The sequence below is a fragment of the Niveibacterium sp. genome (assembly GCF_041909475.1).
Lineage (GTDB): Bacteria > Pseudomonadota > Gammaproteobacteria > Burkholderiales > Rhodocyclaceae > Niveibacterium.
In genome coordinates, this window is the sequence record NZ_JAYRDJ010000004.1 from 56,647 (window position 1) to 166,343 (window position 109,697).

At 64.0% G+C, this 109,697-nt stretch carries 97 protein-coding genes; 53 read left to right on the plus strand and 44 right to left on the minus strand.

The features are described from left to right. Window positions 1-9,574, plus strand: a 9,574-nt coding sequence (locus tag ACE3P0_RS05070) for a VCBS domain-containing protein (RefSeq protein ID WP_374400512.1), incomplete at its 5' end; no start/stop codon positions are given. An 85-nt stretch (window positions 9,575-9,659) separates the two neighbouring features. Here ACE3P0_RS05070 and ACE3P0_RS05075 read toward each other — a convergent pair. Together ACE3P0_RS05075 and ACE3P0_RS05080 are read right to left on the minus strand one after the other, a co-directional pair. Beyond that, entirely contained in the window at window positions 9,660-11,606 is a 1,947-nt protein-coding gene (locus ACE3P0_RS05075) for an EAL domain-containing protein (RefSeq protein ID WP_374400514.1), read from the minus strand. 9 nt (window positions 11,607-11,615) lie between these two features. Further along, a complete protein-coding gene (locus tag ACE3P0_RS05080) occupies window positions 11,616-12,305 on the minus strand; it encodes a transglutaminase-like cysteine peptidase (protein WP_374400516.1) in 690 nt (229 codons plus the stop codon). A 268-nt stretch (window positions 12,306-12,573) separates the two neighbouring features. Between ACE3P0_RS05080 and ACE3P0_RS05085 the strand changes: the two genes are divergently transcribed. Beyond that, window positions 12,574-14,406 (plus strand): TolC family outer membrane protein, encoded by a 1,833-nt coding sequence (locus ACE3P0_RS05085; RefSeq protein ID WP_374400517.1) that lies wholly within the window; start codon window positions 12,574-12,576, stop codon window positions 14,404-14,406. Between the two features lie 67 nt (window positions 14,407-14,473). On the opposite strand, the gene ACE3P0_RS05090 is transcribed toward ACE3P0_RS05085, so the two are convergent. Continuing rightward, window positions 14,474-15,571: an aromatic ring-hydroxylating dioxygenase subunit alpha gene (locus ACE3P0_RS05090; RefSeq protein ID WP_374400519.1), complete on the minus strand. Its 1,098-nt coding sequence runs from the start codon at window positions 15,569-15,571 to the stop codon at window positions 14,474-14,476. Window positions 15,572-15,722: 151 nt separating this feature from the next. Here ACE3P0_RS05090 and ACE3P0_RS05095 point away from each other — a divergent pair, with 151 nt between their 5' ends. The 4 genes from ACE3P0_RS05095 to folE2 all read left to right on the plus strand — a co-directional run bounded on the left by ACE3P0_RS05095 (window position 15,723) and on the right by folE2 (window position 19,736). Then, entirely contained in the window at window positions 15,723-15,959 is a 237-nt protein-coding gene (locus tag ACE3P0_RS05095; RefSeq protein WP_374400521.1) for an exodeoxyribonuclease VII small subunit, read from the plus strand. Continuing rightward, window positions 15,956-16,849, plus strand: a complete 894-nt coding sequence (locus ACE3P0_RS05100; protein WP_374400523.1) for a polyprenyl synthetase family protein — start codon at window positions 15,956-15,958, stop codon at window positions 16,847-16,849. Before ACE3P0_RS05095 ends, ACE3P0_RS05100 begins: the two co-directional genes overlap by 4 nt. Before the next feature lie 38 nt (window positions 16,850-16,887). After that, window positions 16,888-18,765 carry a 1-deoxy-D-xylulose-5-phosphate synthase gene (dxs, locus tag ACE3P0_RS05105; RefSeq protein WP_374400525.1) on the plus strand — a complete coding sequence of 626 codons (1,878 nt, stop codon included), beginning with the start codon at window positions 16,888-16,890 and terminating at the stop codon, window positions 18,763-18,765. Between the two features lie 143 nt (window positions 18,766-18,908). After that, window positions 18,909-19,736, plus strand: a complete 828-nt coding sequence (folE2, locus tag ACE3P0_RS05110; RefSeq protein ID WP_374400527.1) for a GTP cyclohydrolase FolE2 — start codon at window positions 18,909-18,911, stop codon at window positions 19,734-19,736. A 225-nt stretch (window positions 19,737-19,961) separates the two neighbouring features. On the opposite strand, the gene erpA is transcribed toward folE2, so the two are convergent. The 6 genes from erpA to rpsP all read right to left on the minus strand — a co-directional run bounded on the left by erpA (window position 19,962) and on the right by rpsP (window position 23,613). Then, window positions 19,962-20,312 (minus strand): iron-sulfur cluster insertion protein ErpA, encoded by a 351-nt coding sequence (gene erpA, locus ACE3P0_RS05115; protein WP_172203797.1) that lies wholly within the window; start codon window positions 20,310-20,312, stop codon window positions 19,962-19,964. Window positions 20,313-20,438: 126 nt separating this feature from the next. Beyond that, window positions 20,439-21,467, minus strand: a complete 1,029-nt coding sequence (gene argC, locus ACE3P0_RS05120) for an N-acetyl-gamma-glutamyl-phosphate reductase (protein WP_172203799.1) — start codon at window positions 21,465-21,467, stop codon at window positions 20,439-20,441. A gap of 104 nt (window positions 21,468-21,571) precedes the next feature. Beyond that, window positions 21,572-21,952, minus strand: a complete 381-nt coding sequence (gene rplS / locus ACE3P0_RS05125; RefSeq protein ID WP_374400530.1) for a 50S ribosomal protein L19 — start codon at window positions 21,950-21,952, stop codon at window positions 21,572-21,574. A gap of 76 nt (window positions 21,953-22,028) precedes the next feature. Next, entirely contained in the window at window positions 22,029-22,802 is a 774-nt protein-coding gene (gene trmD / locus ACE3P0_RS05130; RefSeq protein ID WP_374400532.1) for a tRNA (guanosine(37)-N1)-methyltransferase TrmD, read from the minus strand. Between the two features lie 32 nt (window positions 22,803-22,834). Further along, the gene (gene rimM / locus ACE3P0_RS05135; RefSeq protein ID WP_374400534.1) at window positions 22,835-23,341 is read right to left on the minus strand and encodes a ribosome maturation factor RimM; all 507 of its coding nucleotides are present in this window, start codon (window positions 23,339-23,341) and stop codon (window positions 22,835-22,837) included. A 23-nt stretch (window positions 23,342-23,364) separates the two neighbouring features. Beyond that, window positions 23,365-23,613: a 30S ribosomal protein S16 gene (gene rpsP, locus ACE3P0_RS05140; RefSeq protein ID WP_374400536.1), complete on the minus strand. Its 249-nt coding sequence runs from the start codon at window positions 23,611-23,613 to the stop codon at window positions 23,365-23,367. Between the two features lie 182 nt (window positions 23,614-23,795). On the opposite strand from rpsP, the gene ACE3P0_RS05145 reads away from it, so the two are divergent. Then, the gene (locus tag ACE3P0_RS05145; protein WP_374400538.1) at window positions 23,796-25,280 is read left to right on the plus strand and encodes a hypothetical protein; all 1,485 of its coding nucleotides are present in this window, start codon (window positions 23,796-23,798) and stop codon (window positions 25,278-25,280) included. Here the strand turns inward: ACE3P0_RS05145 and ACE3P0_RS05150 are convergent. Next, on the minus strand, window positions 25,268-26,506 hold the full coding sequence (locus tag ACE3P0_RS05150; protein WP_374400540.1) for a YihY family inner membrane protein: 1,239 nt from the start codon (window positions 26,504-26,506) through the stop codon (window positions 25,268-25,270). The genes ACE3P0_RS05145 and ACE3P0_RS05150 overlap by 13 nt on opposite strands. Before the next feature lie 18 nt (window positions 26,507-26,524). Between ACE3P0_RS05150 and wrbA the strand changes: the two genes are divergently transcribed. Both wrbA and ACE3P0_RS05160 read left to right on the plus strand, forming a co-directional pair. Beyond that, window positions 26,525-27,127, plus strand: coding sequence for an NAD(P)H:quinone oxidoreductase (wrbA, locus tag ACE3P0_RS05155; protein WP_374400542.1), 603 nt, complete (start codon window positions 26,525-26,527; stop codon window positions 27,125-27,127). After that, entirely contained in the window at window positions 27,124-27,489 is a 366-nt protein-coding gene (locus tag ACE3P0_RS05160) for a DUF2069 domain-containing protein (protein WP_374400544.1), read from the plus strand. Before wrbA ends, ACE3P0_RS05160 begins: the two co-directional genes overlap by 4 nt. A 32-nt stretch (window positions 27,490-27,521) precedes the next feature. Here the strand turns inward: ACE3P0_RS05160 and ACE3P0_RS05165 are convergent, their stop codons facing one another. The 5 genes from ACE3P0_RS05165 to ACE3P0_RS05185 all read right to left on the minus strand — a co-directional run bounded on the left by ACE3P0_RS05165 (window position 27,522) and on the right by ACE3P0_RS05185 (window position 33,456). Then, window positions 27,522-29,066 (minus strand): 2-isopropylmalate synthase, encoded by a 1,545-nt coding sequence (locus tag ACE3P0_RS05165; RefSeq protein WP_374400546.1) that lies wholly within the window; start codon window positions 29,064-29,066, stop codon window positions 27,522-27,524. Window positions 29,067-29,128: 62 nt separating this feature from the next. Next, on the minus strand, window positions 29,129-29,881 hold the full coding sequence (gene pssA, locus ACE3P0_RS05170) for a CDP-diacylglycerol--serine O-phosphatidyltransferase (protein ID WP_374400548.1): 753 nt from the start codon (window positions 29,879-29,881) through the stop codon (window positions 29,129-29,131). 181 nt (window positions 29,882-30,062) lie between these two features. Next, window positions 30,063-31,079, minus strand: coding sequence for a ketol-acid reductoisomerase (gene ilvC / locus ACE3P0_RS05175; RefSeq protein ID WP_374400550.1), 1,017 nt, complete (start codon window positions 31,077-31,079; stop codon window positions 30,063-30,065). Between the two features lie 34 nt (window positions 31,080-31,113). After that, complete coding sequence (ilvN, locus tag ACE3P0_RS05180) at window positions 31,114-31,605, minus strand: acetolactate synthase small subunit (protein ID WP_374400551.1); 492 nt, start codon at window positions 31,603-31,605, stop codon at window positions 31,114-31,116. A 141-nt stretch (window positions 31,606-31,746) separates the two neighbouring features. Further along, window positions 31,747-33,456, minus strand: coding sequence for an acetolactate synthase 3 catalytic subunit (locus ACE3P0_RS05185; RefSeq protein WP_374400553.1), 1,710 nt, complete (start codon window positions 33,454-33,456; stop codon window positions 31,747-31,749). Between the two features lie 144 nt (window positions 33,457-33,600). Here ACE3P0_RS05185 and ACE3P0_RS05190 point away from each other — a divergent pair, with 144 nt between their 5' ends. From ACE3P0_RS05190 to ACE3P0_RS05205, 4 genes are all read left to right on the plus strand, one after another. After that, window positions 33,601-34,155: an RNA polymerase sigma factor gene (locus ACE3P0_RS05190; RefSeq protein WP_374400698.1), complete on the plus strand. Its 555-nt coding sequence runs from the start codon at window positions 33,601-33,603 to the stop codon at window positions 34,153-34,155. After that, window positions 34,152-34,532, plus strand: coding sequence for a DUF3619 family protein (locus tag ACE3P0_RS05195; RefSeq protein ID WP_374400555.1), 381 nt, complete (start codon window positions 34,152-34,154; stop codon window positions 34,530-34,532). The genes ACE3P0_RS05190 and ACE3P0_RS05195 overlap by 4 nt, the downstream gene beginning before the upstream one ends. Then, window positions 34,502-35,083, plus strand: coding sequence for a DUF3106 domain-containing protein (locus ACE3P0_RS05200; RefSeq protein ID WP_374400557.1), 582 nt, complete (start codon window positions 34,502-34,504; stop codon window positions 35,081-35,083). The genes ACE3P0_RS05195 and ACE3P0_RS05200 overlap by 31 nt, the downstream gene beginning before the upstream one ends. 103 nt (window positions 35,084-35,186) lie before the next feature. Next, window positions 35,187-35,579, plus strand: a complete 393-nt coding sequence (locus ACE3P0_RS05205) for an RDD family protein (protein WP_374400559.1) — start codon at window positions 35,187-35,189, stop codon at window positions 35,577-35,579. A 20-nt stretch (window positions 35,580-35,599) separates the two neighbouring features. Here the strand turns inward: ACE3P0_RS05205 and lptG are convergent, their stop codons facing one another. Then, window positions 35,600-36,673 carry an LPS export ABC transporter permease LptG gene (lptG, locus tag ACE3P0_RS05210; protein ID WP_374400561.1) on the minus strand — a complete coding sequence of 358 codons (1,074 nt, stop codon included), beginning with the start codon at window positions 36,671-36,673 and terminating at the stop codon, window positions 35,600-35,602. Then, the gene (lptF, locus tag ACE3P0_RS05215) at window positions 36,670-37,746 is read right to left on the minus strand and encodes an LPS export ABC transporter permease LptF (RefSeq protein WP_374400563.1); all 1,077 of its coding nucleotides are present in this window, start codon (window positions 37,744-37,746) and stop codon (window positions 36,670-36,672) included. Before lptF ends, lptG begins: the two co-directional genes overlap by 4 nt. A 92-nt stretch (window positions 37,747-37,838) precedes the next feature. On the opposite strand from lptF, the gene ACE3P0_RS05220 reads away from it, so the two are divergent. From ACE3P0_RS05220 to ACE3P0_RS05235, 4 genes are all read left to right on the plus strand, one after another. Continuing rightward, a complete protein-coding gene (locus ACE3P0_RS05220; RefSeq protein ID WP_374400565.1) occupies window positions 37,839-39,332 on the plus strand; it encodes a leucyl aminopeptidase in 1,494 nt (497 codons plus the stop codon). 16 nt (window positions 39,333-39,348) lie between these two features. Further along, on the plus strand, window positions 39,349-39,780 hold the full coding sequence (locus tag ACE3P0_RS05225) for a DNA polymerase III subunit chi (RefSeq protein ID WP_374400567.1): 432 nt from the start codon (window positions 39,349-39,351) through the stop codon (window positions 39,778-39,780). Continuing rightward, window positions 39,777-40,364: a hypothetical protein gene (locus ACE3P0_RS05230; RefSeq protein ID WP_374400569.1), complete on the plus strand. Its 588-nt coding sequence runs from the start codon at window positions 39,777-39,779 to the stop codon at window positions 40,362-40,364. The genes ACE3P0_RS05225 and ACE3P0_RS05230 overlap by 4 nt, the downstream gene beginning before the upstream one ends. Before the next feature lie 94 nt (window positions 40,365-40,458). Further along, window positions 40,459-43,317 carry a valine--tRNA ligase gene (locus tag ACE3P0_RS05235; RefSeq protein ID WP_374400571.1) on the plus strand — a complete coding sequence of 953 codons (2,859 nt, stop codon included), beginning with the start codon at window positions 40,459-40,461 and terminating at the stop codon, window positions 43,315-43,317. Between the two features lie 123 nt (window positions 43,318-43,440). On the opposite strand, the gene ACE3P0_RS05240 is transcribed toward ACE3P0_RS05235, so the two are convergent. The 3 genes from ACE3P0_RS05240 to rplM form a co-directional block, all read right to left on the minus strand. Next, window positions 43,441-44,505, minus strand: coding sequence for a porin (locus ACE3P0_RS05240; protein WP_374400573.1), 1,065 nt, complete (start codon window positions 44,503-44,505; stop codon window positions 43,441-43,443). 177 nt (window positions 44,506-44,682) lie between these two features. Further along, complete coding sequence (rpsI, locus tag ACE3P0_RS05245; RefSeq protein WP_374400575.1) at window positions 44,683-45,081, minus strand: 30S ribosomal protein S9; 399 nt, start codon at window positions 45,079-45,081, stop codon at window positions 44,683-44,685. 12 nt (window positions 45,082-45,093) lie between these two features. Continuing rightward, window positions 45,094-45,522 carry a 50S ribosomal protein L13 gene (rplM, locus tag ACE3P0_RS05250; RefSeq protein WP_374400577.1) on the minus strand — a complete coding sequence of 143 codons (429 nt, stop codon included), beginning with the start codon at window positions 45,520-45,522 and terminating at the stop codon, window positions 45,094-45,096. Between the two features lie 487 nt (window positions 45,523-46,009). On the opposite strand from rplM, the gene ACE3P0_RS05255 reads away from it, so the two are divergent. Further along, the gene (locus tag ACE3P0_RS05255) at window positions 46,010-46,426 is read left to right on the plus strand and encodes an OsmC family protein (RefSeq protein ID WP_374400579.1); all 417 of its coding nucleotides are present in this window, start codon (window positions 46,010-46,012) and stop codon (window positions 46,424-46,426) included. 80 nt (window positions 46,427-46,506) lie between these two features. Here ACE3P0_RS05255 and coq7 read toward each other — a convergent pair whose 3' ends face one another. Both coq7 and ACE3P0_RS05265 read right to left on the minus strand, forming a co-directional pair. Next, a complete protein-coding gene (gene coq7, locus ACE3P0_RS05260; protein ID WP_374400581.1) occupies window positions 46,507-47,127 on the minus strand; it encodes a 2-polyprenyl-3-methyl-6-methoxy-1,4-benzoquinone monooxygenase in 621 nt (206 codons plus the stop codon). Next, the gene (locus ACE3P0_RS05265) at window positions 47,120-47,659 is read right to left on the minus strand and encodes an RNA pyrophosphohydrolase (RefSeq protein ID WP_374400582.1); all 540 of its coding nucleotides are present in this window, start codon (window positions 47,657-47,659) and stop codon (window positions 47,120-47,122) included. Before ACE3P0_RS05265 ends, coq7 begins: the two co-directional genes overlap by 8 nt. Before the next feature lie 114 nt (window positions 47,660-47,773). Here ACE3P0_RS05265 and ACE3P0_RS05270 point away from each other — a divergent pair, with 114 nt between their 5' ends. The 13 genes from ACE3P0_RS05270 (at window position 47,774) to ACE3P0_RS05330 (ending at window position 66,382) form a co-directional block, all read left to right on the plus strand. Continuing rightward, complete coding sequence (locus ACE3P0_RS05270; protein WP_374400584.1) at window positions 47,774-49,519, plus strand: proline--tRNA ligase; 1,746 nt, start codon at window positions 47,774-47,776, stop codon at window positions 49,517-49,519. A 14-nt stretch (window positions 49,520-49,533) separates the two neighbouring features. Then, window positions 49,534-50,163, plus strand: coding sequence for a lytic transglycosylase domain-containing protein (locus tag ACE3P0_RS05275; RefSeq protein WP_374400586.1), 630 nt, complete (start codon window positions 49,534-49,536; stop codon window positions 50,161-50,163). A gap of 106 nt (window positions 50,164-50,269) precedes the next feature. Then, entirely contained in the window at window positions 50,270-50,650 is a 381-nt protein-coding gene (locus ACE3P0_RS05280) for a hypothetical protein (RefSeq protein ID WP_374400588.1), read from the plus strand. 15 nt (window positions 50,651-50,665) lie between these two features. After that, complete coding sequence (locus tag ACE3P0_RS05285) at window positions 50,666-51,169, plus strand: RNA polymerase sigma factor (RefSeq protein WP_374400590.1); 504 nt, start codon at window positions 50,666-50,668, stop codon at window positions 51,167-51,169. Window position 51,170: 1 nt separating this feature from the next. Next, the gene (locus ACE3P0_RS05290; RefSeq protein ID WP_374400592.1) at window positions 51,171-51,956 is read left to right on the plus strand and encodes an anti-sigma factor; all 786 of its coding nucleotides are present in this window, start codon (window positions 51,171-51,173) and stop codon (window positions 51,954-51,956) included. A gap of 121 nt (window positions 51,957-52,077) precedes the next feature. After that, the gene (gene msrP / locus ACE3P0_RS05295; RefSeq protein ID WP_374400594.1) at window positions 52,078-53,016 is read left to right on the plus strand and encodes a protein-methionine-sulfoxide reductase catalytic subunit MsrP; all 939 of its coding nucleotides are present in this window, start codon (window positions 52,078-52,080) and stop codon (window positions 53,014-53,016) included. Then, a complete protein-coding gene (locus ACE3P0_RS05300; RefSeq protein ID WP_374400596.1) occupies window positions 53,016-53,723 on the plus strand; it encodes a sulfite oxidase heme-binding subunit YedZ in 708 nt (235 codons plus the stop codon). The genes msrP and ACE3P0_RS05300 overlap by 1 nt, the downstream gene beginning before the upstream one ends. A gap of 90 nt (window positions 53,724-53,813) precedes the next feature. Then, complete coding sequence (locus ACE3P0_RS05305) at window positions 53,814-56,474, plus strand: polysaccharide deacetylase family protein (protein WP_374400598.1); 2,661 nt, start codon at window positions 53,814-53,816, stop codon at window positions 56,472-56,474. Window positions 56,475-56,626: 152 nt separating this feature from the next. After that, window positions 56,627-58,762 (plus strand): glycogen debranching protein GlgX, encoded by a 2,136-nt coding sequence (gene glgX, locus ACE3P0_RS05310; RefSeq protein WP_374400600.1) that lies wholly within the window; start codon window positions 56,627-56,629, stop codon window positions 58,760-58,762. A gap of 101 nt (window positions 58,763-58,863) precedes the next feature. Further along, on the plus strand, window positions 58,864-61,566 hold the full coding sequence (locus ACE3P0_RS05315) for a sensor histidine kinase (RefSeq protein WP_374400602.1): 2,703 nt from the start codon (window positions 58,864-58,866) through the stop codon (window positions 61,564-61,566). 138 nt (window positions 61,567-61,704) lie between these two features. Beyond that, window positions 61,705-63,897, plus strand: a complete 2,193-nt coding sequence (locus ACE3P0_RS05320) for a TonB-dependent receptor plug domain-containing protein (protein ID WP_374400604.1) — start codon at window positions 61,705-61,707, stop codon at window positions 63,895-63,897. Window positions 63,898-63,971: 74 nt separating this feature from the next. Beyond that, on the plus strand, window positions 63,972-64,487 hold the full coding sequence (locus tag ACE3P0_RS05325) for a YfiR family protein (RefSeq protein ID WP_374400606.1): 516 nt from the start codon (window positions 63,972-63,974) through the stop codon (window positions 64,485-64,487). Beyond that, window positions 64,484-66,382 carry an ATP-binding protein gene (locus ACE3P0_RS05330; RefSeq protein ID WP_374400608.1) on the plus strand — a complete coding sequence of 633 codons (1,899 nt, stop codon included), beginning with the start codon at window positions 64,484-64,486 and terminating at the stop codon, window positions 66,380-66,382. The genes ACE3P0_RS05325 and ACE3P0_RS05330 overlap by 4 nt, the downstream gene beginning before the upstream one ends. A gap of 74 nt (window positions 66,383-66,456) precedes the next feature. Here ACE3P0_RS05330 and ACE3P0_RS05335 read toward each other — a convergent pair whose 3' ends face one another. The 3 genes from ACE3P0_RS05335 to yjgA all read right to left on the minus strand — a co-directional run bounded on the left by ACE3P0_RS05335 (window position 66,457) and on the right by yjgA (window position 68,363). Further along, window positions 66,457-67,068 carry a PEP-CTERM sorting domain-containing protein gene (locus ACE3P0_RS05335; RefSeq protein WP_374400610.1) on the minus strand — a complete coding sequence of 204 codons (612 nt, stop codon included), beginning with the start codon at window positions 67,066-67,068 and terminating at the stop codon, window positions 66,457-66,459. A 135-nt stretch (window positions 67,069-67,203) separates the two neighbouring features. Beyond that, window positions 67,204-67,791: a molybdopterin adenylyltransferase gene (mog, locus tag ACE3P0_RS05340; protein ID WP_374400612.1), complete on the minus strand. Its 588-nt coding sequence runs from the start codon at window positions 67,789-67,791 to the stop codon at window positions 67,204-67,206. Then, window positions 67,788-68,363: a ribosome biogenesis factor YjgA gene (gene yjgA, locus ACE3P0_RS05345; protein ID WP_374400614.1), complete on the minus strand. Its 576-nt coding sequence runs from the start codon at window positions 68,361-68,363 to the stop codon at window positions 67,788-67,790. Before yjgA ends, mog begins: the two co-directional genes overlap by 4 nt. A 69-nt stretch (window positions 68,364-68,432) precedes the next feature. On the opposite strand from yjgA, the gene pmbA reads away from it, so the two are divergent. From pmbA to ACE3P0_RS05365, 4 genes are all read left to right on the plus strand, one after another. Continuing rightward, the gene (gene pmbA, locus ACE3P0_RS05350; RefSeq protein WP_374400616.1) at window positions 68,433-69,776 is read left to right on the plus strand and encodes a metalloprotease PmbA; all 1,344 of its coding nucleotides are present in this window, start codon (window positions 68,433-68,435) and stop codon (window positions 69,774-69,776) included. A gap of 181 nt (window positions 69,777-69,957) precedes the next feature. After that, a complete protein-coding gene (locus ACE3P0_RS05355) occupies window positions 69,958-71,058 on the plus strand; it encodes a TRAP transporter substrate-binding protein (protein WP_374400618.1) in 1,101 nt (366 codons plus the stop codon). A 290-nt stretch (window positions 71,059-71,348) separates the two neighbouring features. Further along, window positions 71,349-72,146, plus strand: a complete 798-nt coding sequence (gene map / locus ACE3P0_RS05360; protein ID WP_374400620.1) for a type I methionyl aminopeptidase — start codon at window positions 71,349-71,351, stop codon at window positions 72,144-72,146. Window positions 72,147-72,413: 267 nt separating this feature from the next. Further along, window positions 72,414-73,382: a TerC family protein gene (locus ACE3P0_RS05365; RefSeq protein WP_374400622.1), complete on the plus strand. Its 969-nt coding sequence runs from the start codon at window positions 72,414-72,416 to the stop codon at window positions 73,380-73,382. A gap of 37 nt (window positions 73,383-73,419) precedes the next feature. Here the strand turns inward: ACE3P0_RS05365 and ACE3P0_RS05370 are convergent, their stop codons facing one another. Further along, window positions 73,420-75,105 (minus strand): TRAP transporter large permease subunit, encoded by a 1,686-nt coding sequence (locus ACE3P0_RS05370; RefSeq protein WP_374400624.1) that lies wholly within the window; start codon window positions 75,103-75,105, stop codon window positions 73,420-73,422. Continuing rightward, entirely contained in the window at window positions 75,102-75,704 is a 603-nt protein-coding gene (locus tag ACE3P0_RS05375) for a TRAP transporter small permease subunit (RefSeq protein WP_374400626.1), read from the minus strand. The genes ACE3P0_RS05370 and ACE3P0_RS05375 overlap by 4 nt, the downstream gene beginning before the upstream one ends. Window positions 75,705-75,833: 129 nt before the next feature. Between ACE3P0_RS05375 and ACE3P0_RS05380 the strand changes: the two genes are divergently transcribed. From ACE3P0_RS05380 to ribD, 4 genes are all read left to right on the plus strand, one after another. After that, complete coding sequence (locus ACE3P0_RS05380; protein ID WP_374400628.1) at window positions 75,834-76,466, plus strand: histidine phosphatase family protein; 633 nt, start codon at window positions 75,834-75,836, stop codon at window positions 76,464-76,466. 98 nt (window positions 76,467-76,564) lie between these two features. Continuing rightward, window positions 76,565-77,815, plus strand: a complete 1,251-nt coding sequence (gene glyA, locus ACE3P0_RS05385; RefSeq protein ID WP_374400630.1) for a serine hydroxymethyltransferase — start codon at window positions 76,565-76,567, stop codon at window positions 77,813-77,815. Window positions 77,816-77,906: 91 nt separating this feature from the next. Beyond that, the gene (nrdR, locus tag ACE3P0_RS05390; protein ID WP_374400632.1) at window positions 77,907-78,383 is read left to right on the plus strand and encodes a transcriptional regulator NrdR; all 477 of its coding nucleotides are present in this window, start codon (window positions 77,907-77,909) and stop codon (window positions 78,381-78,383) included. Then, on the plus strand, window positions 78,380-79,477 hold the full coding sequence (ribD, locus tag ACE3P0_RS05395) for a bifunctional diaminohydroxyphosphoribosylaminopyrimidine deaminase/5-amino-6-(5-phosphoribosylamino)uracil reductase RibD (protein ID WP_374400634.1): 1,098 nt from the start codon (window positions 78,380-78,382) through the stop codon (window positions 79,475-79,477). The genes nrdR and ribD overlap by 4 nt, the downstream gene beginning before the upstream one ends. 1 nt (window position 79,478) lies before the next feature. Here ribD and ACE3P0_RS05400 read toward each other — a convergent pair whose 3' ends face one another. The 5 genes from ACE3P0_RS05400 to ACE3P0_RS05420 all read right to left on the minus strand — a co-directional run bounded on the left by ACE3P0_RS05400 (window position 79,479) and on the right by ACE3P0_RS05420 (window position 83,549). Further along, window positions 79,479-80,003: a GNAT family N-acetyltransferase gene (locus ACE3P0_RS05400; RefSeq protein WP_374400637.1), complete on the minus strand. Its 525-nt coding sequence runs from the start codon at window positions 80,001-80,003 to the stop codon at window positions 79,479-79,481. Continuing rightward, a complete protein-coding gene (locus ACE3P0_RS05405) occupies window positions 80,000-80,755 on the minus strand; it encodes a ThiF family adenylyltransferase (protein WP_374400639.1) in 756 nt (251 codons plus the stop codon). Before ACE3P0_RS05405 ends, ACE3P0_RS05400 begins: the two co-directional genes overlap by 4 nt. Window positions 80,756-80,827: 72 nt before the next feature. After that, window positions 80,828-81,289 carry a hypothetical protein gene (locus ACE3P0_RS05410; protein ID WP_374400641.1) on the minus strand — a complete coding sequence of 154 codons (462 nt, stop codon included), beginning with the start codon at window positions 81,287-81,289 and terminating at the stop codon, window positions 80,828-80,830. A gap of 63 nt (window positions 81,290-81,352) precedes the next feature. After that, complete coding sequence (locus ACE3P0_RS05415; RefSeq protein ID WP_374400700.1) at window positions 81,353-82,750, minus strand: S41 family peptidase; 1,398 nt, start codon at window positions 82,748-82,750, stop codon at window positions 81,353-81,355. Between the two features lie 55 nt (window positions 82,751-82,805). Next, window positions 82,806-83,549, minus strand: coding sequence for a murein hydrolase activator EnvC (locus ACE3P0_RS05420; protein WP_374400643.1), 744 nt, complete (start codon window positions 83,547-83,549; stop codon window positions 82,806-82,808). A 48-nt stretch (window positions 83,550-83,597) separates the two neighbouring features. Here ACE3P0_RS05420 and ACE3P0_RS05425 point away from each other — a divergent pair, with 48 nt between their 5' ends. Next, a complete protein-coding gene (locus ACE3P0_RS05425) occupies window positions 83,598-84,107 on the plus strand; it encodes a hypothetical protein (protein WP_374400645.1) in 510 nt (169 codons plus the stop codon). Window positions 84,108-84,132: 25 nt separating this feature from the next. Here the strand turns inward: ACE3P0_RS05425 and gpmA are convergent, their stop codons facing one another. Further along, complete coding sequence (gpmA, locus tag ACE3P0_RS05430) at window positions 84,133-84,879, minus strand: 2,3-diphosphoglycerate-dependent phosphoglycerate mutase (RefSeq protein WP_374400647.1); 747 nt, start codon at window positions 84,877-84,879, stop codon at window positions 84,133-84,135. Between the two features lie 156 nt (window positions 84,880-85,035). On the opposite strand from gpmA, the gene ACE3P0_RS05435 reads away from it, so the two are divergent. From ACE3P0_RS05435 to ACE3P0_RS05455, 5 genes are all read left to right on the plus strand, one after another. Then, window positions 85,036-85,446: a rhodanese-like domain-containing protein gene (locus tag ACE3P0_RS05435; RefSeq protein ID WP_374400649.1), complete on the plus strand. Its 411-nt coding sequence runs from the start codon at window positions 85,036-85,038 to the stop codon at window positions 85,444-85,446. An 8-nt stretch (window positions 85,447-85,454) separates the two neighbouring features. Next, window positions 85,455-85,721 carry a glutaredoxin 3 gene (grxC, locus tag ACE3P0_RS05440; protein ID WP_374400651.1) on the plus strand — a complete coding sequence of 89 codons (267 nt, stop codon included), beginning with the start codon at window positions 85,455-85,457 and terminating at the stop codon, window positions 85,719-85,721. A gap of 82 nt (window positions 85,722-85,803) precedes the next feature. Further along, complete coding sequence (gene secB / locus ACE3P0_RS05445) at window positions 85,804-86,262, plus strand: protein-export chaperone SecB (RefSeq protein ID WP_172203916.1); 459 nt, start codon at window positions 85,804-85,806, stop codon at window positions 86,260-86,262. A gap of 6 nt (window positions 86,263-86,268) precedes the next feature. Next, entirely contained in the window at window positions 86,269-86,709 is a 441-nt protein-coding gene (locus tag ACE3P0_RS05450; protein WP_374400653.1) for an SH3 domain-containing protein, read from the plus strand. 76 nt (window positions 86,710-86,785) lie between these two features. Then, window positions 86,786-87,772 carry an NAD(P)H-dependent glycerol-3-phosphate dehydrogenase gene (locus ACE3P0_RS05455; protein WP_374400655.1) on the plus strand — a complete coding sequence of 329 codons (987 nt, stop codon included), beginning with the start codon at window positions 86,786-86,788 and terminating at the stop codon, window positions 87,770-87,772. A gap of 9 nt (window positions 87,773-87,781) precedes the next feature. On the opposite strand, the gene ACE3P0_RS05460 is transcribed toward ACE3P0_RS05455, so the two are convergent. Then, window positions 87,782-88,780 (minus strand): LacI family DNA-binding transcriptional regulator, encoded by a 999-nt coding sequence (locus ACE3P0_RS05460; RefSeq protein ID WP_374400657.1) that lies wholly within the window; start codon window positions 88,778-88,780, stop codon window positions 87,782-87,784. Between the two features lie 237 nt (window positions 88,781-89,017). Here ACE3P0_RS05460 and ptsP point away from each other — a divergent pair, with 237 nt between their 5' ends. From ptsP to ACE3P0_RS05475, 3 genes are read left to right on the plus strand one after another with little or no spacing between them, the layout of a single operon-like run. After that, window positions 89,018-91,501 carry a phosphoenolpyruvate--protein phosphotransferase gene (ptsP, locus tag ACE3P0_RS05465; RefSeq protein ID WP_374400659.1) on the plus strand — a complete coding sequence of 828 codons (2,484 nt, stop codon included), beginning with the start codon at window positions 89,018-89,020 and terminating at the stop codon, window positions 91,499-91,501. An 8-nt stretch (window positions 91,502-91,509) separates the two neighbouring features. Beyond that, entirely contained in the window at window positions 91,510-92,478 is a 969-nt protein-coding gene (pfkB, locus tag ACE3P0_RS05470; RefSeq protein WP_374400661.1) for a 1-phosphofructokinase, read from the plus strand. A 45-nt stretch (window positions 92,479-92,523) separates the two neighbouring features. Beyond that, complete coding sequence (locus ACE3P0_RS05475; RefSeq protein ID WP_374400663.1) at window positions 92,524-94,260, plus strand: PTS fructose-like transporter subunit IIB; 1,737 nt, start codon at window positions 92,524-92,526, stop codon at window positions 94,258-94,260. A 428-nt stretch (window positions 94,261-94,688) separates the two neighbouring features. On the opposite strand, the gene ACE3P0_RS05480 is transcribed toward ACE3P0_RS05475, so the two are convergent. From ACE3P0_RS05480 to ACE3P0_RS05495, 4 genes are all read right to left on the minus strand, one after another. Beyond that, window positions 94,689-95,276, minus strand: coding sequence for a disulfide bond formation protein B (locus tag ACE3P0_RS05480; protein ID WP_374400665.1), 588 nt, complete (start codon window positions 95,274-95,276; stop codon window positions 94,689-94,691). A 169-nt stretch (window positions 95,277-95,445) separates the two neighbouring features. After that, window positions 95,446-96,450, minus strand: coding sequence for an aldo/keto reductase (locus ACE3P0_RS05485; protein ID WP_374400667.1), 1,005 nt, complete (start codon window positions 96,448-96,450; stop codon window positions 95,446-95,448). Window positions 96,451-96,506: 56 nt separating this feature from the next. Then, window positions 96,507-96,890 carry a tautomerase family protein gene (locus ACE3P0_RS05490; protein ID WP_374400669.1) on the minus strand — a complete coding sequence of 128 codons (384 nt, stop codon included), beginning with the start codon at window positions 96,888-96,890 and terminating at the stop codon, window positions 96,507-96,509. A gap of 11 nt (window positions 96,891-96,901) precedes the next feature. Beyond that, window positions 96,902-97,519: a TetR/AcrR family transcriptional regulator gene (locus tag ACE3P0_RS05495; protein WP_374400671.1), complete on the minus strand. Its 618-nt coding sequence runs from the start codon at window positions 97,517-97,519 to the stop codon at window positions 96,902-96,904. A 226-nt stretch (window positions 97,520-97,745) separates the two neighbouring features. Between ACE3P0_RS05495 and ACE3P0_RS05500 the strand changes: the two genes are divergently transcribed. From ACE3P0_RS05500 to chrA, 5 genes are all read left to right on the plus strand, one after another. Continuing rightward, window positions 97,746-98,531, plus strand: coding sequence for an SDR family NAD(P)-dependent oxidoreductase (locus ACE3P0_RS05500; RefSeq protein WP_374400673.1), 786 nt, complete (start codon window positions 97,746-97,748; stop codon window positions 98,529-98,531). A 103-nt stretch (window positions 98,532-98,634) separates the two neighbouring features. Next, complete coding sequence (locus ACE3P0_RS05505) at window positions 98,635-99,447, plus strand: oxidoreductase (RefSeq protein ID WP_374400675.1); 813 nt, start codon at window positions 98,635-98,637, stop codon at window positions 99,445-99,447. A 71-nt stretch (window positions 99,448-99,518) separates the two neighbouring features. Next, entirely contained in the window at window positions 99,519-100,505 is a 987-nt protein-coding gene (locus tag ACE3P0_RS05510; RefSeq protein WP_374400677.1) for an MDR family oxidoreductase, read from the plus strand. Window positions 100,506-100,617: 112 nt separating this feature from the next. Further along, window positions 100,618-101,670 (plus strand): NADP-dependent oxidoreductase, encoded by a 1,053-nt coding sequence (locus ACE3P0_RS05515; protein WP_374400679.1) that lies wholly within the window; start codon window positions 100,618-100,620, stop codon window positions 101,668-101,670. 381 nt (window positions 101,671-102,051) lie between these two features. Continuing rightward, on the plus strand, window positions 102,052-103,395 hold the full coding sequence (chrA, locus tag ACE3P0_RS05520; RefSeq protein ID WP_374400681.1) for a chromate efflux transporter: 1,344 nt from the start codon (window positions 102,052-102,054) through the stop codon (window positions 103,393-103,395). 13 nt (window positions 103,396-103,408) lie between these two features. Here the strand turns inward: chrA and ACE3P0_RS05525 are convergent, their stop codons facing one another. The 6 genes from ACE3P0_RS05525 to ACE3P0_RS05550 form a co-directional block, all read right to left on the minus strand. Next, on the minus strand, window positions 103,409-104,476 hold the full coding sequence (locus tag ACE3P0_RS05525; RefSeq protein ID WP_374400683.1) for a calcium:proton antiporter: 1,068 nt from the start codon (window positions 104,474-104,476) through the stop codon (window positions 103,409-103,411). Window positions 104,477-104,540: 64 nt separating this feature from the next. Continuing rightward, entirely contained in the window at window positions 104,541-105,005 is a 465-nt protein-coding gene (locus ACE3P0_RS05530; protein WP_374400684.1) for a tRNA (cytidine(34)-2'-O)-methyltransferase, read from the minus strand. 3 nt (window positions 105,006-105,008) lie between these two features. Beyond that, complete coding sequence (locus ACE3P0_RS05535; RefSeq protein WP_374400686.1) at window positions 105,009-105,485, minus strand: WbuC family cupin fold metalloprotein; 477 nt, start codon at window positions 105,483-105,485, stop codon at window positions 105,009-105,011. 64 nt (window positions 105,486-105,549) lie between these two features. Next, complete coding sequence (locus ACE3P0_RS05540; RefSeq protein WP_374400688.1) at window positions 105,550-106,212, minus strand: hypothetical protein; 663 nt, start codon at window positions 106,210-106,212, stop codon at window positions 105,550-105,552. 219 nt (window positions 106,213-106,431) lie between these two features. Then, entirely contained in the window at window positions 106,432-107,856 is a 1,425-nt protein-coding gene (locus ACE3P0_RS05545; RefSeq protein WP_374400690.1) for an efflux transporter outer membrane subunit, read from the minus strand. Then, window positions 107,849-109,697: efflux RND transporter permease subunit (locus ACE3P0_RS05550; protein ID WP_374400692.1), on the minus strand; the 1,849-nt coding region annotated here is incomplete at its 5' end. The genes ACE3P0_RS05550 and ACE3P0_RS05545, both read right to left, overlap by 8 nt.

Consider the following 109,697-nt stretch of genomic DNA (forward strand, 5'->3'; position numbering starts at 1 on the left):
CGCCAGCACGGCCGGCGCCTACGGTGACTTGGTGATCGCCGCCGACGGCACGTGGTCCTACACGCTGCGCAACAGCGACAGTGCCGTACAGGCGCTCGGGGCCAGCGACAGCAAGACAGAGACCTTCAGCGTCGCGCTGTCCGACGGAACGAGCTCGAGTATCACGATCAACGTGCTCGGCACGAACGACGCTGCGCTCATCACGCCTGCAGTCCCGGGCGGCGATGCGGGCAGCGTGACCGAGGACAGCGTGCTGCTCACTTCCGGCAAGTTGCTGGTCAGCGATGTCGACACTGGCGAAGCGGTGTTCCAGCCCGGCACGCAGACCGGTACGTACGGCGCACTCACAATCGATGCCGCCGGCAACTGGAGCTATTCGCTCAACAACGCGGCGGCCAACGTGCAGTCGCTCAAAGGCACCGACACGGTCACCGAGACGATCGTCGTCAAGAGCGCCGACGGCACGCCGCACAACATCGTCATCACGATCCACGGCCAAGATGAGACCACGGCCGCCGGCAATGGCACGGTGCAGGAAGACGTAACGCTCACGAGCAGCGGCACGCTCACGACGTCGGGCGTCGCCAGCTTCGTCCCCGCCAGCACGGCCGGCGCCTACGGTGACTTGGTGATCGCCGCCGACGGCACGTGGTCCTACACGCTGCGCAACAGCGACAGTGCCGTACAGGCGCTCGGGGCCAGCGACAGCAAGACAGAGACCTTCGTGGTCGCCCTCTCGGACGGCTCCAGCACCACGATCAGCATCAATGTACTCGGCACCAACGACGGTGCACAGATCACACCAGCTGCACCGGGCGCCGATGCCGGCGCGGTAAAGGAAGACGTCACGCTGACAACTGGCGGCCAGCTGGTCGTCACCGATGTCGACGCGGGCCAAGCCGTGTTCCAGCCGCAAACCGCGGTGGCCGGTGCACACGGCTCCTTCTCGATCGATGCATCGGGTAACTGGACTTACACGCTCAACAACGCCGATCCAGCGGTGCAAGCGCTGGGCGAAGGCCAAACGCTGCCGAGCGAAGTGTTCACGGTCAAGAGTGCCGATGGCACGACCAGCACCGTGACCGTTTCGATCATCGGTACCAACGACAGTGCGGCGATCACGCCGTCGGTTCCGGGCGCCGATGCCGGCGCGGTGAAGGAAGATGTCACACTCACGACCGGCGGCCAACTCGTGGTCGTTGACGTGGATGCCGGCCAGGCCGTGTTCCAACCGCAAACCGCGGTCGCAGGAGCCCACGGCTCTTTCTCGATCGACGCGGCCGGCAACTGGACTTACACGCTCAACAACGCCGATCCGGTGGTGCAAGCGCTGGGCGAAGGCCAAACGCTGCCGAGCGAAGTATTCACGGTCAAGAGTGCCGACGGCACGACCAGCACGGTCACGGTTTCTATCGCCGGCACGAACGATGGCGCGCTGATCACCCCCGCGATCTCCGGTTCGGATGCCGGCGCCGTGAAGGAAGACGTTACGTTAAGCACCGGCGGGCAGCTCGTTGTTGCCGATGTCGACGCGGGTCAAGCGACCTTCCAGCCCCAAACCGCTGTCGCCGGAGCACACGGCTCGTTCTCGATCGACGCCGCTGGCAACTGGACCTACACCCTCAACAACGCCGACCCTGCCGTTCAGGCGCTCGGCGCGGGTCAGTCCTTACCGAGCGAAGTGTTCACGGTGAAGAGCGCGGACGGGACGAGCAGCACGGTCACCGTTGCGATCACCGGCACCAACGACGGCCCCGTCGCGAATGGCGATTTCAACGGCCTCACCAAGACTGATAGCACCGCAGCCACCGGCAACCTGCTCGTCAACGACACCGACATCGATACGGCCCACGCAAGTCTCGTCGTGTCCGCCGTGGGCGGAACGGCAATCGGCAGTACCGCCACGGTGGTTGTCGGCACCTACGGAACGCTGACCATTCAGGCGGACGGCAGCTACAGCTACGTTCAGGACGCCAGCAATCCTGCCGTCATCGCGCTCAAGCCCAGCGACGCACCGCTGCACGACGTATTCAGCTACACCGTGTCGGACGGCAGCGCGACGAGCAGCAGCACGCTCGACATCGCAATTGCTGGCGCCAACACAGCCCCTGTCGCCACGCCCGCGAGCGAGACGGTGACCGAGGGCGGCGCGCTCTTCAACGGAAACATTCTTGCGAGCGACGCTGAGGGCGACACGCTGACTTACAGCTTGATCACGCCGGCGCCAGCCGGCCTCACCTTCAACGCCGATGGCAGCTACAGCTTCAACCCCGCCAACCCCGCGTACGACCACTTGGCCGCAGGCCAGACGCAAGATGTGGTGGTCACTTACCAGGTCGCCGACGGCCACGGCGGCTTCGACACCGATACACTGACGATTACGGTCGTCGGCACAAACGACGTGCCGGTAATCAGCGGCACCGCCACCGGTGCGGTGGCGGAAGCGGGCGGGACGAACAACGCCGTGCTCGGCACGCCGAACGCGTCGGGCACCGTGACCGTGTCGGATGCCGACGCGGGCCAGTCGAGCTTCCAGGCCGTCGCGCCCGCTTCGCTGTCCGGCACCTACGGAACCTTCACCTTCAACGCCGCGACCGGTGCCTGGACCTACGCACTCGACAACAGCAAGGCGGCGACCCAGGCACTCACCAACGGCCAGGTCGTGCATGACACGCTGAGCGTCACGAGCCTGGATGGCACGGCCACCAAGGCCATCGATGTGACCGTGACCGGCGCGAACGACAACGCTGCGATCACCGGCACCGCCACCGGCACGATGACGGAAGACGTGGCGGTCACCAGCGGCAACCTCACCGCATCGGGCAACCTGGCAGTGTCGGACGTGGATTCCGGTGAAGCGGTCTTCGCGACCCCGGCCACGCTGGCCGGCACCTACGGGACCTTCACCTTCAACACCACGACCGGTGCCTGGACTTACACCGCCGACAACAGCCAGTCCGCGATCCAGTCGCTCGGCGCCACGCAGTCGCTGACCGATTCGATCACCGTGAAGTCGGCCGACGGCACTGCTTCACAAGTCATCAGCGTCACGATCAACGGCGCCAACGACGGCGCCACCATCGGTGGCACCGCTACCGGTGCAGTGGTGGAAGCCGGGGGCGTTTCGAATGCAATCGCCGGCACACCGAATGCCTCGGGCACGGTCACCGTGTCGGATGCCGATGCAGGCCAATCGAGCTTCCAGACGGTAGCCCCGGCTTCGCTAGCCGGCACCTACGGCAGCTTCACCTTCAACGCGGCAAGCGGTGCCTGGACATACGCACTCGACAACAGCAAAGCCGCCACGCAAGCGCTCACCAACGGTCAGGTCGTGCATGACACGCTGAGCGTTACGAGTCTGGATGGCACCGCCACCAAGGCGATCGATGTCACCGTCACGGGTGCCAACGACACCGCCGCGATCACCGGTACCGCCACCGGCACGATGACCGAGGATGTCGCCGTGACCGGCGGCAACCTCACTGCCTCGGGCAACCTGGCGGTGTCGGATGTGGATAGCGGCGAAGGCGTGTTCCAAACGCCGGCAACCCTCGCCGGCACCTACGGCACCTTCACCTTCAACACCACGACCGGGGCCTGGACTTACGCTGCGAACAACGCGCAGGCCGCGATCCAGTCGCTCGGTGCCACGCAGTCGCTGACCGATTCGATCACCGTGAAGTCGGCCGATGGCTCTGCTTCGCAAGTGATTTCGGTGACCATCAACGGCGCCAACGACGGCGCAGTCATCACTCCCGCAACGCCGGGTGCCGATGTCGGCGCGGTGAAGGAAGACGTCACGCTGACGACCGGCGGCCAGCTCGTTGTCTCCGATATCGATGCGGGCCAGGCCGTGTTCCAGCCTCAAACCGCCGTTGCCGGCGCACACGGTTCGTTCTCGATCGACACGTCGGGCAACTGGACTTACACGCTTAACAACGCCGACCCGGCCGTACAAGCCTTGGGTGAAGGCCAGTCGCTGCCGAGCGAAGTGTTCACGGTCAAGAGTGCCGATGGCACCACCAGCACGGTGACCGTTTCGATTACCGGCACCAACGACGGTGCCCAGATCACGCCGTCCATCCCGGGGGGGGATGCAGGCAGCGTGACGGAGGACAGCGTGCTGCTCACTTCCGGCAAGCTGCTGGTCAGTGATGTGGATACCGGCGAAGCGAGCTTCCAGGCCGGCACACAGAGCGGCACCTATGGCGCGCTCACGATCGATGCCGCCGGCAACTGGAGCTACGCGCTCAACAATACCGCGGCCAACGTGCAGTCGCTCAAGGGCACCGACACGGTCACCGAGACGATTGTCGTGCAGAGCGTGGACGGCACGCCGCACAACATCGTGATCACCGTGCACGGCCAGGACGAGACCACGGCCTCTGGCAACGGTACGGTGCAGGAAGACGTGACGCTCGTGAGCAGCGGCACGCTCACCACCTCGGGCGTCGCCAGCTTCATCCCCGCCAGCACGACGGGTGCTTACGGCGACTTGGTGGTCGCCGCCGATGGCACGTGGCGCTACACGCTGCGCAACAGCGACAGTGCAGTGCAAGCACTGGGCGCCACCGACAGCAAGACGGAGACCTTCAGCGTCGCGCTCTCCGACGGAACAAGCACGAGCATCACCATCAACGTGCTCGGCACGAACGACATCGCCAGCATCCAGGGGCCGGGCACCGGATCAGTGGTGGAAGCCGGTGGCGTCGCAAACACCATCCCCGGCACACCCAACGCATCGGGCACGCTGTTGGCGTCCGATACCGACGCAGGGCAATCGAGCTTCCAGGCCGTCGCGCCCGCCTCGCTCAATGGCACTTACGGGACCTTCACCTTCAACGCGGCAACCGGTGCGTGGTCCTACGCGCTGGATAACAGCAAGGCCGCCACGCAAGCGCTCACCGCCGGGCAGGTGGTGCATGACACGCTGAGCGTGACTAGCCTGGATGGCACCGCCACCCGCGCGATCGATGTGACCGTAACCGGTGCGAACGACACCGCCGCGATCACCGGTACTTCGACCGGCACGATGACTGAGGATATCGCCGTGACCGGTGGCAACCTCACCGCCTCCGGTGCGCTCGCCGTCACCGATGTGGATGCGGGTGAAGCCGTGTTCGCGACGCCAGCGACGCTGGCCGGCACCTACGGCACCTTCACGTTCAACACCAGCACCGGTGCCTGGACTTACGCCGCCAACAACGCGCAGGCCGCGATCCAGTCGCTCGGTGCGACACAGTCGCTGACCGATTCGATCACCGTGAAGTCGGCCGATGGCACCGCTTCGCAAGTCATCAGCGTCACGATCAACGGCACCAACGACGGCGCCACCATCGGTGGCACCGCCACCGGTGCGGTGGTCGAGGCCGGCGGTGTGGCGAACGCCATCGCCGGCACGCCGAATGCTTCGGGCACCGTGAGCGTCAGTGACGTCGATGCCGGCCAGTCGGTCTTCCAGGCCGTAGCCCCCGCTTCGCTCAACGGCACCTACGGCACCTTCACCTTCAACGCCGCAACCGGCGCCTGGACCTATGCGCTGGATAACAGCAAGGCTGCGACCCAGGCACTGACCGCCGGCCAGATCGAGCATGACACGCTGACCGTCACGAGCCTGGATGGCACCGCCACCAAGGCGGTCGATGTAACTGTGACCGGGGCGAACGACACTGCCGCGATCACCGGTACGGCGACCGGCACGATGACCGAGGATGTCGCCGTGACCGGTGGCAACCTCACCGCTTCGGGCAACCTGGCGGTGTCGGATGTCGATTCGGGCGAAGCAGTCTTCGCGACCCCAGCGACGCTGGCCGGCACCTACGGCACCTTCACGTTCAACACCAGCACCGGTGCGTGGACTTACGCGGCGAACAACGCGCAGGCCGCGATCCAGTCGCTCGGCGCAGGTCAATCGCTGACCGATTCGATCACCGTGAAGTCGGCCGATGGCACCGCTTCGCAAGTCATCAGCGTCACGATCAACGGCGCCAACGACGGCGCCACCATCGGGGGCACCGCCACCGGTGCGGTGGTCGAGGCCGGCGGTGTGGCGAACGCGATCGCCGGCACGCCGAATGCCTCGGGCACCGTGAGCGTCAGTGACGTCGATGCCGGCCAGTCGGTCTTCCAGGCCGTAGCCCCCGCTTCGCTCAACGGCACCTACGGCACCTTCACCTTCAACGCCGCGACCGGCGCCTGGACCTATGCGCTGGATAACAGCAAGGCCGCCACGCAAGCGCTCACCAACGGCCAGGTCGTGCATGACACGCTGACTGTTACGAGTCTGGATGGCACCGCCAGCAAGGCAATCGACGTGACGGTCACCGGCGCGAACGACACCGCCGCGATCACCGGCACGGCCACTGGCACGATGACCGAGGATGTCGCCGTGACCGGTGGCAACCTCACCGCCTCCGGTGCGCTCGCCGTCACCGATGTGGATGCGGGTGAAGCCGTGTTCGCGACGCCAGCGACGCTGGCCGGCGCCTACGGCACCTTCACCTTCAACACCACGACCGGCGCCTGGACTTACGCCGCCAACAACGCGCAGGCCGCGATCCAGTCGCTCGGCGCGACACAGTCGCTGACCGATTCGATCACCGTGAAGTCGGCCGATGGCACTGCTTCGCAAGTGATTTCGGTGACCATCAACGGCGCCAACGACGTAGCAATGATTCAGGGGCCCGCGACGGGATCGGTTACAGAAGCAGGAGGCGTGAACAACGCAACAGCGGGTACGCCGACCACCTCGGGCACCTTGATCATCAGCGACACCGATGCGGGCCAGTCAAGCTTCCTGGCGCCCGCCTCGCTGGCTGGCACTTACGGCAACTTCACTTTCAATACGACCACCGGCGCTTGGACCTACACGCTCGACAACACGAAGGCGGCGACCCAAGCGCTTGTCGGCGCCCAGGTCGTGCATGACACCCTCACCGTGAGTAGCCTCGACGGGGCAGCATCGAAGACCATTGACGTCACGGTCACCGGCGCCAACGACAACGCGGCGATCACGGGTACGGCGAATGGCACGATGACGGAGGATGTCGCCGTCACCGGTGGCAACCTCACAGCGTCCGGCGCACTCACCGTCACCGACGTGGATGCGGGACAGGCGGTGTTCCAAACCCCGGCCACGCTGGCCGGCACCTACGGCACCTTCACCGTCAACACCACGACCGGTGCCTGGACCTACGCCGCGAACAACAGCCAATCGGCCATCCAGTCGCTCGGTACAGGTCAGTCACTGACCGATTCGATCACCGTGAAGTCGGCCGATGGCACCGCTTCGCAGATCATCAGCGTGACGATCAATGGTACGAATGATGTGCCGGTTGCCGTTGCGGACACCGCATCGGTTACTGAAGATACGACGCTGACCGCGAGCAGCAACGTGATCACCACCGGTATCGGCAAAGACTCGGACGCCGACACCACTGACACGCTGACGGTGATTGGCGTCGCGGCGGGAACCCCTGTAACTGCGCCGTCCGGTGGCGTTGGTAGCACGATCACCGGCACCTACGGCACGCTGACGCTGGCCGCAAACGGTACTTACACCTACACGCTGAATAACAGCAGCATCGAGGTGCAAAACCTGATCTTCGGTCAGACGGTTAACGATGTGTTCACCTACACGATCAGTGATGGCCACGGCGGTACCGCCTCGACCACGCTGACCGTTGCGGTCAACGGTGCGCAAGACCTTGTCGCAAAGACGCCGACGCTTCAGAACGTCACGGCCACGGGCCTCAACGGCGAGTTCTACGGCTACAACGAAACCACGTCGCCGGGCACCGGCTATCGCACACACAGCGACGACGGCACCGCAACCTTCGGCAATCACCTTGTTGCGGGCAACCTGAACTCGGTCGAAGACCTATACACGATCATCAACGGCCGCAACGCCCTCGGCGGCGGCAGCGCGAATCTGGTTGGCACCTCGGCCGCAGCGGCAGCCGGCGTGGTCGATGTGCGTTTCCTGTCGCAGACGCTCGACTATGGTTTCAACCCGACCGTGAGTTCCAACCTCGGATCGAACAGCAACGTTGCGGCTGGCAGCGCGTTACCGGTGGGCGATGGTCTGGCCAACTCGACCACCCGCGCACTCAGCAACTTCCTCGATCAGGACAGGCCAACCGCCGTTGCCGAGACGGGCGCAGGCAATACTGGCGGCACCTCGGGCTTGGGCAAGACGACGGACTCGGCGATCCGGCTGTCGGGCGAGTTCTATGTGCAGCCGGGCAGTTACGACTTCCGTGTCACCGCGGATGACGGCTTCCGCCTCAACGTCGCCGGACAAACCCTGCTGGAGTACGACGGCAACCAGGGGCCGACCGTGCGCATCTTCAAGAACCTGCAACTGGGCGACATCAACGGCGGCCTGCAGGCGCTTGAACTGCTCTACTGGGAACAAGGCGGCAATGCCAACCTGAGGATCGAATACAAGCTGTCGAGTGACCCTGCATCGTCCTACCAGTCGATGTCGCTCACCAACACCGCGATGTTCACCGAAGCAAGCGCGCCAACGCTGAGCGACCCGCGTATCCAGGACCTGGTCTACAACACCACGACGTCGACCTGGCAGATTCGCACCGGGAGCATCCTTGACGGCACGGCCGGCAACGACAACATCACAGGCAGCGCCGCACGTGACGTGATCTACGGCTTGGACGGCCGGGACACCATCAACGGTGGTGCCGGCGCAGACTACCTCGACGGCGGCAACGGCAACGACACCATCAACGGGGGGGCAGGCAGCGACAAGATGATCGGCGGCGCCGGCGCAGACACGCTCACAGGTGGCACCGGCGACGATATCTACGTCATCTCCGACACGCTCGACACGCTCGTGGAAAACGCCAATCAGGGCATCGACACGATCGTTCTCGACAGCACCTACACCGGCGCCAACGCAGGGACCACCTACTCGATCGCGGGCCTGGCGAACTTCGAGAACATCACGGCAGAGGGCTCGGCGAATATTAATCTCACCGGCAATGCGTCTGACAACCGGCTGGAAGGTAACAGCGGGAACAACACGATTGTTGGTGACGCCGGCAACGACTACATCATCGGTGCCGGCGGCAACGACACGCTGACCGGCGGCACGGGATCGGACGTCTTTGTCTGGCACCTCGCCGACGCAGGCGCGAAAGGCGCACCGGCCGTCGATACGATCACCGACTTCACCTACGGCGGCGGCTACAGCAACATCCAGTCAGGTACTGCAGGGGTACCGACCGGCGGTGGCGATGTGCTGGACTTGCGTGATCTGCTGCAAGGCGAGCACACGAGCTCCGGCAACTCGGGTTCAGGCGCATCGGCAGTCGAAATCTCGAACCTGCTGAACTACATCGACGTGGAGGTAACCGGCAGCGGTGCGACCCTCGCCACCGTTTTGCACATCAGCAAATCGGGTGGTTTCACCGGCGGAACGTTCAACGCAGGCGCCGAGGACCAGAAGATCGTGCTGCAGGGGGTAGATCTCTACACCGCGACGAGCGTTACGGCCGGCGACGAAAGTACCCTGCTCAAGACGCTAATCAAGAACGGCACCCTGATCGTCGATTGAAGCTGGAAACCTGACGGCCTCAACCCGAAGAGGCCGATCAAACTGCAACGGGCAACGCCAGCGCGTTGCCCGTTGTTTTTTGCGGCTACTGCGAACGCCCCGCCGCTGCGCTTGCGCGCCGGCTTGCTGCCGGCCCGGTGACCCCCGCAACGCCAAGTTCGGCCAAGGTGCGCCACTCGGCGTCGGTATGCACACGTTCGGCGATCACCTGGATATCCAGGCCACGCGCGACGTCAGCTATCGCTTTCACCAAACGCTGGTTGCCCGCGTTGTCCTCGATGCCAGCAACAAAAGTGCCGTCGATCTTCAGGTAGTCGACGCGTTGCGCGTAAAGCCGCGGGATCGCCGAGAAGTGGCGACCGAAATGCTCGATGCCGAGTTTCACGCCGAACTGCGCGAGGATTGGCGACACCGCCGCAAGGCCGGCGAGCCCCTGGTCCAGCCCGGCTTCGGCCACTTCCACCCACAGTCGGCGCGCGGCGGCCGGTGCGCTGGCGAGCAAGCGCTGCAGCCCCTCGCGGAAGCGCAGGTCCTGCAGCGAGATCGGCGACAGATTCACTGCAATCGCGCCGCTGTGCGTTTGCAAGCGCTGCAGCGCAAGTTCAACGGCGAGCAGATCAAGGTCGCAGGTCATGCCCAGCCGATCTGCCGCCGGCATGAACTGCCCCGCCGTCCAGGGCGTGCCGTCATCGGGCGCGCGCATGCGGATCATCGCCTCGTCGTGCCACACACGGCCATCCACATGCAGCACCGGGAACGTCGCCAGTGCAAAGCCGCGCGCGCGCAGCGCTTCGCTCAAAAGCTGGCGCCATTCGTCGTGCGTGCGCGCTGCAAGCGGCGCGTCGTCGAGGCTCACAACAGGCTCGCTGCGGCCGGCACTCTCCGCCGCCATCAGCGCCGCATCGGCGCGCGCCAGCACGGTGCCCAGCTCGTCACCGCGCTTGTAACGGGCAACGCCAATGTGCGCCACAGGTGTCTGGTCGGCATGCCCATGCCGATGCAGGGCTTCGAGCCCGCGTGCAACGGTCGCGGCCCACTCGCCAGCCTCGGTCGCCGCCGCACCCGGCATCAGCCATGCGAAATCGGCGCCGTTCAGGCGCGCTACAACATGGCTCTCTCGTCCGCCGGCCACTTCGCGCAACACATCAGCCGTCGCGCGGATCAGCGCATCGGTACGCTCGCGGCCAAGCCGGCGGTTCACTTCCGCGAGATCCGACAGGCGCACCAGCGCGAGCGCGCCGCTCGGTGCAGCGTCGTCACCATCAAGTTCGCTGCGCAGGCGCCCGCTGAAGAAGCTGCGGTTGGGCAGCGCGGTCATGCTGTCGCGGTTGGCATCCGCGCGTAGATCCTTGATGCGGTTGGCCTGCTCGGCAAACATCGCCTTGACTTGCTCGACCATCAGATTCAGCGCACGCACGGCGCTGCGCAGCTCAATCACGCGCGGCTCGGGCATCGTGACGAAGCGTCGCTCACCGATCGCCTTGGCTTGCTGCACCATCTCGTTGATCGGGCGGCGAATCCAGCGAATCATGCGCGTCACCGCCCAGCCCAGCAGCGCACCGATCACCAGCATCACGCCCAACAACTGCAGCGTGCCGCGCCACAGTGCGTCGTAAGCAAAACGCTTGTGCGCAACCACGGTGACCTTGCCAGCCTGGTTCCAGCCATCGCTGACCAGCGCTTCACCCGGCTTTGCCTCGATCGGCAACATCCGTACGAACCACGCCGGCGCATCGGTCTCCACCCCCTGCTGGCGCCGCTCCACGCTCACCGCACCGCTGACGTCGCTGAATCGCACCAACTCGAAGTGACCGGAATCGAACAGCGCCGTCACCATCAGCTCGCGCATCGCCGGGTCTTTGGCGTGCTGCGTCATCGATAGCGCGAGCGAGGTCGCCGCGTCGGCACCCTGCGCGAGCAGTTGCTGTTCAAGATAGTTGCGCGCGGTCACGGTGCTGACGGCGAAGCTGCCAAGCCAGGCCAGCACGCTGGCAACAATCACCGTAATCCACAGTTGGCGGAGCAAAGACATCGTTTCTCCTCAGGGCGCGTAGCCCTCGGCCTTCATTTTCAGTTGCAGATCTTTCCAGCGCGACAGTCGTTCGATCGAACTGACCGCACCGCCGGCGTACACACCTTCGGCGTTGAAGCTGAATACCGGCACCAGATCCGGCCGCTGCGCTGCAGGGCGGATCTCGCCGATCAGGTTATCGAGCACCAACGGCTGCGCCTCGGGTGTGTCGTAATAGCCCAGCACCATGTGCGCCTGGGTGATCGAGCTGGAGGGGCCGCCGATGCGCGCCTTCACATAGATCAGCCGCAGTTTGGCCGCCGGAATCCCCAGTTCGCGCAGCGAAAAGTATTTCGCGATGGTGTAGTCCTCACAGTCACCGGCGCCCTTGCCCATCATTTCGATCGGCGTTGCCCAGTAGTCCGGCTGGTGCCAGACCTCGGCGTCGTCGACAAAGCGGATCCGCCGGTTGAAGAGTTCATTCACCCGCTTCAAGGCCTCGGCATCGGGCGCGCCCCGCTGCGCGGCGATCAGCTCGCGCCATTCCTGTACCAAAACGCCAGCCGCCGCCCCGTAGCGCTGCTTCGCCAACGTGATCAGCGACGCATCGTCGGCGCACGCCAGCAGGCAGCCCAAGGCAAACACCACACGCGCAAGCGCGCCGCACCAGCTTGCAGGCGCCCGGCAGGCAAAAGCGGATTTGATACGGACGGAAGTCACCAGAAACCGGTTCGGCGCAATCTTTTTTCAGGCAGGCAAATCAACAGGAATGATCGACAGGTATTCGACAGTCTTGAACGCCGCCGCCGATGCGAAATCGCTAATTTCGCAAACACCCGTTAAATCCACTGCCCGATGTGTGAAATACGGCACGATAACGCCTTCAAGCCTTTGTTTTTCTTGATCTTACGTGAATAATCCGCGCGACATATCCCGTCCAGCCGCTCTGGCGCAGGGATTTTGCATTGCAGACAGGACACCATCACCCATGCGTTTGGCGAAATATTCGCTTGTTGCCGTGCTCGTCAGCACTGCCTTTAGCAGCACCGTTTTTGCTGGAAACAGCCTGCCGGAAGCCGTGGAACAGGCAATCGTGAAGAACCCCGAAGTGATGGCGCGTTACCACGCGCTTCGGGCCGCCGAAAACGAACAGGGAGCCGCGCGCGGCAATTGGTTCCCCCGCGTCGACGTCGAGGCCTTTGCCGGCCAGGAACGGCGCGACTATCCGAGCGTCGATACCGGCTGGTTCAACCGCCCCGGCGCCAGCGTCACGCTTCGGCAACTGGTGTTTGACGGCTTTGCTACGTCGAGTGATGTTAAACGCCTCGGCTACAGCAAGCTCGCACGCTACTACGAACTGCTGGCCACCTCGGACGACGTCGCGCTCGGCGCCGCACAGGCGTACGCCGACGTGCTGCGCTATCGCAAACTCGAAGAGCTGGCGCGCGACAACTGGGCGACCCACCGCGAGGTGTTCGGCCAGATCGAAGATCGCGTCAAGGCGGGCGTAGGCCGCCGCGTGGACCTCGAGCAGGCCGCCGGCCGCCTGGCGCTGGCGCAGTCGAACTGGCTGACCGAAACCTCCAACCTGCACGACGTCACCGAACGCTACCGCCGCATCATCGGCCAGATGCCGGGCGCCACGCTCGCCACACTGCCGGATGTCAGCACGGCCTTGCCACAAGGCGCGAACCCGGTCACCGACGCAGTGTCGGCGAACCCCTCCTTCCAGGCCGCGGTGGCGACGCTGCGGGCTGCACGCGCCGAAACCGAACTGCGCCGCGCCGGCTACATGCCCAACGTGGAACTTCGCGTCGGGCAGAACTGGGATCGCAACCTCGACGGCGCCCCTGGCAACTACAACTCGACGCAAGCCCAGGTCGTGCTCAACTACAACCTGTTCCGCGGCGGCTCCGACCAGGCGCGCGTGAAGCAGTCGTCCGAGCTCTACTACCAAGCGATCGATCTGCGCGACAAAACGTGCCGCGACGTCGCTCAGCAAACCGGCATCGCCTACAACGATGTGCGCGCACTGCGCGAACAGATCGCCTACATGGAGCAACACGCGCTCTCGACCGAGAAGGCACGCGACGCCTACCGCCAGCAGTTCGACATTGGCCAGCGCACGCTGCTCGATCTGCTCGACACCGAAAACGAACTGTTCGAGGCTCGCCGCTCGCTGACGCGCGCCCGCACCGACGCCATCGTCGCCGAGTACCGCTTGCTTGCTCAGGCACACCGTCTGTTGCCGGCACTCAAACTGGCACCGCTCGCCAAGGAAGCACCGGAAGAAGATCGCCGCGATGCCCCCGCGGAAGACGCTGTGGTCAACTGCGCGACGGACGTCGTGATCGCAAAACCGCTCGACACCGCCGCCGCGCTCGCCAACCGGCCCGCGCGCAGCGATGCGCTCGCCGAGCGCGCACGTGCCGCGCTGACCAGCAAGCAAGGCGCAGATGCGTTGTTCCATTACCGCAGCGATGCGCTGCGGCCCGAGGGCACCGGTGCGCTCGACAAGTTCGTCGTCGATGCCGGGCGCTTCACGATCGAGCGCATCACCGTAAGCGGCTACACCGATCGCCTGGGTGCGCCGGAATTCAACCGCAAGCTGTCAGAGCGCCGCGCATCGACCGTTCGAGACTATCTGGTCAAGAAAGGTCTACCCGCCGACAAGTTCGAGGTGATCGGCAAGGGCAGCTCGGAGCCGCTCGCGAAATGCGATCAGGTCAATCCGAAGAGCCGCGACAACGCCGAGTACGTGGCATGCCTCGCACCGGATCGCCGTGTCGTGATCGAACTGCAGGGCCAGCCCAAGCCCTGAGCATCATCTCGACGCAATGAAAAGGCCGCCCGATGGCGGCCTTTTTGTTTGGGCGCGGGCGCGTCGATCAGGCGCCCAGCGCTTCGCCCATCACGCGACGATAGAACTCATGGAAGTGCTGCATGCCGTCTTCCATCGGCGTCTGGTAAGGCCCCACTTCATTGCGCCCTTCCGCCAGCAAGGCGCGGCGGCCACGATCCATCCGCTCGCCGATCTCGTCATCCTCGATGCAGGTTTCCATGTAGGCGGCCTGCTCGGCCTTGATGAATTCCGGCTCGAAGGCAGCGATCTCTTCCGGGTAGTAGAACTCCACCACGTTGGTGGTCTTGTTCACGCCGCGCGGAATCACGGTACTCACCACCAGCACATGCGGATACCACTCGACCATGATGTTCGGGTAGTAGGTGAGCCAAATCGCGCCGTGCTTGGGCACCTCGCCGCCGTAATAGTCCAGCACCGCCTTGTGCCACTTCGCGTAGCTCGGCGACCCTGCCTTCGCCAACGAGGTAATACCCACGCGCTGCACCGAGTACCAGTCGCCGAACTGCCAGGTCAGGTCGTCGCAGGTAACGAAGTTGCCCAGCCCAGGGTGGAACGGCGCAACGTGGTAATCCTCAAGATAGACCTCGATGAAGGTCTTCCAGTTGTAGTTGCACTCGTGGATTTCGACGTGGTCGAGCACGAAGCCATCAAAATTGAGTTCGCTGGCGAGTTTCATACCGCCAAGATCCGCGTTCGGCGAACGCGGCCCCTTGAACAGCAAGCCGTTCCACGACTCCAACTTCTGCTTGTTCAGATGCAGGCAGGGGTTCTGCGGAAACTGCGGCGCGCCGATCAACTCGCCCGCATTGTCGTAGGTCCAGCGGTGGATCGGGCAAACGATGTTGTTCGCCTTGCCCGAGCCCTGCAGCATGATCGCCTGACGATGGCGGCAGATGTTCGACATCAGCCATACCGCATCGTTGTTGCGGATCAGCATTTTCGCGTGGTCCAGCCACTCGATCGAGCGATAATCCGATAGCTCGGGGACCATGCGTTCATGCCCCACGTAGCCAGGACCGGCATCGAAGATAAGGCGCTGCTCCAACTCGAAGACCTTTTCATCGAAATACCAGGACACGGGCAATTGCGACACCGCCGGTGCCAGCTGTTCTCGCAGAGACATAACGGGTATCCCCAACCTCCACTGCCGGCAGGGCCGGCAAGCAAAAAGCGTTAAAGTATAATTAAACCAATAACCTACGAAAAGGTCTTTGGCTCGGGCATGATACCGCTCCCGCCAAGGAACTCCACGCCTTCCGGCCAAGACATCCTCGATGGCAAAGACCAGCGATAAACCCAAGTCTTTCGAGGCCGCAATGACCGAGCTTGAATCGATCGTTGCCGCCATGGAAGCGCCCGACCTGCCCCTGGAACAAGCACTCGCCCACTTCGAGCGCGGCACCCGCCTGCTCCGGTTTTGCGAAGGCGCCCTCGGCGAAGCCGAAAACCGCATCCGCATCCTAGAAAACGGACGCCTGGAAGCGTTTGGCGACGGAGGCGCGGCATCATGACCGACCTCCAGCTCTCCGCCTGGATGCGGCAGCGACAGGCTGAAACCGAAGCCGCACTTGAACGCCTGCTGCCCGATCCGCGCATTGCGCCACAGCGTTTGCACGATGCCATGCGATACGCCGCACTGGGCGGCGGCAAGCGCGTGCGGCCGATGCTGGTCTACGCCGCCGGCGAACTCGCTGGCGCCGACGCCCGCGCGCTCGACCATGCCGCCTGTGCCGTCGAGATGATCCATGCGTACTCGCTGGTGCATGACGACATGCCTTGCATGGACGACGACGTACTGCGGCGCGGCAAGCCAACGGTGCATGTCGAATACGACGAAGCCACCGCGCTGCTGGTTGGCGACGCTTTGCAGACGCAGGCCTTCCTCGTTCTCGCCGAGCCCGGCCTGCTGGAGGACAGCCGCCGCCAGATCGAAGCCATTCAGCTACTGGCTCGCGCCTCCGGTTCGCGCGGCATGGCGGGCGGCCAGGCAATCGATCTGGCCTCCGTCGGGCAGACGCTCGACCGCGAATCGCTTGAAGTCATGCATCTTCACAAGACCGGTGCGCTGATCCGCGCGTCGGTCCAGCTCGGCGCGCTGTGCGGTGACGTTCCCCCAGACGCACTGCAGGCGCTCGACCGCTTCGGCAAATCAATCGGCCTGCTTTTCCAGGTGGTGGACGACATCCTCGATGCCGAAGCGGACACCACCACGCTGGGCAAGACCGCCGGCAAGGACGCCGCCAACAACAAGCCGACCTACGTGACACTGCTCGGCGCAAGCGAGGCCAAGCGGCTTGCTGCGGATCTGCGTGCGGACGCGCATGCGAGCCTCGCGATGTTCGGCGAACGCGCCCGCCGCCTCGCCCAGCTGACCGACTACATCGTGGACCGTCCTTTCTGACGACACCGCGCGACAAGAATTTGGGGACTCCGTAACACATGAACGCCTATCCCTTGCTCGATCGCATCGAGCGCCCGGCCGATCTGCGCCAGTTCGAACGCAAGGATCTCGCGCCGCTGGCCGACGAACTGCGCGGCTTCCTGCTCGATTCCGTATCGAAGACTGGAGGGCATCTGTCGTCGAACCTCGGCACCGTCGAGCTGACGATCGCGCTGCACTACGTCTTCAACACCCCGGAAGACCGCATCGTGTGGGATGTCGGCCATCAGACCTACGGCCACAAGATCCTCACCGGCCGCCGCAAGGCGATGTCCACGCTGCGGCTGCATCACGGTATCTCCGGTTTCCCGCGCCGCGGCGAAAGCGAGTACGACACCTTCGGCACCGCGCACTCCTCGACCTCGATCTCCGCCGCACTGGGCATGGCCATTGGCGCGCAGCGCGGTGGCGCGGCACGCAAGGCCATCGCGGTGATCGGCGACGGCGCGATGACGGCCGGCATGGCCTTCGAAGCGCTCAACAACGCAGGCGTTGCCGACAGCGACCTGCTGGTGATCCTGAACGACAACGAAATGTCGATCTCGCCGCCGGTCGGCGCGCTCAACAAGCACTTGTCACGCCTGCTCTCCGGCCGCATCTTCAACGGCGCGCGCGACATCGGCAAACGCTTCCTGGAGCAGTTGCCGCCGCCAGTCTTCGAGTTTGCGCGGCGCACCGAAGAGCACGTGAAGGGCATGATGATGCCCGGCACGCTGTTTGAAGAATTCGGCTTCCGCTACTTCGGCCCGATCGACGGACACGATCTCGACGCCCTGGTGCCGATGCTGCAGAACCTGCGTGACCTGAAGGGTCCGCTCTTCCTGCATGTCATCACGCGCAAGGGCCAAGGCTACAAGCTCGCCGAGAACGACCCGATCCTGTACCACGGTGTCGCCAAGTTCGACCAGACAGAGGGCATCGCAACCGGCGCCGGCAAAGCCGCCGGTAAGCTCACGTTCACCCAGGTATTCGGCGACTGGCTGTGCGACATGGCCAAGGCGGACCCGAAACTGATGGCGATTACCCCTGCGATGCGCGAAGGCTCCGGCCTGGTGCGTTTCGAACAGGAGCACCCCGATCGCTATTTCGACGTTGGTATCGCCGAGCAGCACGCGCTGACCTTCGCTGCGGGTCTCGCCTGTGAAGGCGCCAAGCCCGTCGTCGCGATCTATTCGACCTTCCTACAGCGCGCCTATGATCAGCTGATCCATGACATCGCGCTGCAGAACCTGCCGGTGATGCTCGCAATCGACCGCGGCGGTCTGGTCGGTGCCGACGGCGCCACCCACCATGGCGCGTTTGACCTCTCCTTCCTTGCCTGCATACCGAATATGGTCATCATGGCACCGGCGGACGAGGACGAGTGCCGCAAGATGCTGACCACGGCCTACCGCCACGACGGCCCGACCGCCGTCCGTTATCCGCGCGGCAGCGGCACCGGTGTCGTGCCCGATGCGGCACTGACCACGCTACCGATCGGCAAAGCCGAGCGTCGTCGCGACGGCAAGCGCGTCGCCCTGCTCGCTTTCGGCACCCTGCTGTCGGCCGCGCTCAAAGCCGGTGAGGCGCTGGACGCAAGTGTCGTCAACATGCGTTTCATCAAACCGCTGGACCTCGACATGCTGCGCGACGTCGCAGCAAACCACGAATTACTGGTTACGCTGGAAGAGAACGCGGTAATCGGCGGCGCCGGCTCGGAAGTCGCCCGCGCGCTGGAAGAAATGGGCATTGCAATACCGCACATGCGCCTGGGCCTGCCGGATCGTTTTGTCGATCACGGCGACCAGGGCCAACTGCTCACTGAAATCGGCCTCACACCCGAACAGATCGTTGAGCGGGTGCGCGCACGGCTCGCAACTATCGCCGCAATAGTTTAGTAACTTAGTCGGGAATGTTAGGATGGCGCCTTGATTCGGGGGCCATCCGCCCCCAACTAGCCAGAATCCGGGCGCACACCCAGCCCACGCAGGACCACGCCTCCTCCCGGCCAATCCGACGCGCGCCCGGCAGGAAAGGACGTATGGATACCAAGAACACCCCCGACGTCGCCGCGCCGATGCCCGACGTTCAGAGCACGGAAGATCGCCGCCGGCTCGCAATCAACAAGGTTGGCATCAAGTCGATCCGCCATCCGGTCAAGGTTGCCGACCGCAGTGGCGGGGTTCAGCATACGGTCGCGACGTTCAACATGTATGTGGGTTTGCCGCACAATTTCAAAGGCACCCACATGTCACGCTTCATCGAGATCCTGAACGGTCACGACCAGGAGATCTCGGTCGAGTCCTTCGAGCCGATGCTGCGCGAAATGGTCGAACGACTGGAAGCCGAGACCGGCCACATCGAGATGACCTTCCCGTTCTTCATCAACAAGGCTGCGCCGGTGTCCGGCGTGAAGAGCCTGATGGACTACGAAGTCACCTTCGTGGGCGAGATCAAGCCGGGCGGTGAGTGTGAGTTCACGATGAAGGTACTGGTGCCGGTCACCAGCCTGTGCCCCTGCTCGAAGAAGATTTCCGAACGCGGTGCGCACAACCAGCGCTCGCACGTCACCGTTACGGCCTTCGCAAAAGCGCGCGTGTGGATCGAAGAGATCGTGCAACTCGTCGAATCGGAGGCTTCGTGCGAGCTGTTCGGCCTGCTCAAGCGGCCCGACGAAAAATGGGTCACCGAACGCGCCTACGACAACCCGAAGTTCGTCGAAGACATGGTGCGTGACGTCGCTGGCCGCCTCAACGCCGAAGCGCGAATCTACGCCTATGTCGTGGAATGCGAGAACTTCGAGTCGATCCACAACCACAGCGCCTATGCGCTGATCGAGCGCGACAAGCGCACCTCAGCCGTCGCCTGAGCGCAAATCAAACCGGCAGGCGCGGGACTCCGCAATGCCTGCCGGTGCCGCGCGAGGCCGCCCGCTAAAGCCTCGTTCGAGGCAAACCCACCGGATTCACTTCAGACATGCCTGTCGTGCCACGGCATTGCACCGTGAGCCGGATCCCACCGAGCCAGGCAAACCTACTGCCCAAGGGGCCAGCAAGCGTAACGCCACGCGATGCGGCGTTACGCCCAGAAAAACTCAGACCGAGAACGACGACCCGCAACCACAGGTGCTGGTGGCGTTCGGGTTCTTGATGACGAACTGAGCGCCCTCAAGACCTTCCGTGTAGTCGATCTCCGCACCCGTCAGGTACTGGTAGCTCATCGGATCGATCAAAAGCGTCACGCCTTCCTTCGTCACCACGGTATCGTCGTCATTGGTGATCTCGTCGAAAGTGAAGCCGTACTGGAAGCCCGAACAACCGCCGCCGCTGACGAACACCCGCAGCTTGAGATCCGGGTTGCCCTCTTCGAGGATCAACTCCTTGACCTTGCTGGCAGCACTGTCGGTAAAGACCAGGAAGTCTGGCACTTCAGTCACTGTAGTCATTGCAAACTCCTGATTCAGAAGGGTTTGATTATGGATTTTGGGGCGCGAGGCGTCAAACCGTTCGACCGGTGAAACAGCCCCGCGTTCCCCACCCGCTGCAGTTGCTCTACCGCACCGGACGATTGTTCAGGGCAATACCGGGATATGGGTCAGGCCAGCCGTTTCTTCAAGCCCGAACATCAGGTTCATGTTCTGCACCGCCTGACCGGCAGCCCCCTTGACCAGATTGTCTTCGGCAACCAGCACGACCACCGTATCGCCGCCCTGCGGGCGATGCACCGCAATCCGCACCATGTTCGAAGCGCGTACCGAGCGGGTGTCCGGCGTGCTGCCTGCGGGCATCACATCGACGAAAGGCTCCCCCGCAAAGCGCTTCTCATAAAGCGCCTGTACGTCGATATCCGGACTAACACGTGCATACAGCGTTGCGAGAATGCCGCGGATCTGCGGCAGCAGATGCGGCACGAAGGTCAGCCCGACCTTGCGACCGGCGGCCTGCTCCAAGCCCTGGCAAATCTCAGGCAGATGGCGATGGCCGGCCACGCCATAGGCCTTGAAGTTGTCGCTCGCTTCGGCAAACAGTGAACCGACTTCCGCCTTGCGGCCAGCTCCCGACACGCCGGATGCAGCATTCGCGACCAGGTGGTCCAGATCGGCCACGCCGGCCTCGACCAGGGGCAGGAAACCCAGCTGAACCGCGGTCGCATAACAGCCCGGATTCGCGATCACACGCGCAGAGGCGATCGCCTTCCGGTTCAGCTCCGGCAAGCCGTATACGGCCTCTTCCAACAAGTCTGGCGCGGTGTGCGGAATCTTGTACCACTTGCTGAACTCGTCGAGCGACTTGAGCCGGAAGTCGGCCGCCAGATCGATCACCTTGGTGCCCGCCGCCAGCAACTGCGGCGACTGTGCCATTGCGACGCCATGTGGGGTCGCAAAGAACACCACATCGCACTGATCCAGCCCGGCACTTGCTGGGTCCTGGAAAGCCAGATTCACTCGGCGACGCAGGCTCGGAAACATGTCGGCAACCGGCATGCCCGCCTCGGAGCGCGACGTAATCGCCGCAAGTTCGACATCCGGGTGCTGCGCGAGCAAGCGGAGCAATTCGACGCCGGTGTAACCGGTGCCGCCGACAATCCCAACCTTGATCATGGTTCCAACTCCGTAATTCGACGAGACATTCTAAGGCGCCAGATATGACAACGCCCCGACTCGCGGGGCGTTGTGCGACACAGCGAGTGCTGCGTGGCGACCGATTACTCGGCTGCCTTCGCGGCAGCGCGGGTCGGCAGCTTTTCCTTGATACGTGCGGACTTGCCCGAACGCTCGCGGAGGTAGTAGAGCTTGGCACGGCGCACGTCACCACGACGCTTGACTTCGATCGCGGCAACCAGCGGCGAGTAGGTCTGGAACGTACGCTCAACGCCTTCGCCCGACGAGATCTTTCGGACGATGAAAGCCGAGTTCAGGCCACGGTTACGCTTGGCGATCACGACGCCCTCGTAAGCCTGCAGACGCTCACGGTTACCTTCCTTGACCTTCACCTGAACGACCACGGTATCGCCTGGGGCGAACTCGGGGATCGTCTTGCCAAGGCGGGCAATCTCTTCTTGTTCCAGTTGCTGAATCAGATTCATCGCGTATCTCCTAAGATTGATCAGTGGCCAGTGGCCTCACACGCAGAGCAGGTCGCCACCTGGTACGTGCCTTTCTTCATTCGGAAACGTTGCCATTCCCAGTTTTTGGCGCTTCCGCCTGCTCCTGCCGGTATTCAGCCAGCAGTCGCACTTCTTCCTTGCTCAAGCTGCGCGCTTGGAGCAGATCCGGCCGCCGTTCAGCGGTCCGCCCAAGCGCCTGCTTCAGACGCCAGCGCCGAATCCGCGCATGGTCACCCGACAGCAAGACCTCGGGCACCGGGTCGTCTTGCCACATCTCCGGCCGGGTGTAATGCGGGCAGTCCAAGAGACCATCCACAAACGAGTCCTCAACCGCAGATGCCGCGTCATTAAGCGCCCCGGGCAAATGCCGCACCAGCGCATCAATCAGCAGCATTGCCGGCAACTCACCGCCTGACACCACAAAGTCGCCGATCGACACTTCCAGATCGACATGGCGGTCGATCAAGCGCTGATCAACCCCTTCGTAGCGCCCGCACAGCAAGACCAATGCATCTTCTTCAACCAGCTCGCGCACCAGATCATGGTTCAGCGTGCGACCCTGCGGCGACAGGTAGACAACCTTGCCTGCTCGACCAACTCGATCACTCTGGGCGGACTTCGCAGCCTCGATTGCAGACTGCAAAGGGTCACCCAACATCACCATTCCGGGGCCGCCGCCGTAAGGGCGGTCATCCACCGTGCGATGATTGTCGAACGCATAGTCACGAGGATTCCAGCAATCGAGTTGCCACAATCCCCGGTCAATCGCCCGCCGCGTGATGCCGCTTCCGGTCAACGCAGTGAACATCTCCGGAAACAGCGTCACCACACCATAGTGGCGAGGGCGCTGTGCGAGCGAACTCACCAATCGGCTTCCCAATCAACGCGAATCCGCTTTTCGGCGAGATTCACGTCCAGCACATAAGCGCCAACGAAGGGGATCAAGCGTTCGGTGTCGCCGTCCTGCACCTGGAGCACATCATGCGCCCCGGTACTCAACAAACCACTGACCGACCCCAGCGCAACACCGGCAGTGTTCTGCACCGCCAGCCCGACCAAGTCGGCCCAGTAATACTCATCCAACCCGGTGGCAGGCAGCGCTTCGCGCGGTGCGGCGATGTACAGACCGACGAGCTTTTCAGCCGCAGTACGATCCGCAACGCCGACAAACGCAGCGACAATGCCTCTTCCGTGCGCCTTACAACCACGAAGGCGATACGGCTGCCACGCCGATTCCGGCGCATCAGGATCCGCACACAACCACCACTGCGGCATTGTGCGCCAAGAAACAGGATCATCCCCGAAGGCATGAACCTTGACCCAACCCTGAATGCTGAACGGGTCCGCGATGCGACCGAGCACAATCATCGGCGCCCGCTCCAGCGAATCAATCAGGCCGAAACCTTTGCGCCCTTAACCAGACGAGCAACGGTCGGCGACAGCAGCGCGCCGTTGCTCTGCCAGTAGGCAAGGCGTTCGGCATTGACGACCAGACCCTTTTCGGATTCGTTGGCCATCGGGTTGTAGAAGCCAACGCGCTCGATGAAGCGGCCGTCACGGCGGCTACGCGAGTCGGTTGCAACGATGTTGAAGAACGGGCGCTTCTTGGCGCCGCCCCGGGCAAGGCGAATCACAACCATGTCGAAATCCTGTATGCGGTGTGCAGAAAAGCTCGCCAAAATACCAGATCCCGGCCTTGTCTGCAAGAACGGGCGTACGAGGGCACTCTAGCGGCCCACCGCGCGGCCGCCAGCTGCACAAGGGTCGACGAACTTTCAGGATTCGCTAATAGAATAGCGGGACTCAACCTGACCGCCCCGCAATGACTTCGACCACCGCCGAATCCGGTAGCACCCCAGCGATCCTGGACTGGCTCGCCACGCAACCGTCTGCGGATCTGGCGGACGAGGCGGTGCAGATTCGCCGGCAGCTCGACCAACTGACGACCCCGGGCGTAGCGCCGACGCAGTTTCACCGCTGCATTGAGCTGTTTTACGGTCGCGCCCTGCGTGCAGGCAGCGAACTCAAGCCACGGCTATGCGAAGCCGGCCTGCCGCTCGACCGGAACCTGCACACGACAGCTCGCCAGGTGGTCGAGGCAATGTGCGCAATCGCGGGCGGTTTTCTGCAGGTCGCCGGCCATGTCCGCAGCGGCGCCATTCGGCCGCAACCGCGCCTGATCGAAACACTCGCCGCGCGCGGCCTGCGCATGCTGAGTGAGGCATGGGAAATTGCCGGTCTGTCCGGCGGCATGCATGTGGCGGAGTTGTGGCCATTGTCGGTGTCGCTGATTTCCGCCGCAGGGGACGAGCCGGTACCGAGCGACGCGAGCGGCGAGAGCGCGCAGTTCGCATTCAAACGGCTTGTCTCGCTTGGAACACTGCAGCTTGAGCGCTTTTCGCAGGCCGAAATCGGCTGGATTTGCGAGTACCTGAACCGGGTCGCCACGCTGCTCCAACTTGAACTCAAGGCCCCTGCAGCCCCCGATAACGGCTGGTACTGGATCGCTGCAGTCAGCGACGACGGGCCTCAGGCGGTTGTTCGACACACGCCACCTGCCGGGCAGCAGCTTGTTTTTGCCTCGCCCACGGCACTGGCGAAACGCGTCGCCGAGCACTTGGCGCGGCTGGAAGCCGGCCAACAACCGTTTGAATTGAATCTGCCGCGGGTGGCGATCGGCGTTCAACCGCTATCACTACTGCAACGGCTGCGCAGCGAGTGGGCGATTCCGGTCAAACGCGAGCAACCGCGCCGCAAGACGCAATACACGGTGCAGGCCTGCACCGGCATACCTGCGATCTGGGACATCATGCGCGGCGACACGCCGCAGCGCGACGGCGCGGTGCAGGAATGGCAGGTCATCAACGAAAGCCCGGGCGGCTTTGCGATCATGCATGTCGCAGGCGTCGCTGCCGGTTTGGCGGCAGGTACTGCGGTGGCCCTGAGGCGTGACGACGAGCAGCCGTGGAGCGTGTGCGTGGTCCGCTGGATTCGCAGCGAAAATCCGTCGCAAATCGAGCTTGGCCTGCAAATCGTCTCGACCGGCGCTACGCCAGTGACGGTTGGCTTCCGTGGCGCACGAGAACGCCCGAGCAAAATGGTCAAGGCGCTCGTGTTGCCAGCGATGCCGGCGCTGCGTCACCACCCGGCGATCCTTGCACCAACTGGTACCTATACTTCGCGGCGGTTCGCGCTGGTGTCGGATCTCGATCGGGTTTATATCGCGCAAGGTCGGCTGCTAAGCCTCGATATGCAGACCGCCAACATCGAACTGTTCCAGTTCGAGATCGACCCCTATCCGATCTGATCCGCGCTCGGCCGCTCAAGCACGCCGGCAAGCGCTGCTGCGATCTGCTCCGCCGACTGCACCGCATCCGGCTGATCGCCCTTGGACAGGCGAACCAGATCGGCTGCGGACAGAACAAACCGGTTGAATAGCTGCCCCGCACTTACAGACCCTGCAGCACCGACCAGCAGCCAAGCGCCGTCGTCACTCTCGCAAACCCAACCGGCTTCGCGCATCGATTCAAGCATCGCGTCAGTCTCCTCAATCCTCTGTCGCGACGCGGCAGCGAGATCGGCAAGACTGGACACCACGCTCGCCCGTTGGGCCTGTTCAAGCGCGGCAAGCAGACGCGTGCTCGCGTAGAAGCGCCCCGCCACCGTCGCAGGGAGCACTCGCCGATGCGCGAGGAAATCAGGTATCACCGCGGTGATCATGGCGCCAACGAGAATCACCAGCCAAGTTGAATACAACCAGACCAGAAAGATCGGGATGGCGGAGAAAGTACCGTACAGAAGCGTGTAGCTCGGAAAGCGTGCAAAGTACACGCCAAGCAATCGCTGCAGCAACACGATACCGACGCCGGCGAACACACCGCCAGCCAGCGCATGTCGTGGATTGATGCGGCGATTGGGCATCGCGAAGAAAAGGTACGAAAACAATGCCGAGAACAGCAGCATCGGCATCATCCGTAACACGATGCTACGCAGCCATTGCGGCTCATCCACCGCACCAAGCGAGGCCGTGACCGCGAACGTCGTCGCGGCAATGCTCGCCGCCAGCACGACCGGACCAAAGGTAATCGCGAGCCAGAACAATGCGATCCGGTTCCAGACTGGTCGTGGTCGCCTGACCTGCCAGATCGCATTGAAGGAGCGATCGATCGTCATCAACAACAGGACGGCGGTCGCAATCAGCGCAACACCACCAAATAGCGTGAGATCCCCCGCCTTCTGCGAGAACTGCACTGCATAGGTGGCGATGACCTTGCCTGCCTTGTCTGGAAGCAGGTTGGAGAGCAGGAAGACCTTCAGCGTGGTACCCAACTGCGCGAACATCGGCAGCTGCCTCATGACCGTGAAGCTCACCGCAACGAGCGGTACGAGCGACAGCAGCGTGGTGAAGGTGAGACTGCTCGCGACGAGCGAGCCACGCACTTCCTTGAAGCGATCGATCAGCAGTTCAAGAAAACGGCGAATCTCGCTTATCCAGCGGCCCCACTCCCTGCCCTGCGTATAATCCGCCCGCATTCTATCGATCCATCTCCGATGAAAGAAATCCTGGTTCTCTACTACAGCCATCGCGGCTCAGTGCGTGCCATCGCCGAACAGATCGCGCTCGGCATCGATTCCAGCGGCATCGTCGCCGCGCGGCTGCGCACCGTACCACGGGTCAGCAGCAACATCGAAGCGCACGAGGCGTCGATCCCGGACAGTGGCCCGCCCTACGCCGAACATTCCGATCTAGAAGAATGCATCGGTCTCGCACTCGGCAGCCCCACGCGCTTCGGCAACATGGCTGCACCGATGAAGTACTTTCTTGATGGCACGTCCGCGCAATGGCTATCTGGTGCGCTGGCAGGCAAGCCCGCTTGCGTATTCACCGCCACCGGCACCCTGCACGGTGGCCAGGAGACCACCCTGCTGTCGATGATGCTACCTCTGTTTCATCATGGCGCACTTGTGCTTGGCCTGCCGTACACCGAGAGTGACCTGCACAGCACGCGGAGCGGTGGCTCGCCCTACGGCGCGAGTCATGTATCGGGGCCACAAGGCGATGCCCGTTTGTCGGATGCAGAGCGCCGCCTCGCCTTCGCGCAAGGGCGACGGCTAGCGGACGTTGCTGCACGCCTTGCAGGCGTAGCACGATGAACGCCCGGCAACTGCAATGGCTTAGTATTGGTCTGCTGCTGAGCCTGACTGCGCTCTGCCTGACATGGGAACTCTGGCTCGCGCCCCTGAGGCCCGGCGGATCATGGCTGGTACTGAAAGTATTGCCGCTTTTGCTTCCGCTGCGCGGCATGCTGCATGGGCGCCGTTACACCTTCCAGTGGACGACCTTGATGATCTGGCTGTACTTCACCGAAGGCGTCGTTCGCGCGACCAGCGATCGCGGCCTGTCCGCCGGTCTCGCAGCCATCGAAACCGCGCTCGCACTGGGACTCTTCATCAGTTGTGCCGCCTACTCGCGCGTCAGCGCGCCGTCGCGGAACAGCGGTGCCACCACCCACTAAAACAATCGGGCGCCCAGGGCGCCCGATTTTGTTTACACCGTTTCCGCTTGTGGATTCAGCTTCTCTGACCCCGCCTGCAGCTTGTTCAGCGCATTCAGATAGGCCTTCGCCGACGCGATGATGATGTCGGTATCGGCGCCCTGGCCATTGACGACACGGTTCTCTCGCGCCAGACGCACGGTGACCTCGCCCTGCGCGTCGGTACCGGTAGTGATCGCGTTCACCGAATACAGCTGAAGCGTCGCGCCACTCTTGGCAACCGCCTCGATCGCACGGAACGCCGCATCAACCGGCCCGCTGCCTTCGGATTCGGACTTCAGCTCCTGACCATCAACCGATAACGTCAGCGCGGCAGTCGGCGTTTCGCCCGTTTCGGAGTGGAACTTCGCCGACACCAGCTTGTAGTGTTCGCGCTCGAGCTCCTGCGCCTCGTCCGACATCAGGGCCTGCAGATCCTCATCGAAGATCTCGCTCTTCTTGTCGGCCAGATCCTTGAAGCGCGCAAAAGCGTGGTTGAGCTGCTCTTCCGACTCAACCACAATACCCAGCTCGTCAAGCCGCTTGCGGAAAGCGTTGCGCCCCGACAGCTTGCCCAGCGTAAGACGGTTGGTGGTCCAGCCCACATCTTCCGGACGCATGATCTCGTAGGTTTCGCGATGCTTCAGTACGCCATCCTGATGGATACCCGACTCGTGCGAGAACGCGTTGGCGCCCACGATGGCCTTGTTTGGCTGCACCGGATAACCGGTGATCGTCGAAACCAGCTTGGAACTGGCGACGATCTGGCTCGCATCGATACCCGTCTCGACGGCGAACACATCCGGCCGCGTCCGCACTGCCATCACCACCTCTTCAAGCGATGCATTACCCGCACGCTCGCCGAGGCCGTTGATGGTGCATTCGACCTGACGCGCGCCCGCCTGCACCGCGGCAAGCGAATTCGCCACCGCCATGCCCAGGTCGTTGTGGCAGTGTGTCGACCAGATCACCTTGCCGGCGCCCGGCACCCGCTCGATCAGCGCGCGGAAACGATCGCCCCACAACGCAGGCACGGCATAACCCACGGTATCCGGCACATTGATCGTTTTGGCTCCCGCCTTGATCACCGCATCGAAGATACGCACCAAGAAATCCATCTCGGAGCGGACCGCATCCTCCGCCGAAAACTCGACGTCATCGGTGTACTGAAGCGCCTGCTTGACCGCCGCAACCGCCGCCTCGACCACCTGATCGGGCTGCATGCGCAGCTTCTTTTCCATGTGAATCGGACTGGTCGCGATGAAGGTATGAATACGGCCCCGCGCCGCCGGCCGGATCGCCTCGCCCGCCGCACGCACGTCGCGCTCATTGGCGCGCGCCAGCGAGCAGACGGTGGAGTCCTTGATGACCTCGGCAATTGCGCGAATCGCCTCGGCATCGCCGGGGCTCGCGGCCGCGAAACCTGCTTCGATCACATCCACACGCAGGCGCTCAAGCTGGCGTGCGATGCGCAGCTTCTCGTCGCGCGTCATCGCCGCGCCGGGGCTCTGTTCGCCGTCGCGCAAGGTCGTGTCGAAAACTACCAGACGGTCCTTCATCGTTTCCTCTCCCGGGCCTCACTCAGCCCATCAGACGCCGGCCATGCAGCCGGACCACGCATTCAGGGTTTGCGGCGCACCAGTTGCCAGGCAGCCATCACATAGCCGGATAGCGCGTAAGCGACAAACAAGCCAAACAGCACCCCAGGCGGATAGCTCGAAATCGCGAGAAACACGCCCACCATGGCGAGCACAACCGCAAATGGCACCGAGCGCCGCAGGTTGATGTCCTTGCCACTCCAGAACTTCACGTTGCTGACCATCGTAAGGCCGGCAAAGATGGTGACCACACAGGCCAGCCAGCGAATCTCGCTCGGATCGATCGAGTGGCCGATCATGACCCAGACGAAACCCGCAACCAAGGCTGCCGCCGCCGGTGAAGGCAGGCCCTGAAAATAGCGTTTGTCGACCACGTCGATGTTGGTATTGAAGCGTGCGAGCCGAAGCGCAGCACCGGCGCAGTAAACAAATGCAGCGATCCAGCCGAGTTTTCCCAGATCCTTCAACGCCCACTCATACACCACCAGCGACGGCGCCACGCCAAACGACACCATGTCGGACAGCGAGTCATATTCAGCACCGAACTCACTCTGCGTATGCGTCAGGCGGGCAACTCGGCCATCAAGGCCGTCCAGCACCATGGCGACGAATATCGCGACGGCCGAATACTCGAAGCGCCCGTTCATCGCCTGCACAATGGCGTAGAACCCCGCGAAAAGCGCGCCAGTCGTGAAAAGATTCGGGAGGATATAAATGCCGCGACGACGGATCAGCGTATCGCGAGGCATCAGCCGGGGTGGGCGCAACTTGGTCATGCAGTTCTGATGGGTCAGAGTAGCGCCGTGCCGCAGTCAAACATGCGCACCGCCGGCACCAACCGCTCTCAAATGGATAAGCCCTCGATGGTACCAGAGCGTTTCCGCCGCAATCCACGGCAGGTATCTTCGGAAACGAAAACGGCCACCCGAGGGTGGCCGTTCGCGGCAAATAAATCGATCAGTTCTTCGACTGGTCGACCAACTTGTTAGCCTTGATCCACGGCATCATGTCGCGCAGCTGGCCACCGACCGTCTCGATCGGATGCACAGCGTTGAGACGACGACGTGCAGTCATCGACGGGTAGTTGGTCTTGCCTTCGAGGATGAACATCTTCGCGTACTCGCCGGTCTGGATGCGCTTGAGCGCATTGCGCATGGCTTCGCGCGACTGAGCGTTGATGACTTCCGGGCCGGTCACGTACTCGCCGTACTCGGCGTTGTTCGAGATCGAGTAGTTCATGTTGGCGATGCCGCCTTCATACATCAGGTCGACGATCAGCTTGAGCTCGTGCAGGCACTCGAAGTAAGCCATTTCCGGCGCGTAACCGGCTTCGGTCAGGGTCTCGAAGCCCATCTTGACCAGCTCGACAGCGCCGCCGCACAGCACGGCCTGCTCGCCGAAGAGGTCAGTCTCGGTCTCTTCGCGGAAGTTGGTTTCGATCACGCCGCCTTTGGTGCCGCCGTTCGCCGCTGCGTACGACAGTGCGATGTCGCGCGCCTTGCCCGACTTGTCCTGGTGCACCGCGATCAGCGACGGCACGCCGCCACCCTTCAGGTACTCGGAACGCACCGTATGGCCCGGGCCCTTCGGCGCCACCATGATCACGTCCAGATCCGCACGCGGCACGACCTGGTTGTAGTGCACGTTGAAACCGTGCGCGAAGGCCAGCGTCGCGCCTTGCTTGATGTTCGGTTCGACGTCGTTCTTGTAAACCTCGGGGATGTTCTCGTCCGGCAGCAGGATCATGACCAGATCCGCGCTCTTGACGGCATCCGCCACCTCGGCAACCTTCAGTCCCGCGCCAGCGGCCTTGGCCCACGAAGCTCCGTTCTTGCGCAGACCAACCGTCACATTGACGCCGGAGTCGCGCAGGTTTTGTGCGTGCGCATGACCTTGCGAGCCATAACCAACGATGGTGACCTGCTTGCCCTTGATCAGCGAGAGGTCGGCGTCCTTGTCGTAATAAACCTTCATGGCATTTCCTTGAATAGCGTGTGAATGGGGCAAATCAGATCTTGAGCACGCGGTCGCCGCGGCCCACGCCGCAGACGCCGGAGCGCACGGTTTCCAGAATCAGGTCGCGATCGATCGCGCCGACAAAGGAATTGAGCTTGTCCTGCGTACCGGTCAGCTCGATCACGTAGCTCGAATCGGTCACGTCGATGATGCGACCGCGGAAGATCTCCGCCATGCGCTTCATTTCTTCGCGATCCTTGCCGGTGGCGCGCACCTTGACCAGCATGAGCTCGCGCTCGATGTGGGCGGCCTCGGAAATATCCACGACCTTGACGACATCAATCAGCTTGTTCAGCTGTTTGGTGATCTGCTCGATGATGTCATCCGAACCCGACGTGACGATCGTCATGCGCGAAAGCGAAGGATCCTCGGTCGGCGCCACGGTCAGCGACTCGATGTTGTAGCCACGCGCAGAAAACAGCCCGGATACACGCGACAGCGCGCCAGCCTCGTTTTCGAGCAGCAATGAAATGACGTGTCTCATAAGTCTTGCCTGCTTGTGAGCACACTGCAGGACGGCCACGGAAAGCCCTCGGGTGGCCTTCCGCCGCCCAGCATGCCGGTAAGCGCGCTGGGCGGGTGCCGCCGCGGTTGAGCGACACCCCGTTCTTACGGTGCGCGGGTGTTACAGATCCTCGGACGACAGGATCATCTCGGTGAGACCCTTGCCGCCCTGGACCATCGGGAACACGTTTTCGGTCGGATCGACCTGGAAGTCCAGGAAGACCAGATCGTTCTTGCGACTGAATGCTTCGCGGATCGCGCCTTCCACGTCGCCCGGCTTCTCGACACGAATGCCGACATGCCCGTAGGCCTCGGCAAGCTTGGCAAAGTCCGGCAATGAATCCATGTAGGACTCCGAATACCGGTTACCGTGGAAGAACTGCTGCCACTGGCGAACCATGCCCAGATAGCGGTTGTTCAGGCTCAGCACCTTGATCGGCAAGCGATACTGCTTGCAGGTCGAGAGCTCCTGAATACACATCTGGATCGACCCTTCACCAGTGATCACGGCGACTGGCTTTTCCGGATGCGCGAGCTGAACGCCCATCGCCGCCGGCAGGCCAAAACCCATGGTACCCAGGCCGCCCGAGTTCACCCAGCGACGCGGCTTGTCGAATTTGTAGTACTGGGCCGCCCACATCTGGTGCTGACCCACATCCGACGTCACGAACGCATCGCCGTTGGTGATCTTCCACAGCGTCTCGACGACGAACTGCGGCTTGATGACCTCGGTGCTGTTCTTGTAGCTCAGCGAATTGCGGCCACGCCACTCTTCGATCTGCTTCCACCACGGCGCGATCTGGGCCGGGTTCGGGCGATCACCCGACGACTCCAGCATCTTGATCATGTCATCCAGCACGTCGGCGAGGTTGCCGACGATCGGCACATCCACCTTGACACGCTTGGAAATCGACGACGGGTCGATGTCGACGTGAATGATCTTGCGCGGCTCCGACTGGAAATGCGCCGGGTTGCCGATCACGCGGTCATCGAAACGCGCACCGATCGCGAGCAGCACATCACTGTGGTGCATCGCCATATTGGCTTCGACGGTACCGTGCATGCCGAGCATGCCGAGGTTCTGGCGATCGGTGGCGGGATAGCCACCAAGCCCCATCAGCGTATTCGTCACCGGAAAGCCGAGCAGACGCGTCAGCTTCGTCAGCTTTTCAGCTGCGTCGGCCAGAATCACCCCGCCACCGGCGTAGATCATGGGACGCTTGGCTTCGAGCAACAGCCCAAGCGCCTTGCGGATCTGCCCCTGATGGCCCTTCACGATCGGGTTGTAGGAGCGCAAGGTCACCGACTTCGGATACTCGTACTCGCACTTGTGCGCCGACACATCCTTCGGAATGTCGACGAGCACAGGGCCAGGACGTCCGGTCTTGGCGAGGAAAAAGGCCTTCTTGATCGTCGAAGCAATGTCGCGGACATCCTTGACGAGGAAGTTGTGCTTGACGCACGGACGGGTGATCCCGACGGTGTCGACTTCCTGGAAAGCATCTTGACCAATGGCGGCAGTCGGGACTTGCCCGCTGATGATCACCATCGGAATCGAATCACAATAAGCGGTCGCGATACCGGTCACGGCGTTGGTGACGCCCGGGCCGGAAGTTACGAGCGCAACGCCCACCTTGTCAGTGGAGCGTGCGTAGCCATCCGCAGCGTGTACGGCGGCCTGCTCATGGCGAACCAGCACGTGACGAACCTTGTCCTGCTTGGACAGTTCGTCGTAGAGGAAAAGCACGGCGCCGCCGGGATAGCCGAAAACATACTCGACCTTTTCCTCCTGCAGACACCTGATTACAATCTCCGCACCAGTCAAAACCATTGCAGCACCCAAAAAAGACAGAAGCCCCTCCGGAGGGAGGGGGATGTACATTGTCAACGGTGTGCAACGGATTGGTCAAGGCATCCTCGCTGCAGCACACCATGAAGCGGCGACGGCCACACGAGGTTTCACCTGGCTTCCCGGATCGAACTTTCAGACTTTCTCTCCAGCATTGAGCGTCGGGCCTTCAAGCAGGCCTTTTTTGCGCTGCGGGATGAGGACACGGCGCTCGACGTCGTGCAGGACGCCATGATGAAACTGGCCGAACGCTATGGCGATCGGCCAGCGGAGGAATTCGGCGCGCTGTTCCAGCGCATCCTGCAAAACGGGATCAACGATCATTTCCGCCGCAGCAAGGTGCGGAATTTGTGGACCACTCTGCTCTCGGCGTTTTCGCCTGACAACGAAGACGACGCGGGCGATCCGCTCGAGACGCTCGGCGCCGAATCCGATATTGCGGCCTTCAAGGCGCCGCACCTGCAGGAAGAACAGCGACAGACGCTAGGCGTCATCGAACAGGAAATTGCGAAATTGCCACCACGTCAACGGGAAGCCTTCCTCATGCGTTACTGGGAGGAAATGGATATAGCCGAGACGGCCGCGGCGATGGGCTGCACCGAAGGCAGTGTCAAGACACACTGCTCGCGGGCAACGCACACGCTGGCGGCCGCATTGCGTGCCCGGGGGATCGAGCCATGAACACAGAAGACATTGTTGCCAAGCGGATCGTTGCAACGCTTGACCGTAGCCTTGGCGGCCTGGACCCGCAGATTCAGACACGCCTGCAGCTCGCGCGCCGCGCGGCACTGGAACATCAGCGCGCTCACTCGAGCGGCCTGAGCCTTGCCGGCGTCGGCCGAACCCTGACCGACCTGTGGAGTACCCATAGCCGCCTGGCCATGGTAACGCTGACGGCCATCCTGATGCTCGTCGCAGCCGACACGCTGCGCGACAGCGTTATGAGCTCGGAGCTCGAAGAGGTCGACAGCGCGCTGCTCTCAGACGACCTGCCGATCGACGCCTACCTTGATCACGGATTTGACCGATGGCTCAAGCCGGACGATTCAGCCAGCTGAGGGTCTGGCTGATAGTCCTGGCGCTGCTGGTTGCGCCCCTCGCGGGCGCAACGACGCCAGCGCCGGATTGGGCCGCGCTTACGCCGGAGCAACGCGTCATCCTCGCACCGCTGGAAAAAGAGTGGCCTGCCATGGGACCGACTCGCCGCACCAAGTGGATCGGCATCGCAGCCCGCTTCCCTGACATGACACCCAACGAGCGCGATCGCATCACGCGCCGAATGGAGTCGTGGGCTCAGCTGACACCGGAAGAGCGGAAGAAGGCACGCGATCAATACAAGCGGCTGCAGAAGCTGCCGAGCGACCAGCGCCCCGCCCTGCGGCAGCAATGGGATGCTTACAAGAATCTGCCGGACGACGAAAAAGACAAACTGCGTTCGCGTACGCCCCGCACAAAACCCAGCATGGGCGGAGCGATTCCGCAGGAATGGCTCATCCCGCCCTACCTGCGGCCCTATCGCGCCCAACTTCGCCCGCCGCCCCCGCCGCCGGTAGAACCGGCGCCAGAGCCCGCACCGCTACTCCCGGAGGCGCTGTACCCGCGCTATTAACCCGCTGCCCCGTCACAGGTGACGGCAGCACACTCAGAAGATCACCGTGACCAAAGATCGCCCCGCCGCCGAACTGGCCGGCTTGCGCCGGCGCCTTGCCTGCATGCTTTACGAAGCGCTGCTACTGCTCGGCGTGCTTGCTTTCGCCTTTCTTTTGCCGCAGATGATTCTCGGCATGATGACGAAGATGCTCCCGCCTGGCTGGGCCAGCCTTTTGCACGTATTCGTCGTACTCGGACTGTACTTCTATGTGCTGTGGGGGCGAAACGGCCAGACACTAGCGATGCAGACTTGGCGACTGCAGGTCGTCGACGCACAAAGTGGCAAGCTGCCAAGCCCCTCCCAGCGGCTGATCCGCTATGCGCTGGCTTGGCCGTCGCTGCTGTTTTTGGGCGCGGGACTGCTGTGGAGTTTCTTTGATCGCGACGGTCAGTTTCTGCATGACCGCTTCGCCGGCACCTGCGTCGTCTTGCTGCCCGGCCGGCCCGGCGATTAACGATAAGCCGCAGCGGAACGTCAGCGGCGCTCGACCCACCAGAGCATTCCCGCTGTTGCGAGCAGGAACAACAGGCTGGGCGCAAGGGCACTCACAGCCGGGGGCCAGCCATTGATGACACCAAGGTTAGTGAACAACCCGTTCAACAAGTGGAAGGTCATGCCGATCACCACGCCGAGCAACACCTTCGCGCCGACGGCGCCGCTGCGGTGATGTATGAACGCGAAAGGCAAGGCTAGGCACATCATCACGATGGATGCGAACGGGTAGACCAGCTTCTTCCACACCGCAACTTCATGGCGCCCGGTCTTCTGGTTGTTGTCCTTCAGATGCTGCACATACGGAATCAGTGTCTTCAGCGCCATCCGCTCAGGCGCCACCATCACGACACTGACCAACTCCGGCGTCAGCTCTGACTGCCACTGCATCGTCGGCAAGCGCTCCAGCACCGTTCGATCAGCGAGGAACTGCGTCCGCTTCACATCGGCCAAGCGCCAACCTTCGCGCGGCTTGTATTCACCGCTCGCAGCCTCGGACAGCGATACCAGACGCAGATCCTTGTCGAATTCGTAGATCCGCACACCTTCAAGACCTTTGTCCGGCTGCACACGCTGCGCATTGACGAACAAGCGCCCGTCGCGCACCCAGAAGCCGGACTTCAGCTCCTGCGGCAAGGTCGAATTCGTACTGCGCAAACGCCACTTTTGCGCGATGCGCTCCAGCGGCGGCGCGACGAATTCGCCCAACACGAAGGTCATTCCCGCAAACAACAGCCCGATCTGGGCGATGACGATCACGGCACGCCGCGTGGAAAGCCCAGCCGCCCGCATCGCCGTAATTTCAGAGTTGCGTGCTAGCTGGGTCAGGGCAAACAGGGTGCCGATCAGTGCAGCAATCGGGAAAATCTCGTAGGCACGACTGGGCAACGAGAGCGCGACGAAGATCAAAGCGTGCTTGAGCCGGTAACCCGCCTTGCCAACCTTGTCGAGCTCTTCGACCAGGTCAAAGAAACCGAACAGGGCAAGGAACGCGACCATCACAAGCGCGGATGCCGCGATGATTTCGAGACTGAGGTAGCGGCGGATCGTTTTCATCGGCGGAACAGGCGCGATAGCAACTGCATACGGTGCGCGAACATGCCGATCAGCAGCACCGCCATCGGCCCATGCAGGGCGGCAAGGCCCGCACCGAAGCCGATCTTGCCCTGCCCGATCCATGCTTGCATGACCTGCAAGAGACTGATGTAGGTGGAGAACACGAAGACCGCAAACAGCAGATTGACTGCCCGCCCCGCACGTGGATTCACGAAGGACAAAGGCACCGCAATCAGGGTCAGCACCAGCGCAGCCAGGGGCAAACCAAGACGCCACGACAACTCGCCGCGATTCTGTGGCGTCGGCACGGCAATCAACTGAGGTGTTGGCGTGATGCGCGGCGTCATCTCCAGCACGCCCACCTCTTTCGCCTCGATCCGGATCGCATAGGTATCGAAGCGTGTCACGCTGAACTCTGGCGTACCCGGCCTGCCGTCGTAACGACGCCCATCCTTCAGCACAGCGAAACGATCGCCATTCGGTTGAACCTCAACGGAACCGTGTGATGCAACGATAATCCTCAGGCGATCGGCCAAGGGCATCGACACGAAGACGTTCTTCACCTCGGCATCGTTTTCCGCCACAGACTCGACGAAGAACACGCGTCGCCCACCGGTATCCTCGCGGAAGGTACCGGGGGACACGCTGGATACATCATCCCGCGCCTCGAGCTGTTTGCGGTATTCCTGCGCGCGCCCTTGCGCCCAAGGGGAGAGATAGCCCGACAGCACCGCAATGACAGCAACGATCGGCAACGAAAACTTCAATACCGGGCTGATCCACGCCGACAAGGGCAAGCCGCTCGCGAACCAGACCACCATTTCGGAATCGCGGTACACGCGCGTCAGCGACATCAGCACCGAAATGAACAAGGTCAGCGCGAGCAAGGTGCCGAGGTGATTGAGTGCCGTAAATCCGATCAGCGACAGCACCGCGTCAGGCGGCAGCCGACCGCCTGCAGCCTGGCTGAGCAGGCGGATCAGGATCACGGTGAGCAGGATGAAGAACAGTGCAACGAAAATCGCCACCGCATTGGCGGCGAATTCGCGCATAGCTGCGCGCTGAAAGACCATTCGAGTAAGCGCCGGTGCGGTTTTGACGGCGCTGGAGGGACACGGGATAATCGTCCGCTCTGCGCGCAAGCGTCCATTGCCAGGAGCAATTGATGGAATTTAGCACGAAATCCGTAACCCCGGAAAAGCAGAAATGCGCGTGCCTCGTGGTCGGTGTATTCGCCGGGAAGACCCTCGGCGCCGTCGCCACCCGACTCGACGAAGCCAGTGCCGGGACTATCGCAAAGCTGATCGCCCGCGGCGATCTCGACGCCAAAGCCGGTGCGACGCTGATGCTGCACCACCTGCCGGGCGTTGCTGCCGAGCGCGTGCTGCTGGTGAGTTTCGGCAAGGAAGACGAGTTCAACGAAAAGGCTTATCGCAGCGCGCTGAGCGCTGCCGCGAAGGCGCTCGCGAACCTCAAGGCAAGCGACGCGGTTGTGACGCTGGCCGACGTCGAACTGAAGGGGCGCGACGCAAAGTGGCTCGCCGCCCAGGCCACGCAAATCCTGCGTGACGCTGCCTACAAGTACGACGCCCCTCGCGCGAAGAAGGATGACGAGAAGCGCGGCGCCGGCAAGATCACCCTCGCCTTCGCCGCCAAACCGAGCGCCGACGCCGCGCGCGGCGCAATCCAAGGCAGCGCGATTGCAGCGGGCATGGCGCTGGCGCGGGATCTGGGCAACCTGCCGGGCAACGTCTGCACGCCGAGCCACCTCGCCGACACGGCAAAGAAGCTCGCGAAAGAATTCAAGTCGATCAAGGTTGAAACCTTCGACAACGCCGGCATCGAAAAGCTGGGCATGGGCTCGTTCCTGTCCGTCACCAAGGGCTCGCACGAACCTGCACGCTTCATCGTGATGCAGTACCACGGCGCCAAGTCCAAGAAGGCCAAGCCGATCGTGCTGGTCGGCAAAGGTCTGACCTTCGATTCCGGAGGCATCTCGCTCAAGCCCGGCGAAGGCATGGACGAGATGAAATACGACATGTGCGGCGGCGCCTCGGTGCTGGGCACCTTCCGCGCGCTGGCGGAGCTCGAACTACCGATCAACGTGGTCGGCCTGATCCCGAGCACCGAGAACATGCCTGGCGGCTCTGCCGTGAAGCCGGGCGATGTGGTGACCTCCATGTCGGGTCAGACGATCGAGATCCTCAATACCGACGCCGAAGGCCGTCTGATCCTGTGCGACGCGCTGACCTACGCCGAGCGCTTCGAGCCGGAATGCGTGATCGACATTGCGACGCTCACCGGCGCCTGCGTGGTTGCCCTCGGCGCCCACACCAGCGGCCTGCTCGCGAACGACGATGATCTGGCGCGCGAACTGCTGGACGTCGGCGTCGCAGCCGGTGATCGCGCCTGGCAACTGCCGCTGTTCGACGAATACCAGGAACAGTTGAAGAGCAACTTTGCCGACATGGCGAACATCGGCGGCCGCGCTGGCGGCACCATCACGGCAGCGTGCTTCCTGTCGCGCTTTACGAAGGCCTACAAGTGGGCGCACCTTGATATCGCCGGCACTGCCTGGAAGTCCGGCGCCGACAAGGGATCCACAGGCCGTCCGGTGCCGCTGTTGACGCAGTTCCTTATCAAGCGCGCCGGCGCCTGATGAGATCGACCACACAGTGACCGAGGTCCGCTTCTTCCACAACGCGCCGGACAAGCTATCGGCGGCATGCCGATTGGCCGCCGCCGCGTACCGGCATGGACGCAAGGTCACCGTGTTTGCGCCCGAAGCGGGTCAGGCGGCCCGCTTCGATGCGCTGCTATGGACATTCCAGCCGTTGGCTTTCGTTCCTCATGTTCTGGGCTCATCACCGCTCGCGGCCGAGACGCCCGTATTGATCGAGACCGGTCTTGAGCGCCCACAACATCTGGACGTGCTGATCAATCTCGGCAACGAAGCCCCTCCCGCGTTCGAGCGCTTTTCCCAAGTGATAGAAATCGTCACGTCCGATCCGGTCGATCGCGGCCCCGCCCGCGCACGCTGGGCCTTCTATCGCGAGCGAGGGCTTGAACCGGAAGCAAACGACCTTTCCGCACGCGAGCGTTCATGACCCCTATCACCCCGAACGATGATCTGGACGCTTCGGACACCCTGTTGGTGAAGGCCGACGCGCTGATTCACCGGCATCGCTCAAGCACCCTGCCACAAGCCGACGACCTGCCGGTTCTGACCGACGTACTGGGCGAAGACCTACCGGTCCTCGACGACATCGCGGACGAAATCGCACTCGACGACGAACCGCTTGAAGCGCCATTACAACCTGCCGAGACGACCACGACGCCAGCGGCAAAACCCACCGCTCCTCCTGCGATCGTCGAACCCGACCCCGCGATCATCGCCGCTGCGGCCGATGCCGCCGCAAAAGCTGCGCGTGAAGAAGCCCTGGTCCAGGCCCAGGCGGCGCAGATGCGGATGGCCGAGCAACTGATCGAATTCGACGCTCACATCGCGCAGACACTCGAAAGCTGGATCAGCAACGAACTGCCGCAGATCGTCGCGGCGGAAGTCGACGGCATGGTGGAGCGCCTGCGGATCAAGACGCTGGCCCACATGCGCGCAACGCTGGTACCGGATCTGTCGCACAAGCTGTCCGAGCTGCTCGACGCGACGCTGAACACGCCCAGACAAGATTGACCCCCGCGGACGGTCGCCACCCTGCACCGCATCGGCGGCGGGGGCGGCCGTCCATTCGCTATAATCCAAGGTTTTGATTTTCCAGACGAAAATAATGGAACTCGCAAAGAGCTTCGAGCCCGCCGAGATCGAACGGCGCTGGTATGCAAACTGGGAACAGTCGGGCTACTTCAAGGCCGGTCTGGACAAGTCCAACCCCGACGCGTTCTGCATCCTGCTACCGCCGCCCAACGTCACGGGCACGCTGCACATGGGTCACGGCTTCAACCAGACAGTGATGGACGCGCTGACGCGCTACCACCGCATGCTGGGCCACAACACGCTGTGGCAGCCGGGCACCGACCACGCCGGCATCGCGACGCAGATCGTCGTCGAGCGCCAGCTCGATGCGCAGGGCGTGTCGCGCCACGATCTGGGCCGCGAGAAGTTCCTCGAAAAAGTGTGGGAGTGGAAGGAATACTCCGGCAACACCATCACGCAGCAGATGCGCCGCCTCGGCACCTCGCCCGACTGGTCGCGCGAGCGCTTCACGATGGACGCAGGCCTCTCGAAGATCGTCACCGAGACCTTCGTACGCCTCTACCGCGAAGGCCTGATCTACCGTGGCAAGCGTCTGGTGAACTGGGACCCGAAGCTGCACACCGCGGTGTCGGACCTGGAGGTGGTGTCCGAAGAGGAGGACGGCTTCCTGTGGCACCTGAGCTACCCGCTCACCGACGGCAGCGGCTCGCTGACCGTGGCCACCACGCGGCCCGAGACCATGCTCGGTGACACCGCCGTGATGGTGCACCCGGAAGATGAGCGCTACGCCCACCTGATCGGCAAGACCGTCACGCTACCGCTTGTCGGCCGCGAAGTGCCGATCATTGCCGACGAGTACGTGGACCGCGAGTTCGGCACCGGCGTCGTCAAGGTCACGCCTGCGCATGACCAGAACGACTACCAGGTCGGCCTGCGCCACAACCTGCCGATGATCATCGTGCTAACGCTCGAAGGCAGCGTACCGGCCGAAGGCACCGTGGTCACCGGCGGCAAGATCACGGGCAGCACGCCGCTGCCCGCCCATCTGGCCGGGCTGGACCGCTTCGAGGCGCGCAAGCAGGTCGTCGCCGGCTTCGAGGCGCTGGGCCTGCTCGGCGAAGTGAAACCGCACAAGTTGATGGTGCCGCGCGGTGACCGCACCGGCGTCGTCATCGAGCCGATGCTCACCGACCAGTGGTTCGTCGCGATGAGCAAGGCCGGCCCGGACGGCACTAGCATTGCCGGCAAGGCGCTGGAGTGCGTGGCTTCGGGCGAGATCAAGTTCGCGCCCGAGAACTGGGTGAACACCTACAACCAGTGGCTCAACAACATCCAGGACTGGTGCATCTCGCGCCAGCTGTGGTGGGGTCACCAGATTCCAGCGTGGTACGCCGACGATGGCCGCGTCTTCGTCGCGCATGACGAAGCGGAAGCTAAAGCGGTGGCCGCGGCCGATGGCTACACCGGAACCTTGAAGCGTGACGAGGACGTGCTCGACACCTGGTACTCGTCCGCCCTGTGGCCATTCAGCACCCTGGACTGGACGCCCGAGTGGCCGGCCAAGTCCAACGATGCGCTGGACCTCTACCTACCCTCGTCGGTGCTGGTCACCGGCTTCGACATCATCTTCTTCTGGGTCGCGCGCATGGTCATGATGACCAAGCACATCACCGGCAAGATCCCGTTCAAGACCGTGTACGTGCATGGCCTGGTGCGCGACGCCGAAGGCCAGAAGATGAGCAAGTCCAAGGGCAACGTGCTCGATCCGATCGACCTGATCGACGGCATCCAGCTCGACGACCTCGTCGCGAAACGCACCACCGGGCTGATGAACCCGAAGCAGGCCGCGCAGATCGAGAAGAAGACGCGCAAGGAATACCCGGAGGGCATCCCCGCCTTCGGTACCGATGCGCTGCGCTTCACCTTCGCGAGCCTCGCCACGCTGGGCCGCGACATCAAGTTCGACATGCAGCGCTGTGAGGGCTACCGCAACTTCTGCAACAAGCTGTGGAACGCCACGCGCTTCGTGCTGATGAACACCGAGGGCAAGGATTGCGGGCTCAACGAGCACGCACCGAGCGAGTGCAACGGTGCTTACCTCGCCTTCTCTGACGCCGACCGCTGGATCGTCTCGCGCCTGCAGCGCGCCGAGGCGGCCGTAGCCCAGCACTTCGCCGACTTCCGGCTCGATTTGCTGTCGAGCGAGATCTACACGCTGGTGTGGGACGAGTACTGCGACTGGTACCTCGAACTCGCCAAGGTGCAGATCAACACCGGCAACGAGGCGCAGCAACGCGCCACGCGCCGCACCCTGCTGCGCGTGCTGGAGACGATCATCCGCCTGGCACACCCGGTGATCCCCTTCATCACCGAAGAGCTGTGGCAGACCGTCGCCCCGCTCGCCGGCAAGAAGGACGCCGAGAGCCTGTGTCTGGTCGCCTACCCGCGCGCCAACGCCGAGCGTATCGACGAGAAGACCGAAGCCCGCATCGAGCAGCTCAAGGCGCTGGTCAGTGCGGTGCGCAGCCTGCGCGGCGAGATGAGCCTGTCGCCGGCGCAGAAGGTGCCGCTGATCGTCGCCGGCCCGGTCGCCGACGTCGAAGCCTTCGCGCCCTACCTGGCCTCGCTCGCCAAACTCGACAGCGTCACGGCTGCAGGCGATGCCCTACCCGCCTCGCCGGCGCCGGTGCAGATCGTTGGCGACTTCCGCCTGATGCTGAAGATCGAGATCGACGTCGCCGCCGAACGCGAGCGCGTCACCAAGGAGATCGCACGCATCGAGGGCGAGGTCACCAAGGCCAACGCCAAGCTCTCCAACGAGAGCTTCGTCGCCCGGGCGCCTGCGGCTGTGGTGGAGCAAGAGAAGAAGCGCGTCGCCGACTTCGGTGCCACGCTGGAAAAGCTGCGCGAGCAGCTCGCCCGCCTCGCCTAAACGGGACGGAGCATCAAAGAAAAACGGCACCGCAAGGTGCCGTTTTTCCTTCTGGCGTGGAATCTCCAAAACAAAAAAGAGGCGCCAACGGCGCCTCTATAAAGGGACTCGAGCACCTGATCTTTAGAACTTGTGGCGGACGCCCAGGTTGAAGCCGCTGCGGTAGTCGTTGAAGGTGTTGGAGCCATCCGAGACGCCGTACTTCACGCCGATCTTGTCGTCCGCATCGATGCGGGCGAACCCAAGATACATATCGGTGCGCTTCGAGAACGCGTAGGTACCACCGATACCGATCTGCGTCGCCTTCTCGTCCAGATCGTTCTTGTCCTTCGAGTAGGCATAGGACGCAAGCAGCGAGAAATTGCCGAAGGGCACGGTCGCGCCGAGCAGGTAGCGGTTGTACTTCTTCGGCTCTTTCGCGGCGCCGACAGGCGCGCTCTCAAGCTTCGGCTGCGCATAAGCACCCGAGATCTTTGCCACGCCGAAGTCGACAATGGCGCCCAGCTCAACCACGGTGTCGGTGGTGTACTTCGCCTTGTCGTAGTCGTGGCTATAGTTGGCAACTACCTTGAACATCTTGCCAAATTGCAGCTTCGGCGCGATCGCATAGAAGCGCTTGTCGCCCGCATTGGCGACCGCCTCGTCACCGCCACGGTTGAACGAGTAGATCGCATCAACCGAGAACACATCGCCGAAGTACGGCGTCGTGACATAGAAACCGTTGTTGATGCGGTCGTAGGTCTTCACATGCTGGAAGATGTTGCTCGCCTTGGCGACCTGGCCGTGCGAGAACGGATCGATGTCGCCATAGATCAGGTACTCGGGCGAATACTGGCGGCCCAGGCGAGCTTCAACCACGCCGGCGTCCAGCCCGACCCAGCTCTGACGGCCCCATGCAGCACCGCCCTGCGCAGCCGAACCCTGGTCGGCGTTGATGCCGGCCTCGATCACGAACTTGCCTTTCAGACCCGGCGAAATCTCCTCGACACCACGAAAGCCGAGGCGGGAACCGCTGGCAATACCACTGTCGAAACCGTTGCGGCCCGACTTGCTTGCATCGTAGTTGTCGGTGCGATAGGCGTAGCCCATGTCGACAAGGCCGTAAACCGTGACGCTGCTGTCGGCTGCCATGGCACTTCCGCTGATCAAGGCGACGGCGGCAAGTGCAATCTTCTGCTGATGTTTCACTGCTTCTCCTCAGTTTCAAGTGACGCGCGCGCCACGCTTGTGCGCAACACGCAACAGGAGAAGCTTAGCCAGCAAATGTTTCAAAACGACTAAAGTGCAGAAATTCGCATTTGCAGTACGCGGAAAAACAAAAAGCCCGCTTTCGCGGGCTTTTTGACTGAGCAACTGAAACGGCGATCAGCGCTTCGAGAACTGCTTGCGACGACGTGCGCCGTGCAGACCAACTTTCTTACGCTCGACTTCACGTGCATCACGGGTCACGAAACCAGCCTTCTTCAGGGCAGGCTTCAGCGTCTCGTCGTAATCGATCAGTGCGCGGGTGATGCCATGACGCACCGCACCGGCCTGGCCCGACTCACCACCACCGTCGACGTTCACCATGATGTCGAACTTGCCGATGGTCTCGGTGACTTCCAGCGGCTGGCGCACGATCATGCGGCCCGTCTCACGGGAGAAGAACACGTCGACCGGCTTGCCGTTCACAACGATGTTGCCGCTACCCGGCTTGATGAAAACGCGTGCCACAGCAGTTTTGCGGCGGCCCGTGCCGTACTTGTAAGGATTCGCGATCGCCATTACTCGGCTCCGTTAAATTTCGAGGGCCTTCGGCTGCTGGGCGCTGTGCGGGTGAGTATCACCGGCGTAGCACTTCAGCTTCTTCAGCATCGCGTAGCCCAGCGGACCCTTGGGGAGCATACCCTTGACGGCCTTGGTCAGAACGCGATCCGGGAAGCGGTCTTGCAGCTTCTGGAAGTTGGTTTCGTAGATGCCGCCCGGGTAACCCGAGTGACGGTAGTACTTCTTGTCCAGCGACTTGGTACCGGTCACACGCAGCTTCTCGACATTGACGACGACAATGAAGTCGCCGGTATCGACGTGCGGCGTGTACTCGGGCTTGTGCTTGCCGCGAAGGCGACTCGCAATTTCCGAGGCAAGACGGCCCAGAACCTTGTCGGTCGCGTCTACCACGTACCAATCACGCTTAACTTCGTGCGGCTTGGCCGAAAACGTCCTCATGAGAATGTCCCTTGATTTCTTCTAGGACCCGTTCCAGGCCCAAATGCGGAAAGCCGGCAATTCTACGCGCCAACTTCTTCCAAAGTCAAACACTGATCGAAAAACACAAAAAAAAACGCAGCCCGAAGAGCTGCGCCAAGTCCACACCAAAGGAGGAGGGTGGAGGAGACAAACCCGGGATTGCTTCGGCTCGCTGTTGCGGCACCGAATCAATCACTACGGTTTGGATTATGGGCGCCGGGCTTGTGCATTGCAAGGTTCCAGACCACCTCGCCGAACGAACCTCTTTATATCGAAATAAGTCTGCCTTATGCGGACACAAACCACTGATTTTTAATAAACTAATTTAGTGACTGACTTGTCGTTCAGTAGCCCGCCGGCAGCACATACGCCAAACAATGATGCGATGCAGCATTTTCGGTCAAGCGGTAGAATGCGCCCCTCCCCTGCTCGTAGCTTGAGCCCCCCGATCAGAAGAGGATGAAGAATGGAATGCAGCGTGAAGTGGGTTGATGGCGCGACTTTTCTTGCCAGCACCGGAAGCGGCCATTTTGTAACCATGGAAGGCGCCGCCGACGCAGGCGGGCAGAACCGTGCGCCGCGGCCGATGGAGTTATTGCTCGCCGGGGCCGGCGGTTGTTCCGCCTTCGACGTGGTAACAATCCTCAAACGCGGCCGGCACGCGGTAACCGGGTGCGAGGCGCAGCTCAAGGCCGAGCGCGCCGAGACCGACCCGAAGGTGTTCACGCGCATTCACTATCACTTCATCGTGCGAGGTGCGGCGCTCAAGCGCGAGGCTGTCGAGCGAGCGGTGAGCCTGTCAGCCGAAAAATACTGTTCGGCCTCCATCATGCTCGGCAAGACCGCCGAGGTGACGCACGACTTTGAAATTATTGAAGACTGAGTCCTGAGTGAATACGAACGACAACGGCGGCCCAAGGCCGCCGTTGTCGTTTTGAACCACTCCGACTGCGAACCGGATGCTCAGATCCGGTAAGCCACCGTCGTCATGACCTTGGAAGCAAGCTTCATCGCGAGCCGGGCCGGCGCAGGCAACTCCACGGCGCCGAGCGCGACAGCCGTATCGGCGTGCCCGGCTTCGTCCTTGCGCATCTGGTCGAGGATCGCGAGCGAACGTCCATCCTGGTGCGGCACCCGCTCCATATGACCGGACAGATGGGCTTCGACCTGACGCTCGGTCTCGGCAAGAAAGCCCAGATTCCAGCGATCGCCAAACCTCCCCGCGACAACGCCGATCGACAGCGCGCCGGCGTACCAGAGCGGGTTGAGCAGGCTTTTGTGCCCGCCCATATCGCCGATCCGCTGTTCAGTCCAAGCGAGGTGTTCCGTTTCCTCATCGGCCGCCTGACGAAGCGCCTCGGTAACCGACGGGTCGCTGGAAGTCAGCGCCTGCCCTTGGTAAAGCGCCTGTGCGCAGATCTCGCCAACATGGTTGACCCGCATCAGGCCGGCAACATGCGCGCGCTCCGCTTCGGACAACTCGGCCTCGGGCTGATCGGCGCCCGGGGTCGGTCGCACGCTACGGGCCGGTGCAAAGATCGTGCGAAGCGCGCGATCGAATTCGATGATCAGTCCGTCAATCATGATTGCTCGGATGCGCCTCACTCAATGTATAGGCCGGCGGCCGCTCGGGCGCATGCACGCCGCGGAACAACACGCCGGAGAGTTCATTCAGTGCAAGTCGATAGACCTGACGCTTGAACTCGATCACCGCTTCCAGCGGCACCCAATAGCCCGCCCAACGCCACGCGTCGAACTCCGGCTTCTCGGTTGCCCGCAGAGAAACGTCCGAATCACGGCCAAGCAGCCGCAACAGGAACCAGATCTGCTTCTGTCCACGATAGGTATTACGCCACTCTCTTTTCACCCAGTGGCGTGGGACGTCGTACCGCAGCCAACTGCGCGTGCGACCAAGAATCTTCACGTGCTCCGGCCGCAAGCCCACCTCTTCGAAGAGCTCGCGGAACATAGCCTGCTCGGGCGATTCCCCATGCTTGATACCGCCTTGCGGGAACTGCCAAGAATGCTCACGGATACGTTTTCCCCAGAAGACCTCGTTTCGCGCGTTGACCAGGATGATGCCGACGTTGGGGCGATAACCGTCCCGGTCGAGCATGAGAACCACCTGAAAATTAGCTGAATTGCCACGAATTCTTCCACATGCGGCAAACGAAGGAAAGCGACGCCCCCTGCGGTAAAATGGTGGTTTGCCCCGATTTAGCGATTCGACATGCGCGCACGCCAGTTCTTCATCACGACCCTCAAGGAAGCCCCCGCCGACGCCGAGATCGTCAGTCACAAACTGATGATGCGTGCGGGCCTGATCCGCAAGCTCTCTGCCGGGATCTACAACTACATGCCGATGGGCCTGCGAGTGATCCGCAAGGTCGAGCACATCATCCGCGAGGAAATGAACCGCGCCGGCGCGGTTGAACTGGTGATGCCGCTGGTACAACCAGCCGAGCTGTGGCAGGAAACCGGCCGCTGGGACAAGATGGGCCCGGAGATGCTGCGTTTGAAGGACAGGCATGAGCGCGACTTCGCGATGCAGCCGACTTCCGAAGAAGTCGTGACCGACATCGCCCGCCAGGAGCTGAAGAGCTACCGCGCGCTGCCGAAGAACCTGTACCAGATCCAGACCAAGTTCCGCGATGAACGCCGGCCGCGTTTCGGCATCATGCGTGGCCGCGAATTCATGATGAAGGATGCTTACTCCTTCGACCGCGACGTGGAAGCGGCCGGCAAGAGCTACGAGAACATGTACGCCGCCTACCGCAAGATCTTCGACCGTCTGGGCCTGACTTACCGCGCAGTGGCTGCCGACACCGGCGCGATTGGCGGCGATCGTTCGCATGAATTCCAGGTGATCGCCGAAACCGGCGAAGATGCGATCGTCTACTGCCCGCAGTCGGATTACGCCGCCAACATCGAACTCGCCGAAGCCCTGCCGCTGCTGGCGGAGCGCGCTGCGCCCACGCAGGCCCTGAACAAGGTGCCGACGCCGGGCAAGAGCACCTGCGCCGATGTAGCCGCCCTGCTGGGCACCTCACTCGCCAACACGGTGAAGTCGCTGGTGCTGGCGACCGACGAGGTCGACGAGGCCGGAGCGATCGTCAAGAGCACCGTCTGGCTTCTGCTGGTGCGCGGCGATCACGAACTGAACGAAGTAAAGGCGGGCAAGATCGAGGGCCTGAAAGACGGCTTCCGCTTCGCGACCGAAGCCGAAATCGTCGAACACTTCGGTTGCAAACCGGGATACCTCGGTCCGGTCGGACTCAAGAAGCCGGTCAAGATCGTCGCCGACCGCACGGTGGCCTTGATGAGCGACTTCATCACCGGCGCCAACGAAGTCGACTTCCACATCGCTGGCGTGAACTGGGGTCGCGACCTGCCGGAACCGGACGTCGTTGCCGACATCCGCAACGTGGTCGAAGGCGACGCCTCGCCTGACGGCAAGGGCACGCTCGCGATCCAGCGCGGCATCGAGGTCGGCCATGTGTTCTACCTCGGCACCAAGTACTCGAAGGCAATGAACGCCACCTTTCTCGATGAAGACGGCAAGCCGAAGTTCTTCGAGATGGGCTGCTACGGCATCGGCGTGACCCGCATCCTGGGCGCGGCGATCGAACAGAACCACGACGCGCGCGGCATCATCTGGCCGGACTCGATTGCACCCTTCACCGTCGCGATCTGCCCGATTGGCTACGACCGTGCGGAAGAAGTGAAAACGGCCGCAGATGCGCTTTACGCCGAGCTGACGGCCGCCGGTATCGACGTGATCCTGGACGACCGTGGCGAGCGCCCCGGCGCGATGTTCGCCGACTGGGAGCTGATCGGTGTGCCGCATCGCGTGGTGCTGTCCGACCGTGGCCTCAAGGAAGGCCAGGCTGAATACCAGGGCCGCCGCGATGCGGAAGCGACGAAAGTCGCAGTCGCCGAGCTGTCGGCCTTCGTAAAAGCCCGCGTCGGGTCGTAAACAGAAGCATGCGCATGAAGTCGCTGCACGCCCTGCCACTGATCCTCGCCCTGCTCGCCCCGGCCGCCTTTGCCGGCGCACAGCGGGAGGAGGATCTGTCGGCGAGCGTGCGCGCGGCGCTGCACGGCGCCGTGTCGGATCGGGCCGCGCCGGAGCCGATCTTCCCCAGCGCGGTTGAACGCGTGACCTGGATCAGCGAGATGTCGCAGCGCCTGATCAAGCGCATGCCAGATCCGAAGGAACGCGTCGACTTCCTCAAGACAGTCTATTACGAGGCGCAGCGCGCCGGCCTCGATCCGCAGTTGGTGCTAGGCCTGATCCAGGTTGAAAGCGGCTTCAAAAAGTACGCGGTGTCGCCTGTCGGCGCGCGTGGCTACATGCAGGTGATGCCGTTCTGGGTGCGCCAGATCGGCACGCCGGATCAGAACCTGTTCCATATCCGCACGAATCTCCGCTACGGCTGCACGATCCTGCGCCACTACCTCGACATCGAGAAGGGTGACCTGTATCGCGCACTGGGCCGTTACAACGGCAGTCTGGGTCGCCCCGAATACCCGAACATGGTGCGCGCCGCATGGGAGCGCCAATGGGGCTGGCGGCCGGTGGGCAAGGTGGCGCAGCAGACGCTGCCAACACGCAATTGAACCCGGGCATGGGCGACCGGTAGCTGCTTGCAGGAAGTTCGGGGCGACGGAATAAACCCGCCGCCCCGGGTGTTTGTGAGGTATTCACCCACGGAAGGACACCGCCATGCGCATCGTCACGATCAGCCTATTCGCTGCAGCCCTCCTCGCTGGCTGCGCCACGTCGAGCACGAAAGCACCGACCCCCGCCACCGTGCGAGACGGCATCCTGACCAGCCATTCAGGCATGACGCTCTACACCTTCGACAAGGACAGTGCGAACAGCGGCAAGAGCGTATGCAACGGCCCCTGCGCCACCAACTGGCCGCCGATGTACGCCGCGCCCGACGCGAAGGGCGGTGGCGACTGGAGCGTGATCAAGCGCGACGACGGCAAGCCGCAGTGGGCCTGGAAGGGCAAGCCGCTGTATTTTTGGAGCAAGGATGCGAAGGCCGGCGACCGCACCGGCGACGGCGTCAATGGCGTCTGGCATGTCGTAAAGCCTTGAGTTGAAGCCGCGCCGGTGCTCTCGCACGCCCAACTCGTTGCCGAGATTCCGCGCCTGCGCCGCTACGCGCGGGCGCTGACGGGCGATCGCACGCGCGCCGACGATCTGGTGCAGGACACGCTGCAGCGAGCCCTCGAACGCGCGGGCCAATGGCAGGACGGCAACGCGCGCGCTTGGCTGTTCACCGTGATGCACCGGATCTGGCTTAACCAGGTCAGGCGGCCTGCTGTAGAACAGGACGAGGGGGAGGATGGTCTGCCCGATGCGCCGATCAACCCTTTGCAGGATCGCTGGGGTGACAAGCGCGACCTGGAGCAGGCGCTCGGGTTGCTGCCGGATGGACAGCGTGAGGTGCTACTGCTTGTGGCGCTGGAGGAATTCCACTACGACGAGGCGGCCGAGGTGCTCGGCATTCCGGCCGGCACCGTGATGAGCCGCCTGTTCCGCGCGCGCGAGCAACTGCGCCGCCTGCTCGGTGGCGAATCGCTCCCGCAACCTGCACTCAAGCGGGTGAAGTGACATGACGCAGCAAGAGCCCCCGATTTCCAACGACGAACTGCAGGCTTGGGTCGATCGCCAGAGCGATGCCGAGGCTTCAGCCCGTATCGCGACGATCGTCGCGCAGGACGCACTGCTGGCCGCCCGGGCCAGCGCCTGGGTCGGCCAGCGCAACGCGCTGCATGCCGCGTTCGATGCGGTGCTCGACGAACCGATTCCGCAACGTTTGCTCGATGCCGCACGCCCCGCGCAGCGACGCTGGGCGCAGCAACTCGCAGCCGCGCTGGCTTGCGTTGCACTGGGTGGCGTGTTGGGCTACGCCCTGCCACGCCCGGCCAGCGCGCCGGCTGCGGGCGACCCGCTCGCCGGCCTGCCGCGCGCCGCGGCCATCGCGCATGCGGTGTATGTGCCGGAAGTTCGGCACCCGGTGGAGGTGGGTGCGGAACAGCAGGCGCATCTCGTGGCGTGGCTCAGCAAACGACTCGACCGCCCATTGAAGGTACCTGAGCTTGGCGCAAGTGGCTTCTCGCTGGTGGGCGGGCGCCTGCTGCCCGGTAGCGACGGTGGCGCGGTCGCTCAGTTCATGTACCAGAACGACGCAGGTCAGCGACTCACACTTTATGTGCGGCGCAACGCTGCATCGTCAGAAACAGCCTTCCGCTTTGCGGCGGAGCAGGAGCTGTCGGTGTTCTACTGGGTTGACGGTGGTGTGGGTTATGCCCTCTCCGCGAAGCTGCCGCGCGAGTCCCTGATGCAGATTGCCGAGCTGGTTTATCGCCAGTTACAGCAGAACGGCGCACCCGGTTGAACGCAATCGCACGACGCGAGTCGGAGCGAATGTAAGGTCGAGCGCCTTCACCCGGTCTTCCTGAACAAGCGACCGGCCAAGCGAGCGCCGTAGCCCCCACACCCGAGACACGGAGACATCCATGCTCATCCGCATTCAGGACGATGCGCACCCGATCGCGCCGTCCGAGATCACAAGCGAAACGCTTTACCGCGGCCGACGCGACTTCGTTCGCGCAATGGGCCTTGGCGGCATTGCATTCGCCGCGCCGTCAGCCTTTGGCGCTGCCCCCTTGAATGGCATCCAGAAGAGTCCTTTCTCCACGGACGAGAAGCTGACGCCACAGAACAGCGTGATCAGCTACAACAACTACTACGAGTTCGGCACCAGCAAGGACGACCCGGCGCGCAATGTCGGCCGCTTCAAGACCCGCCCGTGGACCGTCCGCGTCGAAGGCCTGTGCGCGAAGCCGCGCACCTTTGCGATCGACGATCTGCTGAAGCTCGCGCCGATCGAGGAACGCATCTACCGCATGCGCTGCGTGGAAGGCTGGTCCATGGTGATCCCGTGGAACGGTTTCCCGCTCGCGAGCCTGCTCAAACTGGTGGAGCCGCTCGGCAGCGCGAAGTTTGTCGAGTTCACCAGCGCCGCCGATCGCGCCAGCATGCCCGGCCTCGCGTTGCCGGTGCTGGACTGGCCCTACACCGAAGGCCTGCGGCTGGACGAGGCGATGCACCCGCTAACGTTGCTGGCGGTCGGCCTGTATGGTGAGGAGTTGCTGGCGCAGAATGGCGCGCCGCTGCGGCTGGTGGTGCCGTGGAAATACGGCTTCAAGGGCGCCAAGTCGCTGGTGCGGATCCGCCTCACCGACAAGCAGCCGGGCACCGCCTGGAACAAGGCGGCGCCGAATGAATACGGCTTCTATTCGAACGTGAATCCGGAGGTCGACCACCCACGCTGGAGCCAGGCCAACGAACGCCGCCTGGGTGAATTTGGCAAGCGCAAGACCCTGCCCTTCAACGGCTACGCCGAGCAGGTCGCGAAGCTCTACGCCGGCATGGATCTGAGGAAGTTCTACTGATGCAAACCACAACGCGCCGCCCCGCGCACGCTGCCCGCAATGCGCCGCGCGGGCCAAGTAACACGCAGATCGCGCTCGCCAAACTGTCGCTGTTCGTGCTGTGTCAGCTGCCGCTCGGCTGGTATCTGAACGGGCTCTGGCAGGACCAGCTTGGCGCCAACCCGATCGAGGCGATCACGCGTGCCAGCGGTGAATGGACGCTGCGCCTGCTGCTCGCCACGCTCGCGGTCACGCCGCTGCGCCGGCTTACCGGCTGGCACTGGCTGATCCGGCTGCGCCGCATGCTGGGGCTGTTCGTGTTCTTCTACGCCAGTCTTCATCTGGCGACGTATCTGTGGCTCGACCAGTTCTTTGACTGGGCGGCGATCGCGAAGGACATCGTCAAGCGCCCCTTCATCACCGTTGGCTTCGCCGCCTTCGTGCTGCTGGTGCCGCTCGCCGCAACATCGGCCAACTTCGCGATCCGCCGGCTCGGCGGCCGGCGCTGGCAGGCACTGCACCGCTCGGTCTACGCGATCGGCGTACTCGGCGTCTTGCACTTCTGGTGGCTGGTCAAACGCGATGTCACCGAGCCCCTGATTTATGCCCTGATTCTCGCCGTGTTGCTCGGCGCCCGCGTCTGGTGGCGCGAGCAGGAGCGCCGCCGGCAACTGGTGCCGCGCGCCGCGCCGCTCGGCAAACGCATCATCCCGATCGTGCAGCGCTAATCGGCGCTGGCGGCACCCGCGACGCAATGCGCAATGCATGGCGTCGCGGCGCAGTACACTCCGCGGCGACTCTTTCTCTGCAAAGCCGCCATGCGCCTCGCCCCTACACTCGTTCTCGCGCTCATGCTGAGCGCCGGCCTGCTTGCCGCCTGCAAGCCCAACGCCTCCGCCACGAGCGCACCGGCCGCGACCATTGCGCCTGCGAGCAGCGCATCCCCGATCGTCGATCTGCTAACCGGCGCACAGCTGTTGCTGGAGCGCTATCGCAAACTGATCGTGCTGCTGGCGGATGAACGTGCGATGAGCGACAAGGAGCGCGCCACCGCCAACCAGGTCGGCCAGGCACTGTTCCATGAAAACCTCGCTGACCGCGCAAAACTGGAAGCACAGATCGCCGAGTTAACAACGACCGGCAACGACCGCCGCTTCGAGACCTTCGAAGCGCTGCTGGCGCAGATCGAATCCGGCAAGGGCCTCTTCGATGCCGACCGCCTCGCCTACCGCGAACTGCTCAAGGCGCTGGAGCTGAGCCTGCAGCAGGATTCCACCTTGCCGGCGATCAAACTGCACAAGCGCGTCGGAGAGGACCTCGACGCCATGCAGGAAATCGAGCACCAGTACGACAAGGAATTGAGGCAGGTATTCGACCGCTTCGAGACGCGCGCAATCGCCCTCAAACGCGAGAAATGGGACGACTACCTCGCGCACCTGAAGACGCTGTATTCGCGCGAGCAGATCATGAAGGACTACGGGCAGATCGTGCCCTACCCGGCGGCAAAAGGCGGCGACGACGACCAGGAAAAGCCGGTGTTCGGCTACGACCTGCCGCCCAAAACCCTGGTGCTGACCTTCGACGACGGCCCGCACAACGCCTACACCGAAGAGATCGCGGCGATCCTCAAGCAATACAACGCCCCCGCGGTGTTCTTCGAGGTCGGCAACAACCTCGGCACGGTGTCGGACGCCGGCAAGCCGCAGCTCGGCGCACGCGCCGGCGTTGCAAAGCGCCTGAAGGCCGACGGCTACGTGCTGGCCAACCACAGCTACAGCCATGCGCAACTCTCAAAGGAATCGGGCGATCCACTGAAGGCTGAAATCAACCGCACCGACGTGTTGCTCAAGGCGGTCGACCCGGCGCCGTCGGGCCTCTTCCGCTTCCCGTACGGCGCAAGCAGCCGCGAGGCAATGAACGAGCTGGCGGCGCTGAAGCTGCGCTCAATCATGTGGAACATCGATTCGCTGGACTGGGCCGACCCGGTGCCCAACTCGATCGCGGATCGCGTGCTCAAGAGCGTGGCGAAGGAAGGCCGCGGCATCATCCTGTTCCACGACATCCACGAGCGCACCGTCACCGCGCTGCCGAAGATCCTCGAACAGCTCACGGCCGAGGGCTACCGCTTCGCCGGCTGGGATGGCAAGGGCTTCACCGCAGCCAACGCACCTGCCTCGCCGGCTGAGGAGAAGACCACGGTCACGACGGGCTACGAGGATTCCTGGGCGGTGGTCGTCGGTATCGACAACTACGCCAAGTGGCCCAAGCTGCAGTACGCGGCGCGCGACGCCGACGCGATCCGCCAGACGCTGATCGATGAATTCGGCTTCGCCAGCGAGCGGGTGTTCAGCCTGAAGAATGGCGAGGCAACGCGCAACGCGATCCTCTCCACCTTCCACGATCGACTGGCGCACGGCGGCGTGAAGAAGAACGACCGCATCTTCGTGTTCTTCGCCGGCCACGGCGCCACGCGCAAGCTCAGCTCGGGCCGCGATCTGGGCTACATCATCCCGGTCGATTCCGACCCGGCGCAGATGGCGTCCGACGCGATTCCGATGACCGAGATCCAGAACATCGCCGAGAGCCTCACCGCCAAGCATGTGCTGTTCGTGATGGACGCCTGCTACAGCGGGCTCGGGCTCACGCGAGGCGGCGGCAACAACAACTTCCTGAAGGAAAACGCGCGCCGCATCGGGCGCCAGATGCTCACGGCCGGCGGCGCCGACCAGCTTGTTGCCGATGGGGGCCCCGGCGGGCATTCGGTGTTCACCTGGACGCTGCTGCAAGCGCTGGGCGGCAAGGCGGACCTGAACGGCGACGGCTTCATCACCGGCACTGAGCTGGCGGCCTACATCGCACCGGCGGTGGCCGGCATTTCGCAGCAGACGCCGGCCTTCGGCAGCCTGCCCGGCTCGCAGGGCGGCGAATTCGTGTTCCAGCTCAAATCCGGCACCGAGTTCCTCAGCCCGAGCACCGAACAGTTGCCGCGCGAGGCCGTGGCACTGAACCAGAAACTCGCCGAAGCGGCCCCCGCTGCGGCAAGCAGTGCGCCGGTGGTGGTGAAGGATCTGCAGGGCAACGAGACCAAACTGGCGGTCCCGAAGCCGGTCGCCGCCAACGCCCGCCAGCTCGCGCAGCGCGCCAACGACCGCGGGCTGCAGCTGTACCGCGAACAGCAGTACGCCGCTGCCGAGGCGCAGTTCACCGAGGCACTCAAGCAGCGCCCCGACTTCGCGCTGGCCGCCAACAACCTCGGCTTCATCTACCTCAAGCAGCAGAAGTACAAGGAAGCGGCGCGCTGGTTCGAGAACACGATCAAGATGGACCCTTCCCGCGCGATCACCTACCGCAACCTCGGCGACGCTTGTGCGCAATCCGGCGACAAGGATTGCGCGCGCAAGGCTTTCGGCACCTACCTGGAACTGACCCCCGCCGGCAGCGGCGCGGACTACGCCCGCCAGCAGCTCGGCCAGCTCTGATCAGCGTTGCCGGGGCCGGCCTCGCACAGGCCGCGGCAGCGTCGGCAGCGCCACCACTGCACGGCTGACGCGAATCGCATGGCAAGGGGCACGCCGGCCTTCTACGATCAAGGTAGCGGCGGGGAACGCCCTGCCTTGACGAGGATCGCCTCATGCCTGCGACATCCGAAGCCGGTTCGCTGCCCACGGTCACGCCCGGCCGCTGGTATCCGCTGGGCGCCACGCTGACGCCCGAAGGCGTCAACTTCGCGCTCTACTCGCGCAACGCCACACGCGTTTTCCTGCATCTGTTCGATGGTACATCGGGCGCCGCCACGGCGGTACTCGAGCTCACCGAACGCGAGCGCTACGTGTGGTACGGCTTTGTCGCCGGCATCAAGGCGGGCCAGTGCTACGGCTACAAGGTGGATGGGCCCTTCGACCCGGCCAACGGCCAGCGCTTCAACCCGAACAAGCTGCTGCTCGACCCCTACGCGCGGGCGATCACCGGCAAGCCACAGAACACTGACAATGTGCTGCTCGGCTACGACGCGCATTCGCCGCTGAAGGATCTGTCCTTCGACGCACGCGACAGCAGCGCCGCGATGCCCAAGGCGGTGGTGATCGACCCGCACTTCGACTGGGGTCGCGACCGGCCGCCGGGGATCCCGTTCGAGCAACTGGTTATCTACGAAACGCATGTGAAAGGCTTCACCGCCGACCCGGCCTCGGGCGTGAAAGCGCCCGGCACCTATCTGGGCTTCATCGAGAAGATCCCCTACCTCAAGTCGCTCGGCATCAATGCGGTGGAGCTGCTGCCGGTGCACGCCTTCCACGCCGAGGACTTCCTGCTCGACAAGGGGCTGACGAACTACTGGGGCTACAACACCCTGGCCTTCTTCGCGCCGGAGCCCGGGTACAGCACGCGCCACACCCCCGGCTGCGAAGTGGTGGAATTCAAGACGATGGTGAAGGCGCTGCACGAGGCCGGCATCGAAGTGATTCTGGACGTCGTCTACAACCACAGCGCCGAAGGCAGCGAACTTGGGCCGACGCTGTCGCTGCGCGGCGTCGACAACCGCAGCTACTACAGTCTGCTGGGGTCGGCGGAAGCGCCGGCGCGCTTCTACGACAACACCACCGGCTGCGGCAACACGCTGGATTTCTTCAGCGCCGCAGTGATCCGCATGGTGATGGATTCACTGCGCTACTGGGTGAAGGTGATGCATGTCGATGGCTTCCGCTTCGATCTGGCCTCGGTGCTCGGGCGCGAGCGCAGCGGCTTCCAGCGCTCGGCCTCGTTCTTCGATGCGGTGGCGCAAGATCCGGTGCTGTCGCGCGTGAAGCTGATCGCCGAGCCTTGGGATCTGGGCACCTACGAGGTCGGCAACTTCCCGGTGGACTGGTCGGAATGGAACGGCCGCTTCCGCGACACGATGCGCCGCTTCATGCGCGGCGACCCCGGTCAGCTCGGCAGCATGGGGCGACGCGTAACCGGCTCGGCCGACCTGTACGGCGACGACGGCCGATCGGCCTACAACAGCGTCAACTTCATCACCTGCCACGACGGTTTCACGCTGAACGATCTGGTCAGCTACGAGCACAAGCACAACGAAGCCAACCTTGAAGACAACCGCGACGGCTCGAACGACAACATCTCATGTAACTGCGGTGTGGAGGGTCCGAGTGACGACCCGGCGATCGAGCGACTGCGCGGGCAACTGATCCGCAACCAGCTGTGCGCATTGTTCTTCTCGCTCGGCACGCCGATGCTGCTGGCCGGCGACGAAGTGCGCCGCACTCAGCACGGCAACAACAACGCCTACTGCCAGGACAACCCGATCGCCTGGTTCGACTGGGGCGCCGTCGAGCGCAACGCCGATCTGCTGCACTTCACGCGCAAGGCGATCGGGCTGACGCGACGCTACACGGTGCTGCAGCGACGCAAGTTCCTGCTCGGGCGCGACATGAATTGCGACGGCGTGGCCGACATCAGCTGGTTCGGCACCGATCTGAATCCGCCACGCTGGGACGATCCGCAAGCCCGCACGCTGTGCTATCGGCTCGACGGGGGCGAGATCATGTCGGCCGCCGGCCGCTACTACCTGTTCTTCATCCTCAACGCCGACAACCGCCTGCAGGACGTCCAACTTCCGCCGGCGGGCGACGGCATGCGCTGGTACCGCATTGTCGACACCGGTCTGCCCCCGGGCGAGGACTTTGCGGAAGCGGGCGCCGAAGTGCCACTGCAACCGGCCGATCACTACCTCGCCAACCCGCGCAGCACCGTGGTGCTGATCTCGCGCTGACACCCGCGGCCCGCACGCCGCTCAAGTCGCGCGCGGGCCTGCCGATAGCCTTGCGATAACGGGCGGCGACCGGCCGGCCCGATCACCAAGGAGCATGGTGCGTGGCAGTCAGCCCTGAGCCATTCGATGTCCTGCGACGCGGCACGATGGCCTTGCTGGCACTTTACGGCGTGCTGGCGCTGGGTTTCGCACTCTCCGCTCCGGCCCCGGCCACCCACTGGTGGAACCCGACTGCCGCTGGCATGGCGCTGGCCGCCGCGTTGGCGCTTGGCGCCCGCAGCACCAGTTCGCCACGCTGGCGGATCGCCGCGCTGCTCACCGCTGGCTTGACGCTCGCTCCGTTGCTGTACGCATGGCCGCCGGCAAGCGTGCCCCACCGTCTCTGGCCGCTGGCGTCACGCGGCTGGCCCGCGCTGCTGTGCACCGTTGCATGGCTGCTGTGGGCCTTCGCCCACCGGCGCGGCGCGCGGCGCGTTGCGGGCCTGCTGACACCGACGGCCATCGCGCTGGTTTGCGGCGGCGCGATGGTGATTGCCGGCAACTACATCCATCTGGACCTGCTCTACGGCCGCCCCGCGGTCGCGGCCCAGCCGCTTCCACTGGCTGCCGCGCTATTGATGCTCGCGATCCTGCTGCTGCGCGAGCGATCCCGCCTGCGGCCGGGCGAGCAGCGCGAAGAATCGCTGATCAGCCGCATCGGCCTCGGCTTGCTGACGATGATCGCCTTCGCAACCGGCCTCATCAGCTTCACGGCACTGCAGGCAGAACTGGAAACGGCGCTCTACCAGCACCTCGAAGCCACGCTGCAGACGCGGCAGTTCGTCTTCTACTCGGCGCTCGACGCGCTACACCTCAACGCCGCGCCGCTGGTACGCGACCGGCAGGTGAGCACCCTGCTCGTGCAACAAGCCAGCCAGCCGGATGCAGCGGGTACGGCGAAACTGGTGCAGACGGTCGATGACCTGCTGCCGCCGGCCAACCCGTCGCAGACGGCTCGCGCCAGCATTGCCCGCGCGGTATCGATCCGCGACGCGCAGGGCAAGGAACTCGCGCGGCGCGGCGACTTCCTCGACGGCACGGTGCTGTGGTCCACCACGCGCCGCCGCAGCGATGTGAGCCTGCTGTGGCACCAGGGCGTGCCCTTCGCGCTGCAGCGGCTGGACATCGAGGATGCACAACGCAACCGCGTCGGCGAAATCGTGATCCAGCATCCGGTGCCTGCGTGGGAACAACTCGCCGAAACCGATTTCGACCTCGGCAACACCGGGCAGATGGCGATCTGCGGGCTCTACCAGGGCAGCGTGCGTTGCCTGCGATCACGCAAGCCCGAGGCACTCTGGATGCCGCGCGACACCGCAGTGCGCAGTTTCATCGACGCCGCCACGCTGTATGGCGAAGCCGGTGACGCAACTACCCCGCAACTGTTGCGTGACGAGCAGGGGCGCACGGCGGTGATCGCCTACCGGCCGATGGGGCGCCTGAACCTTTCGCGCAAGGTCAGCAGCAATGGTTTGATGATGCTGATCACCGTGGACGCGCAGGAGTTCTATGCGCCACTGCGCCGCTTGCTGCATCGGGTACTGCTGTTTGCGTTGCCGACGATCCTGCTCGGCGGCTGGCTGCTGACGGCGTTGGTCCGCCCGCTGGTGCGCGCCTTGCGCGACAAGCAGGCGCGCTTCCGCGAACTGACCGAGCTGTCGTCAGATTGGTACTGGACGATGGACGCCGAGCTATGTTTCGTCGAGATCATCGGCAAGGGGCTCGCTGACGCAGACGTACGCCCGGCCGAGTGGGTGGGCCAAGCACTCGGCGCACTGCCGCTGACGCTGGACGACGGCAGCGAACTCACGCCGCTGCTCGCACGCCTGACGCGACACACTGCATTCCAGTCCGTGGCGCTGCGGCTACAGCAAACCGATTCACCGCCCCGCTACCTCGAGCTTTCGGGCGCCCCGCAGTTCGCCGGTGGCCGCTTTATCGGCTATCGCGGTGTTGGTATCGACGTAACCGAGCGACGCGTTGCGCAGCAACACCTGCAGCGCGCCGAGCAGGAGTTGATGCGCAGCGAGAAGCTCGCCTCGCTCGGCCGCCTCGTCGCGGGAGTAGCACACGAACTGAACACCCCGCTCGGCAACGGCATCACCGCCGCCAGCAGCCTCGCCGGCGAGCTGCGCGATTTCGGCCGGACCATCGAAGGCGGCAGCCTGCGCCGCAGCGCACTGCAGGATTTCACCACCCTCGCGCAGCAGACGGTGAACCTGATCGAACGCTCGCTCGCCCGCGCCGCCCACATCGTGCAGCAGTTCAAACAGGTTGCCGTGGATCAATCGTCCGAAGGGCGCCGCCACTTCCTGCTGCATCAGGTGACCGACGAGCTGATCAGCCTGCTGCAGCCGCGCCTGCGGCCACGTGGCATTGCGCTGGAGATTGCGATCGCACCGGATATCGAGATGGATGGCTTCCCCGGCGCACTGGAACAGGTGATCGAGAACCTGGCGATGAACGCGCTGATCCACGCCTTCGAAGGCCGTACAGAAGGCGCGCTGGAAATCACCGCGCAGCGCCATGGTATTGACCGCGTACGCCTCGTGGTGCGAGATAACGGCCGCGGCATGGGCGACCGCGAGCTGGCGCGCGCCTTCGAACCCTTCTTCACCACGCGGCTGGGCTCCGGCGGCAGCGGCCTCGGCCTCTACATCGTGCACACGATCGTCTGCGACGTGCTGGGCGGCAGCGTATCGCTGGACAGCGCCGAAGGCGCCGGTTGCGTCGTCACGCTCGATCTACCGCTCACCGCCCCCTGAGCCGCCCGCGGCAACAACGCACCGTTCAAGTGCGCCGCCGCCTTGCCGTTAGTTAAGCTTGCATACGAATTCGCAGAAGCTGGCGGGCGCGCCCGGGAAAACAGCCGGCAAGCCACGACGTAAGGCGGGAGGGGAAGCATGCGGCAACACATACTGCGGATCGGCCTGCTTACGCTGGCTGTGCATGCTTGCTGCGCCACTGCGCAGACGCCGGACGATGCTTCGGTGCTGGAGCTCGACCTCGGCCAGCTGGGCAATGTAGCGGTTCCGCAAAGCGCGACGATCACGCCAACGACCTCGCGCCGGGTGCCTGCATCGGTCACCGTGATCGACCGGCAGATGATCCACGACACCGGCGCGCGCAACCTGTTCGACCTGCTCGAAACCTACGTACCCAGCTTTCACTACCTGCCCCACCACTGGGAAGCGCCGCACATGGGCATGCGCGGGCTGATCGGTGACCGTGAGGACAAATACCTGATCGTGCTGAACGGCCGCGTGCTGAACGAACGGACGCACTTCGGCGCGATGAGCGAACGCGATCTGCCGATGCTCGACGATATCCAGCGCATCGACGTGGTACGCGGCCCGGGCTCGGTGGTGTACGGGCCGGGCGCGGTGTCGATGGTGATCAGCATCCAGACCGAGAGCTACAGCGACACGAGTGCGGACGGCGCAACGGTGAAGCTCGGCGCGGTAGAACAGTTCCAGAGCCTGGAAGCGAAGAAGCGCATTGCCCTTGGCGACGAGCGGCACGGCCTGCTGCTGTACGCCGGCATCGCGAACTACGACGGTGCCTCGCCCGATGATACGCCGGTGGTGTACGGCAACACCTTCAACACCGCGTGGGGACAACAGGTCAAAGCGGGCGAAGCTGCCCCCTTCGACTATCAGAACAACCACGCCGCCTTCCGCGACCAGCCCAAGCTCAAACTGCATGCGGACTATCAGCTCGACAACTTCCGCGCTTGGCTGCGCTACACCCGTGGCGGCGAAGAACTGGCGTGGGAACACAAGGTGTTCGGCACCAAACCGATCGGTTCTGCTGCGCCCGGGACACCGCAATCAGCCATACCGGATCAGGGCGTTGGCTACCAGCAGCTCACGCTGGACATGTCGCAACGCTGGACGCTGAGCCCGGCAATGTCACTCGAGCTCAAGGGCGGCTATGACAGTTTCGACTACGAGCGCGTGTTCGCCAACGTCGCCGCGCCGTGGAACCAGGTCGAGAGCCATCGCGAAGAACAGTACCTGCTGCGCGCGACGCTCAGCGGGCAGGCGAGCGCAACACAATCCCTCGCTGCCGGTGCCGAATACAGCTACTCAGGCTACGGTTTGAAGAGCCCGGGCTACCCGGGCGCCGCCCCCTACTCTTCGTCGCTCGGGCTGATGAGCGAATGGGGTTCCGCAGCCTACGGCATCTTTGCCGAACACCAGTGGCAGGTGTCGGATACCTTGACCAACTTCCTCGGCCTGCGCGCCGACAAGGACGACTACACCGAATGGATGTGGTCGCCGCGCTGGTCACTGGTGTATGCGCCGAACGAGACGGACACGTTCAAGTCGGTGGTGAGCCGCTCGGTACGCAAGAACAACGCGGAAGAGCTGCGCAAGCAACACCTGGCGGGCCAGCTATCCACCCCGGAACAGCTCCAGGGCATTGAGCTGATCTACCAGCACGCCCTCTCACGCGCGCTGCGGCTGGATCTGGCGGCCTACTACAACGACGTAGAAGTAATCGGATTCAACTCCACGACACTGGCGCCAACCGCCGTTGCCAATTTCACCTACGGCGGCATCGAACTGGAACTCGAATACAAGACCGACACACTGCGCCTGAGCTTTTCGCATGCCTACACCAAACTCGATCACTTCGAGGTCGAGCCCGGCGCACGGCAAAAGATCTCGGTGGCCAATCTGGGCTATGGCAATGACCTGAGCAACTGGAGCAATCACATGAGCAAGCTCGCCGCCGTGTGGCAGGCGAATGCAGACTGGCGCCTGAGCGGTGCGCTGCGGGTGTTCTGGGGCTACCCCGGCTCGCAGGACACGACGCAGGCCACCAACGACATCAACAACAAGATCATCCCCGGCCCCTACTCCAGCACCGCAGTGTCCGACCCTGGCTACACCGACAGTTTCCAGGAAGCCGTTTTCCTCGATCTCGGCGCATCCTGCCGCGTGTTCGGCAACGACACCGTGGCGCTCAACGCCTACAACGTACTCGGCTGGGTGGATTCGAAATACAACAAACGCATGTACCTGATCGATGTGAGCAACTACCGCGCCGAGGCTCCGGCCGTGGCGCTGACCTATCGTCATGCCTTCTGACACCGGCCCAAAACTTCTTCCCCCTTGCAGGCGCAACCCGGCACGCACGCATCGCCTTGCCTGCCGCTAACACGATGTCACGCTGCGTGCTCCTGATCCGCATCGGCATTCTTGCCGCGGCCCTGTCAGTGCAGGGCGTCGTCGCCCATGCAGCGCCGCTCGATGCGCAGGTGAAAGCTGCCTACCTGATCAACTTCACCCGCTACATCGTGTGGCCGTCCACCGCTGGGCACATGCTGTGCCTTGTCAGCGCCGACGAAGTGGCTGACTGGCTTGAGCGCAACCAGGGCAAGAGCGGGCTACCCGTGCGGCGCCTGCTCGAACCGGCGGAAGTCGAGGGCTGCACGGTGCTGTTCCTTGGCCGCGACAGCACGCAAACCCGTAACTGGCTCAGCGCGGCGCGCGACCGTGCGATCCTGACTGTGAGCGAGCAAGGTGGTTTTCTGCAGAAGGGCGGCGTGATCAACCTGATTCCCCAAGGCAACACGCTGCGTTTCGAGGTGAACCTCGACAGCGCGGTGCGTGCCAAGCTGCAATTCAGCTCCCGCCTGCTCGCGCTGGCAGCCCATGTAGAAGGTGGCGGCCAATGAAGCTCGAACGGCGTCTGATCCGTCTCAGCGTCAGCGTGCTGCTGTTGGGTGTCGTGCTGCATCTGGCGCTGCTGCTGGCCTATGAGCAAAGCACCTACCGCGACCGCATCCTGCAGGATCTGCGCGGGCGCGCGGAGATCCTCGCGCTCAACAGCGCCGCGGCGATTTCGTTCGACGATGCTCGCGCCGCCAACGAAAACCTGCTGACTCTGCGCGCCACGCCCAGCGTCATGCTTGCCTGCCTCTACGGCGAGCGCGGGCGCGTCCTCGCAAGCTACCGCCCCGACGGTGGCACGCCCTGCCCACCCACGCAGGGCGTCGTGCAAATACCGGGCGCGATCCGCCATCTTGAGCCGGTGCGGGTGCAAGGCCAGATCATTGGCCAACTACTGCTGCAGGAGCGCCTGCCGTCTCTGGCGGAACGCCTGCCGCGCTACGGGCTGATGCTGTCCAGCAGCATCGCGGTCGAAGCGCTGCTGGTGCTGGTCATGGTGCTCACGTTGCGCGCCCGCGTGATCAAGCCGGTCAATGAACTGGCCGCACTCGCCGCCCACGTCACGGAAGCCCGCGACTACGCACAGCGCGTCCACGTGCGTGGTGACGACGAGATCAGCGAACTCGGCACCGCCGTCAACCGCATGCTCGCCGCGATCGAGGAGCGTGCCATCGCGCTTCGCGAGAGCGCCCAGCTCCTGCAGGCCCTGATCGACCACGCACCGGCCACGATCACGATGAAGGGCGACGACGGCCGCTACCTGCTGGTGAACGAACAGTTCGCCCGCCTCGTCGGCCAACCGGCCGAACAGATCCTGGGGCAAGGCGACGGCACGCTGTTCCCACCGCAGCTTGCGCGGCTGCGCGAAGAGCTCGACCAAGCAACAGTACTCGCGGGCAGCGCGCAACGGCACGAGGAAGAATTTGGCGATCGCACCTGGCTGACCGAGCGCTTCGCGCTGCGCAACACGGCCGGCGAAATCTACGCCGTGTCCGCGATCTCCACCGACATCACTGATCAGCGCGAAACGCAGGCCTCGCTAGCCGATGCGCTGGCGCGGCTCACCGAGCTCAACGAGTCACTCGAAAGCCGCGTCGCGCAACGCACGGCGGAACTCAAACAGGCGATGGAGCAACTCGTGCAAAGCGAGAAGCTCGCCGCACTCGGCAGCCTCGTTGCCGGCATTGCGCACGAGCTCAACACGCCGATCGGCATGGTGGTCACCGCCTCGTCGAGCATGGCAGACCTCGCCCGCAGCTTCGCCGGCCAGGTGGCGGACAACCGCGTTTCGCGCAGTGGTTTCCAGCGCTTCCTCGAGGATCTCGCAACCGGCATGGCGCTGATCGAGAACAACAGCCTGCGCGCCGGCACGCTGATCAACGATTTCAAGCAAGTCGCCGTGGATCAGACCAGCATGCGGCGACGCAGCTTCCAGCTCGATGAACTGATCGACAACACGCTGCACGCACTCGGTCCGCTGTTCAAACACTCGCCTCACCGGATCGAAAGCCGCATCGAGGTCAACATCGAATGCGACAGCTTCCCCGGCGCGATCGAACAGATCCTCACGAACCTGATCCAGAACGCACTGATACACGGCCTGGCCCAGCATCCAGGCGGCCTGATCGAGCTGGAGGCCCAGTGCGAAGGCGAGACCGTGATACTGGAAGTTCGCGACAACGGCTGCGGCATCGCGCCGCAGCACCTCGCGCAGATCTTCAACCCCTTCTTCACCACCCGCCTGGGCGAAGGCGGCAGCGGACTCGGGCTCTACATCGTGCACAACCTTGCTGGCGGCATCCTCGGCGGCAAGATCGAAGCCTTCAACGCCGACAGCAGCGGGGCCCGCTTCCGCCTCAGCTTCCCGCGCATCGCGCCACACCGCGTCCGCACACCGTAAGCCTGAGAGTACAAACAAAAGGGGCGCCGCAGCGCCCCTTTCTCAAGCCTGCGGCCAAACCGCAGCAACCCTGCTCAGCCGCGCTTGCGGCGGCGTGCTGCGAGCGCGGTGATGCCAAGGCCCGCGAGCATCATCGCGTAGGTTTCCGGTTCCGGCACGGCCGCGGTAATCCCGGCGCCAGAAACAGAAAGGACGTCCAGCTTCATGCCGTCGCTCCGACCACTTGAATGCCACGTTACCAGATCGAGATTCGTCCAATTCAGGTTCTTCGTGAACGCCTCTCCCCACGCCGGCACCCCAGAAGGATCCTGTCGCGTAAAGCCATCGGCGGTGTAGATGGCGCTGCTAACCCTCGCGACCTCAACGCCGTTCCGGTAGCCGTAAATCCAATAGTCCGCCTTGCCCTCGTCCCATTCGGGAGAGGAGGGATCATCGACAGGCTGGGGTCCCCAGCCTGCAGGCCAATCAACCTTGAACGTCGTCGAATCAAGGCTGAACGGCACTCCGTCGGTCGACCACAGCGCTGCATCGGTCCAGTCAAGGCGAACACCGTTGATCGTCTGAAACGATACCCAGACGTCGGAATCCGCAACCGGATCGTAGTGGTCAAAGTCGAGCCTCGTCGCCGCAGCAGCGGAACCAACGAGACCAACAAACAGGGAAAGCGCGAGAACTGTGCGTTTCATGTGCGAAACCGATCGTGATTGAGAACCGACGAATGATATCTGAATGGCATTTCCCTTTCAGCCGAACCTCGCGCTTGCCGCGCAGTGCATCACACCGCATTGGGGCTTGTATGGCTGAAGTCGCCCCGTGGGCGCTCAGTTTGCAGGCTTGAGCGCCGATTTCGGCCGGAATGCCTTCACGATCGCCTCGTCAGTCTCGATGTACGGGCCGCCAATCAGATCGATGCAGTACGGCACCGCTACGAAGATGCCAGGCACGCAGATGCTGCCGTCGGGGTTACGCGCGCCTTCGAGGGTCTCACGGATTGCCTTGGGCTGACCCGGGAGGTTCAGGATCAAGCTCTGTCCGCGGATCACGCCGACCTGGCGCGACAGGATGGCAGTCGGCACAAAGACGAGGCCGATCTGGCGCATCTGTTCGCCAAAGCCGGGCATCACCTTGTGTGCGACGGCGAGCGTCGCTTCAGGCGTGACGTCCCGCGGCGCCGGGCCAGTGCCGCCGGTGGTCAGCACCAGATGGCAGCCGGCGACATCGCACAGCTCGATCAAGGTGGCTTCGATCGCCGCCTGTTCGTCCGGAATCAGGCGGGTTTCCGCCGTCCACGGGCTGCGCAGGGCGGTGCCGAACCATTCCGTCAGCGCCGGCAGGCCCTTGTCTTCATAGACACCGGACGAGGCGCGATCGCTGATCGACACCAAGCCAATGCGCAGCGTGTCGCTCATGCCTCGTCGCCTTCACCGCCTTCATCATCCGCGACCGGCAGCTCGCTATCGTCGGCATATTCGAAGTCGCGCAGGATGCGGAAGATCTCGCGATAGGCGCGCGGCGGTTTGGCCGCGTCACGCTCCTTGATTGCATTGCGGCGCAGGTTGCGCAGGTGCTGCAGATCGGCGTCCGGGTAGGCGGCGGCGATATCGCCCAGCGTGCCCTCGTCTTCCAGCAAGCGCTCGCGCAGGCGTTCGAGCTTGTGCTGGCGCGCGATTTCGGCACGCGACACCCCGGCGAAGGCGTCGAGCGCCTCGCGGATCGGCGCCGGGTCGACTTCGCGCATCAGCTTGCCGATGTACTGCAGCTGGCGCCGCTTCGCTTCGTGCTTGCCGACGCGGGCGTATTCGAGGACCGCGTCGTGCAGCCGTTCGGGCAGCGGCACCTTGGCGAGGCGCGCTGGCGACAGGGCCACGAGCTCGGCGCCCATGTCCTGCAGCTTGTGCATGTCGCGCTTGCGTTGCGATTTGCTGGGGCCGTCGTACTCGTCCGAGTCGTCGTCATTCTGGTGTTGTGGATTGCGGTGCATGGAGTTTCCGAAGGCGATTTGGCCACATGAACGTAAAATTATAGCTTTCGACCCGACGGATGCCCCGGCATGGCCACTTCAAATGGATTCAGCTTCACCCAGGATGCACTGCGCGAGATTGCCGCCGATGTGCTGAAAAGCGCCAAGGGCCAAGGCGCATCGGCCTGCGACGTCGATGTTTCGGAGGGTTGGGGGCATTCGGTCAGCGTGCGCCAGGGGGAAGTCGACACGCTGGAGTACCACCGCGACAAGGGCATCTCGGTCACCGTGTACCTGGGGCAACAGCGCGGTCACGCAAGCACAACCGACTTCGCTCCGCAGGCGCTGCGCGATACGGTGGCCGCTGCGGTGTCGATCGCCCGCTTCACCGCCAGCGACCCGGCGGCGGGTTTGCCCGACCCGGAGCAGCTGGCACGGGAGCCGCGCGAGCTGGATCTCTTCCACCCTTGGGCGACCGACGTGGATGCTTCGATCGAACTCGCCCGGCGCTGCGAGGCCTCGGGCTTTTCGGTCAGCGAACTCGTCACGAATTCCGAAGGGGCGAGCGTATCGACGCAGCAGACCCAGTTTGTATCGGCAAACAGCCTCGGCTTCTGCGAGGGCTATGCGACCACACGCCATGGACTTGGCTGCTCGATGATCGCGGGCGAAGGCGATGGCATGCAGCGCGATGACTGGTACGTCACCCGGCGCAACGCGCTCGATCTGCCGGCCCCCGAAGCGATCGGCGACTATGTGGCGCGCCGCGCCCTCTCACGCTTGAACGCCCGCAAGTTGAACACCTGCGAGGTGCCGGTGCTGTACGAAGCCCCGCTGGCCGCCGGCCTGCTGGGGCATTTTGTCAGCGCAGCGAGCGGCGGCAGCCTCTACCGGCGCAGCTCGTTCCTGCTCGACACCCTCGGCACCCAGGTGTTCTCGGATGCGGTAACGCTGCTCGAAGACCCGTTCATTCCCGGCGGCCTGGCCAGCAGCTGGTTTGACGACGAAGGTGTCGCGACCGCGCGCCGCGAAGTCGTCACGCGCGGCACGCTCAACGGCTGGTTCCTCGGCAGCTACTCGGCACGCAAGCTGGGCCTGAAGTCCACCGGGAACGCCGGCGGCTGCCACAACCTGATCCTGCAACCCGGCAAGCTCGGCCTGACTGGCTTGCTCAAGAAAATGGGGCGTGGGTTGTTTGTCACTGAACTGCTGGGCCATGGCGTGAACACCGTGACCGGCGACTACTCGCGCGGGGCGGCCGGCTACTGGGTTGAAAATGGCGAGATTGCGTACCCGGTGCACGAGATCACGATTGCCGGCAACCTGCGCGACATGTTCCGCGACATCGTCGCCTGCGGTAACGACATGCTTGTGCGTGGCTCGAAACAATGCGGATCGGTGCTGATTGGCAACATGACGGTTGCCGGCGACTGAGCGAGCGCACTGGCAACCCCATGCCCCGCGAGGGGTTGCCGAATTTCTTACGAGAGCCTTACAGGACAAGGCTCTCGCGGCGCCCGCGCTGCGCCAAAACCACACTTCACCTTTGCGCGATAGCTCTCGTATAGTCGCGACGTTCCCACACGAACAACCCCATAACAGGAGAGGAGACAACGTGGAACGTCGCTCATTTTTGAAGAACGCTGGCGCCGGCCTTGCTGCAGGTGCCGCCGCTGTCGCCGGCCCGGCGATGGCCGCCGAGTTGCCCACCATCAAGTGGCGGCTGGCATCAAGCTTCCCCAAGAGCCTGGACACGATCTACGGTGCCGCCGAGACGATGGCCAAGCGCGTCGCGGAAGCCACCGGCGGTAAGTTCCAGATCCAGGTATTCGCGGCGGGCGAGCTGGTTCCCGGCCCCGGCGTACTCGACGCGGTCAAGGATGGCACGGTGGAAATCGGCCATTCGGCGTCGTACTACTTCGTCGGCAAGGATCCGACCTTCGCCTTCGACACGGCCCTGCCATTCGGCCTCAACAGCCGCCAACAGACGGCCTGGATGATGCAAGGCGGCGGCCTGCAGTTGCTACGCGAGTTCTTCAAGGACTACAACATCTACAACATCCCATGCGGCAACACCGGGGTGCAGATGGGCGGCTGGTACCGCAAGGAAATCAAGACGGTCAAGGATTTCGAAGGCCTCAAGATGCGCATCGGCGGCTTCGCCGGCAAGGTAATCGCCAAGCTGGGCGCGGTACCGCAACAGATCCCGGGCGGCGACATCTACCCCGCCCTTGAAAAAGGCACCATCGACGCCGCCGAGTGGGTTGGCCCCTACGACGACGAGAAGCTGGGCTTCAACAAGGTCGCCAAGTTCTACTACTACCCCGGTTGGTGGGAAGGTGGCCCGCAGCTGTCGGTGTATGTGAATCAGAAGCAGTGGGAAGCGCTACCTAAGGAATACAAAGCGATTCTTGAAGATGCCTGTCTCTACGCGCACGCTGACATGCAGGCCGAATACGACGCGAAGAATCCGCTGGCGCTGAAGAAGCTCGTTGCCACCGGCACCCAGCTGCGTCCCTTCAGTGCCGAGGTGATGGCCGCTGCCTACAAGGCCGCATTCGAGCTGTACGAGGAAACCGCCGCCAGCAACCCGAAGTTCAAGAAGATCTACGACGCATGGAAGAAATTCCGCGACGACCAGATCCTCTGGTTCGGTGTTGCGGAGAGTCGCTACGACAACTTCTTGCAGCAGCAGCGCAGCGGCGCGAAGAAGTAGTTATCCGGCCCGCGCCGACCGACCAACCCCGCTGCGGCGGGGTTGTTTTTTGTACCGCACACCGTGGGTGAGGACGAAGCCGGTCTGCCCGCGCGCCGCAGCGAAGGCCAGAATCGAAGCGCGCCATTCCCTAACGACGCGATCCGCGCTGCACAGCAGCTTCAGCGGCAAGCCGAGTGGCGGGCGACACGCGCTATCCTTCTCCTCCGCAATTCGTTTCGGTGCCGCCGGCAGCAACAACCTCGCCGCGTCGGCACACCGCCGGAACACGACAACAGGAGAATCCGCCTATGGCCCGTTCCCGCGCCGTACGCATCCACACCCCGTCTGAGCTAGCGCAAGCCCGCACCGCGGGCGAGCTCGCCGCCTCGGTGCTCGCGATGATCGCCCCCCATGTGCGACCGGGCGTCACCACCAATGAGCTCGATCGCCTGTGCCACGACTACATTACCGGCCCCTTGGGCGCGATCGCTGCAAACGTGGGTTACGGCGGCTTCCCGAAAACGATCTGTGCATCGCCGAACCATGTGATCTGCCACGGCATCCCCAACGATCGTCCGCTTGTCGATGGCGACATCCTCAATATCGACGTCGCGGTGATCAAGGATGGGTGGTTCGGCGATACCAGCCGCATGTACCTCGTCGGCGAGCCCAACAAGCAGGCGCGTTGTCTGGTGCGCAACGCGTTCGACGCGATGTGCGCCGGCATCGAAGCGGTGAAACCGGGCGCCACGCTGGGCGACGTGGGCTACGCGATCCAGACGGTTGCCGCGCAGGCCGGCTTCAGTGTGGTCCGCGACTACTGTGGCCACGGCATCGGACAGGTCTACCACGACGCACCGGAAGTGCGGCACTACGGCCGTCGCGGCGAAGGCCTGGTGCTGGAGCCGGGCATGCTGTTCACGATCGAGCCGATGATCAACGCTGGCAAAGCCACGTCCGCCCTGCTGGCCGATGGCTGGACGGTGGTCACGAAAGATCGGTCGCTCTCGGCGCAGTGGGAACACATGGTGGCTGTCACCGAAACCGGCTTCGACATCCTCACCCCGTGGCCGGACGGCAACGGCGACTACCCCGCGATCGCCTAGCGCCACAACCACTGCAGATATTTTCCCGACACGCGGAACTTTCCCGAAGTGCCGCTGACTGAGTAGCTACCAAAGGGGAGTAGCTCCCGATCGGATGTTCGTCATGACGTGGCCCGTGGCAGGGCTGCCGGGCATCCGGGCAGTACGCGCAAGTGCGCGACTGCGAGCAAGACCTTTGCCGTTACCGGCAAAGGTCCGTTCTGAAACGTGCGGCCTGATCCGGCAACGGACAGGCCGATTTCATTTCAACGCGTTCAGGAGCTTCTGATGGCAACAATTGGTACATGGTGGATGTGGACGGGCTTCTTCGTGCTCGTACTTGCATTCATCCTGATGGACTTGTTCCTGCTGGGGGGCCGCAAGGCTCATAAAGTGGGGTTCAAGGAAGCGGCGGGTTGGTCCGTCTTCTGGGTCAGCATCGCAATGGGTTTCGCCGCTGCGCTCTGGTTCTGGCTCGATGCGACCGTGGGCCGCGAAGTCGCCAATCTGCGTGCCACCGAATTCATTACCGGCTATCTGATCGAGAAGTCGCTCGCCGTCGACAACGTGTTCGTGTGGCTGATGATCTTCAGCTACTTCGCGGTGCCGATCGAATACCAGCGTCGCGTGCTGCTCTACGGCGTGGTCGGCGCAATCGCGCTGCGCACGGTGATGATCTTCGCCGGCGCGGTACTGATCGCCAAGTTCCACTGGATCCTCTATCTCTTCGGCGCCTTCCTGATCGTCACCGGCATCAAGATGCTGATCGTGTCCGAGGGCGAAGCCGATCTGTCGAAGAACCCGGTGCTGCGCTGGATGCGCGGGCATCTGCGCATCACCGACAAGATCGAGAATGAATCCTTCACGCTGATACGCGACGGCGTACGCTGGTTCACGCCGATGTTTGTCGTGCTGGTGCTGGTCGAGATTTCCGACGTGATCTTCGCGGTCGATTCGATCCCGGCGATCTTCGCGATCACCACCGACCCCTTCATCGTGCTGACGTCCAACATCTTCGCAATCCTTGGCCTGCGCGCGATGTACTTCTTGCTGGCCGACATGGCGGATCGTTTCGTGTATCTGAAGCACGCCCTTGCGCTGGTATTGCTGTTCATCGGCACGAAGATGATGATCGTCGAGTGGTACAAGGTGCCGATCGGCATCTCGCTCGGGGTAGTCGCCGCGATCATCACGACGGGCGTCGTCCTCAGCCTGATGGCCACCCGCCGCAGCGCAACAAAGCTAACCCAGCCGTAATCAGCAGAAAGGCCCGCGCATCTCGCGGGCCTTTTTTTCACTTGTTCGCCGAGTCTGCTTCAGGCGGCGGGATATCCGGCGGTGGAATCTCCGGCGCCGACTCGTCCGCAGTCGGTGGCGTTAGTTCCGGCGCATCCATCTGCTCCAGCGGCACATCGATCTGCACCTTGTCCACATCGACATCAACCTTCTTGTCCAGGCTCATCGTCACCATGCCGGGAAACACAATCACCAGCACGACCATGATGACCTGGATCACCACAAAGGGCACAGCCCCCCAGTAGATGTCGGTTGTGCGCACACTCGCAGGCGCCACCGAGCGCAGGTAGAACAGCGCAAACCCGAAAGGCGGGTGCATGAACGAGGTCTGCATGTTCACGCCGAGTAGTACGCCAAACCAGATCAGGTCGATCCCCAGTTTCTCCGCCACCGGCCCAAGCAAGGGCACGACGATGAACGAGAGCTCGAAGAAGTCGAGGAAGAACGCCAGCAGGAACACCAGGATGTTCACCACGATCAGGAAGCCCACTTGGCCACCCGGCAGATCCAGCAGCAGGTGCTCAACCCACTTGTGCCCATCCACGCCGTAGAAGGTCAGGCTGAACACCCGCGCACCGACGAGGATGAAAACCACGAAAGCAGTCAGCTTGGCCGTGGACTCCATCGCCTGCTTCAGAAGCTTGCTGTCGAGCCGCTTGCGCATCACCGCCATGATCAGCGCACCCGTCGCCCCCATCGCGCCACCCTCGGTCGGCGTCGCGATGCCGAGGAAGATCGTGCCCAGCACCAGGAAGATCAGCAGCAGCGGCGGGATCAGCACGAAGGTGACCTGCTCGGCCATACGCGACAGCAGGCCAAGCTTCAGCAGCTTGTTGATCAGCGCCAGCAGGAACGCAAAGATCACGCCCGAGGCCATCACCATGACGATCTTCTCGTCGGTCGGTGCGTCCGGCTTGTTGGCGTAGTACCAGTGCTCGAACGCCACGGCAGCCGCAACCGCCAGCACCACCAGCACAGCCAGCGAACGCAGCCCGCTCTTGCCGTCCGGCTCGCGGATGGTGCGGGCTTCGGCGGGCAGCGCCGGTGCCCATGCAGGGCGCACCATCGTGACCAGGATGATGTAACCCACATACAGGCCGGTGAGCACGAAGCCGGGGATGAAGGCGCCCTTGTACATATCGCCCACCGAGCGCCCAAGCTGGTCGGCCATGATGATCAGCACCAGCGACGGCGGAATGATCTGCGCCAGCGTGCCGGATGCCGCGATCACGCCGGAGGCAAGGCGCTTGTCGTAGCCATAGCGCAGCATGATCGGCAATGAAATGAGGCCCATCGAGATCACCGATGCCGCCACCACACCGGTCGTCGCCGCCAGCATCGCACCGACGAAGATCACCGCGAAAGCCAAGCCACCGCGCACCGGGCCGAACAGCTGGCCGATGGTCTCGAGCAGATCCTCGGCCATGCCGCTGCGTTCCAGGATCAGCCCCATGAAGGTGAAGAACGGGATCGCGAGCAGCGTGTCATTGCTCATCACGCCCCAGATCCGGTCCGGCAAAGCCTGGAACAAGGACGGCTGCAGCAGCCCGAGTTCGATACCGATCAGCCCGAACACGACACCCGTTGCGGCGAGAGCGAACGCGACGGGGTAACCAAGCAGCAGCATCACGACCATCGACAGGAAGATGATCGGCGCGATGTTCTGGATGAGGAAGTCCATCACTTGCCCTCCCCTTCCGCCAGACCGCGCATCTTGCGGATCTCCTCGGCCAGCTCTTCTTCTTCCGACGGGCCGACGACGCCCTCCGTCGAGTCAGGCCCATGGCCGGTAAGAAAAGCCAGTCGTTTGAATATCTCAGAAAAGCCCTGCAGGATCAGCAGGAACACGCCAACCGGCAGGATCAGTCGAGCGGGCCATAGCTTCAGGCCACCGGCGTTGGCCGAAGTCTCACCGCTCTGCAGGCTGGTCATGAAAACCGGCCACGAGAGTTTCAGGATGATGAAAGCCATCGGGAACAGGAACAGCACCGTCCCGAAGATGTCGACCCACATCTGCGTGCGCTTGGAGAACTTGCCGTAGATCACATCAATGCGGACGTGCGCATTCTTCTGCAGGGCAAATGCGGCACACAACAGGAAGACGCCCGAAAATAGGTACCACTGGATTTCCAGCAGCGAGTTGGAACTCATGTTGAACAGCTTGCGTACCACCGCGTTGCCGGCACTGATCAAGGTCATGATCAGGATCAGCCAGAACGCGGCACGCGCAATCCGCTCATTGAGCAGATCGATCAGGCGGGATAGCCGCAGCAGAATGCCCAAGGTTTTGTCTCCTCACTGGTGGTGACGCGCCCTCTTGATGGGGCCCGTTTATCGTTGTGGCGCAAGTATGGCATCGGCGGGCGCAAGACATAAAATCCCGCTTCGCTTCCCGATGGACACCACCTCCGCATGACCGCACGCCTCTGCCTGATCCGCCACGGCGAAACCGACTGGAACGTCGCCCGCCGCATCCAGGGCCACACCGACATCCCGCTCAACCACACCGGTCTCGAACAGGCGCGTCTGCTCGCCCAGTGCCTCGCCGACGAGCAGTTCGACGCGATCTACTCAAGCGACCTCGGGCGCGCACGCCAGACGGCTGAAGCGGTAGCGCATCGCCTGCACCAAACCGTGCAGCTCGACCCGCTGTTGCGTGAACGCCACTACGGCGAATTCCAGGCGCGGACCTACGACGAAGCGCGCGAACGCTTTCCGGCGGCCTACGCACACTTCGAGGCACGCGTGCCGGACGCCGACTTCCCCGGCGGCGGCGAGAGCCTGAACGTGTTCCTCGCCCGCGTGCGCGACGCACTCAACCGCATCGCCGACGCGCACCCGGGCGGCAGCGTGCTGGTCGCTACCCACGGCGGCGTGCTCGACATGGCGCACCGCGTTGCGGCCGACCTGCCGCTCGAAAAGCGCCGCGATTTCCCGATCAGCAACGCCACCGTGAACTGGTTGATGCGGGAAGACGGCGATTGGCGGATTCTGGTGTGGGACGAACGCAGCCATCTCGATCGGGCGCTGGACGAACTGCCGTAGCCGTTTTGCGCGATGCCGCGCTGCAAAAATCCTGAGGAAACAAGCACCTGACGCGTGCTAAAATTCGCGTTTTACCCCACTGCCAGACCAACATCGCCATGTTCTCAAAGCAGCAGACCCTTGCCAAAGTCGATCCGGAACTCTGGGCCGCGATCGAAGCGGAAAACCGCCGCCAGGAAGATCACATCGAGCTGATCGCCTCCGAAAACTACGTCAGCGCTGCGGTGATGGAAGCCCAGGGCTCCCAGCTCACCAACAAGTACGCTGAGGGTTACCCCGGCAAGCGCTACTACGGTGGCTGCGAGCATGTGGACGTGGTCGAGCAGCTCGCAATCGATCGCCTGAAGAAGGTCTTCGGCGCCGATGCCGCGAACGTGCAGCCGAACTCCGGTTCGCAAGCCAATCAGGCCGTGCTGATGGCCTTCGCCAAACCGGGCGACACGATCATGGGCATGAGCCTCGCAGAAGGCGGCCACCTGACGCACGGCATGCCGCTGAACATGTCCGGCAAGTGGTTCAACGTCGTCGCCTACGGCCTCGATGCGAAGGAAGAGATCGACTACGAAGCGATGGAAGCGCTCGCCCGCGAGCACAAGCCGCGCATCATCGTGGCTGGCGCATCGGCCTACTCGCTGCGCATCGACTTCGAACGCTTCGCGAAGATCGCGAAGGAAGTCGGCGCGATCTTCTGGGTTGACATGGCGCACTACGCCGGCCTGATCGCCGCCGGTTGCTACCCCAACCCGGTGCCGCACGCCGATGTCGTCACCTCGACCACGCACAAGACGCTGCGCGGTCCGCGCGGCGGCGTGATCCTGATGAAGGCCGAGCACGAGAAGGCGATCAACTCCGCCATCTTCCCGGGCCTGCAGGGCGGCCCGCTTGAGCACGTCATCGCCGCGAAGGCCGTCGCCTTCAAGGAAGCGCTGACGCCCGAGTTCAAGCACTACCAGGAACAGGTCATCAACAACGCCCGCGTGATGGCACGCGTGCTGGCGGAGCAACGTGGCCTGCGCATCATCTCCGGCCGTACCGAGAGCCATGTCTTCCTCGTCGACCTGCGCGCGAAGAAGATCACCGGCAAGGAAGCTGAAGCCGCGCTGGGCCGCGCCCACATCACGGTGAACAAGAACGCGATCCCGAAGGACCCGGAGAAGCCCTTCGTCACCTCGGGTATCCGTATCGGCTCGCCGGCGATGACCACCCGCGGCTTCACTGAAATCGAAGCCGAACGCGTGGCACACCTGATCGCCGACGTGCTGGATGCCCCGGCCGACGAAGCGGTGCTGGCTCGCGTGCGCGACGAAGTGTCCGCGCTGTGTAAGAAGTTCCCGGTCTACGGCGCGTGACGAGCACGCCTCGACACCGCTAGACTCGACGGGCGCCGCATTGCGGCGCCCGTTTCACATCCAGAACCCGTTCGCGAGCGCCCAGCCAGCCATGAAATGTCCCTTCTGCAGCACCCCGTCCACGCAGGTCACCGACACCCGTGAGAACGAGGAAGGCGACATCGTCCGCCGCCGCCGTCGCTGCCTGCATTGCGACAAACGCTTCACGACCTACGAGCGGATCGAATTGCGCATGCCGCAAGTGGTCAAGCGCAACGGCAGCCGCACCGAGTACGACCACGAGAAGCTGCGCGCCAGCATGAAGCTCGCGCTGCGCAAACGCCCGGTCACTGCCGAGAGTGTGGACTCGGCAATCAGCCGTATCGAAGAGAAGCTACTGTCGCTCGGCGAGCGCGAAATCCCGAGCGAGAAGCTCGGCGAACTCGTGATGCGCGAACTGAAGAAACTCGACAAGGTCGCCTACATCCGCTTCGCGTCGGTGTATCGAAACTTCGAGGATGCAGAAGAATTCTCCGAAGTGATCCGCGAAGTCAGTACCCGCGCGCGCCGCGCCAAGGCCACCGAGTGAGCTTCAGCGGCGACGACCATCGCTTCATGGCCCGCGCGCTGCAACTTGCCGAGCGCGGCCGCTACACCACCTCACCCAACCCACGCGTCGGCTGCGTCGTCGTGCGCGACGGCAGCATCATCGGCGAGGGCTGGACACAACCCGCCGGGCAGAACCACGCCGAGCTCCAAGCGCTGAACGACGCCGCGGCACGCGGCGAAAACGTGCGGGGGGCCACGGCCTACGTCACGCTGGAACCGTGCAGTCACTTCGGCCGCACGCCACCTTGTGCGGATGCACTGGTGCGAGCAGGCCTCGGCCGCGTTGTGTCGGCGATGGAAGATCCGAATCCGCTGGTCAGTGGCAACGGGCTGCGCCGCCTCAACGATGCGGGTATCTCGACAGCAAGCGGGCTGCTCGCTGCCGAAGCACGCGAACTTAACGCCGGCTTCGTCTCTCGCATGACGCGCGGGCGCCCGTGGGTCCGCGTCAAAATCGCCGCGTCGGCCGACGGCCGAACAGCGTTGGCAAACGGGCAAAGTCAGTGGATTACGGGTGAAGCCGCACGGTGCGACGTGCACCACTGGCGAGCGAGCGCCTGCGCGGTGCTGACCGGCATCGGTACGGTGCTCGCGGACAACCCGCAGCTCAACGTGCGGCATGTGCCGACGACGCGCCAGCCCAAGCGCGTAATCGTCGACGCGCGACTCGACACCCCGCCAACGGCCGCCTTGTTCGATGGCGGAGAGGTCTGGATCGCAACGCCGAACGCGGAAGGCCCAAAGGCCGATGCGCTGCGCGCTGCGGGCGCCGTCTTGATTGCAAGCCCGATCGATGGCTCAGGCCGCATCGATCTGCCGCGGCTCTTCAGCGAACTCGCCCAGCGCGGCATCAACGAACTGATGGTGGAGGCCGGTGCTCGCCTGTCAGGCGCCGTGATCGCTGCCGGCCTCGCCGATGAAATACTGCTCTACCTTGCCCCCTGCCTGATGGGGAACGACGCCCGGGCGATGGCCGACATGCCACCGATCAGCGCGATGGACGATGTCGGCCGCATGCGCTGGGTGGACGTACGGAAACTCGGTGAAGATCTGCGGCTGACGCTACGGCCTTAACTCACATTGGCGCCGGCCCTTGGGGCGCGCTTTCAGGGCCAAGATTCAGTCGCATGGGCACACAATCGAACGCAAGGCCGCGCGGAGATCGGTAGGTCGCCGTCTCATCTCCACTGAAGCCGCAGGCACGGTAAAACGCGGCGGCATTGATCGTGGCCTCTAGCGTCAAAGACATCACCCCAGCATCGCGCGCCAGGCCTACCAGGTGCGCAACGATCGCCCTGCCGATGCCAGACCGCATGTAACCGGGATGGACGAACACCGCATCCATCTTGCCGGTCTTCAAATCAAGCGCCCCGGTACCGACAACTCTGCCCTCCCGTCTCGCGACGACGAAGCTGCGCTCCACGTCTTCGACAAACGCATCGGGCATTTCACCCGCGGTCCACGCGTCGACAACCTCTTCGGGATAGCACCCGGCGCATTGATACCGAATGGATGAATTGCGAACGGCCCAGGCTGCTTCGGCGTCGTTCGCGCCCGCCTTGCCGATCGTGAGCGAAGCGCCCTCAGCAGCTCGACTCACGTTGCTGTCACCTGACACACCGAACACGACGGATCACGCGGATAACGCACTTCGCGCCACCGCATTGCCAGAGCGTCGAGCAACAAGAGACGGCCCACGAGCGCCTCGCCGCAGCCGGCAAGCAGTTTGAGCGCTTCGGCCGCCTGCGTTGCGCCGACGATACCGGTGAGCGGCGCGAACACGCCGGTCACCGCGCAGCGCAGTTCCTCCAGCGACTCGCCTTCCGGGAACAGGCAGTGGTAGCACGGCGCACCGTCGCGGCGCAGGTCGAACACGCTGATTTGTCCATCGAAACGGATCGCAGCCCCCGATACGAGCGGTTTGCGGAAGCGCACACAGGCCCGATTCACAGCATGGCGAGTGGCAAAGTTGTCGCAGCAGTCGAGTACGACATCGGCCTTGGCGACCTCCTGGTCCAAGGCCGCGCCTTCGAGTCGAGCATGCAAGGCGACGATTTCAATTTCGGGGTTCAAGGCACGCAGCGCGCGCTCGCCCGACACCACTTTCGGCTGCCGCACCGAGGCCTGGGTATGCAGGATCTGGCGCTGAAGATTGGTCAGATCGACCTCGTCGCCATCCGCCAGCACCAGCGTTCCGACTCCGGCCGACGCTAGGTAAAGCGCCGCTGGCGAGCCGAGCCCGCCGGCCCCCACCACCAGCACGCGTGCGGCACAAATGGCCGCCTGCCCCGCGATGTCGATTTCCGGCAGCAGGATGTGGCGGGAGTAACGCAGCAGTTGTTCGTCGTTCATGTGCCCAGTTCCAGATACAAAAACGGCGCGGGTGTGATCCGCGCCGTCGGGTCGATGCGCGCCGCGAGCGCGCTATTTGTACTCGCGCAGCTCCGCCGGCGTGTCGTCGTGATCGCCGTGCGGGTGATGTTCCCAAGCCTTCACGTAGACCTCGTTCGACTTCTTGATCAGCCGCTCGGGCGAGCGAAGGTTGCGCAGTTGCGTGTCTTCGCAGTAATGGATCACGGCGTTGTGAATCCGCGTGTAGAACGACGGATCGAGATGAAAGCCCATGCTCACCAGCAACCCCTCCACCTCTTCGAGCGAATGGTCGGCCAGTGAGTAGGTGATCCACAAGGACTCAGGCCGCAAGCCACGCTCCACGACCAGCCCCGGCACCGAGGTCAGGCGCAACATGGCCTGCTCCGACTGCCCAGCGGGCAGGACATGAAACCGCACCTCGCGCCGCTTGTGCAGCACTTCGGCGTCGCAGTTGAGGCTGTGCGCCCTGTGCTTCCTGCCGGCGAGCCGGTAAGCCTTGTCGCGTTCCAACATGGCCAATCCTCCGTCGTTTGCCGACGCAGCGGTGCGAGCCCGGCTAGCACCGCCCAGGCGTTTTCAGCGTGCTTTCTGGACGATCTGCATGCCCTTCAGCACATTGAGCGCTTGCGCCAGTTGATGGTCGTTCTTGCCGCCGATTTCGAACGGTGCGAGCGGTGCATCCTGCTCCTCGCCGTCCTTCTCCTTGCCCTTGCCCGCCGGCTTCGCTTTCGCGCTCGGCTCGGCCTTCGCAGGCGCAGCCTCAGTCGCAGCCGGCGTTTCCAGATGTCGCTCCAGATCCGCTTCACGCAGGCGCTGGAACGAACCATTCGGTGTGTCGTCGACCACGATATCCGGCGCAATGCCCTTGGCCTGGATCGAACGACCGCTCGGCGTGTAGTAACGCGCCGTGGTCAGCTTGATCGCGGTGTTACCTGCGAGCGGCAGGATGCTCTGCACCGAGCCCTTACCGAATGTCTGCGTCCCGACGACGACCGCGCGCTTGTGATCCTGCAACGCCCCGGCCACGATTTCCGACGCCGACGCGCTAGCACCGTTGACCAGCACCACCATCGGCGCACTCTTCGCAGAGGCCGGCACCGTCTTCAGGAAGTCGTCCTTGCTGCCGCGCAGGTAGTCCTGCGGTGCCACGTAGAACTTGTGACGCGAGTCATCGGTACGGCCATCAGTCGACACAACCAGCGTCTGAGCCGGCAGGAAGGCGCCGGACACTCCCACCGCGGCATTCAGCAGGCCACCCGGGTCGTTGCGCAGATCGAGCACGATCGCCTTGATGCCCTGCTTGTCGAGCTTGCCGAGTTCCTTGGCGACGGCCGGTGCGGTATTTTCCTGGAACTGTGCAACGCGCAGGTAGGCAATGCCCGGCTCGACCATCCGCGCCTTCACGCTTTGCACCTGAATCACTTCGCGCATCAGCGTCAGCTCGATCGGCTTGTTCTCACCCTTGCGAGCGATCGTAAGCTTGATCGAGGTCTTCGGCTTGCCGCGCATCTTCTTTACCGCGTCGTTCAGGGTCATGCCCTTCACCGCAGTGTCGTCGAGCTTGATGATCAGATCGCCCGGGCGCACTCCGGCGCGGAAGGCTGGAGTGTCTTCGATCGGCGAGATGACCTTGACGAAGCCGTCTTCCATGCCAACTTCGATACCCAGCCCGCCGAATTCACCCTGCGTGCCGACCTGCAGATCCTTGTAGGCCTCTGGATCGAGATAGGTCGAGTGCGGATCAAGCCCGGACAGCATGCCGCTGATCGCATTGGTGATCAGCTTCTTGTCTTCGACGGGCTCGACGTAGCCCTGCTTGATGGCGTTGAACACCTCGGCGAAGGCGCGCAGCTCTTCCACCGGCAACGGCGCAGCGGCTTCCTTGTTGGCGCTGGCTGAATAGTTAAGGCTCAGTGCCACACCGGCGCACAAGCCCACCATCACAAGCCCCGCCTGCTGCAACTTGCCGCGCATCTTTGATTCCTGTGCCATCTGGTTCTCTGTTGTAACGGTCCGGCTCACCGGTTCTTCAGCGCGATCCGACCCATTTCGCCGGATCCTGCGCCTGACCGTGATGCCTGATTTCAAAGTATAAACCTGATTCCTCGCTGCCCCCGCTCGCGCCAATGCTCGCGATCGGGTCACCGGCGCGCACCGACGTGCCAGCCGGTTTGTACAGCGCCTCGTTGTTGCCGTAGACCGTCATATAACCATCGCCGTGATCGACGATCACCAGGTTGCCGAAGCCGCGCAGCCAGTCGGCATACACGACCCGACCAGCGGCAACGGCGCGCACGTCGCCACTCGCTACACGGATAAAGACGCCCTTCCACTGCGTACCGCCGTCCGCCCTTGGAGCGCCGAAGCGGCCCACAAGTTCACCGCGCACCGGCCATTTGAGCTTGCCTTTCAGCTCGCCGAATGCGATCGACGGCACACTGTCGTTGGCTGCTTCCTCGGCCTTGCCGGTGACAGGTTCGCTCACAGGCGTTTCGCTTGGTTTCGCCGTTGTGACCGGCGGGCGCTCGGCGGACGGCTTTCCGGCCACCTCGGGAACAGGCTTGGGCGCGGGCTTTGGCTTCGCAGGCTTGCGCGGCGGCGGCAGACGCGAGAGGCCATCGAGGAGCTTACCCAACCGCTTCTCATCCTGCTTCAGCGAACTGACTTCACGCCGCTGCGCCTTGATCTTGTCCTGAATGCGCGCGAGTACTTCCGCGCGCTGCTTCTGTTCGCGCTGCAACTCGGCGGTTTCGGCGGCCTGTTCGCGCTCCAAGGCCGCGATCTGCTCGCGCCGCTGGCGAACTTCCTCGATGAGCCGCTCATGCTCGGCAAGCGTTTGGCGGGCAGATTCGATCTCACGTTGGCGCGCTTCGGCCAGCCGTTCGAGGTAGTAGGCGTCGCGCGCGATCTGATTCGGGTCGTCGGCGCTCAAGAGAGCGCGGGTGCCGGCGCGCCGACCGAACACGTAGTAACGAAACAGGGTGTCGCCGAGCGCCTTGCGCTGGGCGTCGAGCTTGGCCGCGACAGCGTCGCGCTCCGCTTCGCGCTGTGCGATCTCGGCCTCGGTGGCCGCCCGCTCGGCCGCAATCTCGCGCAGCCGGCGACGCGCCGCCGAGATGGCTTTCTCTGCGCCGGAGAGTTCATCGGCCGCTTCGCTGCGGGACGCTTCGGACGAAGCGATTTCCTCCTGCAGTCCGCGAATCCGCTGGTGGAGTTCATCGAGATCCGCCTTGCGGGCGTCGATCTCGGCAGTGTTGCGCGTCGCCGCAATGCCGGCGGTCGCAAACAAAAGGGCGAGGAGCGCCAAAGCGCCCCTCGCCCCGATCGGTAATGATCGAATCACGAACCAGCCGGTCTTACTTGGCCTTGCCTTGGTTCGCGACAGCCGCGGCGGCTGCAGCGATCACGTCCGGATCAGCCAGGTAGTAGTGCTTGATCGGCTTCAGATCGGCGTCGAGTTCATACACCAGCGGCTGGGCCGTCGGGATGTTCAGCTCGAGGATCTCGGCTTCCGACATGTTGTCGAGGTACTTGATCAGCGCACGCAGGCTGTTGCCGTGGGCGGCGATGATCACACGCTTGCCAGCCTTCACTTCCGGCGCGATGGTTTCGAGCCAGTACGGCACGAAACGGGCAACCGTGTCCTTCAGACACTCGGTGCGCGGGAACTCGGCGGCCGGCAGGTCGTGGTAGCGCGGGTCGTTGGTGTTCAGGCGAGCATCGCCTTCTTCCAGTGCAGGCGGCGGCACGTCGTACGAACGGCGCCAGATCTTGACCTGGTCGTCGCCGAACTTGGCTGCGGTTTCGCCCTTGTCGAGGCCTTGCAGCGCACCGTAGTGACGCTCATTCAGGCGCCACGAGTGCACCACCGGCAGCCACAGCTGGTCGATTTCTTCCAGCACGGTATTGAGCGTCTTGTTCGCGCGCTTGAGCACCGAAGTGAAGGCCAGATCAAACGAGTAGCCCTTTTCCTTCAGCAGCTTGCCGGCGGTCTTGGCTTCCTCGACACCCTTCGGGGTCAGGTCCACGTCGGTCCAGCCGGTGAAGCGGTTTTCGAGGTTCCAGGTGGACTCACCATGGCGCATCAGAACGATCTTGTACATACAGACTCCTGAAACACGTGTTTTTGCTAGGGGGACACATCAACCGCGCCCGGTCTGGAACGGATGCCCGTCAAAGGCGTCCTGCGCGAGATGGTGGTATTTTATCGGATTCGGCCACCGCACTTCCCGCTTTTAGGCCGCTTTCTGAGTTGGATCATGGAGTTCATCAAGCAAAACGTCTTCCTTGTCGTGATCACTGTCGTCTCTGGCGCCATGCTGATTGCCGAATTCATGCGTGGCCGCGGGGGCGCCAGCGGCGTCACGCCGGTCGAGGCCACACTTCTGATCAACCGTGAGAATGCGATCGTCGTGGATGTGCGCGAGGCGGACGAGTTCGCCAGCGGCCACCTGCCGAATGCGCGAAACATTCCGCTCGGCGAACTGGCAAAGCGCGCCGGCGAACTGGCGAAGTTCAAGAATAAGCCGATCATCTTGGTCTGCCAGAGCGGCGCCCGTTCCAACAGCGCGCTCGGCACGCTGAAGGCAGCAGGCATCGAGAAGGCCTACAACCTTTCTGGCGGCATCGCCCTGTGGCGCAAGGACAACCACCCGGTCGTCAAGGACTGAGGCACACCATGGCAAAAGTCGTGATGTACGCCACCGCTGTGTGCCCGTTCTGCGTGCGCGCCGAGCAGCTGTTGCGGCGCAAGGGCGTGAGCGAGATCGAAAAGATCCGCATCGACCTTGATCCCGCCCAGCGCGACCACATGATGGAGATCACTGGCCGGCGCACGGTGCCGCAGATCTTCATCGGTGAGCGGCATATCGGCGGCTGCGACGACTTGTATGCGCTGGATCACGCCGGCGAGCTGGAGCCCCTGCTTGCCAGCCCGGACGCATAAGCGCCGTCGGGCATAATCGGTTTTCGTTAGCGGGCCCCTCGCCTGCACTCCATTCACATCACCACACCAGGCAGTAACAAAAATGAGCGAACAAGCACAACCGGTCTTCTCGATCGAAAAACTCTACGTCAAGGATCTCTCGATCGAGGTGCCGAACGCGCCGCAGATCTTCCTCGAGCGCGAAGCGCCGCAGATCGCCGTCGAGTTGAACACCGCCGCCAACAAGGTTGACGACGGTTACTACAACGTCGTGGTGAATGTCACCGTCAAGGCCACCTCTGGCGAGAAGACGGTGTTCCTGGTTGAAGTCGCCCAGTGCGGCGTGTTCCAGATCCGCAACTTCGCCGAGGCCGACGTTCAGCCGGTGACGATGATCGGCTGCGCCAACATCCTCTTCCCGTACGCCCGTGAAGCCGTCTCCGACGCGATCACCCGCGCCGGCTTCCAGCCGATCCTGCTGGCCCCGGTGAACTTCGAAGCGCTGTACCAAGCCCGCCAGGAACAGCAGCAAGCCGCTGGCAGCGACGTGGTGATCCAGTAATCACGCATGCGCGCACTTGCAGCCTGGCTGTCCGCCGCCGCGATCGCCTTTCCGGGCGCCGCGGCGGCGCTTGAATTCCGTGCCGTGAACGAGGTGGCGGTGCTCTACGACGCACCCTCGAAGCAAGGCAAGAAGCTCTTCGTGATCCAGCGCGGTACGCCGGTCGAACTGATCGTCGGGCTGGATCAGTGGGCCAAGGTCCGTGACGCATCGGGTGGCATCGCATGGATCGAGCGTAAATCGCTCGCCAATGCCCGCACCGTGATCGTCACCGCGGCCACCGCCGACATCTACCAGCAGGCCGACGCCGCCAGCCCGGTGACTTTCCGCGCCGAGAAGGATGTCATCCTCGAGTTCGGCGAGAAGCTGAGTTCCGGCTGGGTCCGCGTCAAACATCGCGACGGCGCAAGCGGCTTCGCCCGCGCCCAGGATGTCTGGGGCGACTGATGCCCCCAGCGTGCGGCAGCGCCAGCGCGCTGCCTGCCACGCACTTTCCCGCCAACCAGCCTAGAGTGAAAGCACCATGAGCCGCATCGCCATCCTGGGTTCGGGCGCTTGGGGGACTGCACTGGCCCTCAGCTTTTCCGCGCGCCATTCGATCGCCTTATGGGGACGGGAAACCGACCTGCAGGCACAGCTACGCAGCACGCGCGAGAATCCGCTGCTACCCGGCGTCAAGCTGCCTGCCTCGGTCGACGTTGTCGATACGCTCGCCGATGCCTTCACCAATGCGGATCTGGTGCTGGTGGTCACGCCGACCGCCGGCCTGCGTTTCTGCCTGCGGTCCGTTGCCGAACTCGCACCGAGCCTGCCGGTCATCTGGGCCTGCAAGGGCCTCGAAGCGGGCACCGCCAAACTGCCGCACGACATCGCGGCCGAAGAACTCGGCGCCGCGCACCCGGTTGCGGTGCTGACTGGCCCCAGCTTCGCTCAGGAAGTCGCCGCCGGCCTGCCGGGCGCCGTGACGCTTGCCGGCAATTCACTGGCATTTGCCACGCACTGGGCGGCGCAACTGCATCACAACCGCTTGCGCATCTACGCTGCCGACGATGTAGTCGGCGCGGAAGTGTCGGGGGCGGTGAAGAACGTGCTGGCGATCGCGACCGGCATTTGCGACGGCATGGGCTTCGGGCTCAACGCCCGCGCAGCGCTGATCACGCGTGGCCTAGCCGAAATTACGCGCCTCGGCCTTGCACTGGGCGGCCGCCGCGAAACCTTCAGCGGCCTCGCCGGTGTCGGCGATCTGATCCTCACCTGCACCGGTGATCTGTCGCGCAACCGCCGCGTCGGCCTTGCGCTGGCGGAAGGCCGCAAGCTTGACGAAATCCTCAGCAGCCTCGGTCATGTCGCCGAAGGCGTGCCGACCGCGCGCGAAGTCGCTGCGCTGGCGCGCAAACTGGGTGTGGAAATGCCGATCACTGCTGCAGTCGATGCAGTCCTGCACGAGGGTCTGCCGCCCCGCGACGCAGTCGAACGCCTGCTCTCGCGCGACCCGAAGATCGAAGGCTGAACGGCGCGCTCAGACTGGCGGAGCCACGCGCTGCGCCGTTGAGCCACGAACAATCAAATCCCCGCGCAGCACCACGCGGCGCACCGCTTGCGACGGTTGCGCGATGCGCTGCAGCAGCAGCTCGATCGCTGCGTGACCAATATCGTAAGTAGGCTGCGCAATCACGGTGAAGCCCGGCTCCACCAACCGCACCCAGGGCAGATCGTCGAATCCGGCGACGGCAATGCGCTCGGGGCAAGGCACGCCCAACTCCCGCACCGCTTCCGCGATGCCCAGCAGCAGCAGACCGTTGCTCGCCATCAGGGCTTCTGGCGGCTGCCGCCCGGCCAGGAGTTCCAGCGCCGCATCGCGCGCGTCCACCACCGCGGGCCGCAAGGCCGAAGCCTGCGCGGCAAGTCCCGCACGCGCCATCGCGAGCGAGTAGCCCTCGTTACGCTGCTGGCCGGTCGCGCTGCCAGCGCCATACAGGAAACCGATGCGGCGGTAGCCGCGTTCGATCAGGTGTTCGGTCAGGCGGTAGGCGGCATCCACGTTGTCGAGCACCACCGCGTCGGCTTCGGTGCCGCGGTCGCAGCGGTCGACCAGCACCACCGGGAAGCTGTAATCGGCAGCGCGGAACTGCGACAGCAACTGCAGCGTCGGTGACAGGATCACGCCGCTGACGTTCTCGTTGTGCATCAACTCCAGATAGAAGGCTTCCTTCTCCGGGTCTTCATCGGCGTTGCACAGGATCACGCGCTGGCCGTGCTCATAGGCCATGTCTTCGACCGCGCGGCTGACCTCGGTGAAGAACGGGTTGCGGATGTCGGAGACGATCAGGCCGATCGTGTCGGTACGGCGTGAGCGCAAACGCCGCGCAGCGAGATCCGGGCGATAGTTCAACGCCTTGGCGGCCGCCTGGACACGCGCACGCGTTTCGTCGCTAACCCCGGGCAGCCCGGCAAGCACGCGAGAAACAGAGGCCACCGACACCCCAGCGTGCTTCGCCACATCAATGATCCGAGCCATGCCCCACCCCACCGCCTTGTAATCGATTACGTATTCATTCTGCCCCAAAACACCGAACAAGTGCGTTCTAGGGAGTAATTTTCTCGCAACGTCACACGCTCCGAACATCAACAACCCTTGCCACGCCTTGGCTTTGATCCCTGAACAGACAAGCGATAAACAAAAATCTTTGACACATCAAATGTAATCGATTACAAAGAGAGCATCCAATCTTGGCATGCACGCTCGGAGTAGGCGATGGAAACGATTACAAGCAAGTGCGTTTTGTTGAACGCTCAGGCACCCGACAAGACGGCGGCGATCCGCCTTGCGGGGCACCTTCTGGTTGAGGCTGGCTATATCGAACCCGGCTATGTCGACAGCCTGCTCAAACGCGAGCAAGTCGCAAACACGCTGCTCGGCGCCACCGTCGCGATCCCGCACGGCATGGTCGATGACCGCCACCTGATCCGCCGCACCGGCGTCGCGGTGGTGCAGATCCGCAAGGGTGTGAGCTGGAAGGACGGCGAACCGGCGCGCCTGATCGTCGCGATCGCTGCGCAGTCCGACGAACACATCGCGCTGCTGCGCCGCCTCACTCGCCTGATGCAGCGCCCCGAGAGCATCGAGATGCTGGTCGAGACCGATGATCCGGAACTGATCGTCAGCGCGCTGGCCGATGTGCCGGCAGCGCCGCCCTTCCCGGCCCCGGTCGCCCTGCCCTGGCCTGCGGATGCGGAAGCGACCTGGACGCTGGACTACCCGAACGGCCTGCACGCCCGCCCCGCCACGCGCTGGACCGAAGTCGCGAAGCGCTTCGTGAGCGAGATCCGCATCGTCAAGGGCCTTGAATTCGCCGATGCCAAAGCGCTCACCGGCCTGCTGTCGCTCGGCGCCACGCGCGGCGAGACCCTGAGCATTGCGGCACGCGGCAACGACGCTCGCCGCGCCGTCGATGCGATGCTGGAGGTGATGCAGACCTTGTCGTCGGAAGAACATGCCGACGCCGAACGCGCACGCCGCAATGCGATGGCCGCACGCCGCCAGGCGCCGGACTGGCTGCCCGAGCAAGCCTCGCAAACGCTGTACGGCCTTGGTGCAAGCCCGGGCCTCGCGATCGGCCGCCTGGTGCATCACGCGGCGCAACGCTTTGACATCGAAGACCAACCGGGCGATGTGATCGCCGACGGCGAAGCGCTCGAAGCCGCGGTGCTGAAGGTGCGCGATGCGCTCAGCGTGCTCGAAGCGGAAACCCGCAGCCGCTTGGGCGCCAGCGAAGCCGCGATCTTCGCCGCCCACCGCGAACTGCTGGGCGATGCCGAACTGCTGCGCGACGCGATGGTGCAAATCCTGCACGGCCACGGCCCGGCATGGGCTTGGCAGCATGTGATCAAGACGCGCGTCGAGAAGCTGCAAAGCCTCGCCGACCCGCTGCTCGCAGCGCGTGCCACCGACTTGCGCGACGTTGGCGAACGCGTGCTCGGTACGCTGCTGGGCGTGACGCGCCAGCGCTTGGTGCTGAACGCACCGAGCATCCTGGTCGCCGAAGACCTCACGCCGTCCGACACGCTGCAGCTCGACATGCGCTTCATCGTCGGCCTCGCGATCAGTGGTGGCGGACCGACCTCGCACACCGCAATTCTTGCCCGCACGCTGGGGCTGCCGGCCATCGTCGCGGCCGGCAGCGCACTGCTCGCAGCGCCCGAGGGCAGCCAGGCGGTGATCGACGGCAGCGTCGGCGCGGTCTATCTGAATGTCGCGCGTGCTGACGTCGATCGCGCCGAAGCGGTAGTTGCCGCCCAAGCGGCCGCACGCGCCGCACTGCGCGAAAGCCGCCACCAGCCGGCTGAAACGACGGACGGCCACCGTGTCGAGATCGCCGCCAACGTGGCGAACGCCAAGCAAGCCGCCGCGGCTATCGAGGCCGGTGCCGAAGGCGTCGGCCTGATGCGCACCGAGTTCCTCTTCCTCGAACGCGACACCGCGCCGGACGAAGATGAGCAGTACCGCATCTACCGCGAGATGACCGAAGTGATGGCCGGCCGCCCGCTGATCATCCGCACGCTGGACATCGGCGGCGACAAGCAGGTGCCCTACCTCAACCTGCCTGCCGAGGAAAACCCCTTCCTCGGCGTGCGTGGTGCCCGCCTGCTGCTGACGCGCCAGGACCTGCTCTATACCCAGCTGCGCGCGCTGTATCGCGCCGCCAAGCACGGCCCGATCAAGATCATGTTCCCGATGGTTACGCACACCGGCGAGATCGAAGCGCTGCGCACCCACTGCGCCCGCGCCCGTGCGCAGGTCGATGGCCCGGTGGTGCCGATCGGCATCATGGTGGAAGTGCCCGCCGTTGCCGTGATGGCTGACCGCTTCGCACCGCTGGTCGACTTCTTCTCGATCGGCACCAACGACCTGACGCAATACACGCTGGCGATCGACCGCCAGCACCCGGATCTGGCCGCGCAGGCCGACAGCCTGCACCCCGCGGTGCTGACACTGATCGCCAACACCGTGCGCGCCGCAAAGGCTTCCGGCACCTGGGTCGGCGTGTGTGGCGGCCTGGCGGGTGACCCGCTCGGGGCACGCATCCTGACTGGACTGGGCGTAGATGAGCTGTCGATGAGCGCGCAGGATGTGGCAGCGGTAAAGGCCGCACTGCGCAGCGAATCGTTCGCCGCAATGCAGACGCTGGCCGAGCGCGCCGTAGCCGCCACCACCCCTGAAGCGGTGCGCGCGCTATGAGCGAGACCATGACACCCCGCCGCCCCGTGGTGCTGACGCTGACGCTGAACCCCGCGCTGGATCACACGATCGCGGTGAGCGGCCTCAAGCTCGGCGAAGTGAATCGCGCGCTCAACATGCAGGCGGATGTCGGTGGCAAGGGCATCAACGTCGCCTCCTGCCTCGCCGACTTCGGCGTGCCGACGGCTGTCAGCGGCCTGCTCGGGCGCGACAACGCGGCGCAGTTCGAGGCCCTGTTTGCCGCAAAGCAGATCGACAACCGCTTTCACTACCTCGACGGCCTCACCCGCATCAACACCAAACTGGTGGATCGGGCGAGCGGCGATACGACCGACGTCAACATGCCTGGCCCCAGCCTTTCGGCAGAAGCCATCGCGCAGGCAACGGCACACTTCGAGGCCTGCCTCGACGCGCTGTTGCCGCAGGCGGGCTGGGTGGTGCTGGCGGGCAGCCTGCCGCCAGGCTGGCCGGCGGATATCTATGCACGCCTGATCAGCGCCGTGCGCCAGCGCGGCGGCCGAACGCTGCTCGATGCCAGCGGCGCGGCGCTGTCGGCCGCCATCGCGGCCGGCCCGGATATTGCGAAACCGAACCGTGACGAACTGGCTGAACTGGTCGGCCATGCGCTGCCGGACCTCGACGCCGTCGTCGCAGCCGGCCGCGAGTTGCTGGACAAGACACCGGCGCTGCGCACCCTGGTGGTGTCGATGGGCGGTGACGGCGCCCTCTTCATGAACCGCGACGAAGCCCTGCTGGCGCACCCGGCTGAGATCGAACCGCTCAGCACCGTCGGCGCGGGCGACGCCATGGTGGCCGGCATTCTTGCCGCCACGCTGGAACGCGCAAGCCTGAGGCGCGCCGCACAACTCGCAACCGCTTTCTCGGCATCCAAGCTCGCACGGCTGGGCCCGCACCTGCCGGCGCCCGACGAAGTGCGCGCGCTCGCCGAACGCATTCGCATCACCGCAGTGGCCTGAACCCGACACGCAGTACACACAGCACACCAAAAGAGGAGATCCACCATGGCACGTATCGTCGCCGTGACCGCCTGCCCCACCGGCATCGCGCACACCTTCATGGCCGCCGAGGCGCTTGAACAAGCCGCCGCGCGGCTGGGCCACACGATCCGCGTTGAAACGCAGGGCTCGGTTGGCACCCGCAACGCCTTGAGCGACGCTGACATCGCAGCGGCCGATCTGGTCATCATCGCCGCCGACACGCAGGTCGACAAAACCCGTTTCGGCGCCAAGCGCATCGTCGAAGGCCCCACCGCACCGGCGATCCGCGATGCCGACAGCGTGATCCGCCAGGCACTTTCCGGCGCCGCGCCGGCCGCCGTGCCGAGCGCCGCGCCGCGCAACCCGGCGATGCCGCAGATCGTGGCGATCACCTCCTGCCCCACCGGCATCGCGCACACCTTCATGGCCGCCGAAGGCCTGGAAGGTGGCGCCAAGACCGTGGGCCGCACGATCAAGGTCGAAACCCAGGGCTCGGTCGGTGCGCAGAACGCGCTGACGGCCGAGGAAATCGCGAATGCCGAGATCGTCGTGATCGCCGCCGACACCAAGGTCGACAAGACCCGCTTTGCCGGCAAGCGCATCTACGAAACCAACACCAAGGCCGCGATCAACGACGGCGCCGCACTGATCCGCACCGCGTTGACCGAAGCGCGCGTCGCGGCGGCGAGCGACATGGCCGACAAGGTGAAGGATGTGAAGGCGCAGCAATCCGCAGCCCGCACCGGTGCCTACAAGCACTTGATGACCGGCGTGTCCTTCATGATCCCCTTCGTCGTTGCGGGTGGCCTGCTGATCGCGCTCGGCTTCGCGCTCGGGGGCATCTATGTCTATGACGACGCGCACAAGGGCACGCTGGGTTGGACGCTGTTCACAATCGGCGCGAAGAGCGGCTTTGCGCTGATGGTGCCGATCCTCGCCGGCTACATCGCACACTCGATCGCAGATCGCCCCGGCCTCGCACCCGGCATGATCGGCGGCATGATCGCCGCGTCGATCGGATCGGGCTTCCTCGGCGGTATCGCCGCGGGCTTCCTCGCCGGCTACACGGTGAAGTTCCTCAACGACAAGATCCAGCTCGGGCGCAACCTCGACGGCCTCAAGCCGGTGCTGATCCTGCCGCTGCTAGGCACCACCATCGTCGGCCTGCTCATGTACTACGTGGTCGGCGAACCGGTCGCTGCAGTGCTCGGTGCGATCACTGCCTGGCTCAAGGGCCTGCAGGGTTCGAGCGCCGTATTCCTCGGCCTGCTGCTCGGCTCGATGATGGCCTTCGACATGGGCGGCCCGATCAACAAGGCCGCCTACGCGTTCGCCACCGGCCTGCTCGGCAGCGACGTGTTCGCGCCGATGGCCGCCGTGATGGCCGCCGGCATGACGCCGCCGCTGGGTATTGCGCTGGCGACGATGCTGTTCAAGAACCGCTTCTCGGAAGACGAACGCGAAGCCGGCAAGGCCACCGCGGTGCTGGGCATCTCTTTCATCACCGAAGGCGCGATCCCCTTTGCGGCGAAAGACCCGCTGCGCGTGATCCCGGCCTTGATGGCCGGCTCCGCCACCGCCGGCGCACTGTCGATGGTGCTGGGCTGCACGCTGCGCGTGCCGCACGGTGGCGTATTCGTGCTGCCAATCCCGAATGCGGTCGGCAACCTCGGCGGCTACCTCATCGCGCTGGTCGCCGGCACGGTGGTCACGGCGCTGGCGCTCTATGCGCTGAAGAAACCGGTCGAAGCGGCCGCCTGACAGAAGCGCGTACCCAAGCAAACGCCCACCGGCCCAAACCGGTGGGCGTTTTTCTTGGACAAAGAAGTCTGTCCTGCTGCGGGCCCTGCCCGCTTGCCTGCGATTGCCGCGGGGTCGAATGTCCCCGCCCAAGCCTGCGGCTGGATCGCCAGTTTTCGGCGCCCCATTTGGACGCCGCATGGGTGAGAGCCGGCCAGAACCTGCCTGCGGCATTCAAGGGCTCGACGACTGGATCAAGCGAGTTGCAGACATTTGCCAACGGCACGCGAAGGGCAGTAACCGCCCCAATCAGTCATTCAAGGATCCCGAGCTTGAGCAGCCGTATGCCCAACGAAACCGGCCCCTCGATGGTTCAAACGTTGTTCGCCGAAACGCTTGAGACGACCAGTCGGGGTTCCTCCCGTCGCGCGGAGAATACCCGCCACGTATCAACGGATGTCAGCGCCGTGAGCAAGTGCCGTCCCTGCTGACGACGACGCTGGCCCTTCATGTCGATACGTGATCGGTTTCTTGAGCGTAACCATCAGGAGAATGAGGGCGACTGCGACAACGATGAAGAGCGCGAGACTCCAGAATTCGTAGGGCACCCCAAACAGACGAACGGCGGCATCGGCGCAGCTGGCACGCGGCGCCATCACGTCGGGAAACAGGCGACCTACGCCCAAGCCCGAAATGAGCTTCTCGGCGAGACTGACACTGCACGAATTGGATTCTCCGGCCCCGAAATGCTGCCAAAGTGCCGCGGCGGCCCCTGAAACCGAGAACGACAGCGCCACGGCACACATACCCAGGCGCAACAGCCGACCCCGCCCGACAGCCGCCAATCCGCACACGAGGGCGACCATCAGAAAGAGCGCTCTTTGCAGCACGCACCACGGGCAAGGTCGCATGCCAAAGAAATGCTGAGACACCAGGGCGGCCGCGACCGCAGCAACACATAGCAGCGCAATGAAGAGAAACGCCCACCTGGCGTTCGCCGCAATGAACCTCACCCCATCAGAGGACACCTTCATCATCCCGCACCCGTGTCATCTCGTTGTATCGCCACGGTCAGTTTGCGCAACGGCTGCCCCGAGACACCAAGCCTCTGCATGGATGCCCCCAACCGACCGATGTGATCCCACCGATCGCGGTGCGCGCCATGAAAAGGGGCGCCGTCATCGACGGCGCCCCTAGCCAAAGTGCTCAGGCCACGACCCGAGCGCGATCTGCTGCCCATGGGATCACAGCCCTCGGGGGGGCGGAGGTCACCAGGCTGCTCGCAGCATCCAGGCGATTGAGTTGCTCCGCTGTGAGTTCGACCGTCAGCGCGCCGAGGTTGTCGCTGAGCTGTGGCAACGAGCGTGGCCCGATGATCGGCACGGCCCCGTGCGACCCGGCCCACGCAATCGCGACCTGCCCCGCGCTGACGCCCAACTCGCCAGCAATGGCGAGCACCGTATCCAGGATCCGCGTGCGCTGCGCTGAATTCTCGGGCTGGAATACTCGTCCGCCGAAACCTTCTGCGCGCCCCTTTTCACCTTGCCGGTACTTGCCGGTCAGCATGCCGCCGCCCAGGGGCGACCACGTCACGATGCCAAGACCGAGCGCGAGCGATGCGGGGAACAGATCGGCCTCGGGCTCGCGGCGGACCAGGCTGTGCTCGAACTGCGCCGCCGCGATCGGGACTGCGTGCGTCAGTTCGGCCAGTGTGACCGCACGGGCAAGACGCCAGGCAGGGAAGTTCGACAGGCCGGCATACAGGATCTTGCCGGCGCGGGCCAGGTCCTCGAATCCACGGACGATCTCTTCGAGGGGTGTGACGCTATCGGGGTGGTGCGCCCAGTAAATGTCGATACGGTCTGTCTTGAGCCGCTTGAGGCTGGCCTCCACGGACGCGACCAAGGCCTTGCGGCTGTTGCCCGTCACCAGGCGGTTGGCGTTGGGCGCGGCGCCATTGGAGAACTTGGTCGCCAGCACGAAGTCCTCGCGCCGGCCTTGCAGCAGCTTGCCGAGCAGCTCCTCGGACTGGCCAAACTGGTACGCGTCCGCGGTGTCGATGAAATTGCCGCCCGCTTCGGCGTAGGCGTTGAAAACTGCCTCGGCGGCATCGGGGTCGGCGCCATAGCCCCAGCCAGTTCCGAAGTTGCCGGTGCCCAATGCGACTTGCGACACGCGCAGGCCGATCTTACCAAAGACTGTGTATTTCATGCTTCATTCCGTTGACTGAGATATTCGTGCCATGACTCAGGATCACGCGCGGAGCATCAGCTCTCGTATTGGGCCACTCCACCGCCGAACGACCAGTTCTCTTTCTTGACCTCGACCAGATTGATGAATACATCGTCCGGCCGAACCCCCGCCTCTCGGTTGAGTCCCTCCGCAATCGTCTTGTAGAGAAGTTTCTTCTGCTCCGTCGTGCGTCCTTCATTGAGCGTGATCTGGATAAACACCACGCCATCGGTCCGATTGATTCCCAGATACGCAGGGTCATAGACGAAGTGATCATCGTCGTGCTCCGCCAGGACCTGAAAGTTGTCTTTGTCGGGGACGTTGATCGCGGCTTTCATTGACTCAAAAACCACCTTGCCCAGCCTTTTGACATAGGAGGCGTCAGGGTTCTTCTTGATGTCGATACGAACGAGGGGCATCTACTTCTCCTTCACGGCTGCTCGAGGGTTTGGCCGAGCTGTGCATCTGTGGCCGGCGTCGTCAGCGAGGCGAGGATCCGGTCGCGGCATACCGCGAGGATTTCGTCGGCCAGCGGTGAGTCGTCCGGGCAGGCGCGCGAGATGACGACTGCGCCCACCGCCTGCGCCAGGATGGCGAGATGCTGGATCCGCGTCGCGCCGGCGTCTGCGTCTGCAGCGTCCGGCAAGGCGGACGCGGGATTCAGCGTCGCCAGCAGGCGCTCGATGCCGGCCGCAAAAGCAGCCCGAACCATTTCCGGTTGACGCGCTGCGTCCCCGCTCAGGGCCGCGATGGTGCAACCGCTGGCGCGGCCATCGCGGTGCTCGCGCGAGAGATAGCGCTGCACGAATTCCGGAATGTCCGCCCCGGTCGACAGCGCGGCGTTCTGGGCGATGCCGCACGCGGCGGACTCCGCGATCAGATCGGTCTTGGAGCCAAAGTTCTTGTAGAAGCCGCCGTGGGTGAGGCCGGCGGCGGCCATCAGATCAGCAACGCCGACGCCGTCGTAACCGCGCTCCCGAAACAGGGTGGCGGCCGTTTCAACGACGCGCGCCCGGTTCGCCTGTGCCTGTGCCTTGGTGACCTTCATTTCTGTTCCACAGTGAGTTGATGGCTGCTTGCGGATTTCACTATACATAGATGACGACCATAATCAAAGTCTTGACTTGTTAGATTATGATCGTCATCATTGATTCCGTACTCAACGGCGTGACGCGTGCCCATCGAATCGTCATGGCACCTCCGGCCCGCAAGCCCGCGGGGCGTGCGCCCGGCGAACGGGCCGACCGAAACGACTCATGCAAGGGAAAGTAACCATGAACAAGCTTCCGACTGTCCTCATTACCGGCGCCTCCAGCGGCATCGGCGCAACCTACGCCGAGCGCTTCGCCCATCGCGGCCATGACCTCGTGCTCGTCGCACGCGACAAGACACGTCTGCACGCCCTGGCAGCGCGCCTGCGCGAAAACAGTGGGGTGACCATCGATGTGCTGCCGGCCGATCTGACCCAGCCTGCCGATCTCGCCGCGCTCGAAACCCGCCTGCGCGATGACGCCAGCATCGGCATCCTGATCAACAACGCCGGCATGGCTCAGTCGGGCAGCTTCGGGCAACAGACCGCAGCGCAGATCGAGAACCTCATCGCACTCAACACCACGGCGCCGACGCGGCTCGCAGCCGCGGTCGCACCGCGTTTCACGCAATCCGGTCGCGGCGCGATCGTCAATATCGGCTCGGTCGTAGGCTTTGCACCCGAGTTTGGCGCCACGATCTACGGCGCAACCAAGGCCTTCGTGCTGTTCCTGTCACAGGGCCTGCATCTGGAGCTATCGCCCTCGGGCGTCTATGTGCAGGCAGTCTTGCCGGCCGCAACCCGCACGGAAATCTGGGAACGCGCCGGCGTTGACGTCAACACCCTGCCCGAAGTGATGGAGGTGGGCGAACTGGTCGACGCCGCGCTGGTCGGCTTCGACCGACGTGAGTTGGTCACGATCCCGCCGCTGCACGTCGCCGAACGCTGGGATGCGCTGGAAGGCGCGCGCCAGGGCTTGCTTGCGGATGTTCGCCAGGCCCATGCGGCAGAACGCTACCGCCGCCCGTAAGCATCGAGCGTCCCACATCCACAACCCCGTTCGCCCGTCGCACGCCACGGCCTACCCCACAGGCGTCGAGCAGCGGTTTTCAAGAATATTCAGGAGTTTCCCCATGACAAAAAACAAACGCGTCGCCCTCGTAACCGGCGCTTCATCTGGCATCGGCGAGGCCACCGCCAACAAGCTCGCTGCAGCGGGCTACAAGGTCTATGGCACCAGCCGGCGCGGTGCCCAGGCGGGCCAGCGCGCATTTCCGATGCTGGCGCTGGACGTGATGGACGACGCATCGGTTCAAGCCGCGGTCGATGAACTGCTACGGCTGGAGGGGCGCATCGACCTGTTGGTTAACAACGCGGGCTTCGGTCTTGGCCCGGCCGCAGCGGAAGAAAGCTCGATCGCGCAGGTACGCGCGCTGTTCGAGACGAATGTGCTCGGCGTGGTCAGGGTGAGCAACGCGGTTTTGCCCATCATGCGCAGGCAAGGCAGTGGCCGAATCCTGAACGTGGGCTCCGGCCTGGGGATCATCCCGGCGCCTTTCAACGCCCATTACTCGGCAAGCAAGCACGCCATCGAGGGCTACTCCGAATCGCTCGATCACGAAGTGCGCGGATTCGGCGTGCGCGTCGCCGTCATTCAACCGGGTGTGACGCGGACTGCATTTGACGCCAGCGTCGCCCCTTCCGATCAACCGCTGGCCGCCTACGATGCGAGCCGCCGCAAATACCTGACGGCCTACGAGCGCGCGATGTCCGCCGCAGATAGCGCCGAGAGCGTTGCGGAAACCATCGTGATGGCCGCCAACGACAAGAAACCGCGCCTGCGCTATCCATCCGGCAAGGTGGCGCGCCAGGGCGCCTTCGCTCGACGTTTTCTTCCTCGCGGCTTCTTCGACAAGGTGCTCCACAAGCAATTTGGTCTGGGCTAAGGCATGCCACGGAATCCACTGAACACCGGTATCCGCATGTCCAAGACACCCCCAACGCAGGAGAAACAAGCATGAGCTTCAAGGCGCTTCTGGCCAGCAAGGCCGGTGAAACAATTTCCACGACCCTGGTCGACTTCGACGAAGCCGATCTGATGCCAGGCGATATCACTGTCGCGATCGACTACTCGACGGTGAATTACAAGGACGCGCTAGCCCTGAGCGGCCGCGCACCGGTGATCCGCCAGTTTCCACTGATCCCCGGCATCGATTTTTCGGGCGTCGTCGAGCGCTCGTCGCACCCCGGCTTTGCGGTAGGCGACCGCGTGCTTGCCAATGGCTGGGGTCTGAGCCAGACGCACCACGGCGGGTTTGCGCAGAAAGCGCGCGTCAGCGGCGACTGGCTGGTCAAAGTGCCCGATGCGCTTTCGACACGCGACGCCATGGCGATCGGCACGGCGGGCTACACCGCGATGTTGTCGGTGCTCGCACTGGAGCATGCCGGGATCACGCCGGACAAGGGCGATGTCCTGGTCACCGGCGCCGGCGGCGGTGCGGGCTCCATCGCAATCGCATTGCTATCCAAACTGGGCTATCGGGTGATCGCTTCGACTGGGCGCCTGGATGAAGCGGATTACCTGCGCGAACTGGGCGCGGCCGAGGTCATCGATCGCCGTACGCTGTCCGAGCCGGGCGCGCCGATCGCCAAGGAACGCTGGGCCGGCGCCATCGATTCAGTGGGCAGCCATACCCTGGCCAACGTGATCGCGCAAACCCGTTATCGCGGCGCGGTGGCGGCTTTCGGGCTCGCCCAGGGCACGGACCTGCCCGCCTCGGTGCTGCCCTTCATTCTGCGCAACGTCACGCTGGCCGGCATCGACTCGGTCAACGCGCCGCAGGACGTGCGCTTGCAGGCATGGGCACGTCTGGCGCGCGATCTGGAACCGGGCAAGCTCGCACACGCCACTCAGATCGTGCCGCTGGCCGAGGTGCCAAGCCTTGTCGGCCCTGTGCTGCAGGGCCTGGTGCGTGGTCGCACCGTCGTGGACGTCAACGCATGACGGCCCAATCCGGAGGGCGAATGTCACCCGGTTTCGGCCGGGATGGCGAAGCAGTTTTGCCGGGAGCCCATTCCCGGCTCCCTCTCGATCATTCGGCTGTCATGCCCGGCAATTGCAGGCCGCGCAGCGTGGGCGGCCCGACCTACATTGGAATGAGAACACCATGAAAGCACTTACCTTCAAACGCTACGGCAAGTCGCCCGAGATCGGCTTCGCTGATATTCCCCGCCCCACCTTGAAGCCTGACGAACTGCTGGTCGAAGTTCACGCTGCGGGCTTGAACCCGATCGACAACATGATCCCAACGGGCATGTTCAAACCGGTCTTGAAGCTCCAGCTGCCGGCCACGATGGGCAGCGACCTCGCTGGCGTGGTGATCGACGTCGGCAGCCGGGTGACGCGTTTCAAGAAGGGCGATGCCGTTTTTGCCAGCCTCTTCGATCTTGGCACCGGCTCCCTCGCCGAATTCGCCGTGGTACCGGAGCGTGCCGCGGCGCTGAAGCCGGAAAACCTCGACTTCGTGCAGGCTGCTTCGGTTCCGATGGTCGGGCTGACCTCATGGCAGGCGCTGCGCGAGCGCGCGAAAGTGCAGAAGGGGCAGAAGGTGTTCATCCCCGCCGGGGCCGGCGGGATTGGCACTTTCGCGATCCAGTTGGCAAAGCACTTTGGCGCAAAGGTCGGCACCACGACCAGCACCGGCAATGTGCAACTGGTCAGCAGCCTGGGTGCGGACGAGGTGATCGACTACAAGAAACAGCAGTTCGAGAAATTGCTGCGTGGCTATGACGTCGTACTCGGCACGCTGAGAGGTGACGAGATCGAGAAATCGATCGACATTCTCAGGCCCGGGGGCAAGATCGTTTCGCTGACCGGGCCGTTGGATGCCGCGTTTGCCAAGGCTCGCGGCCTGAACTTCGTCCTGAAATTTGTGTTCGGCCTGATGAGTCGCAAGATCATGCGGCTCGCTGCCAAGCGGGATGTCTCCTACTCGTTCCTCTTCGTTCGCCCCGACGGCGCGCAATTGTCCGAAATTGGCGCCTTGCTCCGGTCGGCGCATATCCGGCCGGTCATCGACAGAGTGTTTCCGTTTGCCCAGGCCAAAGAGGCGCTCGAATATCTTGCGCAAGGGCGCGCCAAGGGTAAGGTCGTCGTCCAGCTCAAATGAGGTCTCCCGACAGGGCTGAATCGGAAGGCCTTCGTCAGGGCTGGTTGGTTTGGCTCGGCCTGGAACGATGGCGGGACGGGCGACTGCGCATGGGTAGCCAGTCGCCGGCCCCTCTCAAGCTGCGAGCCGTTTTGGCCGAGTTGCACACAGGGGGGTCGAGCCGATTGAACCGCCAACGAGTCATTGCTCAACCTCCGCGACCGGATACGCAGCGTGATTCATTAACGGCCAACGGCACCCATGCAGCGGAAGATCACGACGGGTTTCGATTCACCGCCACAGACGTCGTTCTTCCCACCCAGCGTCTTGTCATTTGTTGAGGATAATCTCGTCTCGCGATCCGGGTCGCTTCGAACCTGGACGGTCAATGAGCCCCCCGACATGTCACAACCCGCACCCGCCACGCCAACGGCCGTCAGCTTCCGCGAGGCCTTCCTGTTCTGGCTGAAGCTCGGTTTCATCAGTTTCGGCGGCCCAGCCGGGCAGATCGCGATCATGCATCAGGAGTTAGTGGAGCGCCGACGCTGGATCTCGGAACGCCGCCTCCTGCATGCGCTGAACTACTGCATGGTGCTGCCCGGGCCTGAGGCGCAGCAGCTGGCCACCTACATCGGCTGGCTGATGCATCGCAGCTGGGGTGGCATCGTGGCGGGCGCGCTGTTCGTGCTGCCTTCGCTGCTGATCCTGATCGCGCTGTCGTGGGTGTATATCGCCTTCGGCAACGTGCCGCTGGTGGCCGGCTTGTTCTACGGCATCAAACCGGCGGTGACCGCGATCGTGCTGCAGGCCGCCCACCGCATCGGTTCGCGGGCGCTGAAGAACCGCACTCTGTGGGCGATTGCGGCGGCTTCCTTCATCGCGATCTTCGCGCTGAACCTGCCCTTCCCCGCCATCGTTGCGGCGGCGGCGCTGGTCGGTTACCTCGGAGGCCGCTTCGCGCCCGACACCTTCAAGACCGGCGGCGGACACGGGAAAGCCGACGCATCCTTCGGCCCCGCGCTGATCGACGACGACACGCCCACGCCGGCGCATGCGCGCTTCCGCTGGTCGTGGCTGCTGGTGATCGCGGCGGCGGGCGCGGCGCTGTGGCTGATCCCGATCGGCCTGCTGACGCTGCACTACGGCTGGCAACACGATCTGACGCAGATGGGCTGGTTCTTCACCAAGGCCGCGCTGCTGACTTTCGGCGGCGCGTATGCCGTGCTGCCCTATGTTTATCAGGGTGCCGTTACCCACTATGGCTGGCTGACACCGACGCAGATGATCGACGGCCTTGCGCTGGGTGAAACCACGCCGGGGCCGCTGATCATGGTGGTGGCTTTCGTCGGCTTCGTCGGTGGTTATGTGAAGGCGGTGTTCGGGCCGGAGCACCTCTTCCTTGCCGGCGCGGCGGCCGCGGCGCTGGTGACCTGGTTCACCTTCCTGCCGTCTTTCCTGTTCATCCTCGCGGGCGGGCCACTGGTCGAGGCGACCCACAACGACCTGAAGTTCACCGCACCGCTCACCGCCATCACCGCCGCGGTCGTCGGCGTGATCCTGAACCTGGCGCTGTTCTTCGGCTACCACGTGCTATGGCCGGCGGGGTTCTCGGGCCGATTTGACGCAACATCAGCGGCGATCGCAGCGGCAGCGGCGCTTGCGCTGTTCCACTTCAAGCGCAACGTGATGCATGTGATCGGCGCCTGCGCTCTGGTGGGTCTGCTGATCCGGCTGCTGGCCGGCTGACGGGATCAAAGGATCAGGGCACCAGCGACAGGAACAGGAAGGCCGCGAAGATCACCAGGTGCACCGCGCCCTGCATCAGATTCGTGCGGCCGGTGCCCAGCGTGATCGTGCTGACAAGGCAGGCGAGGCCGAGCAAGACAAGATCCTTCGGGTCGAGCCCGAGCACCAGCGGCAAATCGAACAGCAACGCCGCCAGCACGACAACCGGAATCGTCAGGCCGATGCTGGCGAGCGCCGAGCCCAGCGCGAGGTTCATGCTGGTCTGCAGCCGGTTTGCCATCGCCGCACGCAGCGCAGCCGTGGTTTCGGGCAGCAGCACCAGCATCGCGATCGCGATGCCGATCACCGACTGCGGTGCGCCGGCTGCGGCGACCGCGGCCTCGATCTGCGGCGACAGCATCTTGGCCAGCCCCACCACCGTCACCAGCGATACGAACAGCAGGCCGAAGCTAGCCCACGTCGCCGCGAGGCTGGGTGGCGCCGCGTGCGTATCGGCATCGTCCGCCCCGACCTGCGGCAGGAAGTAGTCGCGGTGGCGCACCGTCTGCACGAACACGAACACCGCCCACAGCGCGAGCGACGCCACTGCGGTGAACAGCAGTTGCGGGGTCGAGTAGTGCGCCACCGGCGCCGAGGTGGTGAAGATCGGTAGCACCAGCACCATGACGGCCATCGTCACCAGCGCCGCCAGCGCCGGCCCTGCCCCCTCGGTGCGGAAGGACTGTTCGCGGTGCCGCAGCGCGCCTGCCAGCAGGCAGCCACCAATCACGCCAGTGCAGATGATCATAACCGTGGCGTATACCGAGTCACGCGCCAGCGCGGCTTTCTCCGGCCCGCCGGCGAGCATCATCGACACGATCAGCGCGACTTCGATCACCGTGATCGCCAACGCCAGCACCAGCGTGCCGAAAGGCTCGCCGACGCGATGCGCGACCACCTCGGCGTGGTGCACCGCGGCCACCACGACCGCCATCAACGCCACCGCGCAGGCGATCGTGAGCGTGGCGCCGAGCGGCAATTTGAGCGCAGCCCCCAGCAGGGCAAGCGCCACCAAGGGAACCAGCACCGGCCAGTGACGCATGGCAGCGATCCTTTCAAAACCCGGTTGAGCGAGGCGTCATTCTGCCTGTTGGCGCGGCGAGATGTCAGATGCCAGCGGCAAAGCCATGTTGTCGCCACGCTTCATAAGCAACCAGCGCGACGGTGTTGGAGAGGTTGATACTGCGGTTGCCCGGCAGCATCGGCACCCGCAGGCAATGCTCGGCATCGAATTCGTCGCGGATCGCCTGCGGCAGCCCGGCTGTTTCGCAGCCAAACACCAGCACGTCGTCCGGCGTGTAGCGCACCGTGTCGTAGCGCACCGTGCCGCGCGAGGTCAGCGCGAAGAAACGCTTGCCGGCGAGTGCCACACGGCAGGCGGCCCAGTCACGGTGCACCGTGACATGCGCAAGGTCGTGGTAATCCAGGCCGGCACGCTTGAGCTGCTTGTCGGAAAGATCGAAGCCGAGCGGTTCCACCAGGTGCAGGCGTGCGCCGACGTTGGCGCTGAGCCGGATCGCGTTGCCGGTGTTGGGCGGAATTTCGGGGTGAACCAGAACGATATCGAGCATGGCTCAATCCAGCCGACTACGCAGCGCAGCGATGAAGGCGGCCGCAGCCGGGTCGCCCTCGGCCGGCGCCCAGGGCGCGAAGTCACCCGGCGAGAACGGCACATAGGGCCCGCCCTTCACTTCGAGGAACACGGTGCCGGGCTCAAGCGCGACGAGCGAATGCCACACCCCCAGGGGCACATGCAGACCGAAGGCGTCCCCTGCCGCAGAGAGACGCGCTGCGCGGATCACCGCGCCATCGTCATCGAACTCGAACACGCCGACGCTGCCGCGCACGACGAGCAGGGTTTCTTCCTTGCCGGCATCCAGATGGCGGTGCGGCCGCACATAGCTGTTCGGCTCCATCGCGTTGAAGAAGCGTTGTGCCGGCGCTTCGGACGATGTGTGCAGGTTGAGATTCTTGCGCCGGCGCGGTAGCTGCCGCGCCTCATCCAGCGCGGGCGCCAGCAGGGCTGAATCGAGCAATACGGAACGGGTCATGCGAAAGAACTCCTGAAACGACAACGGGCGCCCTAAGGCGCCCGCCCCGACTGCAATATCGCGATCAGAAACCGATCGTGAGACCGATGTTGGCAACCGGGTAATACTGAAAGCGCTTCAGGTCATCAGCCAGCTTGGCCTGTTCGGCGGCTACGTCGCTCTGCAGTTGCGAGCACGCCGGCGTACCGACGATTGCGCTGCCGCAGTTGGCGCTCAGCTCGGCCTTGGGCGTGCCCTGGAACACCACGCCGAGGTCGAAGTAGAAGTTCACGCCAGCGGTGGCGACGTTGCCGTAACCGATGCCCAGGTAAGGCGCCACCTTGTTGCCAACCTTGACGGTACCGTTCAGCGTGCCGACCGCGGCAGCCGGATAGGTGTTGCCGTTGATCGTGTAGCTGCTGCCAGTCGGCGTGCCGGTGACGTCAACCTTGTTGTCGTTGAGGATCAGGCCGCCGGTAATGCGGAACGGGCCGAGCGGGCTCCAGTCCAGCAGGAAGCTGCCGTTCGACAGCTTGAGCTTGCCGTCGTACTTCACATCGGTCACTTCAACGTTGTTGCTGTAGTTCAGATAGGAGTAGCCAACCCGGGCGAGCAGCGTCGGCGCAACGCTGAAGCCAATGTCGCCACCGATGCCAGTGGTGCCGGCGCGCACGCCCACGCCGACGGCCTGGGCCTGGCTGGCTGCTGTGATGGCGGCAATGGCGAGTGCGATGCGAAGCGCTTTCATGCTGGGGATCCTCCCGAATTTGAGTGGCGCGATTATCCGCGCAGCGCAGCGCGACGCAAAGCCTTACAAATCGCTGCGTCGCGGCAACACAACGTCAGCACGGTTCAGACGCGAACGAAATGCGGGGGAGCGCAGCGCCCCGGTGCAGGCCTGGCGCGGCGGCGCAGACCGTACACGTCGTACGGCGAGCGGTCGCAACACGGTCAGCCGAGGCACTTCTTACCCGGCAGGTTTAGCCTGCGCGTCGATCCGCCGGTCCATCCACGCGCCACCCAGCGCGCGGTAGAGCTCAAGTGACGCGCCGAGCACCGCGCTTTGCGTGGCAATGCGGTTCAGGTCGGCCGAGAACAGGGCGCGGTCTGCGTCGATCACTTCGAGGTAGCTGGTATAGCCGTTCTCGTAACGCAGCTTGGCCAGCTCGGCGTAACGCGTCAGCGCCTCGACCTGGCGTGTGGACGCAGCAAGCTGCTCGCGCAACTTCACGCGCGCCACCAGCGCATCGTCGACTTCGCGGAAGGCGTTCTGAACCGTCTTCTGGTATTGCGCCACCACCGCCTCGCGCGTGGCCCGCGCGCTGTCGACACTGGCTCCGATGCGGCCGGCATCGAAGATCGGCTGCGTCAGGCCCGCAACACCGCTCCACACCTGGCTGCCATCATTGAACAGCGCGGAAAGGTCGCCGCTCGCGACGCCGAACAGGCCGGTCAGGCTGATGCTCGGGAACCACGCAAGGCGTGCCGCATCGACGCGCGCATCGGCCGCAGCAAGCTGCGCCTCGGCCGAGCGGATATCCGGCCGGCGCGCCAGCAATTGCGAAGGCAGCCCCGCAGGCACATCGGGGTCGCGCAGGTCGGCGAGCGCCTTGCCGCGCTCGATCGGCCCCGGGTTGCGCCCCAGCAGCACCGACAGCGCGTTCTCGGCCTTGCCGATCGCCGACTCGATCTGCGGCACGGCAGACACCGCCTGCTCGTATTCCGAGCGCACCTGTGCCAGCTCCACCTCCGAGATCACGCCACCATCAAAGCGAAGCTGGAACAGATCGAGGCTGGTCTTGCGCAGCGCCAGCGTGTTGCGTGAGATTTCGAGCTGGCTGTCAAGCTGGCGCAGCGTGAAGTAGCCCTGCGCGACCGACGCGGCGAGCGATAGCCACACGCCACGCTGTACTTCCCGCTGCGCGAGCAGATCGGCGCGGGCAGCGTCGGTGGCGCGGGCAAGCTTGCCCCACAGGTCGATTTCCCAAGTGAGGTTGAGCCCAACCGAGAAGGCGTTGGCCGGCTTGGGCGGGAAGTCGCCGCCCTTGCCGCGCGTGGCCTGAGCACCCAGCCCGAACTGCGGAAATCGCTCCGCGCTGCTTGCCGTCACGCGGGCACGATAGTTCTCGACGTTGGCGGCGGCGATGCGCACATCGGGGTTGGCAGCGAAGGCCAGATCCATCAGCTGGTTGAGGGTCGGGTCGTCGAAGGCCGTCCAGAAATCGTGCGCCAGTTCAGCATCCACATCGAGCGTCGAGGGCGCCGGGTTCTCGCTGCGCCAACGTTCATAAACCTGCAACGAGGGCTTGGTCTCGCTGTGGAAGAGCGCGCAACCGCCCAGCAGCGATGCCAGGGCGAGGCTCATCACGGAGCGCTGGAAGGTCTTACTCATGATGCGCCTCCGCCGACACGGCCTTCTTGCCGCCGAGCTTCTCGGCCAGCGTTTGCACCATCACGAAGAACAGCGGTACGAAGAACAGCGCCAGCGTCGTCGCGCCGATCATGCCGCCGATCAGGCCGGTGCCGATCGAGTGCCGTGAGTTCGCGCCTGCGCCACTCGCAATCGCCAACGGCACCGCGCCGGCGATGAAGGCCATCGAGGTCATCACGATCGGCCGCAACCGCAATCGCGCCGCCTCCACCGCGGCCTCGACGATCGGCAGCCCTTCCTCGCGCTTGAGCACCGCGAACTCGACGATCAGGATCGCGTTCTTGGCCGCCAGCCCCACCAGCGTGACCAAGCCGACCTGGAAGTAGATGTCGTTCTCCAGACCCCGCAGGAAGATGGCCACCAGCGCACCGAAGATGCCGAAGGGCACGGCGGTGATGACCGAGAACGGCAACCCCCAGGATTCGTACTGCGCGGCGAGGATCAGGAACACCATGACGATGCCGAACGCGAACACGATCGCGGTCGTGCCGCCGGCCTGCTTCTCCTCATAGGCCAGACCGGACCACGCGAACGAGAAACCTTCCGGCAAGGTCTCGGCCGCCACCTCTTCCATCGCCTGGATCGCCTGCCCCGAGCTGAAGCCCGCGGCCGCATTACCCGTGACCTTGGCAGCCGAAAAACCGTTGAAGCGGCTGATCAGTTCGGCGCCGGTGGTGAAGTGGGTCGTCGTCACCGCCGACAGCGGCAGCATCTTGCCACCGGACTGCCGCACGTAGATGTTCTGCAGGTCGTCCGGTGATTCGCGGTACTTCGGCTCCGCCTGCAGGATCACCTGGAACACGCGCGAGAAGGCGTTGTACTGGCTCACGTAGAGCGAGCCGAACAGCGTCTGCATCGCGGCATACACATCCTGCACCGGCACGCCCAGCGTCTCGGCGCGGTTGCGGTCCACCTCCACCTTCAATTGCCGCGACGAGGCGTTCACCAGCGTCGTCATGTCAGCCAGCTCGGGCCGCTTCTTCGCCGCCGCAACGAAGGCCTTGGTCACCCGGTCGACTTCCGCGTAGTTCGCGCCGCCCTTGCTCTGGATCCAGAACTCGAAGCCGCCTGAACTGCCGAGGCCAGGAATCGGCGGCGGCATCAGCGGCACCACCACGCCATCCTGGATAGCCGCACTCGCCTTTCGCACCTGGAACACCGCCGCCTTGGCCGACGCCCGCAGCCCGCCACCGCGCTCTTCGAAAGGCTTCATCTCGACGAAGACGATGCCGGCACTCGACTTCATCTGGTTGTCGATCATGCTGAAGCCGGGGATCGACGAGGTGTTGCGCACCGAGGGCAGCTTGGCAAAGTCCCGCGCAACCTGTTCGGTGGTCTTCTGCGTGCGATCGAGGCTGGCGGCATCCGGCAGGATCGTGGCGGCCAGCACATAGCCCTGATCCTCCATCGGCACGAAGGAGCCGGGAATGTGTTTGAAGAGGCCGAGAATGGCGCCGACCATCACGACAAATACCAGCATCGCCAGCGACACCCGCTTGATCGTCAGCTGCACCCCGGCCGCGTAGCGTGCGGTCATGCGCTCGAACACCCGGTTGAACCAGCGGAAGAAGCGGTTCGGCTCGCCATGCAGCGGCTTGAGCATCAGCGCCGCCATCGCCGGCGTCAGCGTCAGCGCCACGAAGCCTGACAGCGCCACAGAGATCACGATGGTGATCGCGAACTGCTTGTAGAGCAGGCCGGTGGTGCCGCTGATGAAGGCCACCGGAATGAACACCGCCGAGAGCACCAGCACGATCGCGATGACGGGGCCGGTGACCTCGTCCATCGCCTTGAACGCGGCG

What these genes read in the sequence shown, in the direction of transcription:
- ACE3P0_RS05075 (WP_374400514.1), bottom strand. Translation starts at nt 11,606, where the DNA reads ATGTCTTTGCTCCGCCAACTGTGGATTACGGTGATTGTTGCCAGCGTG.
- ACE3P0_RS05085 (WP_374400517.1), top strand. Translation starts at nt 12,574, where the DNA reads ATGCGTTTGGCGAAATATTCGCTTGTTGCCGTGCTCGTCAGCACTGCC.
- ACE3P0_RS05090 (WP_374400519.1), bottom strand. Translation starts at nt 15,571, where the DNA reads ATGTCTCTGCGAGAACAGCTGGCACCGGCGGTGTCGCAATTGCCCGTG.
- ACE3P0_RS05095 (WP_374400521.1), top strand. Translation starts at nt 15,723, where the DNA reads ATGGCAAAGACCAGCGATAAACCCAAGTCTTTCGAGGCCGCAATGACC.
- ACE3P0_RS05100 (WP_374400523.1), top strand. Translation starts at nt 15,956, where the DNA reads ATGACCGACCTCCAGCTCTCCGCCTGGATGCGGCAGCGACAGGCTGAA.
- dxs (WP_374400525.1), top strand. Translation starts at nt 16,888, where the DNA reads ATGAACGCCTATCCCTTGCTCGATCGCATCGAGCGCCCGGCCGATCTG.
- folE2 (WP_374400527.1), top strand. Translation starts at nt 18,909, where the DNA reads ATGGATACCAAGAACACCCCCGACGTCGCCGCGCCGATGCCCGACGTT.
- erpA (WP_172203797.1), bottom strand. Translation starts at nt 20,312, where the DNA reads ATGACTACAGTGACTGAAGTGCCAGACTTCCTGGTCTTTACCGACAGT.
- argC (WP_172203799.1), bottom strand. Translation starts at nt 21,467, where the DNA reads ATGATCAAGGTTGGGATTGTCGGCGGCACCGGTTACACCGGCGTCGAA.
- rplS (WP_374400530.1), bottom strand. Translation starts at nt 21,952, where the DNA reads ATGAATCTGATTCAGCAACTGGAACAAGAAGAGATTGCCCGCCTTGGC.
- rimM (WP_374400534.1), bottom strand. Translation starts at nt 23,341, where the DNA reads ATGATTGTGCTCGGTCGCATCGCGGACCCGTTCAGCATTCAGGGTTGG.
- rpsP (WP_374400536.1), bottom strand. Translation starts at nt 23,613, where the DNA reads ATGGTTGTGATTCGCCTTGCCCGGGGCGGCGCCAAGAAGCGCCCGTTC.
- ACE3P0_RS05145 (WP_374400538.1), top strand. Translation starts at nt 23,796, where the DNA reads ATGACTTCGACCACCGCCGAATCCGGTAGCACCCCAGCGATCCTGGAC.
- ACE3P0_RS05150 (WP_374400540.1), bottom strand. Translation starts at nt 26,506, where the DNA reads ATGCGGGCGGATTATACGCAGGGCAGGGAGTGGGGCCGCTGGATAAGC.
- wrbA (WP_374400542.1), top strand. Translation starts at nt 26,525, where the DNA reads ATGAAAGAAATCCTGGTTCTCTACTACAGCCATCGCGGCTCAGTGCGT.
- ACE3P0_RS05160 (WP_374400544.1), top strand. Translation starts at nt 27,124, where the DNA reads ATGAACGCCCGGCAACTGCAATGGCTTAGTATTGGTCTGCTGCTGAGC.
- ACE3P0_RS05165 (WP_374400546.1), bottom strand. Translation starts at nt 29,066, where the DNA reads ATGAAGGACCGTCTGGTAGTTTTCGACACGACCTTGCGCGACGGCGAA.
- pssA (WP_374400548.1), bottom strand. Translation starts at nt 29,881, where the DNA reads ATGACCAAGTTGCGCCCACCCCGGCTGATGCCTCGCGATACGCTGATC.
- ilvC (WP_374400550.1), bottom strand. Translation starts at nt 31,079, where the DNA reads ATGAAGGTTTATTACGACAAGGACGCCGACCTCTCGCTGATCAAGGGC.
- ilvN (WP_374400551.1), bottom strand. Translation starts at nt 31,605, where the DNA reads ATGAGACACGTCATTTCATTGCTGCTCGAAAACGAGGCTGGCGCGCTG.
- ACE3P0_RS05185 (WP_374400553.1), bottom strand. Translation starts at nt 33,456, where the DNA reads ATGGTTTTGACTGGTGCGGAGATTGTAATCAGGTGTCTGCAGGAGGAA.
- ACE3P0_RS05195 (WP_374400555.1), top strand. Translation starts at nt 34,152, where the DNA reads ATGAACACAGAAGACATTGTTGCCAAGCGGATCGTTGCAACGCTTGAC.
- ACE3P0_RS05200 (WP_374400557.1), top strand. Translation starts at nt 34,502, where the DNA reads ATGGCTCAAGCCGGACGATTCAGCCAGCTGAGGGTCTGGCTGATAGTC.
- ACE3P0_RS05205 (WP_374400559.1), top strand. Translation starts at nt 35,187, where the DNA reads ATGCTTTACGAAGCGCTGCTACTGCTCGGCGTGCTTGCTTTCGCCTTT.
- lptG (WP_374400561.1), bottom strand. Translation starts at nt 36,673, where the DNA reads ATGAAAACGATCCGCCGCTACCTCAGTCTCGAAATCATCGCGGCATCC.
- lptF (WP_374400563.1), bottom strand. Translation starts at nt 37,746, where the DNA reads ATGGTCTTTCAGCGCGCAGCTATGCGCGAATTCGCCGCCAATGCGGTG.
- ACE3P0_RS05220 (WP_374400565.1), top strand. Translation starts at nt 37,839, where the DNA reads ATGGAATTTAGCACGAAATCCGTAACCCCGGAAAAGCAGAAATGCGCG.
- ACE3P0_RS05230 (WP_374400569.1), top strand. Translation starts at nt 39,777, where the DNA reads ATGACCCCTATCACCCCGAACGATGATCTGGACGCTTCGGACACCCTG.
- ACE3P0_RS05235 (WP_374400571.1), top strand. Translation starts at nt 40,459, where the DNA reads ATGGAACTCGCAAAGAGCTTCGAGCCCGCCGAGATCGAACGGCGCTGG.
- rpsI (WP_374400575.1), bottom strand. Translation starts at nt 45,081, where the DNA reads ATGGCGATCGCGAATCCTTACAAGTACGGCACGGGCCGCCGCAAAACT.
- rplM (WP_374400577.1), bottom strand. Translation starts at nt 45,522, where the DNA reads ATGAGGACGTTTTCGGCCAAGCCGCACGAAGTTAAGCGTGATTGGTAC.
- ACE3P0_RS05255 (WP_374400579.1), top strand. Translation starts at nt 46,010, where the DNA reads ATGGAATGCAGCGTGAAGTGGGTTGATGGCGCGACTTTTCTTGCCAGC.
- coq7 (WP_374400581.1), bottom strand. Translation starts at nt 47,127, where the DNA reads ATGATTGACGGACTGATCATCGAATTCGATCGCGCGCTTCGCACGATC.
- ACE3P0_RS05265 (WP_374400582.1), bottom strand. Translation starts at nt 47,659, where the DNA reads ATGCTCGACCGGGACGGTTATCGCCCCAACGTCGGCATCATCCTGGTC.
- ACE3P0_RS05270 (WP_374400584.1), top strand. Translation starts at nt 47,774, where the DNA reads ATGCGCGCACGCCAGTTCTTCATCACGACCCTCAAGGAAGCCCCCGCC.
- ACE3P0_RS05275 (WP_374400586.1), top strand. Translation starts at nt 49,534, where the DNA reads ATGAAGTCGCTGCACGCCCTGCCACTGATCCTCGCCCTGCTCGCCCCG.
- ACE3P0_RS05280 (WP_374400588.1), top strand. Translation starts at nt 50,270, where the DNA reads ATGCGCATCGTCACGATCAGCCTATTCGCTGCAGCCCTCCTCGCTGGC.
- ACE3P0_RS05290 (WP_374400592.1), top strand. Translation starts at nt 51,171, where the DNA reads ATGACGCAGCAAGAGCCCCCGATTTCCAACGACGAACTGCAGGCTTGG.
- msrP (WP_374400594.1), top strand. Translation starts at nt 52,078, where the DNA reads ATGCTCATCCGCATTCAGGACGATGCGCACCCGATCGCGCCGTCCGAG.
- ACE3P0_RS05300 (WP_374400596.1), top strand. Translation starts at nt 53,016, where the DNA reads ATGCAAACCACAACGCGCCGCCCCGCGCACGCTGCCCGCAATGCGCCG.
- ACE3P0_RS05305 (WP_374400598.1), top strand. Translation starts at nt 53,814, where the DNA reads ATGCGCCTCGCCCCTACACTCGTTCTCGCGCTCATGCTGAGCGCCGGC.
- glgX (WP_374400600.1), top strand. Translation starts at nt 56,627, where the DNA reads ATGCCTGCGACATCCGAAGCCGGTTCGCTGCCCACGGTCACGCCCGGC.
- ACE3P0_RS05320 (WP_374400604.1), top strand. Translation starts at nt 61,705, where the DNA reads ATGCGGCAACACATACTGCGGATCGGCCTGCTTACGCTGGCTGTGCAT.
- ACE3P0_RS05325 (WP_374400606.1), top strand. Translation starts at nt 63,972, where the DNA reads ATGTCACGCTGCGTGCTCCTGATCCGCATCGGCATTCTTGCCGCGGCC.
- ACE3P0_RS05330 (WP_374400608.1), top strand. Translation starts at nt 64,484, where the DNA reads ATGAAGCTCGAACGGCGTCTGATCCGTCTCAGCGTCAGCGTGCTGCTG.
- ACE3P0_RS05335 (WP_374400610.1), bottom strand. Translation starts at nt 67,068, where the DNA reads ATGAAACGCACAGTTCTCGCGCTTTCCCTGTTTGTTGGTCTCGTTGGT.
- mog (WP_374400612.1), bottom strand. Translation starts at nt 67,791, where the DNA reads ATGAGCGACACGCTGCGCATTGGCTTGGTGTCGATCAGCGATCGCGCC.
- yjgA (WP_374400614.1), bottom strand. Translation starts at nt 68,363, where the DNA reads ATGCACCGCAATCCACAACACCAGAATGACGACGACTCGGACGAGTAC.
- pmbA (WP_374400616.1), top strand. Translation starts at nt 68,433, where the DNA reads ATGGCCACTTCAAATGGATTCAGCTTCACCCAGGATGCACTGCGCGAG.
- map (WP_374400620.1), top strand. Translation starts at nt 71,349, where the DNA reads ATGGCCCGTTCCCGCGCCGTACGCATCCACACCCCGTCTGAGCTAGCG.
- ACE3P0_RS05365 (WP_374400622.1), top strand. Translation starts at nt 72,414, where the DNA reads ATGGCAACAATTGGTACATGGTGGATGTGGACGGGCTTCTTCGTGCTC.
- ACE3P0_RS05380 (WP_374400628.1), top strand. Translation starts at nt 75,834, where the DNA reads ATGACCGCACGCCTCTGCCTGATCCGCCACGGCGAAACCGACTGGAAC.
- glyA (WP_374400630.1), top strand. Translation starts at nt 76,565, where the DNA reads ATGTTCTCAAAGCAGCAGACCCTTGCCAAAGTCGATCCGGAACTCTGG.
- nrdR (WP_374400632.1), top strand. Translation starts at nt 77,907, where the DNA reads ATGAAATGTCCCTTCTGCAGCACCCCGTCCACGCAGGTCACCGACACC.
- ACE3P0_RS05405 (WP_374400639.1), bottom strand. Translation starts at nt 80,755, where the DNA reads ATGAACGACGAACAACTGCTGCGTTACTCCCGCCACATCCTGCTGCCG.
- ACE3P0_RS05410 (WP_374400641.1), bottom strand. Translation starts at nt 81,289, where the DNA reads ATGTTGGAACGCGACAAGGCTTACCGGCTCGCCGGCAGGAAGCACAGG.
- ACE3P0_RS05415 (WP_374400700.1), bottom strand. Translation starts at nt 82,750, where the DNA reads ATGCGCGGCAAGTTGCAGCAGGCGGGGCTTGTGATGGTGGGCTTGTGC.
- ACE3P0_RS05425 (WP_374400645.1), top strand. Translation starts at nt 83,598, where the DNA reads ATGCTCGGCAAGCGTTTGGCGGGCAGATTCGATCTCACGTTGGCGCGC.
- gpmA (WP_374400647.1), bottom strand. Translation starts at nt 84,879, where the DNA reads ATGTACAAGATCGTTCTGATGCGCCATGGTGAGTCCACCTGGAACCTC.
- ACE3P0_RS05435 (WP_374400649.1), top strand. Translation starts at nt 85,036, where the DNA reads ATGGAGTTCATCAAGCAAAACGTCTTCCTTGTCGTGATCACTGTCGTC.
- grxC (WP_374400651.1), top strand. Translation starts at nt 85,455, where the DNA reads ATGGCAAAAGTCGTGATGTACGCCACCGCTGTGTGCCCGTTCTGCGTG.
- secB (WP_172203916.1), top strand. Translation starts at nt 85,804, where the DNA reads ATGAGCGAACAAGCACAACCGGTCTTCTCGATCGAAAAACTCTACGTC.
- ACE3P0_RS05450 (WP_374400653.1), top strand. Translation starts at nt 86,269, where the DNA reads ATGCGCGCACTTGCAGCCTGGCTGTCCGCCGCCGCGATCGCCTTTCCG.
- ACE3P0_RS05455 (WP_374400655.1), top strand. Translation starts at nt 86,786, where the DNA reads ATGAGCCGCATCGCCATCCTGGGTTCGGGCGCTTGGGGGACTGCACTG.
- ACE3P0_RS05460 (WP_374400657.1), bottom strand. Translation starts at nt 88,780, where the DNA reads ATGGCTCGGATCATTGATGTGGCGAAGCACGCTGGGGTGTCGGTGGCC.
- ptsP (WP_374400659.1), top strand. Translation starts at nt 89,018, where the DNA reads ATGGAAACGATTACAAGCAAGTGCGTTTTGTTGAACGCTCAGGCACCC.
- pfkB (WP_374400661.1), top strand. Translation starts at nt 91,510, where the DNA reads ATGACACCCCGCCGCCCCGTGGTGCTGACGCTGACGCTGAACCCCGCG.
- ACE3P0_RS05475 (WP_374400663.1), top strand. Translation starts at nt 92,524, where the DNA reads ATGGCACGTATCGTCGCCGTGACCGCCTGCCCCACCGGCATCGCGCAC.
- ACE3P0_RS05480 (WP_374400665.1), bottom strand. Translation starts at nt 95,276, where the DNA reads ATGATGAAGGTGTCCTCTGATGGGGTGAGGTTCATTGCGGCGAACGCC.
- ACE3P0_RS05485 (WP_374400667.1), bottom strand. Translation starts at nt 96,450, where the DNA reads ATGAAATACACAGTCTTTGGTAAGATCGGCCTGCGCGTGTCGCAAGTC.
- ACE3P0_RS05490 (WP_374400669.1), bottom strand. Translation starts at nt 96,890, where the DNA reads ATGCCCCTCGTTCGTATCGACATCAAGAAGAACCCTGACGCCTCCTAT.
- ACE3P0_RS05495 (WP_374400671.1), bottom strand. Translation starts at nt 97,519, where the DNA reads ATGAAGGTCACCAAGGCACAGGCACAGGCGAACCGGGCGCGCGTCGTT.
- ACE3P0_RS05500 (WP_374400673.1), top strand. Translation starts at nt 97,746, where the DNA reads ATGAACAAGCTTCCGACTGTCCTCATTACCGGCGCCTCCAGCGGCATC.
- ACE3P0_RS05505 (WP_374400675.1), top strand. Translation starts at nt 98,635, where the DNA reads ATGACAAAAAACAAACGCGTCGCCCTCGTAACCGGCGCTTCATCTGGC.
- ACE3P0_RS05510 (WP_374400677.1), top strand. Translation starts at nt 99,519, where the DNA reads ATGAGCTTCAAGGCGCTTCTGGCCAGCAAGGCCGGTGAAACAATTTCC.
- chrA (WP_374400681.1), top strand. Translation starts at nt 102,052, where the DNA reads ATGTCACAACCCGCACCCGCCACGCCAACGGCCGTCAGCTTCCGCGAG.
- ACE3P0_RS05525 (WP_374400683.1), bottom strand. Translation starts at nt 104,476, where the DNA reads ATGCGTCACTGGCCGGTGCTGGTTCCCTTGGTGGCGCTTGCCCTGCTG.
- ACE3P0_RS05530 (WP_374400684.1), bottom strand. Translation starts at nt 105,005, where the DNA reads ATGCTCGATATCGTTCTGGTTCACCCCGAAATTCCGCCCAACACCGGC.
- ACE3P0_RS05535 (WP_374400686.1), bottom strand. Translation starts at nt 105,485, where the DNA reads ATGACCCGTTCCGTATTGCTCGATTCAGCCCTGCTGGCGCCCGCGCTG.
- ACE3P0_RS05540 (WP_374400688.1), bottom strand. Translation starts at nt 106,212, where the DNA reads ATGAAAGCGCTTCGCATCGCACTCGCCATTGCCGCCATCACAGCAGCC.
- ACE3P0_RS05545 (WP_374400690.1), bottom strand. Translation starts at nt 107,856, where the DNA reads ATGAGTAAGACCTTCCAGCGCTCCGTGATGAGCCTCGCCCTGGCATCG.